Source organism: Kribbella sp. NPDC058693 (genome assembly GCF_042715335.1).
Taxonomy (GTDB): domain Bacteria; phylum Actinomycetota; class Actinomycetes; order Propionibacteriales; family Kribbellaceae; genus Kribbella; species Kribbella jiaozuonensis.
The window spans coordinates 1,081,032-1,196,374 of sequence record NZ_JBHXSQ010000001.1 but is presented as its reverse complement, the minus strand read 5'-3'; the positions used below and the strand labels follow the sequence as shown (position 1 = coordinate 1,196,374).

Sequence of the window (115,343 nt, the reverse complement as noted above, 5' to 3'; positions counted from 1 at the left end):
ACCGGCTGGTGGGGACCGCACGGCGGCCACGAGACCTCGCCGTGGCACTACCTCGGCGGACACCGCGCGGCCGGCCGCTACGAACGGCATCAGGGTCATCCGCCGAAGAACAAGTTCGGTGAATCCCTCTTCCCGATCACGGTCGCGGCGGGGCTGCGCTGGGCACGCAGTTGCCCCGGTGCCGAGCTGGTCGCGGCCTTGCCGAGGTACCACCCGTGGTGGGCGTACGGCGTACTCGCATTGCCTGTTCTGCGTGAGGTCGTGGCCTGGAATCTCGTCCTGGTGTTGCGGCGACGATGAGTGGACCGGGGGGACGTGGTTCGGGGGAAGTGGTCTGGCGGGCGCGGATCATCGTTGCATGCCTGGTGCTGGTCGCGCTCTGTTTCCACCAGGCACCCGGCAAGATCGTCCCGGACACGAAGCTCGACCTGACTGCCGATCCTGGCGCGTTCCTCGGTCGGGCCTTGCACCTGTGGGACCCACAAGGTGCGTTCGGCCAGCTGCAGAATCAGGCGTACGGCTACCTGTTGCCGATGGGACCGTTCCATTGGCTGCTCGACGTGCTGTCGGTGCCGGACTGGATCATCCAGCGACTGTGGTGGTCGCTGGTCCTCTGTGTCGCTCTGGTAGGTGTCTGGAAGCTCTGCAATGCCTTGCAGTACGGCGTTCCGTGGACGCGCTTCGCCGCGGCGTTGTTCTATGCGCTGAGCCCGCGCATGCTCGGCGAGCTGTCGATAACGTCCATCGAGGTCTGGCCGATCGCGATGGCTCCGTGGGTGCTGCTACCGCTCGTCACCCCGCGGCCGCGCTCGTTCTGGTGGCGTGCCGGTTGGTCCGCCGTGGCGTTCGCGCTGGTAGGTGGAGTGAACGCGGTGGCAACCGGTGCGACTCTGGTGCTGCCCGCGTTGTGGCTGCTCACCAGGCGGTTCGATCGCTCGACGGTGAAGCTTGCGGTCAGCTGGTTCGTCGGCGTCGTAGCGGTCTCGTTGTGGTGGCTGGTGCCGCTCCTGCTGCTCGGCCGATACAGCCCGCCGTTCCTGGACTGGATCGAGAACGCAGCGATCACGACCCACATGGCCAGTGTCTTCGAGTCCTTCCGCGGTACGTCGCAGTGGCTGAACTTCCTGGCCGGCAACGGTGGTCCCAGTTGGCCCGCGGGCTGGCTGTATGTCACGCAGCCGATGCTCATCCTCACCACGTCACTGGTGGCGCTGCTCGGGCTCGTAGGCCTGGCGATGGGATCCCTCAAGCATCGAGGCTTCCTGCAGCTATCGCTGGTCGTCGGCCTGCTGCTGGTGACTCTCGGCCATGCTGGTGCGGCAGGTTCGCCGTTGGCGCCGCAACTGCAGGACCTACTCGACGGACCGCTCGCTGCCTTTCGCAACACGCACAAGTTCGAGCTCGTCGTCCGGCTGCCGCTGACGCTCGCCGCAGCGCACGCGCTCGCCCGGCTGGCCAGCTGGTCGGTCTCCCATCGCATCCATCGCCGAGTCGTCCCTGTCTTGGTGTCCTGCCTCGTGGTCTCCGTCGCCACTCCCGCGATCGTCGGTCAGCTGCCCAGACCAGAGGGGTACGACGCCATTCCCGGGTACTGGCGTGAGGCCGCGACTTGGCTCGACGCCCAGCCCGGGGACGGCAGCGTCCTCGTCGTACCTGCTGCGTCGTTCGCGGATTTCACCTGGGGTTCGACCAAGGACGAGCCGTTCCAGGCGCTGCTGAAGCGGCCGATGGCAGTGCGAGACGCGGTGCCGTTGGGGTCAGCGGGCGCGACCAGATGGCTGGATGAGGTCGAACGGCGGCTTGGCTCCGGCGTCGGCGACAGGACCCTGCAGCAGGCACTCCAGCGGGCAGGCGTGAGGTACGTCGTCGTACGCAACGATCTTCGGTACGACGTGCAGCTCGCGTCGACCATCGCCGTACACGAGAGCCTGGGCGAGTCCGGTATCGGGCGGGTCGCGTCCTTCGGCCCGCCCACCGGGAGCCGGATCGAGCAGCCTGATGTCACGCTCGACGGTCACACCCGATTGCCCTACGCGAGTGTGGAAATCTACGACGCCGGCCAGACCGATGCCGGCCGGCTGGTACCGCGGTCGCGGCTTGTCGAGGTCCGTGGAGCGGCCGAGGATGTACCGGCTGCGTTGACCGCGATGGGTGCTGACCAGGAAGCAATCACCAGCTCCGATGCGGCGGGGCGGCTCGACGGTCTGCCGCTGATCGAGACCGACGGCCTGCAACGCCGGGAGGTGTCGTTCGGCCGTCCGGCCGAGAACTATTCGCCGGTGCTGACAGCCTCGGATCCCGGTCGACTGGGTCGACGCGTCCTCGGGTACCAACTCGATGGTGCGTCACCGCTGACGACGCGGACCTGGGCCGGCGGTGTCGTCGACGTACGGGCGTCGTCGTCGGCTGCCGACGCCGATGCGACTTTGCGCACCGGACCAGGCAACGGCCCGTTCGCCGCGGTGGACGGCGACCCGGCGACTCGGTGGGTCTCGGGCCGGTTCGGTCGTGCCAGCGGTGAGTGGCTCGAGGTGACGTTCGCGGAGCCACGGACGGTCGATGGTCTCACCGTGCAGTTCTCGTTGGACCCGCCAACGACCGAGCCGGTGCGGACGCTGCAGGTGGAGACCGACACCGGTTCGCTGACCTCGGTGGTGTCGGGATCGGGGGATCCGCAAAGCATTCCGGTGCCGCCGGGCTCGACGCAGCGGCTGCGATTGAGCATCGGGACGACCGATGGCAGACAGGCCGGGGGAGTATCGATCGCCGAGGTGACACTGCCTGGGATGCTGGCCGTGAACAGGTTGTCGGTACCGGCGTCAACGCGTCAGCCGAGCGCGCTGGTGTTCAGGAACCAGCAGATCGGGCGGTCCTCCTGCCTGCACGTGGACACCCGGCCGCTGTGTCGACCGAGTCAGGCCGAAGACTCGGAGGAGCCGACCGGGCTGCTGCGGAGTATCGAGCTCCCGAAGACCGCGTCGTACCAGGTGCAAGGCACTGCTCTACCGCAGGACGGCGAGGCGCTGGAGCGTTTGCTGGCTGTGCCGGGCGGGATCAGTGCGACGGCTTCATCGCGGGCGGTGGCTGCGCCGGAAGGCCGGCCGGGCGCGGCGGTGGATCGGGACCTCGGCACGGGGTGGGTCGCGGATCCGGACGATCCCGCTCCCAGTCTCACCCTGAGGTTGCCTCGAGACCGCAGCCTGACCGGGCTGCAATTCCTCGGTGATCCGTATCTGACGGCGTCGCGACCGGCTGAGGTGTCACTGCGGTTCGACGGTGGTGCACCGACCCGGAGCGCGGTCGACGCCGAAGGCTATGTCCGCTTCGCCGCACGGAAGGCACGCCTGGTTCAGGTCGACTTCGTCGCGACCAGACCACAACTGGACTTCGACTCCGCGACCGGCTACTCGCAGACTGCGCCGGTCGGTGTGGCAGAGGTGCGCGTGCTGGGCGCAGAGGACCTGCGGAGGGCACTCGATCCGAACCGTCAGATCGGGGTGCCGTGTGGCTTCGGACCAGGAGTCCGAGTTGACGGCGTACCGGCGGGCACGCAGGCCACGGCGACGGTGCGGGACCTGCTGCAGCGGCGACCGGTGACCTTCAGCGGCTGCGGTAAGGACACGAAGATCTCCGTGCTGTCTGGGCGGCACTCCGTGGACGTTCTGGCCGGCGGTGGCTTGGTCCCGATCGAGCTGAGGCTGAGCGCGGACGACGCCTGGTCAGCGACCTCGGCGCAAGGCGTCAAGGTGTCGCGGCAGAGCCCTGCCGAGTTGAAGCTCGACGTGCCGCCGGCGGCGGAGCAGTCGGTGCTCACGGTCGCGCAGAACTACAACGAGGGCTGGCAGGCGTACGACGCAGGCGGCCACCGACTCACACCGATCCGCGTCGGCGGATGGCAGCAGGGCTGGCTCGTGCCGGCTGGGCAGGCACAGGTGGTGACGGCCCGCTTCGGGCCTGACGGCAGCTACCGGACCGGCCTCCTCCTGGGGCTACTCGCTCTGCTGTCGGTGGTCGCGCTGGCCTTGTTCTCCCGGCGCTCGGATCACCTGGTGCAGCAGCTCGTTGGCGGACGGATCCTTCGCCCCTGGGCGGTCCTCGGCTTCGGACTGGTGGCGGGAACATTCATGGCGGGCTGGATCGGCCTCGCTGCAGTCTCAGTGGCCGCGCTGTGCGCGTGGGCCTTGCCTCGACGGGCAGTGCTTGGACTGGTCGCAGCGGTGGTGTCGGTTGGGACGGTGGTCGCAGCAACTCAGCCTTGGCCTGGGGGAGATGCCGGAGTGACCTCGGCTGCGGTCCAGGCGTCGGTGCTGTTCGGCTGTGCGCTCGCGTCGCTGTCAGCCTTTGCGGGTGAGACGTCGTACCGGCTGTCTCGTCTGCCACGGCGCATGATCGGGCGCTCCACCCCGTAGTAGCTCGCCAGGGCGACAACGACGGAGATGACGAGGGTTGACGCGAAGATCGGGACGAACCGGCCACTGAACAGGGTGTAGCCGGTGAGCTGCTCGATCAGGCTCAGCACGATGAGGTGGTACGCGAAGACGCCGTACGAGATGTTGCCGGCGACATGACCGGCGCGGCTGCCGAGCAGCCGGGCCGAGCGAGTCGTCGGCGTCAGCGCCGGGAACAGCGCACACGCTGCGACGGCTGTGTAGAGCAGGCTCTTCATCAGTGCCTGTGCAGGTGTGGGTGCGGACAGATCGTACGGTCCGGCGATCGGAGTCGTGGCTATCAGCAACAATGCTGCGGCAGCCGTCCAGACCGTCCCGGGGATCTGGGCCAGGGTGTCGAGAGTGGGGGTCGTCAGCTGCCCGCGGGACCGGGCGACCTGCCAGAGTGCGAAGCCCATCCCGACCGCGAACCAACCGAGGTACCCGGGCAACCAGAGTCCTGCCTGTGGGTGGCCGGTGGCGTTCACGCCGGCCATCCACAGCGGACCGAGCACGGCCAGTGCGGTGAGTACGGCGATTCGCCCAGCGACACTGCGGCGCGTCGGACGGCCGCTGCCGGTCAGCAGCTTGGCCAGCGCAGGCAGGAGTAGATAGAACGTGACCTCGGTCGCCAGGCTCCACATCTGCGTGAGGCCGTCGGCGGGCGGGCTGTCGAAGTAGATCTGGGTCAGAGTCGCGTGTTGGAGATAGGTGGCCCAGGTGACTCCGTTGTTGTGCGGAACGAGGAGGGCCGACAGCAGTACGGCGATCCACAGCGCCGGGACGATCCGGAGTGCGCGGTTGCGGAGGTATGGCAGGACGCGTGGCGGCTCGGTGCCGTCGTACCAGGCTGCCACGTGCGGGCGGTAGAGCAGGAACCCGGAGATGGCGAAGAAGATGGCGACACCGACGTCCAGCCGAGCGAGGAGTCCGGCGAGCGGGCCGTTCAGCGACGTACCGGTGTGGAACCCGACGTGTGTCGTGAGCACCGCGAGTGCGCCGATGGCGCGCAGGCCGTCCAGGGCGGCGAACCTGGTCTTCATCGCGGGAGTCCGATCTGAAGGTCCGTGACACACAGGTTGCTTGCCGGATCGGCGGACCGGAGTCGCAGTTCGGTGGCGCCGATCCGCTGCGACGGGCCGAGGTACATCGTGGTGGCGCCGGCCGGCCAGTTCTTGGCAGGCAACGCTGTCACCGCTCCATCGGCGTCGAGTAGCTCGACCGAGACCTCGTTCTCCCGGTTCGAGAAATAGGCGGCCTTGACGAACCACTCCGCGACCGCGACCTCGTTCTGGGTCGGACTCAACTGGATCGTCAACGGCTCGGTGCCGCGGAGCAAGAAATTGCAGAAGGCGTTCGGCACGGCTGGTGCTGCGTTGCGGGACCACACCGCGAACGAGGCCGGCCGGATGTGCCCGGTGTCGTCGACGATGAGTGGTTCGCTGCCCGGCTCCTGCACCCGGAACTGCCGACCGGCCATCTGCAGAACGGGGGACAACCGACGGTCCGACATCAAGGCAGTGCCGATGGGCTGCGGCATCGCGGTGTCCCACAGGTTCACGTTGGTGCCGGTGCGGTCGAGCTCCGCGTCGACAGTCGCGAAGTACGCCTTTGCCGGGTTGTTGCCCCACTGCTGGGCGAAGCCGGCGTCCGAGACGATCGCTCCGGCGGCGAAACCCGTCAGGACCAGCACGGGGACGAAAGCTCGCACCTGCCGGGCCGCGAGTACGACGGCCAACGTCAGTGGGATCGAGAGATCGGACCAATAGTGGTAGTGCACTGTGAGTACGGAGCCGAACGTGGAGAAGCGTCCGTACGACACCAGCACGACCGTGGCCGGTACGTAGACGGCTACTGCGATCCAGAAGAGCAGCGCACGGCGGTCGCGTCGCCACGCGACCGCCCACAACAGCGCGGTGAGTAATCCACCGGCCAACAGCGCCGCGAGCGGTGGCGCGGCGAGGCTGAACGCCTCACCCGTCCGCGCCCAGGTCCACGGTCCTCCGACGATGGCCGACAGGGGTACCTCGAACCCGCGCCCGAGCAGCCCGACCAGGTCGGCAGGCGCTGGTACCTGGCCTCGCGACGGGCTCGCCTGGGTGATGTAGAGGAGTCCGAATGCGAGGACCGCCGCGCCGAGCGCCGCTGCGAACGGCCACGTCCGCCGTAGCCATTGACGGAAAGGTTCATCCCGGAGATACAGCGCCAGCGCCGCGACTGTCAGCAGGATCAGGCCTGACTTCTCCCAGCAGGCAAGGGATATCAGCAGCGACAGGGGGCCATAGGCAACGGCGCGGCGGCGATGGCCGTCGTACCAGTCAATCGTTGCGTGCAGCAACAGTAGGCCGAAGACGTGTGCGGACAGGTTGTTGACGCCGCTGGACAGCGACATGAACGACGGCATGCTGACCGGCAGCAGTGCGTAGAGCGCCGTACCGGGAATCACCCACCAGGTCGGACCCAGGACGCGGATCAGGAGCAGGCCCATCAGCGTGATTGCGAGCGCCTGCATCAGGATCCGCCAGATGACGGTGACGTCGTAATTCAGCGGGGCGACAGTCGCGAAGGCCGCGTAGATGAAGCGAAGGCCGGGGGCGATGTGGTCGTTCACCGGCTCGAGCAACTCGTGCGGCGCGAAGCCACGGCCGCCTTGCACGAGGAAGTCGAGATCGTCGGACAGCCATGAACCGCGTCGCGCCAGCAGGCCGAGGACGGTTGCTTGCAGCACGGCCAGCGTCACCACAATGCCGCGGAGAACCGATGTCTCCGGCGAGTTCGGCACGCGTGAGATCCCCCTCATGGGGCGGGACTATATGCCAGTTCGACGTCCCGCGAATCCGTCGTTGTCGGCGTCTTCTCAAAGCCACTTACTCACTGGTAGGGTCCCGCGAACAGACCGGGAGGGGATGCAGTGGGGACTCGTATTCGTGCGGTGCTGATCGGGCTCGGGGTGTTCTGCGTCGGCGTCGCGGCATTGACGAAGTTCTACGCCTATCCGGCATTGGCGGTCGCACCCGCGGATCAGATCGCGCACACGGTGTCGGACGGTCCGAATGCGACGATCTTCAGCGTCGCGGACCTGAAGGTGAAGAGGAACATAGAACTCGAGGCCCGCCGCACGGTGCGCGGTGACGTGGTCGCGGCCGACAAGATCAGCAAGGCGTTGAACCGCAAGGTCGTCGTGTACGACACCGCCGTGGTGACGGACGACTCGAAGAACTACCAGTTCCCCGACGACGCGTCGAAGACCGCGGAGATGCCACTGAGCTTCGTCCAGGAGCGCGTGGTGCTGGATGCGCGCACCGGTGAGTCGGTCCGGTGGAATCCGTCGGGCAACGACGACAGCGGCGAGTACGTGACAACCACGCTGGAGAAGGCGGACCGGCTCAGGCCCGACCCGAAGAGCGCGCTGTTCAAGGGCCACGAGGGCCTGGTGCTCAAGTTCCCGTTCGGCACGGAGAAGAAGACGTACAACTTCTGGGACACGACGCTGCGGAAGGCGTTCCCGATCCAGTTCAAACGCGAGGACGAGCTGTACGGGCTGAAGGTGTACGTCTTCGAGCAGGAGATCCCGAAGCAGGAGGTCCCTCAGGCCAAGCCGCTGGAGGTTCCCGGCAACCTGGTCGGCGAGCCGGGGAAGGACTCGGTCCTGGCGCAGCGTACGTACAAGAACACCCGGACCCTGTGGATCGAACCGGTCACCGGCGCGATCATCAAGGGCAAGGAACAGCAACTCGCCACCATCGCCTACAACGGTGCCGACAAGCTGACCGCCACGCAGGTCTCGATCGAGTACGACGACGCAACGGTGAAGAAGAACGTCAACGGCGCGACCGAGAACGGCGTGGAGGAGGGCGGCTACCAATCAAAGGCCGGCCAGCTCCACGCCATCGGATTCTGGGTACCGCTTGTGTCTTTGATCGTCGGACTACTACTCCTCGGCGTCGTCGGCTTCGGTTACACGAGATTCGGACGCCGCACGTCAAACAGTGTGAGCGAGTAGCGCCGTCAGATGTCGAGTGGGCGGAGGACCAGGGTGATGCCGTGGGCGATCTGCTTGTTGCCCTTGTTGATGTCGAGGGCACATCGGTTGAGCCGCGGGTTGCGGTCGTTGGGGTCGGCGTCGATCAGCCGGACGATCCGGAAGCGCTTGCTGATTACGTCGACCCTGATCGAACCGCCGGGCAGAGCCGTCTTGAGCGTGGCGCCGTCGGACCTCAGCGCCGTACGGCTGTCGATCGTCGCCCCCGGGATGACGTGGTACAGAAGGACCGCCTCGATCGTGTCGACGCCGAGCACTCCGGCCAGACCGCTGAACAGGGCGCTCTCGGACTTGTACCACTTGCCGGTCAGGTCCTTGGCGAGCAGCCGGAACGCGCGATCGCTGGGCAGGAAGGCCGTCAGCGGGACATTGCCGTTGGCCAGAACCTTGACGGGGCTGTTCGGCTTGGCGGCGAGGACGGCACCCACAGCATTCGTGAGTACGTCGTAGTCGTTCCAGTTGTGGTCGAAGGTGTCACCGTCTGCCGCCAGCACGGTGGCGAGGCTGCGACTGCCCAGTTGGTGATGGGCCGACGCCTGGGTCGTGGTCGCGACTGCGCTCGTGACGACAACTCCGGCTGCGACCAGCGCGGTCGCCAGGGAACGAGTCAGGCGTCGTGAGATTTTGCGCATCGGACAACCTTTCGATGAACACGGCCGCGCCGTCGCGACCGCTGTCACCTACCCTTCCGGTCCGGAGCGCGATACGGATGCAGAAGTTGTGCAGTATCGGTGCAGGATGCGGGCTCGGGAGAGGTTTCGTGTCATCGTAGGAAAATGCCAGATCGTCCGACCGTGCGGGACGCCGGCCACCGGGAGATGGTGTGGCCGGTAGGTCGCGTCGCCGAGATGCTCGGCGTTCCGACTGTCACCATCCGCAGCTGGGAGCGGCGGTACGGCATCGGTCCGTCGCAACGCAGCGCAGGGCAGCACCGTCGATACTCCGCCGCGGACGTTGCCCGACTGCGCCGGATGATCGCGCTGATCGCCAAGGGCGCCTCGGCGGTGGATGCAGCTCGGCTCACCGGACGTTCGAGTGCAGCGTCGTCCGCGCCGGACGATCTGCTCGCCGCTGCCGAGTCCTACCAGGTGGCAGCGATGGCGGAGACACTCGACACCCTGCTCGAGCTGCAGGGGGTCGAGCGAGCCTGGAACGAGGTGGTGACACCTGCGTTCCACGAGCTCGAACGACGATTCGCTGACGTCGGTGATTGCATCGATCTCACCTTCCTGCTCGCTGGGACAGTCGAGGATGCGATCGAGCGGTACGTCGTTGATCGGGGACTCCAGCACAGCGGAAGGCCGTGCCTGTTGGTCCCTTGCCCCGACGAGCGCCATACCTTACCGATGACGGTCCTCCGTGGATCATTGCTCGAACGAGGCGTGCCGGTCATCGCCCTCGAGGCGGGTTTCAACGACGCGGCTGTCCTGGCGGCAGCTGAGCGATCTCAGCCGACAGTCGTCGTGCTGTGGACCACGAGGCGGCGCGGCGGTCAGGCCGCCCTGAGGCGTCGGCTGGAGAGACTCGGACACCACGTGCTGAGAGCCGGGTCTGGCTGGCCCCGACTGGATCGTGATCTGAACGACCTCGACGAAGCCGTCCGGCGAATCGTGGCGGCGTCCCGTCGTACTCAGCACTTGTGATCGCAGCAGTGGGATCACGCGGGTTCCGCGGTGACCACGAGGTTGTCGCGGTAGCCGCCGCCGTTGTGATCGTACGGGCCGCCGCAGGTGATGATTCGTAGCAGCGGGGCGCCGTCGCGGTCGAAGACCTTGTCGAGGGCCAGGCTCGACTTTGCGATGTCCTCGACAGTCCGGACGCGGTAGCTGGTGACCGAGTTGTTGCTCAGGCGAATCACCGCCATGTCCCCGGGGTGGAGTCGCCGCAGCCGCGCCAGCGGGCCAACGCCGTACTGCTTGCTGTCTATGTGACCGCCCAGGACGACTGAACCGCGGTCGTCGGTGGTGCTCGGGCCGAAGCGGTACCAGCCGATCGTCGCGGGATTGGGCGGAAGCGCCATCTGCCCGTCCGGAGCAACCCCGACGGCGACGACCGGGATGTCTATCCCGACGGCGGCGAGCTGCAATCTGACCGGTTGTACGACGTTCGTCGGGTCTGGTGGATCCGCTGGTCGAGCGCGGCTCCCCGCAGTAGATAGGGAAGCTGACTCAGCCGGTGACGGGGTGGCAAGCACCGGCGCAGTCTCCACGTTTCGGTCGCGGGGTGAGCAAGCGGTCAGCGAACCGCCGACCGTGACTGCGGCCATCACGAGGATGGCCGCACCGCGAGTCCGGATCACGACCGGGCACGCGCCCGGATTGCCGTCGCGCCGAAGCCGATCACGCCGAGCCCGGCCAGCCCGAGAACGCCTGTCAGCCACGGGGAGCTGGTCGACGTGTCCTGCGCAGCCGCCTGGCCGCCAGTTCCTCCCGGAATGCCGGACGGGTTGCCGTGCAGACCGGAGATCGTTTGCACGGCGAGCTTGAGGTTCTTGCCCGATGCGCTGCCCCAGGCATAGACGATCGTGTTCGTACCCTCCTTGAGGTTCACATCCGCCGGGCCGATCGCGACGGTCGACGTTCCGGCGAGAACTACGTCGGCCTTGACCGTCCCGGCAGGGAGGTCAGCCTTGACCTCCTTCGGGTTGGTCAGGCCCTCGAACACCGGCTTGCCACCGGCACGGACGTCGACGGCCGGCGCCGCCGCATCGTGGCGAACGGTCAGCCGAGCCTTGCCCGCGGCGAGCTTGGAGACATCGTTGACGTACGGCGTCAGCACCGGCTTGCCGGCCGCTGAGAGGTGGGCCACGACGGTGATGTTCGCGCCGCCGGGGACGTTGACGTCGTTCGCCTGGATGAGTGCCGCGCCCTTCGCGCCGGCACCGGCCTTGGTCACCTTCAGGTCGTACGCACCTGCCGGCAGCTGAACCGGGTCGGTGAGGGTACCGGGCTTGAAGTTGGTGAGGAGCGCCTTGCCATTGGCGTAGACATCGACGGTTGCACCGGGAACCGCATGCAGCACCGACACCGTGGCCGTGGCTGTCGGTTGGGCCTGAGCGCTTGCAGCCACAGCCGCTGGGGCGCCGGCAACCACGAGGCCGGCGGCGAGCAGGGCAATGACTCGACGGACGGACATGAGGGGTCCTCCTAGGGATCGGACTACTTGTCCCTTCTTCCGCCGGTGCCGGCCGCTCGGATGCGGCAATCAATGCAAAAGTTGTGCAAGGTCGAGCTTGCACAAGTTCCGCATCGAAATCTGCGTCCGCTGGATTGGGTAGAGTTCGAGGGGTGACCAGTACCGAGGCCGGCTTGCCGTCGCCGGCCGAGATCGCGAAGAGCTTCGCGGAGGGCCGCGAGGAGAGTCTCGCGCACGCCTATCGGCGCTGGTCCGGCCTTGTGTTCACGCTGGCGCTGAGATCGCTGGGGGATCGAGCCGACGCCGAGGATGTGACCCAACAGGTCTTTGTGTCCGCGTGGCGAGGCCGGGCGACGTTCGACCCGGCCAGCGGGCAACTCGGCTCGTGGCTGACCGGGATCACCAGGCACCGGATCGCCGATCGGCTGGCCGCACGCGGCCGCGAGCATCGCAGCGTCGAGGCCGCCGCCGGACTCGCTCAAGCGCCTGCGGCGACGGAGCGGCTGGACGAACACACTGTCGACCGGGTCGTGCTGGCCGACGAACTGGCGAAACTCGAGGATCCCAGACGAACGATCCTGCACCTCGCCTTCTACGAAGATCAGACATATCCGGAGATCGCTGAGCAGCTGGCTCTGCCGTTAGGCACGGTGAAGAGCCACGTACGCCGAGGCCTCCTGCATCTGCGGGACCGACTCAAGGAGGTGAAAGGTGACGACGCATCTCGATGACGAGCTGCTGGCCCAATGGGCCCTGGACGGCGACGAACCCGACCCAGCTGACGCCGATCACCTCCAGCACTGCGCACAATGCCGTGACAGCCTGAACGAACTGCGGGCCGTCGCGGCGGCGAGGGGCCAGCTCCCTCGGCTGGAGCTCCCGCCGGATGATGTATGGCTACGGGTCAGCGCCGAAGTCGATCTTGAGTCCCGTCCGACCGCTACCGCGCCGCAGCCCGCCGTACCCGCAGATCAGGCGAGCTCGAACCACCGCGCCGACGGGCCTGGTGCCATCACCCGACTCAGGCAGAAGCCGGCCAAGAGGCGCTGGCGGGGCTTTGCCGTCGCCGCGAGCGTCGGGGTCGCTGCCGGTGTGATCGGCACGTTGCTGGTCACCTCCGATGACAACACGCCGCCTCCTGCTGAGGCGGTTATCCAGCTCCAACCACTCGCAGGCAAGTCGGGCGACGGGAGTGCCGACCTGATTCGCGACAACGCGGGCAACCAACTGAAGGTCGCCGCATCAGGTCTCGCCAACACTCCAGGCTTCTACGAGGTCTGGCTGATCAACCTCGACGGCAAGCGCATGGTCTCGCTCGGCGTACTCAACCCGCAAACAGGTGGGACGTTCCAGATTCCGCCCGATGTCACCGCGCAGGGATATCGGATCGTCGATGTCTCGCTGGAGCCGGACGACGGCAACCCCGAACACTCGCACAACAGCATCATCCGGGGAACGCTCCCAAGCTGACGCGATCGGTGCCATAGATGTCTTCTGCCGTCGGCCGGTGCGTGGATGCAGTGACATATCGAACAGGTCGCTAGCTTGCCGCCTGCAACGGCGTCGTGCATCACTTGTGCATAAGTCCTCGAAGAGGCGGTTGACGTATGGCACAAGAGAATTTCCCGCCGCCGGTCAAGTGGTTCGACGACCGGCTCGGCATCGGCAAGATCGGTAAGAACAACCTGCGGAAGGTCTTCCCGGACCATTGGTCCTTCATGCTCGGCGAGATCGCGCTCTACAGCTTCATCATCCTGATCCTGACCGGCATCTTCCTGACCTTCTGGTTCAGGCCGTCGATGGCCGAGGTCGAGTACCAAGGCTCGTACAGCCTGCTCAAGGGACTGCACATGTCAGAGGCCTACGAGTCCGCGGTGAACATCTCGTTCGACGTTCGCGGTGGTCTGCTGATGCGGCAGATCCACCATTGGGCCGCGGTCCTCTTCACGGCCGCGATGAGCATCCACCTGCTTCGCATCTTCTTCACCGGCGCGTTCCGCAAGCCGCGCGAGCTGAACTGGTTGATCGGCATCGCCATGCTGTTCCTGGGCATCATCGAGGGCTTCATCGGTTACGGCCTGCCGGACGACCTGCTGTCCGGCACCGGTCTACGGATCACCCAAGGTCTCGTGCTCGCCGCTCCGGTTGTCGGCACGTATCTTGCGTTCTTCATCTTCGGCGGCCAGTTCCCCGGAGACGACTTCGTCTCCAGGTTCTACACGGTGCATGTGTTGCTGATCCCCGGAATACTGCTGGCCTTGATCACGGTCCACCTGTTCCTGGTCGTGTACCACAAGCACACGCAGTACCCGGGTCCGGGCCGGACTGAGAAGAACGTAGTCGGCTACCCGTTGATGCCGGTCTACATGGCCAAGGCCGGCGGCTTCTTCTTCGTGGTGTTCGGCGTCACCGCGCTGATGGGTGCGCTCTTCCAGATCAATCCCGTGTGGTTGTACGGGCCGTACAACCCGGCTGAGGTGACGGCGGGCTCGCAGCCGGACTGGTACATGGGCTGGCTGGACGGCGCCGTACGGCTGATGCCTGGCTTCGAGTCACATTTCTGGGGCATCTCGATCAGCTGGAACATCTTCCTGCCCGCACTCGTGGTCCCACCGCTGTTCATCGGTTTCGTTGCCTTGTACCCGTTTATCGAGGCGTGGATCACCGGGGACAAACGCGAGCATCATCTGCTGGACCGGCCGCGCAACGTCCCGACCCGGACCGGTATCGGCGCCGGCATGATCACCTTCTACGGCGTGCTCTGGCTCAACAGCGGCAACGACTTGATCGCTACTCACTTCCACTCCTCGATCAACACCATCACCTGGGTCTGCCGGGTCTTGATCGTGGTCGGCCCGGTTCTTGCCTTCTGGATCAGTCGGCGGGTCGCGATCGCCCTGCAACGTGCCGACAGGGAGCGCCTCCTGCACGGACGGGAGAGTGGGATCATCGTCCGTTCACCGGAAGGTGCGTACGCCGAGAAACATCTACCGATCTCGGTGTACGAGTCCTACCTGCTGACGGCGAGGGATCGCGACACGGTTCTGGAGGTTCCGCCCACCACGGACGAGAACGGCGTTGCCCGGCCGCATCGCAGGCGGGATCGTCTCCGAGCAGCACTTTCGCGGTTCTACTTCGCCGACGCAGTCCAAAACCCAACCCGCGCCGAACTCACCGCAGCGGACCATGACTCCGGGTCAGCCTCCGCGAGGCGACGGTCGGTGAACGCCAATGACTGAAGGGCCGATGCATCCGCGGCGATGACGGCGTCGGGTGCCGCTCGGCGCGAACCTGCGCCGACGCACGATCCCCGCCAAGTGCCAGATGCGTGACGGCGGCTCTGGACTCGTTCGGGATGCTACGGAACCCCCACGGGCCTACGGTGCGATCTGTATCCGCTAATCGGCTCTCACGCGTCTGGTGTCGTGGGCCCACATCGCGATCTCCACGCGGTTGCGTGCGCCGAGCTTGGTCATCAACGATGCGACGTGGGTCTTGACCGTGCTCAGGCCGACGAAGAGTTCAGTGGCGATCTCGGCGTTGGTGCGGCCGCGTGCCACCAGCACGAGCACCTCCTCCTCGCGTTCGGTGAGCGGGTCGACGGGCTGGACGGGTACCACCGGCGCCTGGTCGGCGAAGGTCGCCAGCAGCCGGCGGGTGACGTTGGGGGCGATCAGCGCGTCCCCGTTGGCCGCCGCGTGGATGGCCTGCACGAGGAGCTCCGGACCGGCGTCTTTGAGCAGGAAGCCGCGGGCGCCGGCGCGGAGGGCGCCGAGGACGTACTCATCGAGGTCGAAGGTTGTGATCACGACGACCGCCATCGGATCCGTCACGTCCGGCCCGGCCAGGCGCCGGGTCACCTCGACGCCGTCGAGCCCGGGCATCCGGATGTCGACGAGGAGGACATCGGGACGCAGCCGGGTCGCCAGGTCGAGCGCTGCGAGCCCGTCTGCTGCCTCCCCGACGACCTCGATGCCGGGTTGCGCGCCGAGGATCATCACCAACCCGGTCCGGACCAGGTCCTGGTCGTCGGCTACGACAACACGGATGCTCATCCCAATGCCTCCACCGGCAGCACGGCCTCGACCACCCAGCCACCTCCGGGCCCCGGGCCCGCGGACAGCGATCCGCCGAGGAGCTGGGCGCGTTCGGCCATGCCCAGCAGGCCGAATCCGGGCCCAGGGGCCGTCCCCGGCTCGGTCCGGCCATCGTCGCTGACACGCAGCCTGACGGCGTCGCCCTCCCGGCGTACGTCGATCCCGACGCGGGTCGCGCTCCGGGCATGCCGTACGGCGTTGGTCAGCGACTCCTGCGCGAGTCGGTAGAGCGCGGCGTCCACGGGTCGTGCCAGCCGGGTCAACGAACCGTCCAACGAGACCTCGACGGTTGGCGTCGCGTCGGCGCGCGCCAGCGCAGGCAGATCCGCGACACCCAGCTGCGGTGAGTAGGCGACGGCTTCTTCCTCACGCAGTACCCGCACCATGGATCTCATCTCGGCCAGGGTTCGCGACGCTTCACGCTCGATCGCGGCCAGGACCTCGGCAGCCTTGTCAGGCTGGAGGCCGGCGACCACCCGACCGGCCTGCGCCTGCACCGCGATGGCCGAGACGTGGTGGGCCACGGTGTCGTGCAGCTCGCGAGCCAGAGCCACCCGCTCCTGATTGCGGATCTCGCGCCGTTGGCGGCGCCAGAGGTCTGCGCGGTAGCGGAACACCACCGCGAGGGCGACGAACAACAGCAACAGGACGCTCCCGCCGAAGACCTCGGACCAGCCCGCCGAGGCGGCGTACATCCCCAGCAGGACGACGACTGTCACGAACGCCGTCCCCAAGACGATCTCCCGGCCCGAGCCCCAGCGCACCAGGGAGTAGAGCAGGAGCACGACGGCTGTCATGGAATCAAGGCCGAGGTCCCCGGTGTGCACGGTCAGCTGGAGGACCGAGAGCAGCCCGGCAACGCCCCACCCGACCAGGACGGCTACCAGGGGCCGGGCCCGCCGCCAGAGCAGAGCAGGCATCACCGCGAGGGCGAGCACCGTCACAAGGGGCCGCCAAGCCAAGCCCGGCCGAACGATGCCCTCGACCAAGGCGGCGGCCGCGAACACGCCCGCCAGCAGCCAGTCGAGCCGACCGATGGGTGGGGCATCAGCGGGCCCCGGCTCGTGCCAGATGGAGCGCCGGACAGTGACCACGGCTCCAGCCTAGGGCTCGGCCACCCTCGGCGTACCAGCCGAAAGCACTAGAGGGAGACCGTGCCATCGGCCAGGTGAACCCCGGCCTCCGGACCGAGGCGCCCGCCGCCAGGCCAGGCGATCGTGGAACTACCGATCCTCACCACACCAACGGAGTCCATGATGAGAACACCTGCCACCCTGGAAGACCAGCCGGTCCCGGTGCGAGCCAAGCTCGCCGCCGCGTGGACAAGCCTCATGTTCCTGTATGCCTACGTGGACATTCTCAACTTCTACAAGCCCGGCATCGTCGAAGACATCCTCGCCGGCAGGGTCTTCAAGTTCGACACCTCCCAGACCTTCACGACCACGTCGCTGGCCCTGATGGCCGTCCCGATCTTCATGGTCGTGGGGTCGATGACGCTGCCAGTCCGGGCGAGCCGCAGCACGAACCTGATCGTGGCTTCGCTCTACATCCCCGTCACGGCATTCAACGTTGCGGGCGGGTCCTGGCTGTTCTTCTACGGCCTCGGCGTCGCACTGGAACTGATCCTTCTCGCCGTCATCCTGCGCTACGCCTGGACCTGGCCCCGCACCGCACCGTCGGTGACCACCGCGACCAGCCCGGACCGTGAAACCGCCCGCGCCCAGCAAGCGTGAACCACGAGCAGACCCGGTCCTGTCCGGAGCCATCTGCCTCGGTGCCGCCGTGTGGGCCTCCTGGCGGTGGGACACCAACTACCACTGGGACGTCGCCTAGGGGCCTTCCAAGGCCCCTACCGGCAGGTCATCGATGCGCAACGGGCCCACCGCGTCGTCGACGCGGCGGGCCCAAGCGCGTCAACGTCGTCCGCGGCTGAGGCGATCATTGAGGGGGTTGAGGCTGCGGAGCCTGATGGGCGTTGGGCGATGACGGCGTTCAGTCGATATCGGTTGTGTGAGTTGCTGGAGATCGTGCCGTACGTCCGGTACGACGGTGATCTTGATGCCGATCTCATGGTGGCACCGGCAGCGAGTGGCTCATGATGTGTAGAACCGCCCCACAATGTGGTGATCGGGCCGTGGAAGGATTTGGTGCGATGGCGGACACAGATTGCACCTCGACGCTGTGCGTCAACTTCAACGTGGCCGCGGTTTCACATGCGCAGGTCATGGGGGTCATGGCGGGGTTCGTCGTTGCCGCCATCGCGGTCGTGCTGGAGCGTCCGCGCGCGCCGACCGGCGACGGCCAGCAGGCAGTTCACGACGGCATCCAGGCGTTGTTCGTTGCCCTCGTCGCTTTTATCGTCGCGGCGTTCCTCTACGGGATCGCGGGCGGGGTGGAGGCAAGCCCGCAGCGAGCCGCTGCGATGATTCTGGCGGCTGCGCTGCCTGCGGCGGCGGGTACGAACCGATCTGGAAGTACAACTACAAGGTCCTGGCCAAGGACCTCACCGCTCACCTCACCTACGGTCTGACCACCGCAGCGGCGTACAAGATCTTCCGCCGGGCGTAAGTGTTCAACGTGGGTTTGCGCTTTCGGTCCATTGCTGGAAGAGGTCGGTCCGGGCTTCGGGCCAGGCGGCGTCGCAGGGCATGGTGCCGGCCCGGAGGCGCGCGAGGATGCGGTCGGAGTGCCGGCTGACGTCGTCGTACGACCACAGATCGAAGTACCGGAGCATTGCCTGGCGGTCCTTCTCGCGGAACAGCGGCTTGATGTCGCTCTCGAAGCCAGGCGGCTCGGTGCGGTTGTCGGCCATGACTGTCACTTGGTCGCGGTCGGCCAGCCGGCCTGGTTGACCGCCCAGGTCAGGGCGTAGTCGGCGACTTCCTCCCAGCCCTCGTGCGCGGGCATGAGGTGCGGCATGCCCGGGTACTCCTTGATCTCGGTGACGGTCTTCGGCGACTTGTAGTGCTTGGCGTTGGATCGCTGGATGCTGGGCGGCATGAGGTGATCGTCGCTGCCAGAGATGAACAGCAGCGGCGGCCGGTTGTCGTTGTGGTAGTCGACATGGACGTCCTGAGGGCCGGGTTCGAAGTTCGCCAGCAGGCTGTTCCAGAAGATCCGGCCGGACGCCGGTACGTGGTACCGGTGGTACAGCTCCAGTGACTCTTCGTCGCTGAAGGTGTTGGCGAACGTGTACTTCCACTGCTCGGGTGTCAGACCGACAGCCTTGTGCCGGTTCGCCGGATTCTTCAGAACCGGGAACGACGCCCTGACCTGGGACAGCGGGGTGACGCGCACGCCCTCGGTCGGTGCCGAGTTCACCGCCACGCCCGCGACGCCGTACCCGTGGTCCAGCAATACCTGGGTGAAAGCGCCGCCCGCGGAGTGTCCGATGATGATCGGCGGCTCATCGAGGCCGCCGACGACCGATTCCAGGTGAGAGATGATCGCCGGCGCCGTCAACTGCTCGATCGGCGCCGGGTCGGCATTGAGCGCCTCGACCTCGACCTCCAGCCCCGGGTAGGCGGGCGCGACGACGTTGTAGCCGGCCTGCTGATAGCGCTCGATCCAGTGCTCCCAACTGCGCGGAGTAACCCAGAACCCGTGGACGAGAACGATGGTCTTCATGGCGCGAGATCCTTTCGGCGACCAGGTGATCTGCCCTACAACAAGAAGACCGAGCCAGCCGGCATTCTGTGACAGAGGTGGTAGGCGCTGTCGCACCGGTTCCCTCCTAGGGCGTGGCCACTGCCGCCAGGCGCGGGGTCTGATGGTCCGGTGGTTTCTACTGGTGCGATGGCTTGGCTGGCGAGCGAGCCTGATGCCATGACCAATATCAGTAGTGGTTCGATTCTGGACGGGGCCGTGCAGGGCGCGGATGCGGTCCGCGCCGTCATCGGCGGGGCTCGCCAGTTGTACGACCGTCAGGACTTCAATTTCGTCGGCCCGTGGGGTGACAACAGCTTCATCGAGGACTACACGGCGGAGGTCCGCGGTACGCCGATCGGGGCTGTTCATCTGATCGAGTTCAACGCGGACGGGGAAGCTCAGCACATCATCGTCAACTACCGGCCGCTCAGCGCGTTGACGTTCTTCTCCCGCCTGCTGCACGAGAAGTTCGCGGGAACGCCGTACGCCGAGCATTATCTTGCCGTTGAGGAAGCCTGATGACTGTCGCAGTGATCGGTGCCACCGGTCACGTCGGCAGCGAGATCGTCCGCGGCCTGCTCAAGCGCGGCGAGGCGGTCGACGCGCTGGTTCGCGACGCCAACGGGGCCCGTCGAATGTTCGGCGAGCCCGACGGTCTAAAGATCCGCTCCACGCAGCTGGACGACCCCAGTGACGTCACCGAGGCGCTGAAGGGGATCCGCACGGTATTCATCGCGATGGGATCAGTTGGGATCCAGGGAGTTCTGCAGCGAATCGCGATCAGCGTCGCCTCCACGATCTCCTCGATCGAGCAGGTCACCCGCCTCTCGGTGCTCAATGCCTCGGCGAACTCGCTGGGCATCAACCAGCGAGCCCACGACAGCATCGACCGCTTCGCTTCCGCGCTCGCAGTGCCGTACTCGACGATCCGTCCCGCGATCTTCCAGCTGTCGCTGCTCGCCGCGGGGCACCAGGTGCGCGCCTCGCGCACCTGGACCGGCCTCGCCGACAGCGGCCGGGTCGCCTTGATCGATCATCGCGACGTGGCCGAGGCCGGACTGCGCGTGCTCACCGAGCCCGCGTTGTGGGGCCAACACCATGACCTGACAGGACCCGTCCCCGTGTCATTGCCGGAGGCGCTCGAACTGCTGTCGGCCGAGCTCGGCGAGACGGTCACCTTCCGAACCGCAGCCGTGCCGGACTTCCTCGAGCGACTCATCAATGGCGGGGTGCCGGCCGGAGAAGCCGAACTGCTCATCGCGCGGGAGTGGGCGATCCTGGCCGGTGAGAACGACTACACGACCGACTCCTTCCAGCAGATCACCGGCCGTTCCCCTCGCCGCCTGGAGGATTTCCTCCACGAGCACCGGGCAGAGTTCGCTTGATGTCTGCTCGGCACGTCCGCGACCTCTCGCCTTCGTCTCCCAGAAGTCGATGATCAGACGGCGCCGGACTTGGCGAGCTGAGCAGTGCGGTCGGACCGCAGCATGGCGATATAGCTGTCGTAGTCACGCGCCTTGACCGCGAACCTCTCCAGCACCCATGGGTGCGTCGAGATCATGAAGTGCTCCTCGTCGAGACCCTTCACGACGATGTCGGCGAGCTGATCCGTGGTGATCGCGCCCTTTCCTTCCGGGGTGTCCTCCTTGCCCGCGAGGATCGGCGTGCGCACGGCCGCCGGACACAGCACGCTGACGCCGATGCCCTGATCGATGTACGTCGCGGCCAGCCACTCGCTGAAGCCGATCGCCGCATGCTTCGTGACCGTGTACGACACGGTGTCGAAGATGACCAGCAGGCCCGCCGCGGATGCAACGTTCAGCAGGTAGCCGCTGCCTTGCGCCAGCATGTGCGGGATCGCGTACTTGGCCGCGAAGATCTCCGACATCAGATTGACGCCGATGATCTTCTGCCACTGTTCGGTGGTCGTCTCGATCCCGCCGTCGATCGCGATGCCGGCGTTCGAGACGAACAGGTCGATCCGCCCGAACCGCTCGACGGTGGCCGCGACCAGTCGCGCGATGTCCTCCTCGCGACCGACATCAGCTGCGACCGGGAGCGCGCCGATCGGCTCGGCATGCTTCTCGCACGAGTCCTGATCGAGATCGGACAGTACGACGTGCGCGCCGTCCTGAGCGAATCGGGTGCACAGGGCCAGGCCGATGCCACCGGCCCCGCCGGTGACGACTACTACCTTGTCCTTGACGTTCATCGTTCGTCCTCCTTGTCCTGCTGGTAGTTGAGTTCGGCGAGAATCGAGCCGAGGGCAAGCTCGCCGTCGGGCGTTTGCAGACCGCGTTCGAAAGCGGTTCGGGTACGGCGTTGTGACTCGGCGCTGCCGACGTGGGATCCGAAGAGGTCCGAGTCGAGTTGGAAGTCCTCGACGGGAGCGAGCGAGATCGCATTCACCCGGTCCTTGATCGCAGTGAGCCCGGCGAGTGGAAATGTCCCGATCCGTCGAGCGAGGGTCTCCACGAAGTCGCCGAGCTCGTTGGCCGGCAGGGCACGGTTGATCCAGCCGTACCGTTCGGCGAGCCCGGCGTCGAAGTCATCCCCGCTCAGCAGTACTTCGAGCGCACGCGCCCGTCCCATGACCCGAACGAGATACTCGACGCCGCCACCGCCGGGGACAAGACCGAATGCCGCCTCGATCTGCGCGAAGATCGCCGTCTCCCGCGCGGCGAACCGCAGATCGCAGGCCAGGACGAACTCGCTGCCGGCGCCGCGGACCCGGCCCTCTATCTGAGCGATGGTGACCAGGCGGCTCGCGCTCAGATACCGGAAGAGCAAGGCGATCGACGGTACGCCGGTCAGCTTGGCCGCCTCGGCTCGGTATTCCGCGACCTTGTGCAGATCGACGTGTGAGATGAAGTACTGCGGATCGGCGCTCCTGAACACGAGCACCTTGACGTCGTGCTCGGCCTCCGCGCGCTGGATCAGCGAAACGAGATCACGAACCAGTTCCGGGCCGAGCAGATTCATGGGCGGAGCCCCGATCTCGACGACCAGCACCGCACCCTCGGCTCGGACATTGAGGGTCTCGAAGGGCCACGCCGGGCTATTCACGCTCGTGCACCCCGGAGTCCAGCGATCCGAGAAGGGACTTCAGCGCCTCGACATAGATCTCCGAGAACGTCGGAAAGGGCTGGATGACATCTCGGAGCACCTCGAGCGGGATCTTGGCGCGGATTGCCAGCGTGGCCTGCTGAAGCCATTCGCCGGCCTCCGGACCGAGGGCGTAGGCACCGGTCAGGCGTCGACCGTCGCTCAGGAGCGTCAGAAAACCGTTCGAGTCCGCGTAAGCCCGGGTGTAGGTCGCCAGCTTGGCGATGTCCGCCAGTCGCGCGGTGCCTCGGTACGGCGCTTCCGTTGCGCCGACGGCGGCGGCCTGCGGGTCCGTGTAGACGACCCGTGGTACGGCGTCGTAATTCGCCTCCCGCGGCTCACCGAGGACGTTCGCCGCAACCACCTCGGCCTGGTACTTGCCCACGTGGGTCAAGGGCCACAGCCCGGTGACGTCGCCGACCGCCCAGAGACGGTCGCCGGCCCGCTGCCGGCTGTCGACCCGGACGCCGCGCCGATCGATGGTCGCCCCAACGGTCTCGAGTCCGATGTCCTCCACCCTTGGGCGTCGGCCGGTGGCTACCAGCAGCTTGTCTCCGGAGAGCTCGCGTCCGTCTGCGAGGACGACCACGTAGTCGCTGTCGGCCCGTCGTACAGCTGTCACCTCGGATCCTGTGAACACCTCGATCCCGTCCCGGCGGAGGGCATCGGCCAGCGCCTCGCCGAGCGGTGCCGGCTCGCGGTCGAGGAGGTGCGGTGCGCGTTCCACCAGCGTCACCTTGCCGCCGAAGCGCCGTACGACCTGACCGAGCTCGACCCCGACGGCGCCGCCGCCCAGGATGATCAGGTGCTGGGGGACAGCCTTCATGGCGGTCGCGTCCCGGCTGGTCCAGACGCCGTCCAGCTCCCGCAGTCCGGGGATCGGCGGGATGATCGGCTCGGAGCCGGTTGCCAGTACGACGTGTTTCGCGGTGTGCCGCTCGCCGTCGACCTCGACGACTCCTGCGCCGGCGAGGCGGCCGGTCCCGCGCAGGAGAGTGATGGCGTTCTTCTCGAGCCACTCCTCCTGACCTGCGTCGGAGTAGTCCGACACCATGAAGTCACGCCAGGCCAGCGCAGCCTCGACATCGACTTCGGCGTCGGCCAGAGCGTCTCTAGCACCCTGTACTGCCTCCCCGGGACGGAGCAGTGTCTTCGACGGGACGCAGGCCCAATAGGAGCACTCGCCACCGACCAGTTCACGCTCCACCACCGCGACGCGCAGACCGCCTGCGGCCAAGGCTCCCGCACAGTGCTCACCCGGCGAGCCACCGCCCAGGACGATCACGTCGTACTCGTCCGTCATCGTGCTCTCCTTCCGACTGCTGGGTCGCATCCCACGCTGCCCCTGCCACGGCGCGTTCGCACCAGTAGTTATCCCTGGTCACGAGGGCTGCCCGGGTTGTCGAAGATGATCGTGATCTTGGTGGTCATGATGGCCAACCTCCAGTCTGTGTGGGTTCTGGCGTAGCGCGACCAGGGGCGAAGAGCTCGATCGCGATGTTGTCCGGATCCTTGAGGTTGAGATGGGAGCCGAACGGGCTGGTCTCGATCGGCGAGCAGGTCACGCCGGCCGCCAGCAGGCTTGTTTCCCAGGCTTCGAGCTCGGCGCGGGACGAGACCTGTAACGCCACGTGGTCCAGGCCGACCCGGGCAGGGTCGAAGGTCGTACCAACGATCTCGGGGTGGTCGCAGAACGCGATCATCACCGGGCCCCGGGCGACGATGACGAGGTGCTCTCCGGCGAACACGGTCTCGGTTCCGAGCACGCTGTTGTAGAACTCCGCGCTGCGCTCCGCATCCGGCACTGTCAACGACACGTGCGAGAACGCGTCCAGGCCCGGCATGTCAGCCCACACCCGCGAGGGCGGTGCGCAGCTGGCGACGAGAGCTGATGCCGAGCTTGGAGAACGTCTTACGCAGGTGCCACTCCACCGTCCGGGGGCTGATGAACAGCTGCGCTCCGATCTCGGAGTTCGTCAGGCCGCTGCGGGCCATCTCGGCGATCTGTGCCTCCTGAGCCGTGAGGTCGTTGTTGGTGTCCGGCCGGCGTTTGCGGACGGTCTCACCGGTCGCGAGCAACTCGTGCCGCGCGCGATCTGCGAACGCCTGGAGTCCCATCTGCATCAGAGCCTCGTGAGCTGTACGCAGGTGGGTACGTGCCTCGCCCCGTCGGCCTTGGCGACGCAGCCACTCGCCGTACAGCAGCTCTGAACGGGCGAGCTCGATCCGCAGCTCGGTACGGCTCAGGTGGTCGATCGACTCCTGGTACGACGCTTCGTCACCGGTGAGCAGCGCGCGAACTCTTGCCTCGAGGCCCCGACCCCAGTCGGTCGGCGTGGCCGCCACCCGCTCGCTCAACCACGTCAGGCTGGTCTCGACGAGCTTCGAGTCGCCGGTTCGGGATGCGGCTTCGGCGAGCTCTCCGACGACGAGTACGCCGTACCCGACGATGTCCTGCTCGAACACTCGCCGGGCAGCGTCACACGCTTTCTCGTAGCGGCCGAGCCCGTTGTGCAGCACAGCGTCGGCGTACGTCGCGAACGCGGCCATCCGGCCCTGGCTGCTGTCGGCGGACTCTCGGATTGTCGTGGTGATCAGCCGGCGAGCTGTCGCTTCCTCGCCCCGGAGTGCATCCAGAAGCATCCGCCCGACGCCGACCTCGCGGTTCCCGGTTGCCGCGGCGAGCTGGTGTTCCTCCTCAACCAGGCGCGCGGCGGCGTCAAGATCGCCGGTCATGCACAGAAGGTTGGACCGGAAGTTGAGCGCGAACTGAAGCTGGACGAGGGCGCCGGTGCTGCGCGCGATCCGTTCCTGGCGCGCCGCGAGCTCCAGCGCGGTGCCGAGATCCCAGACCTCGATGGCGATGGTGCCGCTGACCCGGTTGCCGGCGAGCCAGAGCCAGCTGCCGACATCCTCTGTGGCGATCTCTCTCGTGCGCGCCCTCCCGAGGGCCTCGATCAGACTCGGCGCCGCCGCCGGATAGCCGCGGGTGAAGCGCAGCGCCAGGGCCTGCAGCAGACGGTCCGGCAGGGGGTCGGAGTCAGCGGGTCGTGGTGCCGCCGCGGCCGCGTCGGAGAGGATCCCGGGTGCGTCTGGTCCACTGGCCCAAATTGCGGCCGACATCGCTTCGAGGTAGGCCATCCGGGCACGGGCGGGATCGTGCGGGTCGAGTCGCCGGGCTGCGTCGAGCAGTGTGCTGGCAGCCTCGCGGGCTCGGCCCTGGTCGAACGCGATCTCACCCCGCAGCTGCGCGACCTCAGCGCTGCGCAACGGATCTGTGGGGCCGCGGTCGGCATCGGACAGCAACTTCAGCGCGGCTTCGAGGGCGCCGGCGCTGCGTTTGGCTCGAGCAGCGGACAGGGCGCGTCCGGCGCGTCTGCCCGGGTCGAGGGTCAGCGTCGACGCACGTTCGAGGAAGGCGCTCGCGGCGAAGAATCCGCCTCGCGCCTGCGCTCGCACCGCCGAACGCTCCAGCTCGGCCGCCACGTCTTCGTCGGGCCGGTCCGTGGCCTGGGCTCGGTGCCAGGCGCGACGGTCCGGATCGGCGTCGGGATCGGTGACGGCGGCCAGCGCTGCGTGTACGGCGTACCGGTCGTGAGGCGTTGCGCGCCGGTAGATCGCCGACCGGACCAGGGGATGACGGAAGCGGACGTGCCGGCCGAGCGTGACCAATCCCGACTGCAGGGCTTCTGCGGCCGGATCGGCACCGAGCTGGAGATACTCGGCTGCCCGCCAGAGCAGGGTCGGATCGCCGAGAGGCTCGGCTGCGGCTATCAGCAGCAGCCGTCGCGTGTCCGCCGGCAGCTCATCGATCTGGCGGACGAAGCAGTCCTCGATCCGGCTGATGAGCGGTCCGGAGCTGAGGCCGTCGGCCAGCTCGGCGGCGGTCCAGGCGCGCGGTAGCTCCAGCAGCGCAAGCGGATTGCCGCGGGTCTCAGCCACGATCCGGTCGCGTACCCGGGGGTCGACCGGCGTCGGCAGCACCGACTCCAGCAAGGCGCGCGCCTCGGTGTCCTCGAGGCCGCGTAGTACGAGCTCCGGGAAGCCGGTGAACTCGTGGTCGATCCCGTCGCGGACCGCGAACAGCATCACGATCGACTCCTGCGCGAGCCGGCGGGCGACGAACGCGAGAATGCGGGCCGACATCCGGTCGAGCCACTGCGCGTCGTCGACGATGCACACCAACGGCTGCTTCGACGCCGCGTCGGAGAGCAGGTTGAGTACTGCGAGGCCGACCAGGAACCGGTCCGACACCGGCGCTGTGACGAGGCCGAACGCGCTGCGGAGCGCTTGCTGCTGCGGTGGCGGCAGTTGGTCGACGCGGTCGGCGAACCGCTGGCAGAGCTGGTGAAGCCCGGCGTACGCCAGCTCCATCTCCGATTCGATCCCGGTGGTCCTAGCGACATCGCAGTCCGGTGCGTCGGCAATCAGCGAATCGAGCAGCGCGGTCTTGCCGACGCCGGCCTCACCGCGCAGGACCAGGGAATCGCTCTGCCCTGATCGCGCCGCCTCGAGCATGTCCTCGAGTACGGCTAGTTCTTGTTGCCGGCCCCGCAGTTCGCGATCCTCCATCGGTACCCCGCCGTGGTCCGGGCGTCCGGACCGCCCGGACGCCGCAACCAGCTCAGGCTGGCACCGTCCCGCAGCCCTCCGCAATGGTCCTACGGCGAGACTGTCCACTGGACAGTCCCTGGCTGTTCACTGGTCATATCTGTCGGGCGGACCAGTGACTTTCGCCGGGTCGAACCCGCGCTTGACGGGTCTAAAGTGAGGCTCTTGGGTGGATGTGGGAGCAGCCGATGGAGAGACCCGGACAACGGCGCTCGTTCAGTCGCCCGCATCGCTCGGTGGAGATGCGGGACCGGCAGGCAGAGCGCGAAGTGATAGCGGAGTTTCTGAGGGCGGTCAGGACCGGCGCCGGCCGCGCCTTGGTCGTGCGTGGCGAGCCTGGCGTCGGGAAGAGCGCGTTGCTCGACCATCTCACCGAGAGCGCCTCGGGCTGCCGCGTGGCGCGTGCCGCGGGGGTCGAGTCCGAGATGGAGCTTGCGTACGCCGGACTCCACCAGCTGCTGACCCCGATGCTTCAGCGCGTCGAAGGGCTGCCTGGCCCGCAGCGTGCGGCGCTGCGTACGGCGTTCGGCCTCAGCGACGGAGCGCCACCGGATCGCTTCCTGGTGGGGCTGGCGACGTTGAGCCTGTTGTCGGAGCTGGCCGAGGATCATCCGTTGGTCTGCGTCGTCGACGATGAGCAGTGGCTGGACCGGGCTTCGGCTCAGGTACTCGGCTTCGTGGCGCGGCGCCTCGATGCAGAACCGGTCGGGGTCGCTTTCGCATCGCGTGCGGTCGCCGACGACCTGTCCGGACTGCCTGAGGTGCTGATGCGCGGGCTGGAGGACGCGGACGCCCGTGAGCTGCTCGCCGCCTCGTTGTCCGCGCCACTGGACCAGCAGGTCGCGAACCGCCTCGTCGCCGACTCCGGCGGCAACCCGCTCGCGTTGCTCGAACTGCCGCGCGGTCTGACGCCGGCCGAGCTGGCCGGGGGGTTCGCGCTGCCCAACGCGATGGCATTACCCGGACGTATCGAGGCGAGCTTCCGGCGCCGGCTGGACAGCCTGCCTGAGGAGTGCCGCCGGTTGCTGCTCGTGGCCGCTGCCGAGCCGATCGGCGATCCCGTCCTGGTCTGGCGGGCCGCTGAGCGCCTCGGGCTGCCTTCCGATGCCGCCGTACCGGCGGCCGAAGCCGGGTTACTGGAAGTCGGCGCGCACGTGTGGTTCCGGCATCCACTGGTCAGATCCGCCGCCTACCGCGCGACCTCGGCCTCTGCCCGGCAGGAAGCGCACCGTGCGCTGGCGGATGTGACTGATCCTGTGTCTGATCCGGACCGGCGTGCGTGGCATTTGGCGCACGCTGCGTCCGGCCCGGACGAGAGCGTGGCGGCCGAGCTGGAGCGGTCGGCCGAGCGGGCACAGGCGCGTGGTGGGATGGCAGCGGCCGCAGCCTTCTTGCGCCGTGCCGTCGACCTCACGACAGATCCAGCGCTGCGGGCCGAGCGTGCTTTGGCTGCGGCCCAGGCGAGCTTCCAGGCCGGTGCCTTCGATCCGGCACTGAGTCTGCTGGCGGCTGCTGAGGCGGGCACCCTCGACGACTTCCAGCAGGCTCGCGTCGATCTCCTGCGCGGTCACATCGCGTTCGCGTCGGGACGCTTCCAGGACGCGCCACGACTGCTGCGTCGAGCGGCCAGCCGGCTCGAGCAATTCGATCTGCAGCTGACCCGTGAGACCTACCTCAGTGCGTGGGCGGCCGCCGTCGGCGCGGGGCATCTCGCTGAAGAGGGCATCCTGCTCGACATCTGCCGGGCGGTCGGTCAGCTGCCGAAGTCCGGGAGTGATCCACAGCCACTGGAGCTCTTGCTGGACGGGCTCGCATTGCTCATCACCGATGGCCGAGCGGCGTCGGCTCCTGCCCTCCTGAGGGCAGCACGGATGTTCGCGACAGGCGACCGCACCGTCGAGGACATGGTGCGCTGGGGCTGGTTGGCCGCCGCGGTGAGCATCGCGGTCTGGGATGACGACGGCCGGCTCGCGATCGCGGAGCAGACCGTTCAGCTGGTTCGCGACGCCGGTGCGCTCGCGCAGCTGCCGGTGATCCTGACCGTACTCGGCACTGCGGCCCTGCTGAGCGGAGACTTTCCGCGGGCAGCGTCGGCCATCGCCGAGGGGGACACGATCGCGGCCGCGACCGGGAGCATGGTGGCGCCACACATCTCTCTGCGGCTACTCGCGATGCAGGGCAAGGAAGCCGAGGCCTTGGCGATGATCGAGGCGACCATCAAGCAGGCCGGAGAAGACTCGATCACAGCCACCAACGCGTTCTGGGCGGCGGCGATGCTGCACAACGGCTGCGGACGGTACGCCGAGGCCGCCGCGGCCGCACGGCAGGCGACCTCCAACACGTTCGAGCCCTGGATCTCCATCTGGGCACTGCCCGAGCTCATCGAGGCGGCAGTCCGCGGGGGAGACCTCGCGATTGCACGGGAGGCCTTCGAGCGGCTGACCGAGACCACACAGCCGAGCGGAACCGACTGGGCGCTGGGCATTGAGGCACGGTCGCGCGCCCTGTTGAGCGATGCCGAGGAGCTCTATGAGGAAGCGATCGAGCGGCTCGGCCGGACCCAGCTCCGTCCGGAGCTCGCGCGTTCGCAGCTCGTGTACGGCGAGTGGTTGCGGCGGGCGGGTCGGCGTACGGACGCTCGCAGACAGCTGCGTGCGGCGTACGACCAGTTCGAGGCGATCGGCATGGGGGCATTCGCAGAGCGGACGCGCCGGGAATTGGCGGCGACCGGAGAACGGGTCGGCGAGCGCAACGAACCGGCCGTCGGAGACCTCACGGCACAGGAGGCATTGATCGCTCAGTTGGCCCGGGACGGGCTGTCGAACCCCGAGATCGGTGCGCGACTGTTCCTGAGCGCGCGGACCGTCAAGTACCACCTGGCGAAGGTCTTCACCAAGCTGGACATCACCTCCCGCGCACAGCTCGACCGCGCGCTGCCCGGCCCTGGTCAGTAGCCGGTCCGTGGGGCTGCCCTACCGTCAAGCCTGGCTCGAGAAGTACGGCAGGTACCGCATCGTCAGCTGGGCGAGGGCGGCTACGAGGAATCCGAGTCGGTGCTCCAGCAGCTCCTCGACGAAGCCGGTGCAACCGGTTATGACAAGAAACCGGTCCGAGTCGACGCCATCGGAACGATCACCTACCTCTTGAACACCGAGCCAGTCGCCGTGGGTGCATGAGCTCTGGCACGACGGTTGGCAGGGGTGGGTGGGCGCGGCAGGATGTTGCTGTGGGTGCCGAGGGGCCGGTCGCGGAGGGTCGGGGGAGCGCTGAGGCGTTGCCGGGTCTTGTTGGGCGGGAGCGGGAGTTGGGGTGGCTGCTCGGGCTCGTGAAGGGGGTCCGGGAGCGTGGCGGTGCGTTGGTGGTGCGGGGGGACGCGGGGATCGGCAAGTCTGTTCTGCTGGCCGCGGCATCTGCGGAGGCGGGACGGGACGGGATTCGCGTCTTCAGGACCACGGCGGTGGAGTCTGAGACACGGTTGCCTTTTGCTGGACTGCACCAGTTCTTGCTGCCGTTGCTTGCCAGGCTCGAGCGGCTTCCGGAGGTTCAGCGGCATGCGCTCGAGATGGCGCTCGGGCTGGCTCCGCGGGAGGTGGCACCAGACCTGTTTCTGATCGGGCTTGCCACGCTCGGCCTCGTCGCCGATGTCTCGGCGGAGGGTCCGGTGTTGTTCGTCGTCGACGACGCGCAGTGGATCGACAGCTCGTCGGGGACGGTGCTGAGTTTCGTCGCGCGGCGCCTCGAGATGGATCCGGTGCTGATGTGGCTCGCCGTACGGACGGGTGTGGCGAGCGAGTTCGACGGCGCGGGGCTACAGGAGTACGACGTGGGCGGATTGAGTGACGAGGCGGCCGCCGCGTTGCTGGACTCGCGCGGGCACGGTCTGTCGGCGGGCATCAAGCGGCGGATTCTGGCCGAGGCGCTGGGCAATCCGCTTGCGCTGATCGAGCTCCCGACGGCTGCGCGTGGCGTGACGAGCGATGTGCGCTCGTCCCAGATCGGATCGCTCCCGTTGACAGCACGGCTCGAGCGGACCTTCGCGGCGAAGCTGGACGGGCTCGACGATGACACACAGGCGCTCGTCCTGGCCGCCGCATTGGAGGACTCGGAGCCGGCCGAACTGCTCCGGGCCGCGCGCGCGGTTCGAGGGCCTGGCGTCCGCGGGTGGGATGCAGTCGTAGCCGCCGGCCTCGGCACGCTCACTCCGGATCGCTTCCGGTTCCGCCATCCGCTGGTCCGATCCGCCGTCGAACAAGCGACGCCTCGAGACGACAGACGTGCGATGCACGCCGCTCTCGCCGACGTACTCGCGGACGATCTCGACCGGTCGATCTGGCATCGAGCGGAGGCAACGAGGGGGTACGACGAAGTCGTGGCGGCTGCCCTCGCCGCCGCGGCGGAACGCGCGGAGAACCGCGGTGCCAACGATGCAGCGCTCGCAGCCATCGAGCGGAGTGCTTCTCTCACACACGAAGCCCGCGCCCGAGCGCTACGGCTGTGGCAGGCGGCGATGCTGGCGCTGGAGCTCGGCCGCTGGCAGGAGAGCAGCCGTTTGTTCGCCGAGTCGCAGCACGCGGGACTGCCGCCGTACGAGCATGCCGAGGCCACCCTGTGGATGGAGACGTTCAGCGGGACGCTGTCCACCGGAGCCGCGATTCTGGACGCGGTCACTCGAGTCGTCGAGGGGTTGGTTGCGCAAGGCGACGATCACAAGGCTCTGCAAGCACTCTCACGGGTCGCCGTGCGGACGTATTGGCAGGACCTCGATGACGATACGCGTCGTACGGCGACGGAGGTCGCCCGAAGCATCGACGGACCAGCTGACGACCCGTCGCGGCTCTGTTTCCTTGCCAATGTCGACCCGATCGGGAACGGGCGCTACGTAGCGACCCAGCTGTCGCACATGTCGCCGGCGAGCATCGACAGCGGGATCGAGTTGTTGGCGGTTGGTGTCGCCGCTGCAGCAGTGTGGACGGATGACCTGGGACTCCCGTTTCTTCGAGCAGCGGCCGACCGGCTTCGCGCCGAGGGCAAGCTCCAACCGCTGTGCATCACACTCGGCACCGAGGCGTGGGCGCACGTCCACCGCGGAGCAGTCCTGCCCGCTGTCACCGCTGCCGCCGAGTCCGGGCGGCTGGCGGTGGAGACCAGCTCGACGCTCTATGTGCCGGCGGCGAAGCTGGCCGAAGCGGTTGCCATGGCACATCGCGGCCACGACGAGGCAGCGCGGGTACTGATCGCTGAGACCGAGGAGATCCTGCTGCCGTTGGGGGCAACGTTGCTGCTCCCGATGGTCACGCTGGCGCGCGGTCGGGTCGAGCTTGCGGCCGGCCACTACAAGGACGCCTACGAACGACTGAAGCGACTTTTCGACCCGGACGACGTCGCGTTCCACCGCTATCTGAGGGGTCACGCCCTGGCCGACCTCGTGGACGCTGCCCGGAGCGGGGACGGCGATCTTGAGCTGGTGCGGCATCTCGTGGACGAGTGGCGGCAGATCGCGACGGGTGTCGGGGCGCCGTACCTGCATGTGCAGGTGTCCTACGGGACCGCCGTCCTGAGCCCAGACGATGAGGCTGAGCGGCTCTTCTCCGTGGCGATCGCCTCCACTCCCAAGGGCTGGGAGACCTATGCTGCGCGCACACAGCTGGCGTACGGCGAGTGGTTGCGCCGCCAGCGTCGCGCCGGGGACTCTCGTACTCCGCTCCGCGAGGCCGCCGAGACATTCACCGCCTTGGGGCAGACGGCCTGGGCCGAACGGGCTCTCGGTGAGCTCCGCGCCTCCGGTGAGGCCGCGCGTCGACGTACCCCTGAAGCTTGGGCCGAGCTGACCGCGCAGGAGTTGCAGATCGCACAGTTGGCGGCCCGAGGACTGTCGAACAAGGACATTGGCGAGCGGCTGTACATCTCGCATCGGACAGCGGCCCGCCACCTGTACAACATCTTCCCGAAGCTCGGGATCACGTCGCGCAACCAGTTGCGCGATGCGCTGCGGCCGGTCAGCGACTTCTGAGCCCGCCCAATATGCGTCACGTGACGCATGCGACCGACGTACCGGCGTTCGTAGCCTCGCAAAGTCCGTTCGACAGGCGAAAGCGAGGGAGAACCATGGCAGAGTTCACGACCAGCGACGGAACCCGGATCTTCTACAAGGACTGGGGCTCTGGTCAACCAATCGTCTTCAGTCACGGGTGGCCGTTGTCGGCCGACGACTGGGATGCACAGCTGCTCTTCTTCCTGCATCGCGGCTACCGAGTGATCGCCCACGACCGGCGCGGCCACGGCCGCTCCGCACAGGTCAACGAGGGCAACGACATGAACCACTATGCCGACGATCTCGCGGATCTCACCCAGCATCTGGACCTGCGCGACGCGGTTCACGTCGGGCACTCCGCCGGTGGTGGAGAGGTGGCGCGCTACCTCGGCCGGCACGGCGAGGATCGCGTGGCCAAGGCTGCACTGATCAGCGCGGTGACGCCCAGCGTCCTTCAAACCGACGCCAATCCCGCCGGAACGCCGCTGACAGGCTTTCAGGGATTGCAGGCCGGCATCGCGGCGAACCGATCGGAGTTCTACCGCAATGTCGCGGCCGGGCCGTTCTACAACTTCGATCAGCCGGGTGTGACGCCGTCGGAGGCTGTCATCCAGAACTGGTGGCGGCAGGGAATGATGGGCGGCGCGAACGCGCAGTACGACTGCGTCTCGACCTTCATCAACGACGACTGGACCGAGGATCTGAAGAAGATCACCGTGCCGGTTCTCGTCATGAACGGTGACGCCGACCAGATCGTGCCGTACGCCAGCTCGGGTCCCAGGGCGGTCCAGCTGCTGAAACAGGGCACGCTGAAGACGTACGCCGACTTCCCGCATGGCATGCCGACCACGCATGCCGACACGATCAACAAAGATCTACTGGCCTTCATCGAGTCATGAGGAGGAGACGAACCATGCGCACAACGCGGAAGGCCTGGATCCTTCTCGTCGCGGCTCTATGTCTGGCCGGCGGGCTCGTCGCGCCGATCGCCAGCGCGACGGGATCCGATGCCCGGCCCATCCGGTGTACGGCGTCGGGCCGCGCCCCGATCACGGTCGTCTTCGTCCACGGAGCCTGGGCCGACAACTCAAGCTGGACCGGGGAGGTCAACGAACTGCTGCGCGACGGCTGCAACGTCCGGGCAGCCGACGTACACGTTCAGGATCTGGCAGCAGACGCGGCAGCGGTCGCCAACTTCTTGCGCACGATCCCTGGACCGGTGCTGCTTGTCGGCCATTCGTACGGCGGTGCAGTCATCTCCAATGCGGCTGCCCAGGTGACCAACGTGGTCGGACTCGTGTACGTCGACGCCTACGAGCCGGCGGTCGGAGAGGCGATCAGCGACCTGGGCGGAGCCACCTCGGCCATCGTCACGCACCCGGCCTCGGAACTCTTCGAACCGATCCCAGGAGCGCCGAGCGGCCAGCAGAACCTCATCCTCCAGCAGACCGCCTACTCGAAGTACTTCGCGAACGATCTACCGCGAGCGCAGGCAGTCGAACAGTGGGCGACCCAGACCGTCGCATCAACCGCGGCCCTCACCGCCCCCACGACTCAAGCAGCCTGGAAGACACTGCCGTCCTGGTCCTTCATCTCCACCGGCGACCAGATCATCACGCCGCAATCCTTGCTCGCGATGTCACACCGCGCCCACTCCCACATCACGATCTTCAAGGGCGGATCGCACGTCACCCTCGTGTCACATCCACAGGCGGTAACGGCAGTGGTCGGCACGGCACTCTCGTCCCTACTCCACAACAGCAAATGACCACCTAGCTCCCGCCACTCGCGGCGCAGAGACAACCTAGGTCTGGTCGACCGCGGTCGGGGTGAGCTTGAGACGTACAGCGTGATCGGTCGTCGATCTCCGCGCACGCCGTCACTTCTCACCCCGACCGCTCCATTGCCGGCAAGCAATGTGATGTGACACACAGTCACGATCAGAGTCAGGCTCCGCTCGAGATCTCGGACGGAGGAGATCGCGCCGGTGTCAGTCGCTGTCGAGGCAAAGAGGTGAGTAAAAGGTGACCTAAGGACAGCAAAAGGCCCGGGCCACTCACGTGACCTGGGCTGTTGTGCGCCGCCAGGGACTCGAACCCCGAACCCGCTGAATTCCAGCTGAGACTGACCATCGTTTGCCGATGATGAGCGAAACTTCTTACTGGCCAGGGATGCGAGGTTGCTCTTGTGCGCATCAGTTCTCATCGCTCACCATCCTCTCGCGCTGATTGAGGTGCGTAAAGAGGTGTGTGTGGTGGCCCTGATGGACGACAACTTCGTTGATCTTTACGGTCAGGCTGTGTGAGCTGCAGATCAGCTGATCGCCCGGGCTTCTTGGTTACCCAGACGCATTGTTTGCGGGGCGCCAGGTAAGCCAGCCTCAAATCCGGCAGTTGGCAGTAGCGAACACTTTCCGTCGACGATGATCGATCCAAGCAGGGTTGAGATCTGGCGATCGACTACACAGCGTGCTACTTTCCCGGGCGGGGGACACCGTTGGCGCGGTGTCTGGGGAGGAAGAAGTGCCATGAAGCATGGCGAAGACTCGCACTCGCAGCACACCAACGCAGCACCTATGACGCCGAACTGGTCACCAGGCTGGAGATACAACTCGCCGCCGAACTGGCCGCCACCGCCGAGCGCAGACTGGGTTCCTCCGAACGGGTGGCAATCAGACCCTGCCTGGGGTCCCGCACCGCCGAACTGGGTCTTCTGGGTGCCGCGGCAGCCAGACACTGGGCTGCCGTCCTTTCAGTCGGCGCCGGTAGTCCAAGCGCCACCACAGGCTCCGGTCCAGCAGGAAGCAGTGCCGAAGGAGACTGGCGTGGATCTCACCGTCGGCCTGTTCGGTGCCCGGGGCAAGGCGAAAGAGCTGGCCGCCGAGGTTCAGAAATTGACCTCGGAGAACGCCGCGCTGCGCGCACAACTCGACAAGCTCGGCGTCTTGTCGCTGGTCGAGATCGAGGAACGGAAGTCGGCGCTCACTCGAGAGATCGAGGAAGCGACCGCGGCGCTTGCCCAGGACATCAGGTCCCAGAAGGCCGCTCTGAGCCGCGAAATCGATGAACGCCGAGCAGGTCTGGCCACCGAGATTGCAGCCGAGCAGGGCAGGCACGTGGCAACGCTGGCCGCGATTAAGGCCGAGGAATCGGCAATCGCCGAGCGACTGAACAGCTTGCGCGCACAGACCGTGCTGACTGAAGACGTCCTTATTCTGCAAGAAGCAGGTGTCTACGAGTACACGCATCCACTGGACGACTCTGTGGCATACAAGGCAGAACTCGCCAGATTACAGGACCGGATCAAGGCCATGGTCCGTAAGGATGGCGGGGCGGTGGCAGGTTCGGAATCGATGACGATGAACGGCTCCCATGCGCAAGGAATGAAGATGGTCCGGGAGTTTTCGAAACTGCTTCTCCGGGCCTACAACAACGAGGCAGACAATCTGGTTCGTGGCCTACGGCCCTACAAATTGGCGACCTCGAAGGATCGGTTGGCGAAGGCCAGGGCGACGATTGAGAAGCTCGGGCAGTCGATGGATATCCGCATCGGTGCGGAGTACCACTCGCTGCGAGTCAAAGAACTGGAATTGACGGCAGACTTCCTGGAGAAGCTCGCTGTCGAGAAAGAACGTGAGAAGGAAGAGAAGGCTCGTCTCAGAGAAGAGCGCCAAGCCCAGCTCGAGTTGCAGCGGCAGCGGGAGAAGCTCGAACGGGAGCGCGCCCACTACGTGAACGCCTTGGCGGCGTTAGAGGACAAGGGCGATGTCGACGCCGTGAACCGGATGCGCGCGGAGATGGGAGAGATCGACAAGGCGATCGAGGATGTCGACTATCGGGCCGCCAACATTCGTGCGGGCTATGTCTACGTTATCTCGAATCTGGGTGCCTTCGGCGAGCGGATGGTCAAGGTCGGAATGACCCGGAGGCTGGAGCCGCTGGACCGGATCCGCGAGTTGTCGGATGCATCGGTCCCGTTCAACTTCGACGTGCACGCGATTCACTTCTCGAACGATGCCGTCGGAGTCGAAGCTGAGATGCATCGACGCCTCATGAGTCGCCGGGTCAACCGGGTGAATCTCAGGCGGGAGTTCTTCTATGCGACACCCGCCGAGGTGCGGGATCTGTTGGCGGCGGTCGCCGGCGACCTGCTGGAGTACACAGACGTCGCCGAAGCCTCCGAATACCACCAGTCGATCAATGCGATCACCGAGGATGCTACCGAGGTCGCCGTCGCGGCGGGATAACCGATCAGCAGGGCATGTTTGATCTTCGGCCCCATCATCGCCGACCGGCCTTCTCGCTGTCGAGGAACTTAGCGCCGACCGATGCCGCTGCTTGCCCGGATGTATCGGAAGGATCCGCACTCGCTCGGACGGAGCATCATCAGTCAGCCGGCAAATCTGCTCGTCCTCGACGTCCATCGCCGCTCCTCCAGGAGGCACCGCGTCCTCCGACGTCTGCTGGTCGAAAGTCTCACACGGTTCGTCGGATCCGGGGCGACGACCTTCCCGGAAATGGCGCGAACGGTGAGGCCTCGCCAGAAGCGGCAGACCTGCAGCCAAGCTGTCGGCATTCTTGCAACCGTGGGTCGGCAGATTTGCAGAGTGCTTGGCGGCAGATTTGCAGTCACTGGCATACTCTAGGGGGTGAGCGATGATTTGGAACCCCGGGCCGAGCCTGAGTCACCGTTGGGGCGCGTCCTGCCACGCCATGCGCGTGCGCTGATAGAGGAGGCGATGGCCGATACCCGGGTTGTTCTGGTGAACGGTGCGCGGCAGAGCGGCAAGAGCACGCTCGTGCGGTTGGTCGGGGCGGCGGTGGACGCGGAGTGGTACACCTTCGATGACACCGATATTCGTGAGGCGGCCCGCGAGGATCCGCGGGAGTTCGTGGCGGGTTCGAAGCCGATGATCATTGACGAGATCCAGCGACTCCCGGAGCTGCTTCTTTCGATCAAGGCGCGGGTTGACGAGCGACGGGTGCCTGGTCAGTTTCTGCTGACGGGATCGGCGCGGGTCTTGGGTCTGCGGACATTGCCGGATGCGCTTCCGGGGCGGATGGAAACGATCGAGTTGTGGCCGTTCGCACAGGGAGAGATCGACGGAAGACCGGACTGTTTCATCGACGCGATCTTCACCCATGGCCCGGACTTGCGGCACGCGTCGAGTCTCGAGCGTGCCGACTACGCCGCCCGTGTTGTGCGAGGTGGTTTCCCGGAGGCGGTGGCACGTGATCAGCCGCGCCGACGGCAACGGTTCTTCGACTCCTACGTCAGCAACCTCATCACGCGCGATGTCAGCCAGGTCGGCGAGATCGAGAAGGTCGGCGAGATGGAGAAGCTGGTCCGGTTGATCGCCGCACGTTCCGGCGGACAGTTGGTGATCAATGAGCTGGCCGGAAAGGCAGGGCTGGCGAATCACACGGTCGCGCGCTATGTGAGCCTGCTGCAGGAGATCTTCTTGATCAAGCTGATCCCTGCCTGGTCGCGCAACCTCAGCACCAGAGTCACCGGCACGCCGAAGGTCGCCGTAACCGACTCGGGGATCGCGGCGAACCTGGTGGGAGCCGACACCGCGCAGTTCAAGCGACCCGGGAGCGCGTTCGGGCCGCTGCTCGAAGGCTTTGTGTTGATGGAACTCGCCAGGCAACAGAGCTGGAACAACACGCGTGTCGACCTGTACCACTACCGCACCCGCGATCAAGTCGAGGTCGACGCCGTACTCGAGAACCGGCGCGGCCAGGTGGTGGGCATCGAAGTCAAAGCATCATCCACCCCACGCTCTGACGACTTCCGCGGCCTACGGCATCTCCAAGACCGACTCGGCGACGACTTCATCGCCGGCATCGTTCTGCACACAGGCCAGCGCACCCTCCCATTTGGCCCCAAGCTACGCGCCATGCCGACCAGCGCTCTTTGGGAACTGGAGCCCTAAGTCCGGCTCACGGGCTGACGGCGGTCGTTTGCTCGCCCGACGGTCCGTCCGGCTGCAGGTGATCGCGCGGCGCCTACCTCCGGCAACGCGTCCAGCAGCTGAGCTGAGGCGTGTGGCGGCTTCCGCGACTCGCGGCCGGCGCAAATTGTCGGCGATGTCGCTTACGGTGATCGCATGGGGGTAGAAAATGAAGGGCTGGATCGAGACAACTCAGCGAGCGTGGCTTTCGCGCAGCGGGTAAAGGCGCTGGCAACGACTGCGCCGCTGCATGACCTGGATGCGCGCAAGACGCAGGTGCAGACGGCGGATTACACCGTCTACCAGATGGCGGAGCTTGCGTTGCAGACCATCGACCTGGTGACGGTGGCGATGGATTTCGATACGGGAGCCCGGCCGGACGCCGTCCTGCGTGAGCTGTCCGAACATGTTGCGGCGCAGGCGCCGGAGCGGCCTCCTGCGGAGCATCAGAAAGTGGGTCGGTGGGTCCTAGAAAATCTCCTGAACGTCGGTTCGGCGGACCGGGGCTTCCGCACCGTGTACGGCGTGCCCGGACCGAACGGCTACGACCGTTTCGTGTTCGACTTCAAGTTGCTGGAGGAGACGCTCGGCGCCGATGGGGAGCCTTATCTACGTGCCTCGAACGAGGCAGTCAACGTTCTTGTCGGCGCTTTGGAGGTTGACCTCGAGGCCGCGCACATCGCCGCCGACGTCCGGCTGGAGATCCTGATCAAACGCGGCCGCCTCGACGAGGCCCAGGCCGCTGCGCAGAACGCCCGTTACCGTACGATCCAGTACGGCGAGATGCTCCGCCAGCGCCTGGAGGCGACAAGCCGCGACGTGCGGAACGTCGACTGGGCGGTGACGATGCCCGCGTTTCTGGACGAGGCCCTGACCCACATCGAAGAGCGCTACCACGCAGAGAACGCGATCCTCGTCAACCTCACCGACGTTCGGGACACGGCCGACACGACCGGTCGTAAGGCACAGGCCGCGCGGCTGGTGGACGTCGTACGCGACTGTCTGCGCAGGCATGACCAGTTGCAGGCTGCTTTACAGAGCGCAGGTCACCGGTTCCGCGCGGAGCAGGACAGGCAGACGTTCACTGCTGTGCCGGCGATCGCGGCGCTGGACCTGCACACTCAGCTGTTGATGCCTGCCCTGGCCTGCCCGATCGAAATGGCCGATCCAGTGCTGCTGAGCTTCTTCGGATCGGCTGTCGGCCTCACCATCCCGTCGGCACTGCGGCTGGCGGACCTGTTCGACGGTCTGATCACGCCGGTGTCCGAGCGCGACTCGCTAGGAGGACGGATCGAGGACCCGGATCTGTCGGACGACGAGGAGCCGCCGCGGTTTCCCGATGCGAGCTACGACCAGCTCGATGCGTTGCTGGATCTCGATCCGGAGGCGCCACAGCGGCTTTCGGGCATCCTTGCCGACGCTCGCCGTCGCCAAGCTGCTGATCCGGACGCCGAGGGGCTCCCGCTACTCGTGGTCGTCAGGGTGCTAGCGCTGGCAGCGCAGGAGATCGCAACGGCGCGACGTCATCACGACAACTCCGTCCTGATGGCTGTTGACGACGGCACACCGCTGGACGATGTGGAGTTCGGCGGGTCGGACCTTCTGGTGGCACGGGCGATGCTGCGTTCGGCCGATCATGCGCGCTCGGTCGCGGCCCCGCCGAGTGACCAAAGTGGCCAAGAGGGTGCGGCATGAACCGGCCGGGGCATGCCGTCGCCAGTTCGATGACCACGGTCGCCGATGCCGCGCGACTCATCGCCTATTCCTTTCGACCCAAGGTCCTCCCAGCACGCGACGACACCTACCGGGTGCTGGTGCGCCGTTTCCAGGACGACGACACGTTCGCCGAGACCGTCCGCGCGGTCGCGGTGGGCCTGGACCTGGTGATCCTGGACGCTGACATCCGCCATGGACTGGTTGTCGCGAGCACGGAGGAGAGTGTCTTCGCGATCAAGATGACCGACTACGCCAAGCGCACGGGTGGTGAGGGCAAGGCCGCCGAGCGGGTCATCCACGCGCTCGCTCAGCTGGGGGCAGCTGCGCTGGCCTACCCGCGGCCGGCCGATCTGTCCAATGCGGCCTACGTCGGTCGCATCACGGTCCATGGCGTGGATGCCTTCGTCCGGGAGGCCGCGCGCAGGCTCGCCGAGTCGGCAGCCCGGGAGAGGGAGCTGCAAGACCCGGATCCCGGGGCTCCGGACCTCGAAGCCGCGTGGCGCGTATATTCGCGTCGTGCCGCGACGCCAGGCTCCGGTGACGGTCGGCGCGTCGCGTCGTCCACCGTGGGGATCGTCGGCAAGGCGCTGACGTTCCTCGCCGATCAGGGCCTGCTGACGCGTCGTAGCGGCGACGACGGGGGTACTTACGTCACCACCAGCCGCTACCGCGTACAGGTACGCGAAGCAGGGCAACGCATGTTCTCGGAGTTACTTGCCCTCGGCATCACCTCGGTGACCGACGGGACGGGCACCCTAACCCGGATCGAGTGGTCGACAGAGGACCTGGACCTGCGATGAAGCCACCCGCCTGGAGGTCCACACGATGTATGAGCTGAATCGAGCCCGGCTGATCGGCATCGGTCCGCGAGGTGCCCGGTACGGCGATGTCGTGCTGGACCTGTCCGACCTGGGCGAGCCTGTCCCGGCGCGTAACCTGTTGGACCGTCCGGAGCGCCGGCCATCACCGTACACACTGCTGTTGCTCGAGAACGGTGGCGGAAAGTCGGTGTTGCTGAAGCTGATCTTCAGCGTCGTCCTGCCGGGCCGCCGAAGCACAGTGGGCGGCGCTGCGCTCGAGAAGTTCGTTCTCGACACAGACACGGGGCACGTGGTTCTCGAGTGGATGCACGTCGATACCGGCGAATTGCTGGTTACGGGCAAGGTCTTCCAACGGCGGAGCAAGACGGCTGGGAACGGGAGCGCCTTGAGCGAGGCGTGGTACTCGTTCCGCCCCGGCGAGCTGCTCGATCTCGGTACGCTGCCCGTGAGCGTGGACGGCCGCAGACGTCGTCTCGAAGGTTTTCGCGAGACAGTTGAGGAGATCAACAGGCGAGCTCCCGAAACGCAGCTGGCCTGGGCGGGTGACGAACAGGGGCGTTGGAGGAAACACCTCCGGGAGCGTGGTATCGAGCCTGACCTGTTCGACATCCAGCGCCGCATGAACGTCGACGAGGGCGAGGCTGCCAAGGCGTTCAAATACGCGTCGTCCAAGGAGTTCGTGAATTGGCTGCTGACGACGATCACCGATCCCGAGGACGCCAGCTCGGTCGCCGAGACGTTCCGGCAGTGGGCGACGAACTTGGCCGAACGGCAGGACATGTTGCTGGAGCGGGATTTCCTCGAAGGCGCAATCGTCGGGCTCGATCTGGTCGCCGAGGCACACAGGAGCGACGTGGAGGCTGTTCGGGACAGTGAACTGGCGATCGCTGCCGCGCAGCGTCTGGCAGCTGCTCTTGAGGCGCGCAGGCAGCTCGAGGAAACGTCGGCCGCAGGAATTCGATCCGAGCAGTCGACCGTGCGTATTTTGGCGACGACCCGTGAAGGCGAACGAGACAGCGCGCGGGCGATGCTCAACGAAGTGAAGCGCCAGACGCTGCTGCTCGAGCTGGCTGACGAGGAACATCAGAAGGCCTCGATCGAAGAGCAGCAGCAGAGCGCCGTACTCGAGTTGGCAGGGTGGGAGATCCTGCCGCTCGTTGCCGAACGGGAGCTGGCGATCTCGACAGCCAGGCAGCTCGCCGAACAGGTCGCAGCAGCCGACGAAGACGCGGCGCCGGCTCTGCGCCGTCGTGACCTGACCGCGGGCCGGTTGCTGGCCAAGTACGACCAAGAGGCGGAGGCCGCTGACGGCGCCGTGCTGACCCACCTTGACGAAGCAGCTAGGGCACGAGATCTGGCCGAGGCAGCCGATGGGGACAGAAGCGTCGCGCTCGGCCTGGCTGCAGAAGCTCGCGAACGGCATCGGGCACAACAGGCGTTGATCACGGATGCTGTGGGGCGGATTGAGAAGGCTGCCCGCGCGGATCTGGTTCCACAGCACACGAAGATCGCCGAGGTCGCGGGGATCGTCTTGACGGCAGGCGAGCTGCATCGCGAGTCCGAGCGGAGGATGGCCGCAGGCAAACAAGCCGTCGAGGACCTCGCCGCCACGGTCAAGAGCTTCGAGCCACGCGTGGCAGAGGCCGAGAAACGCGCCGGGCACGCGGCCTCCGCCACAGACGCGAAGGTCCGTGACCTCGAGGCGACACAGAGGGCGGCTGGTCGAGCGTTTGCGCTGCCGGCGCTCGCCGCCGCCGTTGGCGATGACCTCGAGCCTGCCACCGATGAGGCTGTTGCCGAACGGCTCGAGCTTGCTGCCGAGCATCTGCTCGAGGTGCTGGACAGTGACATCGATGCTCATACCGACGCTCTGGACGGCCTGCGGGCCGAGCAGCGGGAGGACGCTCGCATCGTCGAAGCACTCGGGGACGGTGGCCTACTGCCTGCGAGACCGGAGGTTCAGCAAGCACTCGCAGTTCTAGACGCACATGGCGTGGTGGCCCACGACGGCTGGCGCTATCTGCGTGAAGCTGCCTCCGCAGCCGAACGGGCGGAGCTCATAGTTGCGCACCCGTCGCTCGCAGACGGTGTAGTGGTGACCGATCAGATGCAGCTGAAGGCCGCTCACGATGCTCTCGGCGCTGCGAATTTGATGCCTGCGGCAGCGATCGAGGTCGGAGCGGGCTCGACCCTGCTCACCTTGCCAGGTGAGGATGCCGGAGATGAGAACCGGCCGTCCGGCTTCGTCATTGAGCCGAATCCGGCGATGTACGACGAGGACGCCGCGACCCTGAGGCGGGACGAGTTGCACGATGCGATGGCGCGCAGGGCAGGCGTCATGACCGAACTCAACGACCAGCTCCAAGCGGTCGCGGCTGCTCGCTCTGCCCTTGCTCAGTGGAGGCGGGACAACCCGCCCGGCCGGCTCGGGGAGCTCCAGCAGGATGTGGAGACATTGGAGGAATCAGCTGCCCGGGAACGGGGAGTAGCCGATGAGCTGATCGAGGAACTGATCGGGGTCCGGGAGCAGTACGAGAAAGGCGTCGAGGCCCTGGAGCAGTCGACGACACTCGAACGGGATCGCTCGGATAAGCTACGCGCGCTCGAGGCGTTGGCTGAGTACACGACCGCAGCAGTGGGGGCACAGGCGGGGCTGGTCACGCTCGAGGACGAGGCTGCACGCCAATTGAAGGAAGCTGAACGTGCGGGCGGACGCGCGAGCCGTGCCCGCACTTCGGCCGCCGAACTTTCAAGGCTTGCCGAGCAGGAGCGGGCTCGTGCCGCTCGACATCGATTCGCAGCCGAGGATGTCGTCTCGACCAGCGGTGAGCGATCCACAGACGTACCGGTCGCCGCGCTCTCCACGCTTAAGGACGAAGCGATCGCGGCACAACAGACATATCTGGCCGTCGCAGCCGATCCTGATCTGCGCAGGAAGGCTGACGACGCGGCATCAAAGGTGCGGGAACTGCAGTCGGAGCTGTCGTTGCGGGACCAACGGCACGTCGCGAAGGCAATGGAGTTGCGTACGATCGCAGTCGGCGCAGATCGAGCATCATGGTCGGTTTCCGCTCACAACGCTCGTGGTCGGAGAGATCGGCTGCAGAACGAGTTCAACGAGGTCACCCGCCGTACCGGGGTGCTCGAGGAGTCCATCCGAAGCGCGTCACCCACCGAACCAGGCCGGCGGTCCTGGACGACCTTGGCGCCCAAATGGTTCCCATCCAGTGTCATCGAAGGCGAGGCACTTCAGCTGCGGGCTCAGGAGGAACTTCGCACGGCCCAGTCGCGAGTGGATGAGCTCAACGGCAGACTGACCAAGCTCAACGAGCAACTGCAGGACGCAGACCGGTCGACCCGTGCGATCAACGAGGCGGTACTGCCGCTGGCAGCCCTCCTCGGTGAGCTCGCCGACGCCAGTCTGGCGCCCGACCCGTTCGCGGAACCTCCCGAGAAAGCGGCATCCGTCGCTAGCGAGGCGGTCAACCTGCTGCGATCGACGAAGCAGCAAGCAGATGCTCGTCGCCGGGACCTGAGCGAGGCAATCCAGGAGCTGGCCGCGTTCGCCAATCAGAAACGGTACGAGAACCTGGCGAACCAGGCACGAAGAAGCATCCTCGACTCGCCGCACACCCGATTGGCCGCGCAGGCCGAGGACTGGTCCGCCTCGCTCACCGCGCGCCTGGCTACCTTGACGAGCGACCTGGAGAATGTGAACCGGCACCGTAAGGCAATCGTGGAGCGCCTCGCTGCATTGGTCGACCATGCTCTGCGCGGGCTGCGTCAAGCAGGCCGGCTGTCGAGACTCCCCGCAGATCTCGCCGAATGGAGCGGACGGCCGTTCCTGCGGATTGCCTTTTCGGAACCAGATCCTGCAGCAGTCAACGTTCACGTCGGCGAGGTCGTCGACCGGATAGCGGCAGAGCTGGCGGCGCGGAGCGCCGGCGGATCGCGAGCTGCCTCGTCGAAACGGGACGGCATGAGTCTTCTACTCGAAGCAGTGCATGCTTCGGTGCCGAAGGGATTCACGGTCGACGTACTCAAGCCGGATTCTGTACTGCGCGACGAACGGGTCAGCATCGAGGAGATGAACGAGGTCTTCTCCGGCGGCCAGGAACTGACCGCCGCCATCGTGCTGTACTGCACTCTGGCTGCGTTGCGCGCCAACGAGCGCGGGCAGCTGCGGTCGCGGCATTCCGGCGTGCTGTTCCTGGACAACCCGATCGGCCGCGCGAACGCGTCGTACCTGCTCGACCTGCAGCAGTCCGTCGCGAGGGCACTCGGCGTCCAGCTCATCTACACCACGGGCATCACCGACGACCGGGTCCTGGCCGCGTTTCCGCTCTGGGTCCGGCTCCGCAACGACGCTGATCTGCGAGCCGGACTGAAGTATATCCAGGTCGCGGAGGTCGTTCGACGGGTCTTGCCACTACCGTACGACGACACCGAACTCGCGTCGGACGAGGGCGCCGCGCCGGGTACGGTGACCGCCGGCCGGGTCTATCGGCGGCCGTCCGCCGCGGACACTCCCGTGGATCGACGATGACCGGCGCTGATCGCGTTGCGGCATTGAGTCCAAGGGCTGCGCGGCTGGCCATCGCGCTCGATGACGCCAACCGTACAGCCATCCCGCTGAGCGATTTGTGGGGGCTCTGGGACGTTGCCGATCCCGGTTCAGCCGGTCGGCCCGAACGTCGTGAAGCCTTGGCTGATGTCCTTGACGAACTTGCTGCGACAGAGCTCATCAGGCTGTCTCGGACACTCGACCGCACGGCCCGTCCGTTCCTGCCCACCCGAGTGACCGTTCCACGTGCCGCGTCGCCCGCGACGGCTGCCGCTGTTGCACGAACTGTCGTCTGGCGGCCGGAGCTGTCGTGGGTCCTCGACACACGCTTGACACTGGGACAGGTTGTCCGGCTCAAGGCTGTGAACACATGGTTGCGGGATCACTGCAAGGAACAGGACGTCCTTCCGCTACGCGAGCGATCGCTGCAGATCTTCAAACACGAGAAGGAGCTCGACCGGCTGCTGTCGACCGGAGTGTTCGGCCCGGGTCGGCTGACGCTCGAACTGTTGCGGACGTTCCGCACTCATCCACCGCTGCCGTCAGTACGGATCGGCAACGGTCCCGTGCTGCTCGTCGTCGAGAACGACAACACCTTCAACAGCATCCGCTCCACCCTCGCGACCAATCCAGGTCCGGTCGGCCACCTCGCCTGGGGCGCGGGCGGGGCGTTCGAGGCATCCGTACGATCCTGCGGTGAGCTCGCCGGGATAACCCGCATTCGCTACTTCGGCGACCTCGACGTCGACGGCCTGCGCATCCCGCGGAACGCTGCCACGACAGCCGCCGAGGGGGCCCTGCCATCGCTCCTCCCCGCGAACGGCCTCTACCGACGCCTCCTCAGGACGGAATCCGAGCAACCCGGCCAGAGACCTGCCCTCAGCGACGAGGCATCGTCACTGACGAGCTGGATCCCCGACTCCTCCCTTCGCGCGGACATCGTCGATCTCCTAGGTCGTGGCGTGCGGATTCCCCAGGAGGCACTCAATGCCTCACTGCTCCAGGCGGACCGCAGTTGGATCCACGATCTCTGAAAGCCTTCAATCGTTTGGCGCAGCTACACCGGCGAGTGGTATTCCACGGACCTCGATGTCGATCGGGACTCGGGCGGACTGCAGCATGCGCGCAGCCTGTATCAAGGCGACCTGTGCGAACGGAAAGAGCGTGCTGGGCGTGACGGCTTCGCCCTTCTTGAGCAGGATGCCGAACACGACCTTCGTCGGCACGAAGTCGTGTGGGAGCTCGCGTCCTCGTCCTTGCTGCCGTACGAGCTCTCTGAAGCGGGTCCGCGCCTGGGATGATCCTTCGAGGCCTTGTACAGCGACACAGGCCTGACTGAACAAATGGCTCAGCGGTGAAGAACTCGTGGCTTGCTTGACGTGGATCAGCTCGTTGTTCGGCCCGAGCAGATCGCAGGCCTCGAAGCCCCACTTGTTGTGGAACTCGTCCTTGACCCCTCGGCGGTCGAGGCAGACGAAGTCGAAGTCGGGGTCGAGCGCCGAGTTCTCGTTGTAGTCTCGCTCGGTCTCACCAGGTCGCCACGCCCGGAGCTCGAGGTCCGACCTGGTCTCGAGCAGTTGGTGTACCCGTTGCCGCAGGCGGTTGCGGTACTCGGCGTCGATCTCGTACCACCTGCCGTCGACCATGGCGAAATGGCGGTCCCTGGGCAGGACTGCCGTGGCCTCCAGCCACTGGATCGCCTTGCTGCTGCCGACCGGGTGGGTGCAGGCGTCGTCCTTGAAGGCGTACACGCGGCCGTTGCGGAACGCCTCCAGCTTGGGGCGTTCCCGGACGATCTTCGCCTGGTTCAGTAGTCCGTCCAGGGTGATCTCCGGGGAGGTGCGGTTGCTCTTGCCGAGCCGCACCTTGAAGGCGCGGACGTCCTCGATCCCTTCTGCCAGGTCCATTGGTACGACGGCACTGAGACGATGGCTGATGTTCTCTGGCGTATCGGTCAGGAGGTTCTCGACGTCGTCGTCCAGTTGATCGACGAGGTCGGTATCTCGGACCGGGGTGATGCGGTCGATGAACTCGAGTTCGGGACGCCGTTCCCGGTTGAGAACGCCGGCGATGGTGCGAATGTCGAAGACGAGCTCGACCGGATCGGTTGCCAGCCGGATCTGTAGCCCGACGCCGCCGTCGACCGAGGTCGCCTGTGTCGGACGTGAGCGACTCAGCTGGATTGTCTGCGACTTGCCGCTGGCGCGTCCGACCAGGTCCGCGTAGGCGTCGGCGACGTCGAACGCCCAGATCGCGGATCCGTTGGGCATCAGCGTGACCTCGGTTCGACCTCTGGCGCCGGGTCGGCGTCGCATCAGCTTGTGCACGTGCGTCGGGTCGAGGGCGCGGATCGCGAACTCCAGCCCGAACCGATGGTCCTTCGCCTCACCGGGAAGCAGACGGTATCCCTGTCCGTAGGCGATCGCGTATGCCGCGTCGTCCACGATCAGCTCGAGCAGGCCGGCGGAGTGCGTGTCGGCGAAATGCACGGTGTGGCCGAGCGTGCGGGAGGCCGCCGCGCACCACTCGGCGGACTCGCTTGTTTTGGTACGAAACGAACCCTGGACCCACAAGCCGGAGCAGTCCGCCACCGTGACTGGTCCGAAGTCGAGGTCTTCGAGCTCGTCGAGCTGTTCGTGGTCGAGTACATCGAACAACTCGTCGGCGCTCGTCGGCCTGCGCCACAGCCGGTGAAGTGTGACCTGCCTGGTGCGCACCACCTTCTCCGCCACTGCCACCCCCGGTGTCACTCTCCGTGCTGTTCCAGGACAGCACAGTGATCCCGGCATCGCACGTCATCCCGGCGAGCCGACAACCGGGACGACATGCGCTCGGCTTCGTTGCACCAGCAACCGACTGCGCGATTCGGGGCCGGCTCGCTGACAGCGTCTGAGACGCTGTAACTGTTATCCAAGCCGGGACGCCATCCGTCCAAGTGGTTGAACGATCTCAATGGCAGTCCTGGCGGGCGGCTGCAGTGATGGTGCGGCGACTCGAGTGCTGCGCGGCGAGCGTGTTCCGGGAGGTTGTCGCGGGCCCGTTCGGAGGCGTCAAGGCCGACCAGGTCTTGGAAGTCGTACCGGCCGGGTCCAGCGGAGTCGATGAGGCAGGCGTCCAGGAGTTCCAGGGCGGCCTCCGTGCGGTGCTCCAGCCAGTCGGCAACTGCCGCGGTCGTGGCCGTGCTGAAGGTCGGCAGCCGGATTACTCCGAGCAGCGTGAATAAGGCGTCGGCGTCCTGCCCGCTCGGCTACTCGCCCAGGTGCAGGTGGCAGGCGGCGATGCTAGCTCATACGCGAGATCGCCGTACGTCAGGATGTCTAGACGCCACGTAGTGTCGGTCAGCTCGTCGCGAGCTCTCGGAAGGGGCCAGTCGAGCCGAGCGGACAGCCGGGCTCCCGCGATCCGCAGTGCCAGTGGGAAGCCATCGCAGAGCCGGATGATCTCGTCGAGAGCGCTCGCCTCGTCATGGGTTCGCTCGATGCCGGCGAGCCCGAGGGAGCAACGCCCTCGCCTCCTCGGTGCTCAAAGCTCCGAGTTGGAGTTGCGTCGCGCGTTGTCGAGTGTGATCAGTGCGGCCAGGCTGGTGAGGTCCAGGCGACCTGCCGTATTTCGTCAGTCACTCGAGTGTTGTCGCTGAAGATCGCTGACACCCTCCTCGAGTTGGCTCCTGGCCAACCGCTGACTGCTTGTCCGACTGTGTTGCGTCGGAGGCAGACAAGACAAACATCGATCCGTGCCAGATGCAGGCCAGGTGGAAGATGCTGACAACGGTGGCCACCTGCAAGATTTCATGGTTCGGAGCAGCGTCGAGAGCGTCGCTCATGCGAGATCGGGGTCGTCGAAGGCGTGTTCGAGGGCTTGGGCGGCGCTGGGGTTGGCGGGTTGGCGGTGCAGGTAGGTGTCTTGGGTGATGGAGACTTTGGCTTGGCCGAGTTGGTCGGCGATTTGGCGGGCGGTTTGGCCCGCTTGGTCGAGGGCGGTGGCGGTGGTTTTGCGGAGGGCGTGGCAGCGGATCCAGGCGACCTTGTCCGAGTCGGTTTGTTGGATGGCTTCCTTGAGTTGGGCGAACAGGTCAGACGTGCTATCGAGACCGATGCCGTAGGTCTTGGCGAGGATTGAGACCAGCTGGTGGTTGGGTTTGAGGCGGCCGGTTTCGATGAGTTCGAGTCTGGTTTGTGGCCAGCCCAGGGTCTGGGCGGCTTGCTTGCGGCTGAGGCGTTTCTGGCGGCGGAAGGCGTGGAGCATTTGGCCGAGTTCGTGTCGGGCGGTGCTGCCGACGGTGGATAGGGCGGTGCGGAGGGAGCGGCGGGTGTTGGACGGGTCGCGGAAGCCGCCGATCGTGTCAGGGAAGACTGGGGTAGCGGGGCGGATATCGACGGCATGGCGGGCCCGGAGGCTGGTGGCGGCCCAGGTCGGGAGGCTGAGGACGCGTTCGCCGGTTCTCGATTTGGTGGTCTTGCGGATCAGTCCTTCGCCGGGGAGCCGCGCGATGGTGTGGGTGATTTCGACGGTGCCGTTGTCGAGGTCGATTTGGTTCCAGAGGACGGCGAGGGCTTCGCCGATGCGGACGCCGGTGGCGAGCATGAACGTGACCAGGTCGGGGAGATCTGCTTCGACGGCGTGTTCGTCGGCGGTCAGGCACGTCTGCAGGAGGACGACTTCTTCGGTCGTGAGTGCTCGGGGTGGGTGCTTGGGATTGGCTTCGATGGCGTCGACTTCGCGGGCGGGGTTGACGGTGAGGGCGCCGTAGCGGACGGCGAGTTTCATGGCGCTGGAGATGATGGCCCGGCAGGTTCTGGCGGTGGGGGCGCCGGCGTGCTCTTTGATGCCGGTGAGGGCGGCGTCAAGGCGCTGGGTGGTGGCTTCACCGATGTGGAGTTCGCCGATGGCGGGACGGACATGGTTCCTGAGGGCACGCCGGTAGGTGGCGAGCGAGGTGGGTGAGCGTGTCCCGTCGGCGACCAGTCCTTCGAACCTCTTCTCCCACAGATCGAGCAGATGGTTGACCTTGTGAGCTGCGGTGAGCTCGGCGGAGTGGTTGGTCTTGGCGCGGTTCTGGAGCTTCAGGAGCAGGGCGGCTCGGGCGGCGGTCTTGGTTGTGCCGGTGGCGGTGACGGCTCGGACCTTGCCGTCGTGGTCGCGGAACTTGGCGTGGGCCTGGTGCTTGGTGGGTTTGCTGTTTTTGGTGGTCTTCAGGGGCCTGGTGGAGATCTCTCCCCAGGTTCCGATGGGCAGTGGTGGCCTCGGCATGTGTTGTCTCCAACCGGTGTGAGGGTCGGAGGTTCAACGTTTGGCCGGTGCGGAAGATCTGCGAGGTCGCTGAAGGTCGTGAGGCGATGTGATGTGACGCATAGTCACGTCACCTGGAAGCCGCAGGGCTCAGCCGGTTGGAGAGATGTGTGGCTGAAAAGGTCGAGTAAAAGGTGACCTGTGGACATGAAGAAACCCAGGACACCGTGGTGACCTGGGCTTTTGTGCGCCGCCAGGGACTCGAACCCCGAACCCGCTGAATTCCACCTGAGGATGATTACCGTTTGCCGACGATGCGCGAAAGCTCCTACTGGCAAGGGATTCGCGGGTGGTCTCGTACGCATCAGTTGTCATCGCTCACCATTCTGTCGCGCTGATTGAGGTGCGTAAAGAGGTGCGTTGACACCGGCCGTTCGTCGACGTCGTCCGGGCGGTCAATGCGCCAATGACTACTCCCGGAGGGCTCGCGCTGCGCCGTCGGGCGTTCGTGACCTATCGAGACGGTCACTGCTGCCCGGGACCGGGCGGAGAAAGAGTCCCCGACCGACGGTTGTAGTGACGAGTACTGGTGTCCGTGCCGTCGAGGACGACGTCAATGGATCGCGATAGCCTGCAGCGATGGGGGATGGCGCAGGAATCAGCGAATCGGAATGGGTCGCTCAGGTCCGCGGTCTCGATGTGAACAAGGCATGGCATGTTCTCGAGTCCGACGGTAGGCGGCTGGTCCGAATCGACGCCCGTTCGGCCGAGGAGATTCTCGTCCGGTTCTGGGGAACTTGGCACGCCATGGTCCGGAACCCTGAACCGCACTTCCTATCGGCTCTGCGAAACGCTGTCGCCCGGCGCAGCACGTCGGGGCTCCCCGATCTCCCGCGTGCGGTGGCGTCGGCGGCAGGCTGGATCTCATCGAGGGAGTTGCTTGCCGCGAGCCGCGTCGGGACCCGAACAGGGTCCACCTCCGATCGGAGCGAGTATGAGGTGCGCGCGGATCAGATCATCCGAGCCCAGGCGGATCCCTGGCTCGTGGAAGTGTGGCAGCAGCTGTATCTCCTCATGCAATTGGAATTCACCGACAGGATCGAGTTGGACGGGGTTCGTGGCCGTCTGACCGAGCTCGCCTCCTCGCAAGCGGCAGCTTGGATGGAGCTTCTGCCCTGGATTCTCTCTCTGGATGGTTCAGCCCAGGGTTTTGTTGGCGACCTGACGCAGGAGCTTCTGTTCACGCATCCTGACCTGATCGACCGGGTACGCCGGTATGAGACTCACCTGTATGCGAAGGTCGCTCTACGGGCGACCGGGTTGGTCCAGCGGAGCAAAGGCGTCGGCGCTGGGGACTGGGCCGTCGAGGTAGCTGCTGCGCGCCTGGACGGTCGAAGGGACGTTTATCCGCGGCCTCTCGCCGCTCCTGCAGCGACGTGGCTCGCCGATCCCGACCTGGAGGAAATCATCCGGGGTGCTGCCGGGGTAGCGATTAGTGAGTTCCGGCCGATTGCTGAATCGCAGGGGGGAGCTGAGGAAGAAGGCCTGACCTCCGCCCTGCTGGCGTCTCTCCGCACGGCCTTCAAAGAGGTTGCGCGCACGCTCCAGGTGACTACCAATCGGCGTACCACGGCGCCTGGGGTGCGGCTGTCGCAGCGAGTGGTTTCGAAGAAGGAAGAGAGCCGGCTTCGGGCAGATGTCTGCGTCCTTGTCAGCGTGGAGCTAGCGGGTGACCTGAAGATCCGTTTTGGCGACCTCGTGCAGGTCAAGAAATCCGGGCTGTTCGCCAATCGAGGAGCGCACCACGAGACCTGGCGGATCGATGTTCAGCAGTTGCGAGAGTTGCTGAAGCTCAGCGGAACAGCGGTCTATTGGTTGATTCGCTCTGATGGCGACGTTCTGGTGGTTCCAGGCAAGGTGCTGTTGGGGATCGTCGCAGAAACCGCCCAGCCAGAGGCCACATCGCGAACGATTCGTTACAGCGAGATTCGGCATGCCGCGGTCGGTCTGGGGAGCTACCTTTGCGATCTACTGATGGGAATGTGGCTTGGAACCGCGGACTCCGCCATGATCTGCACGTTGGACGGTACGGACGCGCTGACATCACCACTCGCGATCCTCGAGGTGGCTGTGGTCAGCCAGCTTGGATAGCTGCCAGCGTGACTGCCCATCTTGAGGATCCGTGGCTCCGTGCCTGCGATGAGTCCGCGCCTGTCTCGCGCCGGGGCGCGCGCGGCCAGGGCTGGTTCCGAAATCACTTCTGGTCTCGATGTGAGAGCAAGACTGGCGACCCACCACGCTGTCGTGAGCTACCCAGGAGTCCCAATGCAATCGACCATCGAACAGCAAGCTCACAGCCATGGTCAGGCAGTTCTCGGCCGACCAGGCTTCACGCCACCGATACACGCGCTGCTCGCACTCGCAGGGTGACGCGCTGATCGCCGACCCTGTCGCGTCCACCACGCAGTCGACCACAGTTTCACCACCCAGAGCAGACGGTGGAGACCCGCCCCGCGTCATCCGCTCGGCCGCGGTTGGCCGGTGCTGATGCGGCTGATCCGGTCGGCTACCGGCGCATCGATCGGTCGTCCAGTCGTTCCTCGATGCCGACCAGACGCCGACGGAGCGTCTGAAATCCGCCGAGCGAGGTGTTGCCACAGGTGACGATCTCCGTGCCTCGACAGCGCAGAATCTTGCCTGCAGGGGAACCAGTCCTGACTCGGGTTCAGCAATGTCGTACCTGGGGTTTGACCGCTCCTACAGTTGTTGCGAGGTTGACGAGATCAGGCGTCACTACGTCCAGCTCTCGGCACAGTTCGTCACGCGCGGTGTCGGACATAGCCCAACCCAAGGGAGCCTGCACACCTGGGTGTGGTGCGTTTGCTATTCGGAAGAACGACCGGCTGCCGAAGGCTTCGTACGAGCGCTGGCGTGCCGCCTGTTCAACTGTTTGTGCAACCGCGAGCCTGGTCACTGGTGGGACAATCAGCTCGTGCGCGCGCCCTGAGCCTGTGCTTCTCGCGACTGTGCCGTACCCGTTGTCGATCTGGACGAAAACCGGCCGGATCTTTCTGGCTGGCCTGCGGGTCTGCGCGATGGTCGAGCATCCGATCTTGCAGATCTCGTACAACTCATTGTGGCTCCTGATTCTCGGCAGCAGCCTCTCGTAGATGTCCGTCGCAGTCATGGCGCCGCTGTTGTCGAGGTACCCGCCGTCGACTACGAAGGTTCGCACTTGGTTGTTGTCGCAGTTCGAGAGGCGTCCGGACGGGGTCACATAAGGGAATCGTGCGGACAGCGTTGCGGCAGTGGACATAGCCAGGTCCCGGCTTGGGCAGAGGTAGAGGTCGGTCAAGTCGTAAAGACCGGTCGAAGCAGTTCGGCCGGCGTCGCTTCCGCTGCTGGGCACGCTGCGGCAGCCGAATGTGCTCGGGGTGTTACCGGTGTCCAGGTCGGTCAACTGGACTGGTGCTGTCAGTGCGCGGCATCCGCTCTCGACCGCGGTTCCGTTGAGTAGGGCGAGGGGGCGCCACGCATTCGTGGTTGCTGTGGTCATCGGGCGGTAGCCCTCGAGGAACGGATCGGCGAGGGCAGGTTGGCTGTGTTCGAGAGACTCCTCGAGCAGCGCGGCCCGGTCGGGGCCTCCGTACCCGAGCATTGATCTGGGGACGTCGGCATAGAGCATCCACGAGGTCAGGCTGCTGAGATGGTCGACAGCGAGCGACTTGTCGTACCACTTGATCTGGTCGCCGGTGGGCGCGTGCTGGTACCAGGGGCGATGGGCGCTTGGGGCGTTGAGCCAGGACATGATGCCCACGCTCCCGCCGGATGCGCCGCTGAGGGCGAAGACCTGGCTGGCTCGCGAAGTGCACTTGGTGGTGGCGGTTGTGGTCGGGAAGAGCTGATCGAGAACGCCCGCGGTCCAGTACGCCGCTCTGATGCCGCCACCCTGGGCGGCGATGAAGACCATCGGGAGTTCGGCCGGCTCGTGGTTGGGAGCACCCACTGCGCAGTTCGCCGCACGCCAGATGTCAAAGGCGCGCTCCACAGTCAAGACCGGGGCGGTCGTCGACTCCTCAGTCCGGACTGGGTGGTGGCCAGTCGTGTCGAGAAGCGAACCGATAATGAACCACGCGATCAGGATTCGCAACACCGGAGTGCGAGTCACGGCTAGGGCGCGGAGACCCGCGACCGGTACGACGCGATCGCTGATTCGCTGTAGCTCGGTGCCGACGAGGAGAACCGCGGACAGGAAGAGGGCGATCAGGCCGACGGGTCCGACGAGAATCGGGAAGGCTTGTCTGGTGGCGGGGACGAGCGCCATCAGATACGCGACCGCGGCCGCTCCCGTGACAATCAGGTAGGTCCTGGGACGTCGGGACATCACCTTGGCGGTGACGTGGCTCCTGTCACGTGACTCGAGCACAAACGGCAACGCAACTGCTGCGGCGAGGAGGCCCAGCCCTAGAATCACGAGCATCAGCAGTCGCCCGCCGCCGGCTGCGGTGGGCGAGCCGAGGACCACGAGGGGCGGGAATGCTGCTCCCGTCGCGGAGACACCGATGGCGGCCAGCGGCAGAGCCGCGATCCATCGAGCAACCCGACTTACGCGCAGTTGCGAGTCCTCGTCGGGCATCCGGGCTCGATCCGCTACCTTCGCCTTCGTCGTCGTGTACCCCTCCTGAGTTGCTGGGAGATCGTGCATCATGGGTTCCTCATTGCCCCAGCGCCAAGGTGGTGCTCCAGCAAACGCTGACAGCAAGGCGATACCTGCGAGGCAGATACCGAGTCCTCCCAGGTTGCGCCAGCCGAAGGCGGCAGCGATGAGACAGATGAGGGCGGCTCCCGCGACGGCGAGCGGCGGGGGGCAATCGATGGTCTCCTCTGGGGAGAGCGCGACCACTTGTGCACTTCGCCATAGCAGCAACGAGAATCCGAGAGCGGCGGCGAGGCTGATCAGCAGCGTCGAGACGCTGAGTAGATTCGCACGGGTGTCGGAGTGGGTGTCGGCCCAGTCACCCCATCGCAACAGGGCATCGACGATCTGGTTCTGTCCGAGCCCGGTGAACAGAACTACGAACAGTCCGCTTGCTACGACCTGGAGCCGCAAGAGCGACCAGATCTGCCGAGTCCCCAGGTGTTGTCGAGCCGCGTGAGCGTCGTCCGGAGTTTCACCACGAGGACCTTGGTCGGTGGTCACGGTCCTGCCGTCGGCTTCACCCGGGTCTTTGATGTGCGGCCAAGCGCAGAGCAGGACGAGTAGTAGTCCCAGGGTGGCGAGCGAGATCAGCTTCGCCGGCGGCGCAATGGCAAGGACAATCCCCGCGGCGTTTACCAGGCTCCTGGAGGCACCGGGTGAGCCGACGATCCACCGTGCCACGGCTTCGGCCAGTTCGGCGATCAACAATCCGCCGAACAGAACGGCCAGTGCCCCGGGCTTAGTTGCTTCGCACAGTCCATGTCCCAGTGCCTGATGCGCACGATGCCGTCCGGGATCCGGTGCTCCTTTGCTGCTCTCGAGGCCTTCCCTTGTTCTCCTGCGAAGGAGTCTGATGAGGTGAAAAGCAAGTGTCACGTAGATGATCAGGAGGAGAAGGTGCAGGCCGACGTACCAGCGAACGAGGCGAGCGCCTGTGCCGTCACCGGGATCAGGCACCCGGGAGCTGCGGTTGCTGAACGCATCCATACAGGTGGCGGCATTATTCCCCAGGGCGGTCTCGCTGTCGGTGCCGCTTGGCCCTGTTGTCGGTGCTTCGGCGTTCTGCGGTTGTGAGTAGCTGCGCCACAGGCACCACGCCTGCTGCGATCGGCTCTTGGCCTCGCCGAGGTCGAAGGTACTCCGGACCGAGCTAATCGATCGTGCAGGCAACTCCGGGACCTCGATCCTGCCCAAGCTCGAGCTGAGCTCGTGTAGCAGGACAAACAAGACGACGATCAGCGCGGCGGCGGCCGCTGCTACCCACACGCTCCGACGCGAGGCGAGGACCAGACCGTCAAGCCCTCCGTCCGGAACTGCTGGGGTATCTTTGCCACTCCCTGACATTCTTCCCCCACCCCCCAAGAATTCAGAGTGCGTCTTCGAGCAAAGATGGGTCAAGATCAGGGGATGCACTTTGCCGACAATCTATGGATCGGCAAAGTGCGTGCCGCGTCATTCACTTGTTCGAATGACGGCCACTCAATTGCCCGCCGTGATGCGATGCCCCCACATCGCGATATTTGCGCCAGGATTGTCTGCGTGCTGATCCACTTAATGACCTCAGTTGTCATCAACCTGGTGGTGGCGGCTTCGCCCGCCGCCGTTGCATTGCTTGTTGGACTGGCTGCCGCGGCCATGAGCTATAAGACTGCGGGCCGGACTGCGCGCGACAGCTTTGTCCATCAGCGTCGGTTGGCAACGGACGATCGCTTCTGGCACAAGCGAGCATCCACTCACGTTGAGGTCCTCGAATGGGCGACCCCGAGCCAGACGGAACTGTCAGCCGATGGTGCGATCGCGGAGTTCGAGGCGTTCGCAGGAGGTCTGGAACTGCCACCGAATCTCCGGGCCGAGCTGCGTGCCTTCGCCTCGGAGGCAGTCGTAGAGGTCGCTGAAACGTTCGAGTAGCCGTGTAGTCCTGTGCGCGACTTGCCGCTGAGTTGCAGCGACAGCTAGCAGTTGGCAAGACCGTCGTCTCGCGAATCACGGCTCAGATCGGGCGGTGCAGGAATCGGTGACTCGTTTAGCCGGCTGATGAGCGACGATCTCACGCCCGGCCGAGGGGCCGTCGGTGCCGGAATGTTCGCATGAGGAACGAGCCGTTGACGTTGGCGTCGAACAGATCCGGCCGGTCGCGGTGGATCCGCTTGAGATACCCGACCGGTCCGTCGAGCTTGTCGGGCCAGGCCGTTGAGGAACGTCGACGTCAGGCGGTAGGTTCCATCAACTGGGGTCACGCCGTATTCGTCGATCGCGGCCTCCGCGCTGGAAACGACGACCATGCCGTCCCGGTGCGGACCTTGCTGGCGAGCGCTACGAAGTCGAGCTTCTGAGTGTGCTGAGTCTGCAGCATGCCCAACAGCGTCTGCAGGTCGCTGTTGCGTAGGTGGTCTCGTCGGGCATGGCGAAGGTCTGCTCAACGGTCATCGGAAGACTCCGGTTCTGCCAGGCGACGGGTGGACGGTCCTTGGGTTGGCCGACTGTTTCCTCCCCTCTGGCGAGCGGAATCCGGACCGCAAGCGGCTGGAAGGCAACTGCCGGCCGCCGCCGCAGGCGAGGCAGTTGACCTCCAGACATATCGGGTCATGATGACGTGGCCAGGGAGGTGGCGAAAGAACGGTCTTTACAGCGCCTACGACGTCGGCTCGATCGTACGGCCACGGGCCGGTCGGATCATGTCCGGGAACCTCAGTTCGGTCGCTCTGAACGGCGACCCCAGCCGACGCCTCTCGTCAAGCGTTGCTCTCTTCTGCCGCTCGTGCGACGCTCGGAATCGGAGGGGAGCCGTGGCTCGCAACGGTTTGTGGGGATATCCAGGGATGGCAGCGCTGTACGCCGTCGCGCTCGCCGGTGCCGCGATCCTGGTTGTCATCGCTCTCGGCCGCGCGGACGACGACACCAGCCTGCCGACCGGGTCTCCCAACTGTCGTGGTTGCGTCGGCGAAGACGCTGACGATCATCCCGACTGCGGTCAAGGTCGGCTCACCGGTGGAGATCACGGTCACTCCAACGAACCAGGTGGTGTCTGTCGCAGCAACCACAGTCGTGACCCGGACCGTCACGCCGACAGAAGTACGGATCGGAACGCCGCCTGTCGTCAGCACCTTGACTCCAAGGGTGACGGTTACCGCACCGACGCGGACTTTGCTCGACGCGGCGACCGACGACACGAACTGACCGAGATTCAGGCGATTCACCCGAGAATCCGTTTCGTGGAGGCGTCGCCCACGACGTGCCGGAAACCGAGGATTAACCCGCGACATTTGCGCACACCCCGGTTCTGAGCCTCCGCAGTTCGCCAGCGGCGTCTGCGCTGGCGTCGGCCGGCTGGAGACGATCGCGGTTCGCCTCGAGAGGCCGTCGCCCAGACGGCGCACGAACCGCAGCCGGATTAGCGGCGTCAACTCGCGGGTGACCAAGTATCTCGGAGAGATCCAGGGCCGGTGAGGCGACTACGTTGAACGACCTCGGTTCCATGGACGACGGGTCGAGGCTACTAGGCCGATACGTCGGCGTCCTGAACGTCGTAGCGGATACAGGTGAGCGCACGGCCCGCGTTGAGCACCTGTCCTGGCTGCTCGACCTCACGGCTTGCGTCGGCGCGAGCGCACTGGTGCTGGCGTGGCGACTCGCTGAGTCACCCTCGTCGGCAGCTCGTAGCGCGAAGGTGGCCATACTAGGTGGGAGATCAGTAGATGGCGATGGCGTCGACGACGATCGCGGGACCGGAGATGTATGCGCGGACGTCGTCTGCGGGCAGGTTTAGGTCCAGATTGTCTGCGAGCTTCTTGACGACTTCCTCGACCTGGGGCATCAACAGTCGTCGGACGAGGTGCTCGTAGCCGTAGAGCAGCCACTCCTCGGCGCTGAGAATCCCTCCTCCGGATCGCCGTCGACTAGGTGGGTGACTGATCCGAGAACTCGTAGCTCACGTTCGATACGGTCTGCCGACGCCAGGTCCACGAAGTGGCTCGGTCGTAGGCTGACATAGACCTTCTGTGGCAGGGCCGTGCTGGTCATCTCGAGGAGGATCGGAATCGGGAGCAACTCGTTCTGAAGATAGACCCGCTTCAACTGCTCCGCGGCCTCAGGAGCCTCGGCATCGATGGTGTCCAGTTCGTCGATGCTGGTGATCGCACCCATGAGACGGTGGAAGATGTGGAGCATCTTTCCGGCGAGACTGGCCGCGGTGATCCTTGTGCGGCCGTCGAGTTCGACCAGGTCGTCCTTCCCGATCGGCGTCTCCTCGTTCGGGTCCACCTTGACGGCTTCAGCCGCGATCAGGGCATCGATCAGCTTGCTGACAGTGGCTTTGTGGCTGGGGGTCAGGGTGTAGGTCGACTGAACCTCGACGTCTTTGCCCAGGCCGGCGCTGGCGCCGGCGACCCCAGGAAGGTTCGCAGAACCGGACGCCGAGCGCTTGCTGGTCCGGCGCTCGATGATTTCCGCCTGCTGCGGCACGTTGAGATCGTGGTACTCGGCTTGGCCGATGAGTGTCTCAGCGTCCAGATAGATCGGTGTGCGTAGGGCCATGCCTTCCAGTCTCACCGACCCCACCGACAAGTTTCAGCTCGCCCGGTTGGAGCGCTAGGAACGAGCGACAGCTGTCGGACGACCGGAAGCCGTGCCGCCACCCCGTTTCCCTTCCCCATGAAGGAAACTCAGATCGCAGATCGATACGAGGAGCCCGGCTCCTCCACCGCTTCCTCCTTGGCTGCGCCAGAAGGCTCGGGATCGCGCTTCCACAGCAGACCGCCAGGGAGAGCACCATCCGCGGCTAGCGCGGTCGACTGCCTTCGCCCTCTTTCATTGCCTTGCCGAGTTGGTCGGCCGTCGTGTTCAGCTGTCGTAGTCCCCGTGCCGGCGGCAACGACTTCGTCTCGGCCGTTATTCCGATGATGTGGGTCGCAGACGGTCCTGGTACGACGGTGGCGGCGCACCACCAGCCGAGACGCGACTCCTCGTACTCGGTGGCCAGACCGGAGTCCGTCGCGTGCCGCAGTCGTTCGAGGACGAGCTGCGGACTCGTGACGGTGTACGGCGTGGCCCTCGGAATGCCCGCGCGGAGGACGTCTTCGATTCTGTCAGGTTCCAACGCGATCAGCAGTTGGCCGACGGCAGTGCGCGGGCACTCGCCTCTGCGGACCCGCGGCATCCAGTCGCGAGTCGTCGCCGAGGCCATCAGCGTCCGGTGCCGTGGTGTGAAGGCTGTGTCGGCGATCAAGAAGGAGTCGTCGGCAACGACCCCGGCCCAGGTGATCTGTCCGGTGGACTGGCTGAGTTCCTGCAGGAACGGCCCGGCCGTTTCAGCAACGGCGATGTGTCGTTCGGCCGACTTTCCAAGCTCGAGGACCCGGAGGCCGAGACGGTAGCCGTCCGGGCCGAGTTGCAGCATCCGATGCCCGACAAGGTTGTTGGCGATGCGCCGGACCGTGGCTTTGGGCAGGCCCGTCTCGGCGGTCAGTCGTGCGAGCGACATCGCTCCGACGCTCGTGGCGACTGCTTCGATGATGTCCAGCATGCGCCCCGCGACAGTGTGGTCGTCCACGTCGGTCCCCCAGAAACTGATCGTTGCCCCCGACCATCATGCCCCCGCTGTGGTCAGCGTGTCACTCAGTGGTACGAGTCGCTGGTCAGCGCTGGGTGACGATGCCAGGCTGGCCGGCAGGTGGGTGCCTGACGAAGGCTCCTTGGAGGGGGACGGCATGGACGACGTTCAGGCGTCGGTGGGAATCAAGGACGGGGCCCAGTGCTACAACCTCGTCTCCGATCAGAATCTCGTGATGCGACTCCTTGATCGCATTCCGACGGATCAAGGCGGAACCTTCACGCCTGGCGGGGTGAATGTCTGGCTGGAGCCGATTCAGGGCATCTGTGCGCCGGCGTTGCACGAGGCGATCCTCGAGTTCCAGCTTGCCAACCAGGGCGCTGGCCTGTTCCATGACGGCCACGTCGACCCGGGCGAGCGCACGATCACCTTGATGAATGAACTGGCGACCGAGCCGGTCGATCTCGGGGAGCTCGACGAGGTGCTGCCGACCGATGGAGAGCATCGGTTCGAAGTCGCGCCGGACGGGGTCCTGATCCCGATCCCTTCGGAGGCGCCGGCTGGCAACCCCATTCGCGACGACGCGAGAATCACTGTCAGCCCTCGCGCCAACGAGCAGTACTACGTCTCCATCCTGAACGTCCCGGCCGATCAAGGGCACGGGCTCGAATTGATCATCGACGGCCTGATGAGCCTGAGCATCGCCCAGCTCGAGCATCTCGCTCTGGAGGCTGCTGAGGGAGCTGCTCGTGGGCTGATCAAGTTCGGCGGGATCGCGATTCATGTGTTGGTGTCGCTCTTCACGCCGACACCGACTTTCAAGCAGACCTTCGTCGAGGGCGCTCATCTGCCCGACGGTACGAGGGTCAGATACATCGTCATCGAACTCGGTGAATGAGGGACCGAACAATGAACTCAGGTAATGGCAGACAGGGCTGGTATCCGGCTTCTCACGGCCAGTCCTCAAGGGGTGGGGGTGTGTCTTGGGGTTCGCAGAGGAGTTTGCGTCGAGGCTAGGCGTCGCCGGGATCGAGATCGATCCTGGGGCTGTGCCGTCGGCCGACGCGCTCGAGTCGGGGCTGAGTGCCGTATCTGACTGGTTCTGGGCCGACGATCTGGATCCGCTGATTCGGGAGGGTTTCGACGAGGGGTCGGCGGAGTACGCGATCTGCTATCACCTCGCGGACGAGGAGATAGGCGTCGGAATCGGTATCGAGCCGTTGCTCGAGGCATTCGATCAGACCAGCGGGCAGATGTTCTCGGCGATGCTGGCTGCCTCGCAGACGGCGTACGCCGAGGCGCTGTCCGTCAGTCAAGGGGAGGTGTAGGTCCATGTCCGTAGATGCGTTCGCGGAGTGTTACGCCGGTTATGTCGAGGTGACCGTAGACAGCGTGATCAATGACCTTCGGACCGCTGGTGCCGAGAACATCCAGCGCTTCATCGACTGGTGGGAATCGCTCAGCCCGAAAAGCATCACGCTGATGCAGACGCTTGCGGCCAGTGCGACGGCAGTCCTCGCGGTCATTTTGACGAAGCTGGGAGCGTATATCTCGGTGTTCATTCTGGCGCTCCTGGCAGGTGCGTCGTGGGCACTCCTGGTTAGGGCGCTGGTGCATTGCCAACCTGTGCTCTGGACCTGACCGGCGGGGCCGATGTTCCTGCTGCTACGGGCGTCTGATCATCTCATCGCCGGTGTGACCTGGGTCGGCGTAGATCCCGGCAACCTCGTTGCTGTTGGCAACTCGGCCTGGATGCTGCTCACGCTTCCTCCACAACACGTCGCGGAGCAGACGTTCCAGGAGGAGGACAGGCTGCCGGGAAGCGGTGACTTGCCGCGGGCACGGTCGATGCTGTCCGGGATGAGTCAGGTCGGAGTCAGGCTCGAACACGGCTCGGACTTCGAACCGACCGCTGCCTCCATTCTCGATATGTTCGGCTCCGCCATCCCCTTGGGACCTGCGGACGAACCGACGACGATGGTCGAGCTGCCATGGCATCTGAAGGTGGCACCACGGACCCGTCTAGGGAGCTCGAGCGCATTCCGTCCTGCCTCCGCCACTGCACCCGTGGCGGCCGCGGCGGCCGGGTTGTGGCGCCTGCGTGTCGAATCCGGCTCGGAGACTGCGCTTGTTGCGGTCGCCGAGGTCGGTCCTGAGACTCCTGATCCGTTTCCGATGGCGCTCGAGAGGACGTGGCGGGCCCGACTGGTTGCCGAGACCGCCGGTCGGCCCGCGGGCTTGGACCGGATGGAGCTGAGCGCCCTCGGCGGGTCGCTCGCGGCCGGTGGGGTGTGGGATGCCTTTGCCTGGCAGCATCGCGCGGTCCTCGGTCGCGATATGGAGGTCCAGGTCGTTGCCAATGGCACGCTGTACCCGTTCGGCCATCGCGCTATCTACCAGCGCAGCGTCGAGCGCGTCTTCGACCCGTCCTCAGGTGGTGCCGCTGTACTGCGGCAGGTGGATCTGATCACAGTCATCGACGCGGTCGCCACCGTGCCTGCCGATCCCTCGGTACGTCGGGGGTTTCCTTTCGACGCGGTCGAGCTGACCGAGCTGGTATTTCCGATCCGGCCGCCGGAATGGAAGCCGGCGCCCGGTTCCGGCGATCTGGATGTGTTCTTCCGGCCGATGGTCCCCAGCGGCGATGTCCAGTTTCCCGTCCGATGCCACACCGGGGAGAGCCCTGTCGAGTTCAGGTTGCCGCTGCTGTTCGTGGCAGATCCGCCGCCCGCCGTGGAGTTCATGGTGGACCTTGATGTTGCTACGACGCTGAAGGATGCGTTCGGGAGCGTTCGCGTCCCGGTTATACCGTCGCCCGTCGACCTGGTTCGGGCGGCGGTTCGCGAGCCGGAGGACGTCCAGGAGGTGCACGCGTTGACTATCGCCGGGGTGGCCAGTGCTGGTCAGTTCGCGCCGGGGCTGAGCTCGCTGGAGATCGCCTTGCCCGCGGTGCGATCGATGGTTGGCGCGGCGGAGAGCTACGCGGTGACGTTCTCCGAGGACTATCTGCGCGCGGGCACCGACGCGCGAACGGTTCTGCAACTGGTCGCGGACCGAGTCGGACTGGACTTTGCGGGCAGGGCCGACAAGTCGGGTGCCCTCGTCGCGCCGGCGTACGTCGCGGACGCGATCTCGCGCACCCTGGGACCGGTCGTGGGCGGTGCGCTACCCGACCCGTTGACTGGGTTGGTCGACGTACGTGCGTTCTTCGCCCCCGATGCGACGATTCTGGGGTTTCCGCTGCACAACCTTCTAGGCGCTGTGGCGAAGCCTCCTGCCTTGACCTCGCTCCTCGACGCGGGATCGGTGCCGGTCGTGTCGATGGAGTGGAAGCAGGTCAAGCTGCACTCCTTCGCAGCCTTCGTCGCGACCGCGACGACGACGCTCGACCTGACGGTCACCGTCGCACCTCCGACCGGCGCCGAGCCGGTCGACCTGCTGGGGAACGACACGAAGTGCACGATCACGAACTTCACGCTTTTGCTGCCGCCAGGGAAGCCGCTGCTGGGCCTTCACATCGACAAGCTAACCTTCCATCAGCGTGGTGGAGCGCCTCCCACAGTTGACATCGACGGCCTGCGTGTCGCCTTCCTCGGCGAACTTCGGCTCGTCGAGGCGTTGGGATCCGCAGTTGACCTGGCCGGGCACGGTCCGCGGATCGATGTAACCCCCGCGGGCATCACGGCCGACTACACGCTGGAACTGCCCGAGGTCGCCGCTGCAGCTTTCGTCCTGACCAACGTCGCTGTCCGCGCCGGCGCTTCGATCCCGTTCGACCGCCGGCCGATCTCTGTGAGCCTGGGATTCGCCAGCCCGGCGAACCGGTTCGCGCTGACCGTGCTGATGTTCGGAGGCGGCGGCTACCTGGAGATCGAGCTGACTCAGGACGGGTTGCGACGAATCGACCTCGCGCTCGAGTTCGGGGCAATGGTGGCGCTCGACTTCGTCGTCGCCCACGCCGAGGTGCATGCGCTCGGCGGCGTCAAGTTCCAGCTGGCCGGCGACAAGGTCGAGGTTTCCGGATACCTCCGGATCGGCGGTTGTGTCGACATCCTCGGCCTCGTCTCGGTGGCCATCGAGCTGTGCGTGACGCTCACCTATCGGTCCGAGACGAACGCCTTGGTCGGACGGGCAACGCTCGTTATCGAGATCGACCTGTTCCTGTGGTCGGACAGCATCGAGCTCGATAGCGGCGACTGGGTCCTGGCAGGTGGATCCGGAAGGCGCGAACGGGTTGCACGTCCTGTCCTGGCCACGGCGTTCGCGGACGTGCAGCCAGATCGCGACGCCTTCGGCGACTACTGGTCCTGCTTCGCGGACGAGGGAGGTACCGATGCCTGACGTACGTCCATTCACTGGCTTTCCGGCCGAAGGAGCCGTACGAGTTGCGTGGAGCCCGGACGGTCGCCGGATCGTCCTGAGCGGGTCAGGGCAGCTGCGCCTTATCGACCCCGACGACGGGACCTCATCATGGCAGGTCGCGGCCGGCGGAAGCGGCTCGGTCATCTTCAGCCCGGACGGTCAACGACTAGTCACCTGCGACGCCGGAGTCGAATCGGTGAGCATCGCGGCGTACGAGGTGGCCGGCGGCCGGCAGGTCTGGAGCCGGAGCCAGGACGTCATCGACCTTGGTCCCGACGCACCCATCGACCCGAAGAATCCTGTCGGCAGCATGCTTGGCGCTTTGCTCGCTCAGGGGCTGGCGGCTGCTTTCGCTGCGCCTTTCCTTAGCCGCCAGGCGCAGGCGCAGTTCAGCGGAGACAGCCGGTTGATCGCGCACGCCGGCCTCGTGCTAGACGCGGCCACTGGTGGGGACGCACTCTCGTTGCCGGTGGAGCCACCTGCGGAGTCGCTCACCGTTCCGATGCCTCCGGCCTTCAGCCACGACTCTCTCGCACTGGCGGCGCGGACGCCCGAGGGGATGACGCTCCTGGACACGCGGACCGGCAACGCAATCTGGTCGGCCGTGTGTCCCGAGAAGCCCGTCTGGGCCTGCTTCGTCGACGATCAGCTCGTGGTTGTGTGCGAACCTGCACATCAAGTCCTTCACTTCGCCGCGGCGACGGGTCTGGCACTCGGTACGCACCCTCTCGACCCGCCGTCCGGTGTCTCGGTGCCGTTCCTTGCCCGCCTGCCCGCGCTGTTCAGTACGACGCCGGACGGCCGCTCGACGCTCGCCATCGGCGGACCTGTGTTCAGCGCGAGTACCGCTACCGTCTACGAAACCAGTCGCGGCACCGCGCGTTTCCCCCAGATGAGGATCGCTCGCAACGAAGCGGCTCCAATCGAAGAGGGCCGCGGGATGCTCAGCCCCGACGGTGGGCGGATCGCGATCAACCGCCCGGGGCTGACCGTACTCCGAACCCGCTCCGGTGCCATCGAGTGGCAGGAGACAGACGGTGTGGTCGCCGATGTCGCGTTTCACCCGCGCGGCCCACGGCTCGCCGCCCTGGTCGACCAGGAACTGCGGTTGTACGACACCGGCCTGATGGCTCCGCCTGCCAGTGCCGGAGGGCCCGTTGAGGCGGTGTCGTTGACAGGCGGCGCTATTCCCTTGTTGGCAGTCGCCAGCCAAAGTGACGCGGGGCATGGCCTTGCCTCGCTGTTCCTGGCGACCCAGGGCCGGATCGTGGTCGAGAAGCGAGACCAGGGCCTCGTCGTCGCCGCGGTCCTGTCACCCGACGGTCAGCGTCTGGCGACCGGCCGAACAACCGGTGTGGTCGCGGTGTACGACACCGTGTCGGGAGCTCGCCGCTTCGAGATCTCCCACGGCGACGCCATCAACGGCCTCGGCTTCGACGCCACCGGTTCGTTGCTCGCGACCGCCGCCAATGACAAGACGGCCCGGCTTATCGAGACCACGACGAACGCCGAACGCTGGCGCACCACACACCCACGGTCGGTACGCCGCGTCGCGATCGACCCGCTCGGCCGGTGGGTCGTGACGGCCTGTGCTGATCAGACAACCAACATCCTCGAGCCTGTGCACGGCGCCATTACCGCGACCTTCCCCCATGAGGGGCAGGTCGAAGCGCTCTCGGTCGCCGGGACCCGGCAGTTGGTAGCCGCGGCCTTCGAGGGCGGTGCCGTGCTGGTGATCGATCCGACGACCGGCACTCTCTTCGGTCAGGTCGATCATCCACGGCCAGTTGGCGCCGCGGCCCTGAACGTCGCCGGTGACCTGCTGGCCAGCGGTGGCCTCGACGACGCGGTACGGATCAGCGCAGTCTCCGACACAAGCGTGACGACGAACCTGAGCGTCCCGGTCGGCAGCGAGGTGGTCGACCTCTTGTTCAGCACGAGCGGAGCTCTGGCGGCAACTACCCGCGATGGGGTCGTGCGCGTGCTGGACGCGAATTCGGGCGACACGCTCGCCTCGCTCAAGCACCCGGACGCGGTGACCGGAATCGCGTTCAGCAGTGACGGCTCGTTGCTGGCCGTCGGTTGCGAGGACGGCTTCGCCTACGTCTACCCCGCGACCTGGTCATGAGCACACTGACCTGGCTGACAGTCCCGCAGTGCATCAGCGGGACTGACGCGTTGCTGTCCGTCCTCGTGGTGCCACGGCTCGGTGCGGGGCGGCTGGGCAACTTCGGGCTACGAGACTGGCCCGCCCGGCTCACCGAGATGTCGTTTGAGGTGCGCATCCGATCGGCGGGAGCGCAATCGATCGCGGACGGTCGGCCGACCCTGGTCTCGGTGCCGGACAGCGAGGTCTGGCATGCCTTCTTCGACGGTGACGCCGGCACGATCGCAGACGGCAGTGTCCGGGCCGCGCCTCAGACACCGACTGTTCGAGACAGCTACACCGAGGCGGTCCGGACTCACGACACGCACCGGACACTCGCTCAGAGCATCGCGGGCGACGGCGTTAACCCCCAGGTGCTGGAGGACCAGTTGGCGCCGTGGTCGCAGCGACGTCCTGAAGTCGAACCGGACACCCTGCGAACGGCCATCGCGCCGAACGTCGATTTCCATCGGGCGACCGCACTGCTGCGGGAACATCCACGTGTGATGCGGGCGCTGGGGCTCGTCTTCGATCTCGTCATCGACGCCGATCTGCTCGACGTCGGTGACCCAGCCGATCGCGCGATCGCGATCGTCTCAGAGGATTCGCCCGTTCCGGTGAGATCCAGTTGGACCCGCTACACGTTGCGTCGTCAGGCCGAAGGCGGCCACCCCGCTCATTTCCGGGCCGCCGACCATCCTTCCGGACTGCACCGCGCCGGCATGCTCGACATCCACACCGCCCGTTCGATCGCCGATCCGTCCCGCCCGCCGGATCCGGGCTGGTTGATCTCGACCATGGACGTCGAGGGCGCGGCCGCCAACCTCGGCGAGGTGGCCCAGACGATCAGCACCGGCGAATCGGTGCTGTTGCCACGCGCCCGCTCGGCGGGCATCGCCTTGGTCCGACGGGGCCGGAAGGCGGATTACGACGCGCTGGTGCAGCGAGCCCGGACAATTCCTGATGACCCGGTGGAGGCCGAACTCACTGCCGAGGATCTCGTCCTGGGGTACCGGGTCGACATCCGGCGCGGTGGAGGTGCCTGGCGTTCCCTGTGCGAGCGTGACGCCGGCTACACCGTGCGTACGGCGGACGGCAGGGTGCTTGCCATCGGCAACCGAGGCAACGAGGAAGGCCACGTCAAGCCGCACAGCATGCTCAAACGCGACGACGGAACCCTCGAGACCGACGAGGTGATGCTGCGCTGGGACGGGTGGAGCCTGGCCACGCCGGCACCCGCGACCGAGCCGGCGAGGCGTACGTCGACGACGATGCCCTACGACTTCGAATGGAAGTTCGACGTACCGCGCGACCCGGCCGGGACGCCCTTGCCCACTCTGCCCGCGTTGCGGTTCGCGGAGCGGTACCGGATGAGGGTCCGAGTCGCTGACGTGACTGGAGGCGGCCCGCTGCTTGACGAACCCGATCTCGAGGACGCCGCTGGACCGTCGATCGTCTACACCCGCCATGAGGCGGTCGAACCACCGATCCTGGACAGCTCCGATCGGCTCCAACTCGGCGCGGGTGTCGACGTACTCGTTGTTTCGACCGACGTCGATGACGACCATGCATCGACGACTCGCCGAACCCTCGTTCCGCCGACTGGAAGTTTCCAGCTCGCCGAGCAACACCGGATGTTCGACCACTCAGCCGGGCGGGTCTTGGCCCGCGGGGCCTTCGACCGCTCGCTTCGCAACGCACCCCTCGAACTGCCTGACCCGGCCGCCGAGGGTGTTTTCGCGTTCGCCCCTGCGACGCCCGGAGGGCTCGACGAGGCCTGGGAAGGCGAGGCGGAGTGGCCGATGTGGCCGGCGCCGGGAGCGAAGAAGGTCGAACTGATCGGGCTCGCCGGCCCGGACGCCGCGATCACCCTCGACTTCGACGACGACGGCCTGACCGTCCGGCTCCCAAGGGGTGAGCAGATCACCGTCGAGTTGTCCTCGACGATCCGGGATAACTTCCTCGACCACTTCGCTGTGGGCGACTGGGTCACTGGTGAGGGCACGCCCCCGTCCTGGGGCGAGGCTGCCTCCCGCGGCAGGCATCCGATGCTGTCGCCGGTGCGCCGACTCACCTTCGTTCATGTGGTGAAGCGGCCACTGGCCGCGCCGGTCTGGGAGCTCCCAGAGTCTAGGGTTGCGCGCAGTGCGGGCACGTCCTTCGTCGACCTCGCCCCCACATTCCAGCCGGCGGGGCTCGACACTGACAGCACCGCGCGGCTCGAGGTCGGTGCGCGATGGACCGAGTACGCCGATGCGGGGCAGGTAGAGCAAGCTGTCGAGCAACTGCACGGGGTGACGATTGCGCGGGGCCTTCCCGCGATCCCGGCCTTCCGGCACGAGTTCGGCGATTCGAAACATCGGACGGTCACCTACCGTCTGACCGCGATCAGCAGGTTCCGGCATTTCTTCCCCGACAGTGATCTCGACGAGGCTTTCCAGCAGAGTGTCGTACAGCCGCACACCGTGAACGTGCTGTCCTCGGCACGGCCGCCACTACCTCGCGTCGTCGGGACCGTACCTGCCTTCGCGTTCGAGACTGCAGCCACTCAGGACCGCATCACGCGACGCCGACGGGTCGCTCTGAGGGTCGAGCTCGCCAGACCGTGGTTCCTGACCGGGGAGGGTGAACGGCTTGCTGTCGTCGTCGCACCTGCTGGTGCGGAAGGTGGGACCGCCACTCGGATGGGCCGTGATCCCATCATGTCCTCGTCGAGGGTGCCGTCCTTTGCACCCGAGTCCTGGTTCACCGGTGGTCTGCCATCGAGATCCGTGGAGCTGCCCGAGTTCGAAACTCCGTTGTCCGTAATTCCGTACGACGCCCAGGACGCCGGCGACCATTGGTACGCCGACATCTGGCTCGACGTCCGCGACGCCTACGCACCGTTCGTACAGCTCGTGGTGGCTCGCTATCAACACGACAGCATCGACGGCCTCAGGGCCTCTGGGCTGGTCACCTGCGAGACCATCCGCGCGCTGCCGGACCGTCTGCTGGTTGCCGAACGCACCGGTCAAGGCCTGCGCGTAACGGTTACTGGTCAAAGCTCGCAACCTGCGAACCGGGTCGAAGCCGTCATCGATGAACTCCCGGCCCAATTCGACCCGGCCAGCGTCGAACTCCTGGCCCTGCCGGGCACCGAGCCATCTCCGATGCCAGCCTGGCGACCACGACCAGAGACTTCCGTTACCGGCATCATCGGACAGCCCCTGCCACCGATCAGCCTCCCCCCGTCCACCGTCCACCTCCGGCTGCGCGTCCGCGAGGTCGAGAACATTCCACCGGACGGATCCGCTGTCGGCCCACCAGAACTCATCGAACAGACGCCATACTTCGATATCGTCGTCCTACCGCCGTCTTGGCGCACCTCGTGACGTCGGGATCAAGTCAACTGCTCGTTGAATCATTTGCTTAATTGCAGACCCACCGCTCCGCATCCTTACACGTTGACACGACGACACCATGGAGGTTCACTCTGATTGGGGGGAGATTCGCGCTTACATACGGTGCTTAGGCGTCGCCCTGGAATCTTCCCGCCAGGCGCCTAAGGGGGCGAGCATCTATGGTGCCGGTGCTCAGGGTTGTCGGTGGGGTTGTGGCTGCAATTGGTGGCTTGGCAATTGTCTTGTTGGGGATTCTTACGGGCATGCGCGGCTGGGCGAACGCGCAGATCGAAGGAATGTGGGCCACGGTTCTCGTTGGATCCATTGTCGTTTCTGGAGCATCCTTGGCGCTTCTCGTGTCGGGGCTTGTACTGCTGCAGATCTTTCGACAAGCTGTTCGCGCCCTTGGGGTTCCATCACCGACGGGATACGAGTCATTTCTCGCTGCAGTGAGCTCGATCTTCAGCGGCCTTGTCGCACAAGTGCTGGAGAAGTCGCCCATCGTGGCAATTGCTGTCGGGCTTGGGAGCGGGTTCGTGATTCTGGTCATCGCGCAAATGGTCTCAAGGTACCGTGTCTTGCGCGGGATTTCTTTGACGATACTTCCGGTGGTTGTCCTCATTGTTGTTCTTGCTTGGACAACCGACGCCGCTGCGAAGATCAAATGGGTGAAAGGCCTGGCTACCCGGGATTGGCTGCTGATCCTCTTTGTTGTCGCCCTCCTCGGCGGCGTCATCGTGGCGGTCGCGTGGTCGGAACGCCGGCAGCGTTCGGCTCGCGGGACCGAGTCCAATCTCAGTTCCAAGATTCGTGGAGGAAAAATGTCCGTGACAGAGACAGTTCGGAATGCGATTGAGGGGGCCGCCGGGGAGTCGACCGAGGTGAAGGCCGCTGTCGGAGCCGCAGCTGCGAAGGCGGCGATTCCACCCCCGGAGGGGGCTGGGGTCGGCACTCTTTGGACGATCCTCGTCGCCGGATTGGTATTCGGCCTGGTGATCGCACTAGGTGGATTGATCTACACGATCGCGGATGGCAATCCCGACACCAGTCCTGATCTGCTTGTCACCGCCTTCACGGCGATCCTGACCGGCCTCATCGGCCTCTTCGTCAAGTCACCGACGTAATGGCTTGGAGAGAGCGCACAGGCACTCGTCTCCGGGCTCATCCGCGTTGCTGCAAAGGGTGACGTCGCCACCTGGCCCCATCGACATGATGCTTCGACCGGATCATCATCGGATCAAGAATGGTCGTGGTGCTGATTCGGAATGGGGCGGGAGTCCGATATCGCGTAGCGCCCATGGATTGGGGGAGAAATGGCTGAGGGTAGGGCCGAGGGCAAGGCCGAGAAGGTTGCTGGGCAAGGCGGCCTCCTCGAGGCTGACATGAAGAGCGAGCTCGCTGCGTGGGAGCGCGCGACGAAAGTCTTGGGGCTGACGTACCGCGGGCTCAGGGTGTTCCTCATCATTGCGAGCGCGATCGTGGCAGCTGAAGCGAGCCTACGTGGGAGCGAGTTCGCGTGGTTGGCGGGCTGGACGCCGATATTGGCGCTGCTGGTGGCGATACTTACCGCTATCGACACCTGGCTCAAACCGCAGCAGAAGTGGCGTGGGGTCATGGAGTCGCGTGACGACCTGAAGGATCTTCTGGCTTCCGCCGAAGGGGAAACGGACCGACGGGACATTCAGATCCGCTTCGCCGCGTTGAGGAAGAGGCATCGAGAGGCGAACGTCGACTGACCAACGGTTTGCGCCGCAGTCCCGAGGCGTTTGGATGGATCGGCTCGGTGGCGCCGGCTGGCAAATGTCAGTCTTAGTCGACTCAGGGCTCAATTTGCCGCCTGTGGGTCGGCTGGCGGCGCTTCGAGACGCGGCTGCGGTGCCTAGCACCAAGTGGGTCTATCGGGTGAGGTCAAGGTCTGCGTCAGCAGGACTGTCTCTGGGAGAAGGACTGAGAAGCCGAGCCAGGTGGCGAGAAACAGCCACATGCCTTCGTGCGCTTGGACGATTGGGAGGTCGCGGACGATCTGAGCCCAGAGCCAGCACGCTGTGCCAGCCATCAAGAGGAGGATGGCTCGGAGCCTTGTGCCCGAGTGATGGTCTCGCCATGTCATGCCTCCGACCGGGGTGGTGGTTGGCGGCTTGTCACAGACCGGTCGGGTGCAGCAGAGGCTTCGGCGACGATCCGAAGTGATGTGATGCACAGTCACGACCGGGTGAAGATCCTCGAACCGCTCAATCAACACAAGAAGCCCAGGGCACCGTGGTGGCCTGGGCTGTTGTGCGCCGCCCGGGACTCGAACCCGACCTCCGCTGATCTCCAGCCGAAATGCTCAGCGATTGTCGCTGTTACGCAGAATCGCCTGCTGGCAAGGGATCCGGTGGAGATCGTCTGCTCGTAGGTTCTCATCGCTACCCATGCTCTCGCCCTGATTGAGGTGCGTAAAGAGGTGCGCACCTGAGAGCTGTCGCCGAGTCACCCATGTACGATCGGGTGCTGATGCTGCTCGCGATCGCGCTGATGGAGGCATTCGGGATCACGGTCGAGCTGAGCACTGAGCCGGAGCATGGCGCTGTCGAGGGCTTCGTCCTCAGCGAAGAGGCGATCGTCGCCAACTGGTTGGGTAGGGCTGGCCTCTGGTACGTCGATGCGAGCGCGCCGCCGTCGCGCCGGTCGGTCTTCCGGGATGTTGCACGCCAGGTCTCCGCGGAGTCGCTGGTCGCAGAGCCGACTCCCGAGCGGCGGCTCCGGGCGATCGCCAACTACCTGATCGTGCCGTGGCCGTGGTTCCAGCGGCGATGCGAAGAGCTCGCTGTCGCTGGCGTCGAGGACATTGCCCAACCGCGGAGCCGCCGGCTGTCGATGCAGGGGCTCAACACCGCGATTCGGTACGTTGCCTACATCGACACTCTCCAAGGAGCTGAGCTTGCGCGCCGCTGAACTGACGATGGGCCGGACCTTCGCTGTGCACTTCGACCACGGTGACGATTTCTATCCGGCGCTGGCAGAGTTTTGCGCGGAGTACGGCGTGCGGCAGGGGTTCATCCCGATGTTCATCGCCGGCATGCGCGACGTACAACTCGTCGGCACCTGCGAGAAGCTGGAAGATCCGGACGCGCCGGTATGGAGCGCCGTGCACCTCGAGTATGTCGAGGCGATCGGCGGTGGCTCGCTCGCGTACGACGAGGAATCGGGAACTGTGTTGCCGCACATCCATGTGTCCGTGGGTCTGAAGGCACACTCGGCGACCGCTCACACCAGCCATCTGCTCGGCGGGAAGATCCAGTTCCTGACGGAGATGTATCTCGTCGAGGTCACTGCACCCACGTTCTCGCGGCCACGACAACCCGATCTGTATAACGTTCCATTGCTTGGCTTCGACTAGTCCTGGATCCACGAAGCCGGGTTCCACGGTGGTGATGCCGAGGCGAGTGTCGGAGCGTGAAGAAGACGACCCGACGCCGCTGGAAGCATCGTGAACCGGCGACCTGACCCGAACGCCGTACCGTCGATTGCAGAACGCCAGCGACTGCTCGCGGTCAATCGCGCCGCCGCGATGTTCTACCGTCGACAGTTGCTCCAGGCAAAGACCGGATGGGTACGGAAGTACCTCACTCGTGGTGGAGCGCCCGAGGTCCTGCATCCGGGCTCGAGCTGGTCGATCGGCTACGCACCTGACGCACGATCACGTCTAGTTGAAAGAACTCCTGCGGCAGCGAGCGTCTCGAACGCCGATTGTGCTAAGCCGGCGGTGGGTTCTCGTGTGGATGACAGCTATCGTGACGGGACGCCTGTCCGTGATGTGTGCGGTCCGCGGAGCTGCATGCTCGGTGGTGCGGCCCTAGATCCCCGGCCAACCCTCGCGCGCTCCTGATGGCTACATCAACACTCGTCGGGCAGCACTGGGACGCGGATGCAGCTGGTCTTCTGCCCAGGCCACCGCCTCAGGGTCTTGTCTGAACAGACAGCGCCGCAGTGACCACCGACCGGATCTTGCCAATAAAGAGGAATACCGCAAGGTAGGCCACGATCAAGGGAATTGCCCAATACAACCAACCGGAGTCGTAAGTTCCAGTAATGGTGGCCAAGCTGGCGAAGAGCGGCAGTGAGCCAGCCGTTGTAGCAAAGAGCAGAACCATGATCATCGGAAGACTCAGCTCAGCACCCGCATCTGAGGTCACGGCCCCTAGCGTTGCCACCAAGGCCGAGAGTAATCCGGCAATGACGCTGATCGACACGACGGCGGATCGGCCTCCGTCAGTGGAGATCCAGCTGGCTGTCAGCGCGAAGAACACCGAGGTCAAAGCTGATGAAGGTGCAACGGCACTCAGCAGGTCCCGCACCTGTTCAGCTGCAGTGAGGCCCCGCCGAGCACGGATTATCAGCAGAACAACTGCTCCACTGAGGACAGCGACCAGTGCGGCGCAGGCGGCCGTGACAGCTACAGCGAATCCACTGGCTCGATACCCTGCCGAGCCCACAGCGGACAACCCGATGAAGGCCGCGCAGGCGGCCAGCTCGGTGAAAACGCTCCACGCCACCATCAGCGGCAGCAGCGGGCCGCCTGAGTTGTTCGCGACGCGCACTGCAGCGAGACGACCGGCTGTAATCGAGGCTGCCGGAGCACTTATGAAGAACGCGACGACGGTGACAACAGTCGGGATATCAGCAGCCCGGGTATTCGCCAAGCCAATCAACATCGATATGAGGAAGAACGTCATCAGGCCGGTGTTGGTCTGATATATCACGTACACGCCTCGGCCGAGCAGACCCTTCGCAGGCGCTGTTGCAATCCTTGGGGCGGCTCGAACGACACCAAGCGCAAACCGGATGCCACGGGCAAGGCGGGTGATTGGCAGTCCGTCTAGCCCGACGGTTACGTGATGTAACTCCGCGGTCCACACTTGCACATGCTTATGTCGCTGCGCCCGCGGCAGAAGCCAACCTGCGACGCGGACGAGGAGCTGCGGTATCACGAGAATTCGGGCCTCTGCCTCTTTAGCCAAGAGGCTGATAGCAACCTTGGCTGCGACAGCAAGAATGAATACGACAACGGCGATCAGAGCGGTCGACATGCCGAGCTTCACCTAACTGCCCTCCACCGGCTTCACGGATCCCAACGGCCGCCGACTCGGGGCGATCTGTTCGTAGAGTTCGGCCAGAGCCTGCCGCGCAGCCGGAAGTCCTCTCGTTGTCAGCTTGTAGTACCGGCGCGCTGGTCGGCCCTCGGTAACTGGATCGATGGACTCCCACCCGGACTCTAACCAGCCAGAGCGTTCGAGCCGCTCGAAGATGGGGTAGATGGTGCCACTCGGCAGTCCGGTTGCTTGCATCGTTGTGTACCCGTAGTGCTCCTCGGCTGGCGCGTCAAGGAACGCGCGCAGCACCCGCGCGACATTGGACGTGATCCTCACATCGCTCATCGGTTCGCCTCCTATCGTCGATTCCTACAGAGGGTATCTCGGAATCGTACATAGGGGTAGCGTCTACGCCACCCAAGACGTCCCGGAGGTGGTCGGTCACCGAGCGATCGCACCGTCGTGAGAACCAGTTGACGTGTTCAGTGAATGTACCGTCCTATCTCGGCTCGTACTCGCAACCGCCCGGCTGAGCCGACTCCGGCTGAATCGCCTCGACCGCACGCGCCAGCTCGAGCTCAACCGGGGCGACCAGGTCGGCAGGGAGGCGTACCGCGTCGCCGTTTGTTAGTGGGGCGGTCGCCTATCCTGTGGCCTCGGGCATGCTCCCAGCATGCGCTATCAGGCAGATAGTTGCCTACAGCACCTGATGTCGCAGTGAGGATTCCTGGCCACGAGCGTCAGAGTCCGATCACCCAGTGGATGTTGTGCCTGCGGGCCCAGTCGATGAACGGGCCGGAGTCCGAGACGGTCTTGGTGATGGTTTCGATCAGCCCGCGGTCCCGTAAGTGCGGCAGGCCTTCAGTCCTGGTCGAGGCCGAGAATCCGAAACGCTCGGCTGCCCGCGCTAGGAGAGAACCAGCCGACCTCCGGCGTACTGCGCTGCTCGGACAGGATCGCGAGCAACATCGCCAGCGAGGAGCCTCTGAGTCGGGCGACGTGTCCCTCGGTCGAGAGCGCCGACGGCACCCGGAGGTAGCGGTGGAAACATCAGCTGACCCGCATCGCCGTTGCGCTGAACGTAGGTGTGCTGCCCCGCCGAGTCCGCCGCGCGCCGCCTTCCGGTACGACGTCCTCGCCGAGCGGCGAGCCTAGTCCCGCTCTGCCCGGGCATAACCATGCCCGTCTACCTCACGGCTGCGCTGGCACCGCTGTTGTGGCGGCTGCTCGGTGTTGTCGGCGCAGTCGTCCACGGGCGCCGACCCACGGCACTGGGGCCCATCGATTGATGGGCCCCAGCTTGCCCGGTGATAACCCGCCGGTGTGGCCGGTTTCCTTTGCGAAACGACCTTCGGCGCGAGGCCGTCGACGCGGAGGCCGTTGACTCACTACGGTTGGCCGCCATGGGATTCATCGGCGATCGGGGTTGTTGTGCTGGCTTATAGCGTCGAGGTCTGGGCCGCAGTCGGCGAGTGGGTCGGCGCGGTGGGCACGATCGGCGCGGTAGCGGTTGCGCTGTGGCTTGCCCGGTGGGATGCCCTGCGAGATAAGCGCCGTCAGAAGGAGGGTGCCGAGCAGGCAGCCTTCGACGTCGCGAGCGTGGTCGTTGTGCAGGCTCGGTACGAGGACCCGGAGGACTGGCATCCCAACGTGGACAACATGCCCGATGCTCGCGTCACGATCCACAACCTGAGCGGCGAGCCTATCTCGTTCCCGCGCCTCGAGCTGTTCGCCGCTGAGGGCGGCACAGTGGACTGGGGGATGTGGGTTCCCCCGGGCCAAGAGGACGCGGCCCCGTCGACTGTGGATGTGCTTCCGGCTGGCGACACGCTCGGCCTGCATGTGACCCTCAAGGTGAAGACCTACCCGGAGGCTTTGCACCCGATCATCGGCTTCACCGATCGGCACAACCAACGGTGGCGCCGCCGGCACAGCGAATCGCCGCAACGCGTACTGGCCGGTGATACGACGCCGATCGGCGGGCCGGGCTGGTACCGCAAGGCGGTCAACCAAGCCCCCGGTGTGCCGCCTGCTCTTCCACCGCTCCCGGCCGAACAGTGATCACGCATTGAGTCATCGCGGCATCCGACAGGCTGAGCCCTATTAGGCCGGTTCGATGTGCTTGAGGCACCCCGGCGGGGACTCGCTCTTGAAGTAATTGGTAACTAGGTCGCTGACACGTTACATAGGCTCGGTTATCGGCACCTTGGGCTGGTCGGAATGCTTGGAGCGACAACAACCGCGCGGGGCCATCGGCCCCGCGCCTTCCTGGTCGGGCTCGCTTAGGCCCGATCAGATTTGCGTCAGGAGCGGCGACGCTCGGCACCGATCACGATCAGGGCCAAGAGAAGCAGCCCGACCAAAGCGAAGGCCAGGTCTTCCACGCATTTCCACCTCCGATCCAGCGGCCGCAGTCTTACGCTCCCGGTTGCGAGGGCGTAGGGGGGCAGACAGCACATCGCTGACTCATTCGGACTGAACTTTGCTGGGCGGGTAGTTGAGTATGACTCATTGGTGCGCGCTTCGAACAGCCACGATGTTGGCGGCTGGCACGGCGCAGAGTCTTCTACTTGGTCGTCAGGAGCCGTAGCAGTCGGAACGCACGTCTGCTCACGGTCTTTCCTCCGAACAGGGCGGCGGCGACAAGTAGTGCCAGTAGAGCCATTCCGGCCCCGAGTACGGCGCCACCCAGCACGGGATGGAAGTAGGTGAGTGAGCCCGCGCCGCCCAGGCTGGTGAGGCCGGCGATCGGGATCAGGCGCCGTGTCCGTTCGGACTGGCTAGCGTTGCTCACGATCGGAGCCCTCTCCTGGCGACGCGCCTGCTGCCGGCCGGCGGACCGAGAGAAGCCATCCCGACGCTATGGCCGCGGGAACCTTGGCCAGATAGCTAAGGAGGATCCGATCGTGCTGCTTAACCGGGAAGTCTTGCATTGCCTCGTGGATATCCTCGTGCCACCGGGTGCGGATCCGGCGGGGCATGAGGTGGCCGAGGAGCAACAGCAAGAACGACGACAGCGAGGCCCTCCGGGCACTGCGGATCGCATTCAGCTCTCGCCAGTATCCCCCGTCGTGAACGAAGTGGTCCCCGCCCCGGAGGCGCGCCATGGCTCGTCTTGAATCGAACCACTGAAGACCACCCCAGGCCACCAGGGTGCTCACGACAGTGACCCCCACGAGCATCGCGACCTGGATCATGAGAGGCCTTCCTCGGGGGTGAGACCGCGTAGCACGCTGCCCTTCCGTCGGCGGGCATTGGCCAGCTCCTCGCTGGCGTGCTGTGCCCCGAGCCCAGTCAGCGCGAAATAGCGTCGGGCTGGCCTCCCCTCCTTGTGGGCGAACTTCTCGTCCTCTCGGCGGGATATCAACCAGCCCTCAGCCTCGAGACGCATGAGGATGGGCTGGATCGTTCCGGGCATCAGCCCGGTGTCCTCGGAGACCTTGCGGCCGTAGGACTCGTTTGCAGGCTCCCGCAGCAGCGCCTGCAGCACGAGCTGAGTCTGAAGCGTCATCCTCATGTCTATAGTCTTACTAGCCAACGACTCAGACGCAAGTATGAACTCTAATTAGCTGTCCGCGTAGTGCGCCTGGGGAGCACCGCGACCCGAACCCGGCCACCGGGATGAGCGCGCGGTGGCGTGACCATTGCTCCCGGAAGGCCAAGAGGCTCGAAGGTTCGGGCAGCCGAGCTTCCGGAGGACATGGCAGGTCGGCCTCGGAATTGTTGCGTCGCCGGCCGCGGCGCCCTCGGCCTCGTGCAATGCGACGAATAGTCCGGACTGTCGGCGGTTCGACCAGGCTGCTCGCCGTGGTCGGTGCTCTAGAGGTGGCTCGATGCCTCCGTCGCGGCAGGAGTTCCGCGTATCCGATTTCAGAGGGGTCGGAGGTCGGCGCCTGGAACCCAGATGACGTGGCCGTTCTTGTCGCGGACACGGCCTAGCCATTCGCCGTTGTCGCGGATCCAGACGTCGAGCTCGCCGGTGGACCAGGCGGCGCGCTGGACCTCTTGAGACGGATGGACGTGACGGATCGCGTCGGGAGGGCGCGGGCCGTGGGCGTCGTACTGGATGTCGAGGTCGGACGCCAGTTCGCGGGCCTTCGGCTCGTCTGCGATGCCTGTTGCGCGCCACCCGTTGACCGCGCTGTCCCAGACGCCGAACGTCTTGGATCCGTCGTCGGACGGGCGCACTGTAAACCGACCGAGCATGGCATCAGAGGACATGTTCTTCGAACGTATGTTCTAGTCGGCTAGGCGTGCCCTGCTCCGTCACTGCTCCGTGAGGTGCTGCGAAATGGCGGTCAACGACGCGAGTTGATGAGTGTGGATCGGTCGGATGTGCGGCGGCCTGGAGCACTCCGCAGGCCGCCGCGGTGGAGCGCGGATTCGTCAGCTTTGCGAGGCTTTGAGCTCGTCCTTGTGCTTGTCGAGCCAGTCGGCGAAGGACTCGAGGTCGGGGTTGAGTTCGCGGGTCTTGGTGAGGTCGCGGTCGCCGGTGAAGCGGGTGTGGTCTTCGGCGTAGAACTGGAGCTTCTTGGCCGGTCACAGTAGATCGGGGTCGTCGAAGGCGTGTTCTAGGGCTTGGGCGGCGGCTGGGTTGGCGGCTTGGCGGCCAAGGTAGATGTCTTGGGTGATGGAGACTTTGGCTTGGCCTAGTTGGTCGGCTATTTGGCGGGCGGTGTGGCCGGCTTGGTCGAGGGCGGTGGCGGTGGTTTTGCGGAGGGCGTGGGAGCGGATCCAGGCGAGTTTGTCGGATTCGGCGGGTTGGGTGGCGGCGTGGACTTGGGCGAGCAGGCCGTGGAGTTGGTCGAGTTTGATGCCGTAGGTCGCTACGAGTGTGGCGACGAGTTCGTGGTCGACCTTGATGCGGCCGGTTTCGATGAGTTCGATCGTGGTTTGTGGCCACCTGAGGGTGTCGGCGACCTGTTTGCGGTTCAGGCCGCTTTGGCGGCGGAGAGTTCGTAGGCTGAGGCCTAGGTCGCGGCGGGCGGTGCTGCCGACGGGGGAGAGGGCGGTGCGGAGGGCTCGGCGGGTGTTGGAGGGGTCGCGGTAGCCGCCGATAGTGTCGGCGAAGACGGGGTCATCGAGGCGGATGCCGGCGGCCTGGCGGCGGCGGAGCATGGCGATGGCCCAGTTGGGAAGGTGGAGGACGCGTACGCCGGCCTTCGACTTCGTGCGTTTGCGGATGAGGCCCTCGCCTGCGAGGCGGGCGATGGTGTGGGTGATGTTGACCGTGCCGGCTTCGAGGTCGATTTGGTTCCAGAGGACGGCGAGTGATTCGCCGATGCGGACGCCGGTGCCGAGCATGAAGCTCGCGAGGTCGGGTAGGTCGGCCTCGACGGCCCGTTCGTCGGCGGCCAGGCTCTTGCGCAGGAGGGCGACCTCTTCGCCGGTCAGAGCGCGGGGCGGGTCCTTGGGTGGGGCTTCGATGGTGTCGACTTCGCGGACGGGGTTGACGGAGAGGGCACCGTAGCGGACGGCGAGTTTCATGGCGCCGGAGATGATCGCCCGGCAGGTCTTGGCTGTGGAGGCGCCTGAGCTGGTCTTGATCTTGGTCAGGACGGTGTCGATGCGTGGGGTGGTGGCTTCGCCGATGCGGAGCTCTCCGATGGCGGGACGGACGTGGTTCTTGAGGGACCGGCGGTAGGTGTCCAGCGATGTGGGGGACCGTTTGCCGTCGGCGATCAGACTCTCGAATCTCTTCTCCCAGAGGTCGAGGAGGTGGTTGATCTTGTGCATCGCGGTGAGCTCGCCGGACTGGCTGGTCCTGGCCCGATCCTGAAGCTTCTTGAGGACGGCGTGCTCGGCGGCGGTCTTGGTCTTGCCGACGGCGGTCACCGGTCGAACGCAACCGTCATGGTCGCGGATCCTGGCCTTCGACAGGTAGGTGACCGGCTTGCCTTTGCCGTCGGTCTTCTCGACGCGGGTCGAGATCTTCCCCCACGATCCGATGGGCAGCGGTGGCCTAGACATGCGGAGCCTCCAACCGGTCAGATGGTTGGCTGCTCAACGCCGCTCCGGGCCGAAGGTCCGGGAATCCGGGAACGATGCGAATCGATGTGATGTGACGCACAGTCACGATCAGATGAAGACTGGCTGCCCGCCCAGGATTCGGCGACGGTCGGCCACCGCGATGGGCCGAAGCGGCAAAGTGGTCAGTTTGTGGTTCGCTGCAGGAACGACAAAGCCCAGGACACTCGCGTGACCTGGGCTGTTGTGCGCCGCCAGGGACTCGAACCCCGAACCCGCTGATTAAGAGTCAGCTGCTCTGCCAATTGAGCTAGCGGCGCATTTCTTGCTTTCGAACGAAGAGGATCGTAGCAGGGCTGTGGGGGAGAAGCGAAATCGGTTAGCGGGTGAGGATGGTCATGGCGGCGTTGTGGCCGCCGAGGCCGGAGACGGCGCCGCCGCGGCGGGCGCCGGAGCCGCAGATCAGGAGGTTGGCGACGTCGGTTTCGGTGCCCCAGCGGCCGGCTTCGGCGGGGTCGGTGACCCAGGGCCATTGCAGGTCGCCGTGGAAGATGTGGCCGCCGGGCATGCCGACGGATGCCTCGATGTCGTACGGCGTCTTGGCCTCGATGCAGAGGTTGCCGTCGGCGTCGCGGGCGATGCAGTCCTCGAGCGGTTCGGCGAGGTACGACTCGAGGCCGGCCAGCACCCGCCTGGTGGCTTCGGTGCGGGCAGCATCGTTGTCGGAGGCAAACAATCGGGCGGGGAAGTGGACGCCGAAGACGGTCAGCGTCTGGTGGCCGGAGGCAACCAGTTCGGGGGACAGGATGGTCGGATCGGTGAGTGAGTGGCAGTACACCTCGGACGGCGGCACAGCCGGCAGCTCACCACCCAGAGCGGACTGGTACGCCGACTCGAGCTGGCTGTAGTCCTCGTCGATGTGGAACGTACCGGCGAACGCCCGCGCCGGGTCGTCACCGGACTTCAGTGCCGGCAGACGACGCAGCAGGAGGTTGATCTTCAGCTGCGACCCCTCTGGCTTTTCAACGCCGCTGTGGCCACGCAGTGCAGCCAGCGTCGACGGTGCGACGTTCGACAGCACCCAGGAACAGTCCACTGACCGCTCACCGTCGCCGCCGAGCCAGGTGACCGAGCCGCGTACGCCATCCACCTCGACATCGGTCACTGACGAGTTGGTGACGAGTACGGCGCCCGCACGCCGAGCCGCAGCTGCCAGCGCGTCGGTGACTGCGCCCATGCCGCCGACCGGTACCCGCCACTCACCGGTGCCGTTGCCGATGAGGTGGTAGAGGAAGCACCGGTTCTGGATCAGCGACTTGTCGTGCAGTCCGGCGAACGTACCGATAACGGCGTCCGTCGCGACCACTCCGCGGACTGTGTCGTCGGTGAAGCGCCGTTCGATGGTCTCGCCGAGCGGGCGCTCCACCAGTTCGTGCCAGAGCGCACCGTCGACACGAGCGCGCACCTCGGCGGCGGTCTGGAGCGGCTCGAGCAGAGTGGGTGCGACAGCCTCGGCCAGCGAGCTGACCGATCCGTAGAAGTCGGTCCAGGCCTCGTACTCCGCGTCGCCGCCCGTCAGCGCCCGGAACGACTCGCGCGTGACAGCGCCTTCGGGCCGCTCCACCATTAGGCCGACGTCGCGGCCGGAACGGCGGACTGGCGTGTACGACGCGACCGCGCGCGAACGGAGGTCGAGAGCCAGGCCCAGGTCGGCGACGACCTTGTCGGGCAGCAGGCTGACCAGGTACGAGTACCGGGAGAGGCGGGCGTCCACTCCAGGGAAGACGCGCTCGCTGACTGCTGCGCCGCCGGTGTGCGCCTGCTGCTCCAGGATCAGCGTGGACAGCCCGGACTGGGCCAGGTACGTGGCGGCGACGAGGCCGTTGTGCCCACCGCCGACTATGACGACGTCGTAGAAGTCCTTCATCCCACCGGCCAATCGAGCTCGTGATAAGCGGCGTCCCAGAACATCCATTCGTAGCGGCACGTCATCGCGAAGTGCTGGTGACAACGTTCCCGCTCCGCGGCTCCCACGTCCAGTCCGTCCGTCACCGCGAGCACCTGCTCGACGACCGCGTCGAACTCCTCCGAGCCGTACGTCTCGATCCATTTCCGGTACAGCGGGTCCGGTGACGACCGCTTGAGCAGCTCCCGCCCTACGTCGCGGTAGATCCAGTAGCAGGGCAGTACGGCGGCCACGGCCTCGGCGTACGTGCCTGTGGCACACACAGCCGTCAGATAGGACATGTACGCCGTTGTGGTCGGACCCGACCCGGCTGCGTCGACATCCGCGGCGGTGATCCCCAGTGACTCCAGCAGGGACGTGTGCAGCTCCCGCTCGACCGCGAGGGCGTTGGCTGCGTGCAGCGCGAACATGATGACAGCGTCGTCGTCCGGAGCGCGTGCCGCGACCAGGCTGAGCGCCCGCGAATACGCGCGGAGGTAGTGGCTGTCCTGGATGATGAAGTACCGGAACGCGTCGTGGTCGAGGGTCCCGTCGGTCAGGCCCGTGATGAACGGGTGCCGGACTATCTCGTCGTACACGGAGGCGGCACCGCGGTCCCACAGCTCGCCGGAAAACGTCATCCCAACTCCTCGCCGTCGACTGCGACCGACCTTATCCACAGACGCGACGACGGTACGCGACGAACATCACTCCAGCGCCTTACTCTGAGGCATGAGTAGCCAGGGGGAGATGCCACCGGACACGCCGCTGCTGCGGCGGATCCGGGCGTCGGTGATCGGTGACGACCAGGTGATGCCGGGGCCGTACGGTCCACGGCGGGTGACGTACGCCGATTACACCGCGTCCGGGCGCGCGCTGACCTTCCTCGAGGACTTCATCCGCGACGAGGTGCTGCCGCGGTACGCGAACACGCACACCGAGTCGAGCGGCACCGGCCTGCAGACCACCCGCCTGCGCGAGGACGCCCGCCGGATCATCCACAACAGCGTCGGCGGCGACGACGAGACCGCGCTGATCTTCTGCGGATCCGGTGCGACCGGGGCGATCGACAAGCTGATCGGGATCATGGGCCTGCGGATCCCGGCCGAGCTCGACGACACGTACCACCTGACCGATCAGATCCCGCCGGACCAGCGGCCGGTCGTCTTCATCGGGCCGTACGAGCACCATTCGAACGAGCTGCCCTGGCGCGAGTCGATCGCCGACGTGGTCGTGATCAACCAGGACACGGACGGTCACATCGACATCGACCAGCTGGAGTCGAGGCTGCAGGAGTACGTCGATCGGCCGGTGAAGATCGGATCATTCTCCGCGGCCAGCAACGTCACCGGCATCGTCAGCAACACGCAGCGGGTCTCCGCGCTCCTCCACCGGTACGGCGCTTTGTCGTTCTGGGACTGCGCCGCCGCCGCGCCGTACGTCGAGATCGACATGTACGGCGGACGCGATCAGGATCCGTTGTCGTACAAGGACGCGATCTTCCTCAGCCCGCACAAGCTGATCGGCGGCCCGGGCACCCCTGGCGTGCTGGTCGCTCGACGGGAGCTGCTCCGCAACCGGGTGCCCGATGTCCCGGGCGGTGGGACCGTGGCGTACGTGAACCCGCTCGAGCATCGGTATCTCGACGACCCGGTACATCGTGAGGAGGGCGGGACGCCGGCGATCATCGGGTCGATCCGGGCCGGGCTGGCGTTCCAGCTGAAGCAGGCCGTTGGGATCGAGGTGATCCGCGCGCACGAGGACGCGTACCTGCGGCGCGCGGTCGAGGCGTGGAAGGCGGAGCCGGATCTGCAGATCCTCGGCAACCTGGACTCCGAGCGGCTGTCGATCGTCTCGTTCGTGGTCAAGGCACCGTCGGGGCGGTACCTGCACCACAACTTCGTGGTCGCGCTGCTGAACGACCTGTTCGGCATCCAGTCCCGCGGCGGGTGTTCGTGCGCCGGACCGTACGGTCACACGCTGCTCGGGATCGATATCGATCGCTCGCACTTGTTCGAGGAGGAGATCCTGCACGGTTGTGAGGGGATCAAGCCCGGTTGGGTCCGGGTCAACTTCAACTACTTCATCTCCGAGGCCGTGTTCGCGTACGTCGTCGAGGCGGTCAAGCTCGTCGCGCGCGACGGCTGGCGACTGCTCGGCGACTATCGCTTCGACCCGTCCAACGGTCTCTGGCGGCATCATCGCGGTCCGGTGGAGCCGCCGATGCGGCTGTCGCAGGTCGGGTACGACGCCGACGGCAAGCTCAGGTATCCGCGCCACGACCACACCGCGCCCGAGTCTGCCCTAGACGACTATCTCGGCGAGGCTCGGGAGCTGCTGTCCACGTGTCAGCAGGTCAGCGACCCGGATGGCCAGGTGAATACCGACTTCGATCACCTCCGCTGGTTCGACCTCCCGTCGCGCTGCCTGATCCGTGACTAGCCGGGTGCTGGGGGTCGACGCCTGCAAGAAGGGCTGGATCGGCATCGCCGGGGATCTACGGGCGTACTTCGCGGTGACGATCGGCGAACTGGTTGAGCGGGCTGAGGTCGACGGGTCGCTGGCGGTGGTGGGGATCGACATTCCGATCGGGCTGCCGGTGAGCGCGGCGCGCGAAGCGGACGTGCTCGCGCGGCGGGTGGTGGGGAGGCGGGCGTCGTCGGTGTTCGCGACGCCGGTGCGGGCCTCGTTGGAGGCGGCTACGCACGCGGAAGCGTCGGCGTTGAACGTTGCGGCGACGGGGAAGGGCGTGAGTCAGCAGGCGTTCGCCTTGGCCAAGCGGATCCTTGAGGTCGATGCGTGGGCGCCGGATGCGCAGTGTGCGGTGATCGAGGTGCATCCGGAGGTGTGCTTCGCGACGATGGCGGGTCGGCCGTTGTCGCATGCGAAGTCCACCTGGGCGGGTGGGGAGGAGCGGCGGCAGTTGCTCGCAGGTGTCGGGATGGGTGTGGTCGGGGATATCGGGTTGGCTGGTGAAGTGGCGGGAGTTGACGACGTACTCGATGCGGCCGCGGCTGCCTGGTCGGCTGGGCGGTACGCGGAGGGGCGAGCTCGCGCGTACCCGAATCCGCCGGAGACCTTCGCCGACGGTTCGTCAGCTGCGATCTGGGCCTAGTCGGTCAGAGGCGTGTCGCGGTGTGGACGAGGTCGGCGACCGCTTTGGATCTGCTGTGTGGTGGCCAGGCGATGACGGTCGTGACGGCCGGCGCGTCCGGCACCGGCACGACGGCGTGGTCGTCGCCTAGCTGGTCTCGGAGCGACTCGGGCATGACGACGCAGGCCAGTCCGAGGGCGATCAGTTGGAACAGTTGGGTTTGGTCGCGGACCTGCGGACCGGGGCCGTCCGGGTAGGTGCCATCCCATCCAGGCCAGCGCGGCAGGGGCAGATCTGTCTGGGCGTTGATCTCGTCCAACGACAGCTGCGCCCGGTTGGCGAGGGGATGACCCGCGGGCAGGACAGCCACCTGCTGTTCGGTGTGCAGCTCCTCGGTGTCGAATCCGGCTGTCGTGTCGTAGGGCCGGTGGAGCAGAGCAACGTCGGCACGTCCGGTGCGCAGCAGACCTTCCGGCTCGCCTGGACCGCACAGCATCATCTCGACGGCCACGGCGCCTGGTTCAGCGGCGTAGGCGTCCAGAAGCTTCGACAACAGTTCCGTGGACGCTCCGGCCTTGGCGGCCAGCACCACCCGCGGCTGGTCGGCCGCGGCGCGGCGGGTGCGCCGCTCGGCGGCTTCGACCGCGTCGAGAGCGGTCCGGGCCTCCCGCAGCAGCACCGACCCGGCCTCGGTCAAGGTGATTGCGCGCGTAGTGCGGTGCAGCAGGACAACTCCGAGTCGCCGTTCCAGTTGCTGGATCGCCCGGGACAGCGGCGGTTGTGCCATCGCGAGCCGTTCCGCCGCGCGCCCGAAGTGCAGCTCCTCGGCGACGGCGACGAAGTACCGCAACTCCCGAGTCTCCACCGGCTCAGCGTATCCGGCGCTGACCACGACCAATACCCGTGCGGTATCGCCGCGCACCCGACCGGTCTTGGACGCCCCGACCGCCTCCGCAACATGATCGGCGGCATGAGCGAACCAACTATCGCGCTGGTGACCGGCGCGAACAAAGGAATCGGATATGAGGTCGCTGCAGGCCTCGGCGCCCTTGGCTGGCGGGTCGGTGTGGGCGCGAGGGATCACCAACGCCGCGAGACTGCGGTGGAGAAGCTGCGCGCGGACGGGATCGATGCATTCGGCGTGCCGCTCGACGTAGCCGACGACGCAAGTGTGGCCGCTGCGGCCGAGTTGATCGCAGGCCATGCCGGCGGGCTCGACGTCCTGGTCAACAATGCCGCGATCACCGGCTGCGTGCCACAGACGCCCACCACGGTCGAGCCCGCGACCGTGCGCGGTGTCGTGGAAACCAACGTGATCGGCGTCATCCGCGTCACCAACGCCATGCTGCCGATGCTGCGCGGCTCGGCAGCACCGCGCATTGTGAACATGTCCAGCAGCGTCGGCTCGCTCGCCCTGCAAACCACACCCGACGTCGATATGGGTCCGGTCCCCGCCGCCTACTTGGCCTCGAAGACCTTCCTCAACGCCCTCACTATTCAATATGCCAAGGAACTGGGAGACACCAACATCCTGATCAACTCCGGCTGCCCCGGCTTCACCGCCACCGACCTCAACGGCTTCCGCGGCGTCCGCACACCACAACAGGGCGCGGCCATCGCGATTCACCTCGCGACCCTGCCCGACGACGGACCGACCGGCGGATTCTTCGACGACGCCGGAACCGTCCCCTGGTAACCCACACCGACCTAGTGGGCTCCTGATCTTCGGAGCGTGTTGGCGATCTCGTCGTAGCCGCGGGACTTGGCGTGCTGGAGTGGGGTGACGCCGTCCGCGTCTGCGAGGTTGGGGTCGGCACCGGCGTCGACGAGGATCTGGACGATCTGCTGCCAGGGCTCGGTGCCTTTGCCGAGGATGACTGCCTCCAGGAGGGCGGTCCAGCCGAGGTTGTTGACGTGGTTGAGGTTGATCTTGGTTTTGACGACGCGGCGGACGTAGTCGACGTGGCCGCGCTCGCTGGCGGGGATGACAGAGATGCCGCCGAATCGGTTCCGGAGGGTCAGGTCCGGGTTGGCCGGCAGGAGGGTCTCCAGCATCGCGACGCTTCCGGTGACGCCGGTGACGAGCCAGGCGGAGTCGTGCTGATCGTCCTGCGCGTCGGGGTCGGCGCCGAGCTCGACGAGCAGCCGGGCGACGTCGACGCGGTCGTTGAGTGAGGCGAGTAGGAGTGCGGTACGGCGATGGCTGTCGCGCGACTCGATCGGCGCGCCCGCGGCCAACGTGGCCGCGACCTTGTTGGCGTCGCCTGCGGTCGCAGCGCTGAGGAGCGCTTCACCAGCTGCGGCAGCACTGGAAGTCGCGTCGGAGGGTGGTTTTGTGTTGAGGGCGGCGCTTACTGCGGTCTGGCCGCGGTCCTTCGCGGCCTGCAGCGGTGTCGCGCCGTCGTTGACAGCCGGTTTGGCGGGGTCGGCGCCGGCGGCGATCAAGAGGCGGACGGTGTCGACGTACTCCGGGGTGCCTTTGCCGAGGATGACTGCCTCGTGCAAGGCAGTCCAGCCGAGGTTGTTGACGTGGCCTACCGCTACGCCGGCCTGGATGAGCCGGCCGACGACGGCGGCGTGACCGCGTTCGGCGGCGCGGATCAGGGCGGTGCCGTGATAGCTGTCGAGGCTGCGGACGTCGGCGCCGTTGGCGAGGGTGAGGTTGAGGAGCTCCAGGTAGCCCTCGCTGGCGGCGATCAGGAACGCGCTCTGGACGGTGTCGTCGAGCGCGTTGACGTTCGCGCCGGCCTTGATCAGGCGGCGGGCCTCGGCGACGTCGTTCTTCCACGCGGCGGCGATCAGTTGGCTGTCAAGCGTTGATGGCACGGAGGCGCTCCTCGGGGGCGAAGGCGTGGATGACGCAGATGAAGAAGGTGTCGGGTTGCTGGTCTCAGTGGAACACGCGGTGGTCACCGCCATCAGCAGGACGGCGACCACGGCGATCGGGCGGCGGTTCATCGGCGCGGCGGGGTCAGCGTGATGACCTGGTACGGCGGCACCGCGGTCGTCTCGTCGAACTTGCTGTCGACCACCAACAGCCGTCCCTGAGCGAGTTTCGCGGTCGTCAGCACACGGTCCGCGTCGGTCGGGGTCGCGGAAACCAGCCGCGCGACCTTGCCCTCAGCCGAGAGCCGCAGCGTGCTCAGGACGCGTGAGAAGTTGCGCACCACCCAGAGGCTGTTGCCCTGCTGCACAAGCCCGTCCGCGTTGACCAGGTCCGCGCCGGCCGTGTCGACAGCGGTCGCCTGGCCGGTCCGGAGGTCGAAGCGCCACAGCTTGCCAACGTTGCCCTGGGCCACAACCAGCGCCCCGCGGTCGGGTGACAGCACGATCCCGCCCAGGTTGAAGCCCGTCGCCACCGGGATCGCCGCCGAAGCGTCCGCCCAGGTCTGGATGGTCCACCGGCCGTGCCGTTCGGCGACGCGGAAGACCTGCGGGGCGTTCGAGTTCGTCACGTACGCCGCGCCGTCCGGCCCGATCACGAGATCGTTCACGAACGCGTTCGATACGCCGGTCCGCAGCGCGGCGAGCAGCCTCCCGTCGCGGTCGTACACCCACAAGTCCGGCGCGCCTGGGTGGTCGATCCCGTTCGGACCGCCGGCGACGTACACCCGGCCGTGGGCGTCGACGGTCACGCCGCGCGCGGTCCAGCGACCGTCGGTGCCGTCGCCCTTCAGCCACTCGGTCGCTGTCGTGGACCGCAGCTGACCACGGTGGATCTCGCCGCCGGTCGTCTCGGACACGTAGTACCTCTGCGTGCGGGCGTCGTACCCGATCCCCTCGAACTTCGACCCGCCGGCGTCGCCGGGCAGCTCGTACGTGAGCGGTCGGGCGGCGGAGGCGGTGGACGCGCCGAGGCCGAGCAGCGTGGCGGAGAGGGCGAGGGTGGCGGACAGCGTGCGGACGGACATGCGGACCTCTCAAACGGTCGTGGATTTCGGTCTGTCCCCAGCCTCCGTCGGCGGGGAAGGTCGGTACGACGGGTGTTCGGCCATCATCAGATAGCCGAACGGATGATTCGGATCGCGGTCTGCCGGGCCTAACATCAGCTGAACCATGACCAGTACTAAGGCGCTCCTCAGCCAGACGAACCGACTGGCGACCGCACTGCACGCGGCGCTGGTCGTCCTGGTGCTGGCGTCCGCGATCCGGTACCTGACCGGTCACGGCTTCGGCGACCGGGCGCCGTGGGTCCTCGTGGGCGCCGCGCTGCTGCTGGCGACGTACGCGGCGTACCGGGTGCTGCCCGACAAGCTGTGGCTCGCATTGCTGGTTCTGGAGTGGTGCGCGCTGGTCCTGCTGGCGCCGTCGTTCGCGTGGTGCGCTGTGCCGCTGTCGTTCGTTGCGCTGCGCGTTCTCCCGTTCCGGCCGGCCTGTGTGGTCGTTGCGGGCATGGTGGTCGTCACCGTGGTGCAGTGGAGCCGGATGGCCGATCGGCTCGACCCGACAATCGTGCTGGGACCGGTCTGCATCGCCGTACTTGCCGTAGGCGCCTATCGGGCGCTGGAGCGAGACGCGCTGGCCAGACAGGCGCTGCTGGACGAGCTGCACGCGGCAGAGGGTGATCTGGCCGATGCGCAGCACCAGGCCGGTGCTCTGGCCGAGCGGGCACGGCTGTCGCGCGAGATCCACGACAGCGTCGCGCAGGGTCTCTCGAGCATCAATCTGCTGCTGCAGGCCGCCGAGCGCGAATGGGACGACCGCCCGGAGTCAGCACGCGGCCATGCGGCCCAGGCTGCAGCCACCGCGCGAGATGGCCTGGACGAGGTACGCCGGGTCGTCCGCGACCTCGCCCCGGCCGAACTGGCTGCCGGGCTGCCGAACGCACTGCGGAAGAGCTGCGAGCGCCTGTCCGCCCACAGCGAGACCACGGTCCGGGTGGTGGTGCACGGTGAGCCGGTCGCTCTGGGCTCGGAGGTGGAGACCGCGTTCTTGCGCACGGCCCGCGGCGCGGTGGCCAATGTGCTCGAGCACTCGGCCGCGACGGAAGCCGTTGTGACGTTGACGTATCAGCCAGATGCCGTCGTTCTCGACGTTGTGGATAACGGAAGAGGCCTTCCGCGAATTTCAGCCAAGATGGACTCCGATCGCGGCCACGGACTGGCCGGGATCCGAGAACGGCTGAAACAACTGGGAGGAACGCTCGTGCTGGAAAGCGAACCGGGTGAAGGCACGGCTCTGGCCGCATCCATACCCCTGAAATCCCCACCGCCGGAGCGCCCGTGATCCGGGTTGCCCTGGTCGACGATCATCCCGTCGTGCGCGCCGGGGTGCGAGCGATCCTTGAGGGGCAGGAGGACCTGACGGTGGTCGGCGAGGCATCGGACGCGCGCAGTGCCGAGCAACTCGTCGCCGCGCTCCACCCGGACGTCGTGTTGATGGATCTCAACCTCGGCGCCGGGCCGGGCGGTGCCGAGACGACAGCGCGCCTGCGGGCTCTGCCGGAGCCGCCGTACGTGCTGGTGCTGACGACGTACGACACCGAGGCCGACATCCTGAGTGCGATCGACGCAGGTGCCTCCGGGTATCTGCTGAAGGATGCGCCGCCGGATGATCTGTTCCGGGCGATCCGTGGCACAGCTCGTGGTGAGACTGTGCTCGCGCCCACGGTCGCGGCTCGGCTGGTGCGGCGCTCCGGGCCGACGCTGACGGATCGCGAAGTGGAGATCCTTGGGTTGCTCGCGACGGGTATGACCAACCGGACGCTGGCTCGCAAGCTGTATGTGAGCGAGGCGACGATCAAGTCTCACCTCGCGCACATCTACACCAAGCTGGAGGTTGATACCCGAGCCGCCGCAGTCTCTCGTGCGATCGAGCAGCGGATCATCCGGCCGGCCAAGTCCTAGGTTCTGCGGTGTTGTTCTTCCAGGGTCGACTGGATGAGGGATCGCGCGGCCCAGGCTGAGGCCTCGGTCCGGTCGTCAGGGTCGAGGCCGCGGAGGTCCTGCAGGACGATCAGGGCTTCCCAGCCGACGACCATCGCGATGCCGGACACGAGTCGCTCGAACAGGTCGTCGTCTAGTTCGGTGCGGAGTGGGTCGAGGGCGCGCTCGATCCAGGCGACGCGGCGATAGCCGCGCCGAGGGTGCGGTGCGTCGTCCGGGGGTGTGTCGACGGTCAGCCGGATCAGCGAGCGTCCGAGCGGTAGAGAGGAGGCGGCCGCCTCGCCCAGCGCCCGGACCATCGCGTCGACCCGCGCGGAAGCATCGCCGGAAGCAGCCCGAGACGGGGCGCCGGATGCGGCTGCGGAAGCGGCTGCCGAGGCGGTCTTGGATGCAGTCCGCGACGCGGCCTCTATCGCCGCGTCCACGTCGGTCTGTGTGAGCAGGCCGAGGGTTGCGTCTAGCAACAATTGGTCCAGGGTCGGGAAGTACTGGTAGATCGTGCGGCGCGACACGTCGGCGGCTTCGGCGATCTCGTTGACGCCTGGAGTCTGCCCCTCGGCGAGCAGTTCCGCGGTGGCGTTCACGATCGCGGCCCGGGTGCGCCGCCGTTGTCGGGCCCGGCCTGCCTCCGGTGCGGTGTCAGTCACCAGTTCCTCGATTCCCCTTGACGTCGCGCTTCCAGCGTGAGTATACCTGAGTGCAGTCATTGCACACTAGTGCAATTAACGGGAGGAACGGACATGACTCAGATTTCGGCGGAGCAGCGGATCGCGCCCACGGGCGACCACCTGGTCGACGGGCCGGTCACGTTGATGAATCGGTTCTCGGTGCGTCCAGAGCGGGACGAGGCGTTCCAGGCGCTGTGGACCGAGACCAGCAAGTACTTCATGGCGCAGCCCGGCTTCGTCTCGCTGCGTCTGCACCGGGCGATCTCGTCCGACGCCGAGTACCGGTGGGTCAATGTCGCCAACTGGCAGTCGGAGGCGGACTTCCGGGCAGCCCACGGTACCGACGAGTTCCGCCGCGTGGTGACCAGGCCGGAGTGGGCCGAGTTTCCGAGCGCGCCACTCCTGTTCGAGGTCGTCACAGCAGCCGGTTAGACCGATTAGTGTCGGGGTGTGAGTAGCTCGGACGATGATGCGGGCGGCGGCGAGAGCCTCCTGACAGTGCTGGTCGCGCTGTGTGCGAACCTGCTGATCGCGGTCGCGAAGACGGTGGTCGCCGTGATCACCGGGTCCGCGTCGATGGCGGCCGAGTCGGCGCACTCCTGGGCCGACACCGGCAACGAGATCTTCCTGCTGGTCGGCGAACGGCGGGCGCAGAAGCCGGCCGATCGGACGCATCCGCTCGGGTACGGACGGGTCGGCTACATCTGGTCGATGTTCGCGGCGTTCGGCCTGTTCACGGTCGGCGCCGCGGTCTCGGTCTGGCACGGCGTCCAGTCGTTGCAGCACGGCGAAGCGGACGGTACGTCGTACGGCTGGGCGTACGCCGTACTCGGGGTCTCGTTCGTGCTCGAGGGGATCTCGTTCACGCAAGCGATGCGGCAGACGAAGGCCGGTGCGATCGAGCGGATGCTGCGCCCATGGCGGTACGTGCAGCTCACGTCGAACCCGGTACTGCGGGCCGTGTTCGTCGAGGATCTGTCCGCGCTGATCGGCATCCTGATCGCCGCGGCCGCGATCCTGATGCACCAACTCACCGGCAACGTGGCGTGGGACGCGGTCGGGTCGATCGTGGTCGGCATCCTGCTCGGCGTGGTGGCGCTGTTCCTGATCAGCCGGAACATGGACTTCCTGACCGGCGAAGCGGTGACCCCGCTGGCGCGGAACCGCGTGCTCCGCGCGCTGCTCGAGCACAAGGACATCGAGCGGATCACGTTCCTGCACATGGAGTGGGTCGGTGCCGACCGGATCTTCCTGGTCGCCGCGGTCGACGTCACCGGCAACGAGTCCGAGTCCGAGGTCGCGACCCGGCTGTACGCGATCGAGGACGCGCTCAACGCCCGCAAGGAGATCCAGCAGGCGATCCTCACGCTCTCGCGCCCCGGCGACGCCACCAGTCTCCAGCCGAGCGAGCTGCCCGACTGGTACGTCGACCCCGCCTAGGGCACGCTGGCGAGGAAGCGCGAGCGGTCCACCATGACGCGCTCCAGCTCACCGTCCGCGATCACCTGGCCGGCGGAGTTGGTCGCGCGGACTCGGAAGAGCAGTTGGCGACCGTCCACAGCAGGGTCGTCCGCGACGATGTCGACGGTGTCGCCGACGCGGGTCGGCAGTCGGTGGCGGATGCGGACCGCCGTACCGACCGAGGTCTGACCGGGGCCGAGTACGCGCAGGGCGAGCTGGGCGGTCGCGTACTCGAGCCAGGTGAGCAGGCGCGGCGTCGCGAGGACCTCGACGTCCCCGCTGCCGACCGCGAGTGCGGTGTCGGCGGGTGTCACTTCATGGCGCACGGCAAGCTGCCCTTTCCTGGCCGATCGGGAGGTGTACGCTCCCGCCCGTGGAGCCCGTACACGTTGCAGTTTCTGCGTTGGCTGCATTGTTACCGATCACGAATCCGATCGGCGCGCTGGCCACCTTCGCGGGGATGACAGATGGCGTGGAACGCGCCGCGATGAGGCGTCAAGCGGTCATGACCGGGGTCTATGTGCTCGGGATCCTGGCCGTGTTCGCGCTGCTCGGCACCCTCGTACTGGAAGGGCTCGGCATCGGTCTGCCCGCACTCCAGATCGCCGGCGGCCTGGTGGTCGCGCACTCCGGCTTCGGGATGATCGTGTCCCGCCAGACGCTGACCGACGACGAGAAGACGCACGGAGTGGCCAAGCCGGACGTGTCGTTCTCGCCGATGGCTCTGCCCTTGATCGCCGGTCCGGGCGCGATCGGCGTCGTGATCGCGCTGACCGCGCGACACCCCGGGATCGTCAACCGGGTGAGTGTGATCATCGCAGCGGCTGTTCTGGCCGGTCTCGTGGCGGTCCTGCTGCGATTCGGTACGCCGTTGGTCGACAAGCTCGGCCCGACGGGACTGGGCGCGCTCAGCCGGATCATCGGCTTCCTGACCCTGGCGATCGGCGTCGAGCTCGTGACACACGGCGTACTCGCCGTGAAGTAATTCGCATTAGCATCGATTTCGATGCGAGGCTGGTGTCATGACGATCGAGTACGACCGGCTTCAGGACGATGTGGCGCGTGGCTGGAACACCTGGGACACCCGCAGTGTGCTCACCCAGGTCCTGCTCCCGGACGCGCTCGGCCTCTCCTTCGGACTGAAGGAGTACTACCGCGGCACCTCGTTGCGTACGGCGCAGATCGGCCGCCGGACCGAGGGCGCCGAGAGCGTGACGCTCGGCCCGCACGCGTACGGCGGGAGCTATACCGAGACCACGCTGACCTGGGCCGGCATCACGATCCGTGTCCAGACCGCGCACGCCGGCGACGACCTGGTGGCGCTGGTGACGCCAACGGCCAACCAGCCCAAGAGCGCGTTGCTGACGGTTGGCGTCAGCTACCTGTGGAACCGCCCCGGCACTGTCGTCCGAGAGGCGGACCGCATCTGTGCAACAGCAGAGCGCACGGTCGAGGTCTACGCGACCACGCCGCACGTCGACGATCCGTACTGCGACATCGACGGCCCATACCTGGCCCTCGACCTCGCACAGGCGGTCGGCATCAGCACAGGTCGCCCTCGAACCCTGGCCGAGGTCGCCGAGCTGATCGCAACCAAGGCCACCCCAGCCACGGAACACCAGGAGATCGTCCGCGACTCGATCTCCTGGAACACCATCTACGAGCCGTCGAAATCGCGCGTGATTACCGGCGTCAGCCGGCTGTGGAACGTCGGCAAGCGCGGCGGCTACGCACTGTTCTGCTGGGACGCGTTCTTCAACGCCCTGCTCGCAGCGCCGAACAGCAAGGCCGTTGCCTACCTCAACGTCGTCGAGATGCTCCGCGCCGTCACTCCGGAAGGCTTCGTCCCGAACGTCGAACAGGGCACCGGCCGGAAGACGTACGACGGCTCGCAGCCGCCGGTCGGGTCGATGACGGTTCTCGAGCTGTACCGCCGCTTCGGCGACCGCTGGTTCCTGGAGGAATGCTTCGAGACGCTGCTGTCCTGGAACCGCTGGTGGTGGCGCGTCCGCCGCGACGGCGACCTGCTGTGCGCGGGCTCGACGTACTTCGACCCGGAGTACCCGTCGCCGCAGGACATCCCGCGGATCCACCAGCACTTCGGCGCGACCTGCGAGAGCGGCTGGGACGGGCATCCGGTCTTCGACGACGTACCGTTCGACCAGAACAAGAGCCTGCTGGCTGCGCACGACGTCGGCCTCAACAGCCTGTACGCCGTCGACTGCGAGTCGCTCGCCGAGATCGCGGACATCCTCGGCGAACCGGATGCCGCGTCGGAACTGCGCACGCGCCACGACACCGTGGTCGCAGCCATGGAGACGTTCTGGGACGAGACCGCCGGTATCTACCGCAGCCGGCGAACCGATACCGGTCAGCTCACGGAGCGGTTGTCGACGATGAGCTTCTACCCGCTGCTGGTCGGCGTCGGAGCCGAGCGACAAGGCCGGATGCTGGCGGAACACCTGCTGGCCGACGACGGCTTCGGCGGCGAGTGGATCCTGCCTACCTCGCCGCGGAACGAGAAGATCGAGCTCAAGGACACGTCGTACTGGGAGCTGCGCGCCTGGCCGCCGGTGAACTTCCTCGTCTACCTGGGCTTGCGGCGGGCGGGGGAGAAGGACGCGGCGGCCTGGCTCGCCGAGGGCAGCGAGCGGCTCGTGCTGAAGGAGTGGCGGGAGCACCGGCACATCCACGAGAACTACTCGAGCGTGCACGGCGCCGCCTGCGACAAGCCGAACAGTGAACCGTTCCAGACCTGGGGCGCGCTGCTCAGCCTGATCGTGCTGATGGAGCGAGGCGAGGTCACGCTGTTCGACGACGAGAGGTGGCAGGAATGAGCCTGCTGAGTGGCGTGGTCGTGCCGCTGGTGACGCCGATGTCCGCGCCAGGCGTGCCGTCGGCCGAGGCAGCGGAGAAGTTGCTCACGGCAATGGCTTCGGTCGGCGTACGCCGGTTGATGCTGCTCGGGAGCAACGGGGAAGGGCCGCTGATCCCGGCCGAGGTATGCGGGGACTTCACCGCCGGCGTGGTGAAGCGCTGGCGGGACCTGGTTCCCGACGGGACCATCCTGGTCAACGTCACAGCACCCGGTACGGCGGAAGCGGAGCGGCGTACCGATGATGCTGCCGCAGCGGGCGCGGACGCGATCGTCTCGAGCCCGCCGACGTTCTTCAAGCACCGAGCCGATGAGGTGGTCGCCCATTTCGAGGCGCTGAGCCGGCACGGTCTGCCAGTGATCGCGTACAACACACCGCGTTCGACGCTGCTCACCCAGGAGACCGCAAGCGCGGCGCAGCCCTACCTGGCCGGCGTCAAGGACTCGTCAGGCGACCCGGAGATGCTGCGGTACCTGCTGTCGCTCGGGATCGAGATCAGTCAGGGCGACGAGCAGAGCCTGGCTGACGCCGTACGGGCTGGTGCGCACGGCATCACGCCAGGAATCGCCAACCTGGCGCCGGGGCTGGCGTTGCAGATGGTTGCCCCCGGCGCCGATCTCGATCACCTGCAGGAGCTGTCCACCGCGCTGACCAAGATCCACACGGTGCGCCCCGGCGTACCGACGGTGAAGGCGCTGCTGAACACGCGCGGTCTGTGCCCACCGCATTGTGCGCCGCCGCTCGCCCCCTGCACAGCCGATGAGGTCCGCCACCTGACGGACCTCATCGCCCCACTGGAAGAGCACCTGATCCCGCGGGCTACTTCGTCTTGAGCGACGGCTTGCCCGACGGCTTGATCGTGTGGACCGCGGGGAGCTTCCACGACTTGCTCTTGGCCAGGTCGGAGAGCTCGGCCGCCGACAGAATCGGGTGCGACCTGGTGTGGGGCTGCCCCTTCTCGGCCGGGCCGTTGTAGCTGGTCAGGTTGATATTGCGGCCGTCAGCGCGGTACAGCGTCACGTAGCGGCTCACAACGCCGTACTGCTTCTGGCGGCCGTCGGAGTACTCCGGCGACACCGGCGACGCGTAGAGCACCGACCCATCGGCCAGCGTGGTGCAACCGGAACGGACGGGCACGCACGGGTTCCCCTCCCCGCCCCCGGACACCATGACGTCGACGCGCGCAGCCCCCTTGCCGTCGTCGACGACGTACGCCGCACCAGCGAAGTCCCCGCCGCCCCACGTCTCCGGCTTGCTGAGCGTGAGCCCACGGGCCGCGAGCAGCGACCGCAGCGTGGCCAGCGTCTCCTTCGGCGTCACCGTCGCCGGCGGAGTCTTGGCAGACGCCTTCATAGACGGCTTGGTCAGCGGAGCGGCCACTCCAGCATCAGCGGGGGAGCTCAACAGTTGGATCCCGCCACCAATCAGCGCAGCAGTGGCCAGCACGGCACCAGCACCACTCGCAGTGAGCAACGCCGTACGCCGCCTCCGCTGCCGCAGCCCTTGCGCGACGGACCGCTCCAGCAGGTCAGCAGTAACCGGCTCGATGTTCTCGGTGGCGCGGTTCATCAGGTCAGTGAGTTGGGTGTTCATGTGTTCTCCTCGGTTCAGAGCGCGATCAGTTGGGCTGCACCATCACCAAGAACCGCCCGCAGACGGTCCAGGGCGCGGGCGGTGCGAGTACTGATCGCACTGGCGTTCTTGCCAAGATCAAGCGCCACCTGCTCGACGCTGCGATCTTCGAAGAACCGCAGCACCAACACAGCCCGATCCAACGGCGCCAACTGCCCCAAGGCGCTCTGCAACGCCACCCGCAACTCCACATCCCCCACCCGCTCAGCCACCTCAGGCACATCCGAAGTAGGCCGCTCAGACCAACTCTTACGCCGCCGCTGAGAGATGAAAGTCCGCACGAGCGTGGTCCGCGCATAGGCACCGGGACTGTCGATCCGATGCCAGGTCTTCAGCAAACTGGCGAGCGTGTCCTGCACCAGATCCTCGGCATGATGCCGATCCCCGGTCAGCAGCCAGGCGGTCCGATACAACTGCGGTATCCGAGCCCGCGCGAACTCCTCAAACTCCTCGGTCGATCTCATCCACACCCTCTCGTCGATGCCCTACCCCAAGAGACGCACCGACCAGCAGCAGAGATCACACCCCAACTCAGAAGACTTTGGACAACACCCACACGGCAAACGCCAGGAACCCCACCCCGAACGTCACGACAACCACCACGCCGTATCCGAACCACGTACTTCCCGAAACCTTCACCCCGGCATCCTCCCAGACCCCAACAGCAAGCGACGGCAAACCCAACCCAAGCAGGTGAGCTAAAGGCAAACCCAGCCACGGAGCCGAGCGAAGCGAAGGCGCAAGGGGGTGCGGGTGGCGGAGCCCCCGCTCGCGGCAAGCGAAGCGCAGCCGCACAAAATGACGAAGCCGACCCCGGCCTGCCGCAACAGCGACAGGCAAGGGCCGGCCATCGGGTGAGTGACGGGACTCGAACCCGCGACCACCTGGACCACAACCAGGTGCTCTACCAGCTGAGCTACACCCACCATTGCCGTCCGAACCGCGACGGCTGAGCAATCATAGCGACGAACTGTCCGGACCAGAAATCGAGGTGTCAGGACCCGGTTTGGCTGTCCTGGACGGGTGCCGCGATGAGGTTGGCGGCGGCCCGGGCGGTGCTGGAGTCGGGCCCGGGCTGCGGCACGAACACCGTTTCCCGGTAGTACCGGAGCTCGTCGATGCTCTCGGTGATGTCGGCCAGCGCCCGGTGGTTGCCGGTCTTCGCCGGGGTCGCGTAGTAGACGCGCGGGTACCACCGGCGTACCAGCTCTTTGATCGAGCTGACGTCGACGTTGCGGTAGTGCAGGTGCGACTCGACCCGCGGCATGTCGCGGACGAGGAAGGTCCGGTCGGTGCCGACCGAGTTGCCGGCCAGGGCGGCCTTGCGCGGCTCCTTCACGTACGCCGTGATGAAGTCGAGCACCTGCTGCTCGGCGTCGGCGAGCGGGATGCCGTTGGCGAGCTCCTCGAGCAGCCCGGATGCGGTGTGCATGTCGCGGACGAAGTCGCCCATCTGCTCGAGCGCGGCCGGTGGTGGGGCGATCACCAGGTCGATCCCGTCACCGAGCACGTTCAGTTCATAATCGGTGACGAGCACGGCGACCTCGATCAGGGCGTCTTCCGCCAGGTCGAGGCCGGTCATCTCGCAGTCGATCCACACCAGCCGGTCGTTCATGGGAGCCCACCTTACGGCGAGCCGCCGACACTGCTGCGACGGCGTGCCCTGTCAGTGCGGCGCGTGTCCCAGGTGGATGCTGCGGACGGACAGTACGGCGAGATCGCGGCGGCGTCCGAGGTAATACGGACCGTCAGGGTCCAGTAACTGCTTCCAGACCGCCAGATCCTCCGCTTCGAGCCACTCCTGGTCGGGGACAACATGCCCATGCCCGTGGCCGTGTCCCTCACCAGTCATCCGTGCGATCCGGTTCCGGAACTGCTGGACGAGCTTCTCGGTCCCCTCCGGCGACAGCGGCGCCGGCGTCTCGGTCAGCACGCTCCGCGTGGTCGCGTCGGTCAGCCCGGCCCGGGTCAGCGCCTCGGTCCACCCGTACGGCATCGGCACCGACCCCGGCAGTGAGTCGCGCATCACCTTGAACCACCGGTCCTGCGCCAGGTCCAGCCGCAGCTCCAGCCCGGGCTCGCCGACGCCGAGATCCCACGGCAGGTGCCGCGCCGGCAGTCCGCCCTCAGCCAGCGCCAACCGCCCGCCCGGTGCCAGCAGCGAAGCCAGTGCGTCCACAGCGGCCTGCTGGTCGGCGGCGTGGTGCACCGACGCCGATGCCCAGATCAGGTCGGCCGGCGCGTCGATTGCCCGGCGCAACGGCTCCGCTCCGTCGTCCATGGACGCCAGCTCGCAGCGAACCAGCCCGGCGGTGTGCTCCCGCGCCTGCTCCAGTACGTCGGGATCCGCGTCGACCGCCACCACCGTCGCACTGGGCAGAGCCTCCGCCAGCGCCTTGGCCATCCCGCCGCCACCGCAGCCGATGTCGGCGACGACCTTGTCCCCGTCCCGAACCAGACTGCGCGCTACCGCCGCGTTCCAGTCGCCTTCGCCCTCGGCCGAAGCACGGAGCCGCCCGGCTTCTTCAGCCCAATCGATCTCGATCATGCCGACAGTCTGGTCCCCGCAACGGGCTCGGTCCGCCTCATGTTGCCGGACCGGCAAATGGCGCTACGGTGTCGCGATGATCACGACCGACCGCCTGACGATGCTCCCGCTGCAGGTCGAGTACGCCCGGGCGATGGCGAAGGTCCTGGCCGACCCCAACCTCTACACGTTCACCGGCGGCGAGCCGCCGACCGTCGGGGGACTGGAGGCGCGCTACGCCCGGCAGATCGAAGGTCCAGGGCGTGAGGACGAGCAATGGCTCAATTGGGTGATCCAGCACGACGACGACCTGATCGGCTACGTGCAAGCGACGATCACGAGCCGTACGGCGGAGATCGCGTGGGTCATCGGCACCGCGTGGCAGGGCCGGGGTTACGCGAAGGAGGCAGCGCAGGGACTTGTCACCTGGCTGCGGACGCAGGATGTTGACCGGATCATCGCGCACGTGCATCCGGAGCACACTGCATCGGCCGCTGTAGCAGCGGCAGTAGGTCTCAGCCGCACCGAAGTACTGGAGGACGGCGAGTACCTGTGGAGTACTGAACGGCAGGCCCGGTGACCCGGGCCTGCCGTCAAGTAGTTCAGATCGGGCGAACGTTCTCCGCCTGCAGGCCCTTCGGGCCCTGGGCGATCTCGAACTCGACCTTCTGGTTCTCGTCCAGCGAGCGGAAGCCCTGCGTCTGGATCGCCGAGTAGTGGACGAACACGTCAGCGCCGCCGTCCTCCTGGGAGATGAAGCCGAAGCCCTTCTCGCCGTTGAACCACTTCACTGTTCCCAAAGCCATGATTTTCTCCTGATACGACAAAACGCCCGGCGGATCACAAATCCGCGGGCGCTTCGAAACGAACGTGGAACTGCAAAACATCAACCGGATAGACCCTAGCACGCTGAGTGAGTCCTCAGCCATCCCTGATCTCGGCGCGCGTCGTACGCGTCCGGCGTACCGGACCAGACCTCGGCACAACCGGACGTCCCGCACTCGCAGGCGAACGGGTACGGCGGGAGCTCGGCCAGCCCGATGTCCGCCTGCCACAACCGCCCCTGCCGGCACGCCGCCAGGTTCTCGTACCGCCGCTGCCGTGACAGCTCCTCACCAGCCGGAAGCCGTGGCTGCGGGCCTAGCGCCGCCTCGACTGCAGCCGAGATAGCCGGCCAGTCCGGCGTGGCCGGCACCTCGATGACGGCGCGTCGGTGCTCGGCGGCCTCCCGGCGTACCCGATCTGCTAGTACGGCGTCCCGCGCCAGCAGACTCTCCAACCGCGCTCGACCAGCCGGATCGTCCACCCGGGCCAGCCGCTCCTCCCGCGCTCGCCGGGTCTGCTCGGCGTCGGGCACCAACCAGACCGCTCGCGGGACGTCGTCAGCCATCGACGGGAAGAGCTGCGGACCCTCCACCAGTGCAGGTACGTCGCCCAGCGCGCGTTCGCGCACATCCTCGACGACCAGTTCCAGCCGCAACCGCGCGATCCGTACGAAGGCGTCAGCGGCGTACTCCGGGCCCTCGGCCAGGTCCTCCGCGAGCGGACGGGTCGGCGGCATCCGGTCGAGATGCGCGTAGGTCCACAGATCGATCGGGTGCAGCGGCAGGTCACTCCGCCGCGCAAGCGCCCGAGCAATCGTCGACTTACCTGCACCCGGGGCGCCACCGATCCAGACCATCATCCGGCCATCCTGCCAAGCGCAGGGTCAACGCACGTACGTCGCCAGCGATGCGGCCCCGGCCGGCTGGATCGAATCGAGCCGCAGGTGGACGGGCTTGTCGGACGGGCCGAACATCTTCTCGCCGGAGCCGACGATCGACGGCAGGGTCATCAGCCGGTACTCGTCGACCAGGTCGTCCGCCTGCAGCGCGCGGATCACACTCAGACTGCCGGTGACCGCGATGGTCCGCGGTTCGGACCGCAGGTACTCGCTCAGCGAGCCGTTCATCAGCGTGGAGTTGGGGAAGGCCGACAGGTCGGTGAGCGTGTGGGACGCGACCACCTTGGCCATCTTGTTCATCTTGGTGGAGAAGTCGTCGGTGCGGTTCGGCCAGAGCTTGCTGAACAGCTGCCAGGTGTCTTTGCCGAGCAGCAGCACCCCGGTGTCCATCAGCTCGCCGAGCCGGAACTTGTCCCCGCCGTGCGTCTCCGGGCCGTGCCGGAACGCCCAGCCGCCGGCCGGCGTGCCGCCCGAGCCGTCGGGGTCGGTGACGATGCCGTCGAGGCTGACGAATCCGGTGACGATGACGTGGCCCATGGTCCCTGCTCCTTCTGTCGAGTGATTCACACCCGTACCTACTGCCGGGCAGCCGCCGATTCATCGCTGCCTACCGAACTTTTTGCCGGGGAGTGTGATCTTGACCGCATTCCAGGCCCGGCCTACTGTATGCCGTATACAAACCCGGAAGGCAGGGACCCTTATGAGAGTTGCGGTTCTCGGCGCCGGCGCGATCGGTGCGTACGTCGGCGCGGCGCTGCACCGTGGCGGGACTGAGGTCCACCTGGTGGCCCGCGGCGCGCATCTGGAGGCGATCCGCTCGAACGGCGTACAGGTGCTCAGTCCACGCGGTGACTTCGAGGCGAGGACGCCGGCCACCGACGATCCGGCCGAGATCGGTCCGGTCGACTATGTCTTTCTCGGGCTCAAGGCGAACTCGTACGCGAGCGCCGGCCCGCTGCTCCAGCCGCTGCTGCACGACCGCACGGTCGTCGTGGCCGCGCAGAACGGCATCCCCTGGTGGTACTTCCACGGCTTGAAAGGCCCGTACGAAGGTCGCCGGATCGAATCGGTCGACCCGGACGGTTCTGTCACCCGGGTCCTCGACCTCGACCGTGCGGTCGGCTGCGTCGTCTACTGCTCCACCGAGCTGGCCGGGCCGGGCGTCGTACAGCATCTGGAAGGCACGCGGTTCTCTATCGGTGAACCTGCCGGGGGGCCGTCGCAGCGGTGTGAGGAGTTCAGTACGGCGATGGTCGCGGGCGGGCTGAAGTGTCCGGTCGAGGCCGACATCCGCAACGACATCTGGATCAAGCTGCTCGGCAACGCGGCGTTCAACCCGATCAGTGCGCTGGCGCGGGCGACGATGGTGGAGATCGCCACGCATCAGGGGACGCGGCAGATGGTGCGGATGATGATGGAGGAGTCACTCGAGATCGCCGGCGCGCTCGGGTGTCATCCGGAGATCTCGGTCGACAAGCGGTTGGACGGCGCTGAGCGGGTGGGCGAGCACAAGACGTCGATGCTCCAGGACCTCGAGAAGGACAAGCCGCTCGAGCTGGATGTCATCCTCGCGGCGGTGGTCGAGCTCGCCGACCTCACCGGCATCAAGGCGCCCACGCTGCGCGCCGTACACGCTGTCGCCGACCTACTCGCCAGCAAGGTCGGCGTTTGATCCAGGTGGGTCCGGCCTACAGCGACGCCGGACCCACCTGTTCCAGCTAGAGCTCGAGCGGGCCGAGGGCCGGTCCGGCGACGAAGTGGGCGACGGGATCGAGCATCACGTCGAGCTCGAGTACGACGAGTTCGTTGGTGCCGGGTCGGAGGAGAGGACCCGGCACGTACAACGTCTGCTGCGGCCCGCGGTGCCAGTATCTGCCGAGGTTGAACCCGTTCACCCAGACAAACCCCTTGCCCCAAGCAACCGTCGAGAGGAAATGGTCGACCGGCTCGGCCACCTCGAACAGCGCCCGCCACGCAGTAGGCCCAACGCCCGGCACGGGCGCAGCTGATGTCGCGGCGGCTGATGTGGGTGCGGCTGGCGTGGGTGCGGCTGGCGTGGGAACGTCGGCGTCGCCGCCCGTGGTCCGGCTTCCACGGATCGGGGCTCCCGGCGGCCGCATCGCAGCCGGGTTGTCGTTCCACAGGTGGGGCACGTGATCCAGGTCGATCGGGCAGGTGGACCAGTCGGTCAGGTCTGTGCCGTTGAGTTGGACCCCGCCGATCAAGCCTTTGGGCTCGCCGATTCGTTGGCCGTAGTTCACTCGGCCCTGGTCCTCGACCAGGATCTGCAGGTGGCCGCCGTGCGGCAGCATCAGCGCGCGGTCGTGCCGCTCCCGGTCGAGCACCCCGACCGGTGCGCCGTCCAAGAACACATATCCGCGATCCCGCACCTCACCAACGCTCAGCAACACCGGACCCTCAGCCGCCACCTCAGTCCGGAACAACGCCAGCCGCGCATCCAGCTCATCCAGCGTCGGCATCCCGACATGCTCACTCCACACACCCCACGGATCAGCCAGCAACTGCACCGGTGACCCTAGCGCCGCAGACGTTTCCGGCGCAGGCGCTCCGGACGCGGGGACCTCGTCAGGAACAGTCGCATACCGGGAGATCACCTCCCGAAACGCGTGGTACTTCAACGTCGGATGCCCAGCCTCGTCCAGCGGCGCGTCATAGTCGTACGACGTCACGGTCGGACGGTAGACGCCCTTGTCGTTCGCCCCGCTGGTCAGTCCGAAGTTCGTACCGCCGTGCAGCATGTAGATGTTCACCGAAGCGCCGGCCGCGAGCAGTGCGTCCAGTTCGGCCGCCGCCTCCGCCACGCTGGTGGTGTGGTGCGGTCCGCCCCAATGATCGAACCACCCGTCCCAGAACTCCATGCACATCAACGGTCCGGTCGGCTGGTGCCTCCGCAACGTCTCCAGCCGTTCGGCAACCCGCGACCCGAACGACCCAGTCCGCAGTACGCCGTCTAACCCACCGGCCGCGAGCATCGTGTCGACAGGCTGGTCCACCGTCACCAACGGCACCGTGATCCCAGCGCCCCGGATGAGCTCGGCCACAGCCTTCAAGTACGTCTGGTCGTCGCCGAACGCGCCGTACTCGTTCTCGACCTGCACCAGCAGCACCGGCCCGCCGCTGGAGACCTGCAGCGGCGCAACAATCCGCAGTACCTCAGACAAGTACTCCGAAACCGCAGCCATGAACCGCGGTTCGTACCGGCGGACCCCCAGGCCCGGCTCCCGGAAGAGCCAGGCCGGGAGCCCGCCGTTGTCCCACTCCGCACAGATGTACGGTCCGGGGCGGACGATCGCGTACAGACCGGCGGCGGCCACCTCCTGCAGGAAGCGCTCGAGGTCGAGCATCCCGGATGTGTCGAAGGTGCCCGGCCGCGGGCTGTGCGCGTTCCACGGTACGTATGTCTCGATGGTGTTGAGCCCCATCAGGCGGGCCTTCTCGATCCGGTCGGCCCAGCTGTCCGGGTGCACCCGGAAGTAGTGCAGTGCCCCGGACAGGATCCTGAAGGGCTGGCCATCGAGAAGGAAATCGGACTCACCGACCGAGAACTGGGTCATCCGTTGACCTGGAACCCCTGCTGGTTGCCATAGGTGACCAGGGCGTCCTGCCAGGACTTCAGTCCGGCGTTCAGGTCGGACTTCGACTGGTACGCCTTGCCGACGGTGTCGCCGTAGATGCTGTTCGCGTACAGCTCGTACGGCAGGTAGCTCCAGCCCTTCTCCACGTTGCCGGCCGCAGCGGTCAGCACCTGGTTGATCTTCTGGCCACCGAAGTACGCGCTTGTCTTGTCCACGAACGCAGTGTCCTTGAGATCGGCCGTGGTCGCCGGGAAGCCACCGCTGGCCAGGAACGGCTTCACGCCCTCGTCGTGGTTCAGCCACCGCACGAACGCCGCCGCGAGCGCCGGGTTCTTGCTCTGCTTCAGCACGGACTCGGTACTGCCGCCGTTCTCCGCAGTGGCCGGCTGGCCGTCGTACGTCGGCATCGGCGCGACCCGCCACTTGCCGGCGCCGGCCTTGACCGAGGACTCCATCACGCCGGGCATCCACGCCCCGGTCGGCAGCGTCGCGATCGTGCCGTCGCCGAGCGCCTTGAACCACTCGTCGGTCCAGCCAGGGATCTGCGACACCAGTCCGCCCTCGACGAGGTTGTTCCAGGTGCCGGTCCACTTCTTCGAGCCGTCGTCGGCCAGGTTGATGCTGATGTTCTTGCCGTCGGTCTTGAACGGCTGACCGCCCGCCTGCCAGATCATGCTGGTGGTGAAGCCGGCGTCACCGGAGTCGTTGGTGATGTAGGCCTTCGGGTTCGCGGCGTGCAGCTTCTTCGCGGCGGCGACGTACTCGTCCCAGGTCTTCGGTACGGCGATGCCGTACTTGTCGAAGACCTCCTTGTTGTAGAAGAGCGCCATCGGCCCGGAGTCCTGCGGCAGTCCGTACAGACCGCTACCCGCGTGGACCGCCGACCAGGTGGACGCGGTGTACGCCGACTCGTACTGCGTGAAGCCGTACTGGTTCAGGTCGACCAGCGAACCGGGCAGCGCGAACTGGGGGAGCGCCTGGTACTCGATCTGGGCCACGTCCGGTGCGCCGGAGCCGGCCTTGATCGCGTTCTGCAGCTTGGTGTAGTGGTCGTTGCCGGTCCCGGCGTTGACGTAGTTCACCTTGACGTTCGGGTACTGCGCCATGAACGCCTTGACCTGGGCCTCCGCCGACGGCGTCCAGCTCCAGTACGTGATCTCGCCGCCCGCCTTCAGCGCCGCGTCGACCGCATCTGCAGAGCCTGTGGTCGCACTGCCGCTGCTGTCGGTCTTGGATCCGCCGCCGCACGCGGCCACCACGGCCAGCGCCGTCAGAGCGGCTCCGACGACCACCAGCCGCCGGATGCCTCGCCGATGTACCTTCATCTTGTTGCCTTTCACTTGACCGAGCCCGCAGACAGGCCGGACTGCCAGAACCGCTGGAGTAGAAGGAAGGCGATCACCAGAGGCACGATGGTCAGCAACGACCCCGTGATCACCAGGTTGTAGATGGGGCGGGCACCCACGCCGGTCGCCTGGTTGCTCCACTGGGTGAGGCCGACGGTGAGCGGGTACAGGTTGGGTTTGCTGAGCATGATCAGCGGCAGGAAGTAGTTGTTCCACGTCGACACCACCGCGAAAAGCAGCGTCGTAACGATGCCCGGGGCAAGCAATCGCAGCGCCACGGTGAAGAACGTCCGCACCTCGCCGGCACCGTCGATCCGGGCCGCCTCGAGCAGCTCATGAGGTACGGCGTCGGTCGCGTACACCCACATCAGGTACAGCCCGAACGGGCTCACCAGCGACGGGATGATGATCGCCCACACGGTGTTGGTCAGTCCCAGGTTCGAGAACATCAGGAACGTCGGTACGGCGAGCGCAGTACCGGGGACCGCGACCGCCCCGAGCAGTACGGCGAAGACCGCGCGCCGGCCAGCGAACTTGTACTTCGCGAGTCCGTAGCCGGCCGCTGTAGCAAGCAGCGTCGCACCGCCCGCGCCGACGACGACATACAGCACGGTGTTGCCGAGCCAGCGCAGGAAGATGCCGTCGTTGTAGGTCAGCGTGTCCTTGATGTTGCTGAAGAACGCGAAGCTCTTGCCGAACCACAGACCCGGTGTGGACAGCAGGTCGTCCTGAGTTTTGGTTGCGCTCAGCAACAACCAGAGCAGCGGGACGAGCGTGTAGATCAGGTACAGCACCATCGCGCCGGTCAGCAGCTTGGACCGCTTGGGACGCAGGGGAGAAGACAGGACGCTCACAGGGACTCCCGGGATCCGCGCAGCTGGACGACGTACGCGATGACCGCGGTGATGACGCCCATCACGATCGCGATCGTGGCCGAGTAGTTGAACTGCTGGCCGGCGAAGGACAGGTTGTAGGCGTACATGTTGGGCGTGTAGTACGTCGTGATCACGTTCGGCGCGAGTGTGCGCAGGATGTTCGGCTCGTTGAACAGCTGGAAGCTGCCGATGATCGAGAAGATCGTCGCGATCACGATCGCCCCGCGCAGCGCCGGCAGCTTGACCGCCCGGATCGTCCGGAACGTACCAGCCCCGTCGATCGCCGCTGCCTCGTAGAGCTCGCCCGGCACTGTGCGCAACGCCGAGTAGAAGATCAGCATGTTGTAGCCGACGAACTCCCAGGTGACGATGTTGGCGATCGACGGCAGCATCCAGCTCGCGCTCAACGGCTGGATCGCCGTCGTACCGAACAGGTCGTTGAGGTTCGCGGCCAGCCCGAAGTTGTCGCCGTAGATATAGCCCCACATCAGCACGGCGACCACGCCCGGGACGGCGTACGGCAGGAAGATCACGATCCGGAAGAAGCCGGACGCGTGCAGCCGGGCGCTGTCGATCGCGAGCGCGGCGAGCAGGGCCAGGATCAGCATGATCGGCACCTGGACGACCAGGAACACCGCGACCCGGCCGAACGCCTCCCAGAACTTCGGGTCCTGCAGCGCCTCGGTGTAGTTGTCCAGCCCGACGAAGACCCGGCCGCCGAAGAAGGCCTGGTTGCGGTACAGGCTCAGATAGATCGCGTACCCGATCGGCGCCAGGAACGTCAGCGCGAACACCGCCAGGAACGGACCGACGAAGATCCATCCTTTGCCGTCCTGCGACCCTCGCCGCCGGTTCCGGCCCGCCACGGCCGCCGGCCGCACTCGCTCGGCCACGGATTCTGCCATCTCCGTCGGCCTCCTCTCGCCCTCACGACGCCACCGATCGCGCTGCGACGCGCAAATGTTGACGTCAACATCGACGCGGCGACGGTAACGTGTTTACGTCAACATGTCTACACTGCGGACACGACCGAGGAGGCGGGGATGTCAGCGGAGGTATCACCGGGGAAACGACGGCGAGGTCCGTCGATGGCTGACGTCGCCCGGCTGGCAGGCGTCTCCGGGCAGACCGTTTCGCGCGTCGCGAACGATCGGCACAACGTCGACGCGGAGACCCGCGACCGGGTCCGGGCTGCGATGAACCAGCTCGGCTACCGGCCGAACAGTGCCGCCCGCGCGCTGCGGAACGGCGAGTACCGCAGCATCGGCGTGATCGTCTTCGAGCTCCACAGCTTCGGTACGACGCGCACGCTCGACGCGATCGCCACCGCGGCCACGATCCGCGGGTACTCGATCAACCTCGTCCCGGTGCTGGACGTCACCCAGAGCGCCGTGACGAATGCCTTCGGGCGGCTGGGGGAGCAGGCGGTCGACGGCGTGATCATCCTGATCGAGGCCCACACGCTCGACGCCGCCGGCGTACGGCTGCCGGAGGGGTTGTCGGTCGTGGTGGTCGACTCGAGCGCGCACTACGACTACCCGATCGTCGACACCGACCAGCGACAGGGCGCGCGGCTCGCGACCGAGCATCTGCTCGACCTGGGACACAAGACGGTGTGGCATCTCGGTGGGCCGCCGACGTCGTTCGCGGCGGACCGGCGCCGGCGCTCGTGGGAGCAGACGCTGATCGATCACGGCCGCGAGGTGCCGCCGGTTTTCGACGGCGATTGGTCGGCGACGTCGGGGTACGAGGCCGGTCGTCGGCTCGCTGAGGACGATCAGGTCACGGCTGTCTTCGTCGCGAACGACCAGATGGCGCTCGGTCTGCTGCGTGCGCTGTACGAGCGGGGGCGCGCGGTGCCTGACGACGTCAGTGTGGTCGGCTTCGACGACATGGAAGAGGCGGCCCATTTCTGGCCGCCTCTCACCACCGTCCGCCAGACCTTCACCGAGGTCGGCCGTCAGAGCGTCGACGCGCTGATCGCCGAGATCCACTCCGGCGAACATCACAACGCGCCGGTCGCCGTCCCGACCGAACTCATCATCCGCAAAAGCACCGCGGCGCCGTCACACCGCGACTAGCACCGACCGCATCAGGTCCGCGGTTTCGGTTGGAGTCTTGCCGACGCGTACTCCGGCGGCCTCGAGGGCCTCCTTCTTCGCGGCCGCCGTACCCGACGAGCCGGACACGATCGCGCCCGCGTGGCCCATCGTCTTACCCTCCGGCGCAGTGAAGCCCGCCACGTAACCGACGACCGGCTTGGTCACGTTCTCCTTGATGAACGCGGCCGCCCGCTCCTCGGCGTCACCACCGATCTCACCGATCATCACGATCGCGTCGGTGTCCGGGTCGTCCTGGAACGCCCTCAGCGCATCGATGTGCGTGGTCCCGATGATCGGGTCACCACCGATACCGATCGCCGACGAGAACCCGAAGTCCCGCAGCTCGTACATCATCTGGTACGTCAGCGTGCCCGACTTCGACACCAGACCGATCCGGCCCTGGCCGGCGATATCGGCGGGAATGATGCCGGCGTTCGCGCGGCCGGGGCTGATGATCCCCGGGCAGTTCGGACCGATCACCCGTGTCCCGTTGGCTTGCGCGTGCGCGAAGAACGCCGCGGTGTCCTGCACCGGGACGCCTTCCGTGATCACGACGACCAGCGGTACGCCGGCATCGACCGCCTCGATCACGGCGCCCTTCGTGAAACGCGGCGGCACGAACACCACCGACACATCCGCATCGGTCGCCTTCACCGCGTCGTAGCACGATCCGTACACCGGGATCGATCGCTTCGCGAAGTCGACCGACAGGCCGCCTTTGCCAGGTGTGACGCCGCCGACGATGTTGGTACCGGCGGCAAGCATCCGGCTGGTGTGCTTCTGTCCCTCGGAACCGGTCATTCCTTGCACGACGACCCGGCTCTTCTCGGTCAGGAAGATCGCCATCTCTACAGTCCTTTCTCCGCGGCGAGTTGGGCAGCTCGCGCCGCCGCACCGTCCATCGTGTCGACCACGGTCACCAGCGGATGGTTGGCCTTGGCAAGGATCTTGCGGCCCTCGTCGACGTTGTTGCCGTCCAGTCGCACGACCAACGGCTTGTCGGCCTGGTCGCCGAGCAGTTCGAGCGCCTGCACGATCCCGTTCGAGACCGCGTCGCAGGCAGTGATCCCGCCGAACACGTTCACGAACACGCTGCGGACCTGCTGGTCGGACAGGATGATCCCCAACCCGTTGGCCATCACCTCGGCCGAGGCGCCGCCGCCGATATCGAGGAAGTTCGCCGGCTTCACGCCGTACTGCTCACCGGCATAAGCGACGACGTCGAGCGTGGACATGACCAGGCCGGCGCCGTTGCCGATGATGCCGACCGAGCCGTCGAGCTTGACGTAGTTCAAGCCCTTCTCGAGCGCCGCTGCCTCCAGGGGATCGGCCGAGGCATGATCCTCGAACCTGGCGTGATCTGCGTGCCGGTACGCCGCGTTGTCGTCGAGCGTCACCTTGCCGTCGAGCGCCTCGAGCGAACCGTCGCCCAACCTCACCAGCGGGTTCACCTCAACCAGTGACGCGTCCTCGGCGACGAACACGTCCCACAACTTCCGTACGACGTCCTGTGCGCCGACCGGGAACCCTGCGGCCGCGACGATCTCCGCCGCCTTCGCGTCGTCGACACCGATCGCCGGGTCGATCGATACCTTCGCGATCGCGTCGGGGTTGGTGTGCGCGACCTCCTCGATCTCGACGCCGCCCTCGGTGCTCGCGATGCACAGGTACTCGCGGTTGGCGCGGTCGACCAGGAAAGAGAAGTAGTACTCGTCGGCGATGTCCGCGGCCGGGGCGAGCAGTACGCGGTGCACGGTGTGGCCCTTGATGTCCATCCCGAGGATCTCGCCCGCCTTCGCCACCGCCTCTTCGGGTGTCGCGGCAAGCTTCACGCCGCCGGCCTTACCGCGGCCGCCGGTCTTCACCTGGGCCTTCACCACCACCCGGCCGCCGAGCTCCGCGGCCGCCTCCGCCGCGTCGGCCGGATCCTCGATCACCCGGCCGAGCGTCACCGGGACGCCGTGCCGGGCGAAGAGTTCCTTGGCTTGGTACTCCATCAGGTCCACGTCCGCCTCCTTCGAGTGTGCAGACGACTGTATGCGGTATGCAATCTGGTCACAAGAGCCGGTCGCAACAGTTCAGGTCTGGACAGCCCGGGCGTGGAGGAGTACCACAGACTTCATACGGTATGCAGTAGTCAGGAGGCGATATGAATCACGTGATACCCACGCCCCGGGATGTGCGTGACGTCTACGGCCGGCGGTACCGGATCGGCGAGGATGCCCGGGAGCTGACCGGGCACTCGCGGCGCTGGCAACTCTGGGCGGCCTGGGCCTGCATGGTCGCGATCAGTCCGCTGCAGTACTCGTTCGGCACCGCCGCCCTGGGTTTCGACCGAGGCTGGGGTACGACGCAAACCCTGTGGCTGCTGGCGATCTTCGTCGCCTGCCAGGCGCTGGTCGCGATCCCGGCCGCGTGGATCCAGCGAGTACGCCGTGCCACGCCGACGCAGCTCGTTGTACTCGGCGGTGTGCTGGCCGCCATCGGTCTCGCAACACTCGCCCACGCGCACAGTTACGTCGCGGCGGTCTTCGGCTACGCACTCCTCGGCGGCATCGGCGCAGGTCTCGTGTACTCCGCTTGCATCACCACATCAGCACGCTGGTTCCCGGACCGGCGTACCGCGACGATCGGCTTCGTGACCGGTGGCTTCGCCGTCGGCGCCGTACCGAGTATCGCCCTGCTGACCGTCTGGGACGAGCGGATCGTCTTCGACCTGATCGCCGCGGTTGCCGTGCTGATCGTGCTCGTCGCCGGCGGACTGCTGAAGGATCCGCCGCGGTACTGGTGGCCCGCGGACCTCGACGCGCAGGCATGGGCTGTCGACCGGAAGCTGAACCGCAGCATCCCGAACAACGCGCCCGCGGCCCGGCACTACCGTCCCGCGGAGGCGATGAAGACCGGCGCGCTACCGCTGATGTGGTTGCTGCTAGCAATCAGTACGGCGCTGTCGCTGCTCGGCATCGGCTTCGTCGCGAGCTACGGAGCCGGCTTCAGCCTGAGCGTCGCGGCCACCGCTGCCGGGATGCTTGCTGCCGTCAACGGCCTCGGGCGGTC

95 protein-coding genes, 2 tRNA genes and 1 pseudogene (2 of these 98 cut by a window edge) are annotated in these 115,343 nt (G+C 66.4%); 48 read left to right on the top strand and 50 right to left on the bottom strand.

All coding sequences use genetic code 11. From position 1 onward, the window contains the following. Together ACFWUU_RS05615 and ACFWUU_RS05610 are read left to right on the top strand one after the other, a co-directional pair. Positions 1-300: the 3' portion of a class I SAM-dependent methyltransferase gene (locus tag ACFWUU_RS05615; RefSeq protein WP_380173004.1), read on the top strand. Its footprint begins 447 nt before the window's first position; the window shows 300 of its 747 coding nt (coding positions 448-747); its start codon lies off the left edge, out of view; its stop codon occupies positions 298-300. Continuing rightward, on the top strand, positions 297-4,409 hold the full coding sequence (locus ACFWUU_RS05610; RefSeq protein WP_380173002.1) for an alpha-(1->3)-arabinofuranosyltransferase family protein: 4,113 nt from the start codon (positions 297-299) through the stop codon (positions 4,407-4,409). Before ACFWUU_RS05615 ends, ACFWUU_RS05610 begins: the two co-directional genes overlap by 4 nt. Before the next feature lie 23 nt (positions 4,410-4,432). On the opposite strand, the pseudogene ACFWUU_RS05605 reads toward ACFWUU_RS05610, so the two are convergent. Further along, positions 4,433-5,470 (bottom strand): annotated as a pseudogene (locus ACFWUU_RS05605) (acyltransferase family protein); the annotation flags it as partial. Further along, a complete protein-coding gene (locus tag ACFWUU_RS05600) occupies positions 5,467-7,227 on the bottom strand; it encodes a hypothetical protein (RefSeq protein WP_380173000.1) in 1,761 nt (586 codons plus the stop codon). The pseudogene ACFWUU_RS05605 and the gene ACFWUU_RS05600, both read right to left, overlap by 4 nt. Before the next feature lie 111 nt (positions 7,228-7,338). Here ACFWUU_RS05600 and ACFWUU_RS05595 point away from each other — a divergent pair, with 111 nt between their 5' ends. After that, entirely contained in the window at positions 7,339-8,430 is a 1,092-nt protein-coding gene (locus ACFWUU_RS05595; RefSeq protein ID WP_380172998.1) for a DUF3068 domain-containing protein, read from the top strand. Positions 8,431-8,435: 5 nt separating this feature from the next. Here ACFWUU_RS05595 and ACFWUU_RS05590 read toward each other — a convergent pair whose 3' ends face one another. Continuing rightward, positions 8,436-9,101, bottom strand: coding sequence for a fasciclin domain-containing protein (locus ACFWUU_RS05590; protein ID WP_380172996.1), 666 nt, complete (start codon positions 9,099-9,101; stop codon positions 8,436-8,438). A gap of 144 nt (positions 9,102-9,245) precedes the next feature. On the opposite strand from ACFWUU_RS05590, the gene ACFWUU_RS05585 reads away from it, so the two are divergent. Further along, entirely contained in the window at positions 9,246-10,112 is an 867-nt protein-coding gene (locus tag ACFWUU_RS05585) for a MerR family transcriptional regulator (RefSeq protein ID WP_380172994.1), read from the top strand. A 14-nt stretch (positions 10,113-10,126) separates the two neighbouring features. Here ACFWUU_RS05585 and ACFWUU_RS05580 read toward each other — a convergent pair whose 3' ends face one another. After that, positions 10,127-10,555 carry a class F sortase gene (locus tag ACFWUU_RS05580; RefSeq protein ID WP_380172992.1) on the bottom strand — a complete coding sequence of 143 codons (429 nt, stop codon included), beginning with the start codon at positions 10,553-10,555 and terminating at the stop codon, positions 10,127-10,129. A 209-nt stretch (positions 10,556-10,764) separates the two neighbouring features. Beyond that, complete coding sequence (locus ACFWUU_RS05575) at positions 10,765-11,604, bottom strand: DUF4397 domain-containing protein (RefSeq protein ID WP_380172990.1); 840 nt, start codon at positions 11,602-11,604, stop codon at positions 10,765-10,767. 152 nt (positions 11,605-11,756) lie between these two features. On the opposite strand from ACFWUU_RS05575, the gene ACFWUU_RS05570 reads away from it, so the two are divergent. From ACFWUU_RS05570 to ACFWUU_RS05560, 3 genes are all read left to right on the top strand, one after another. Beyond that, on the top strand, positions 11,757-12,335 hold the full coding sequence (locus ACFWUU_RS05570) for a sigma-70 family RNA polymerase sigma factor (RefSeq protein ID WP_233714596.1): 579 nt from the start codon (positions 11,757-11,759) through the stop codon (positions 12,333-12,335). Next, positions 12,316-13,074, top strand: a complete 759-nt coding sequence (locus tag ACFWUU_RS05565; RefSeq protein ID WP_380172989.1) for an anti-sigma factor domain-containing protein — start codon at positions 12,316-12,318, stop codon at positions 13,072-13,074. The genes ACFWUU_RS05570 and ACFWUU_RS05565 overlap by 20 nt, the downstream gene beginning before the upstream one ends. 137 nt (positions 13,075-13,211) lie before the next feature. Further along, positions 13,212-14,843: a cytochrome bc complex cytochrome b subunit gene (locus ACFWUU_RS05560; RefSeq protein WP_380172987.1), complete on the top strand. Its 1,632-nt coding sequence runs from the start codon at positions 13,212-13,214 to the stop codon at positions 14,841-14,843. A gap of 159 nt (positions 14,844-15,002) precedes the next feature. On the opposite strand, the gene ACFWUU_RS05555 is transcribed toward ACFWUU_RS05560, so the two are convergent. Together ACFWUU_RS05555 and ACFWUU_RS05550 are read right to left on the bottom strand one after the other, a co-directional pair. Further along, the gene (locus ACFWUU_RS05555) at positions 15,003-15,659 is read right to left on the bottom strand and encodes a response regulator (protein ID WP_380172985.1); all 657 of its coding nucleotides are present in this window, start codon (positions 15,657-15,659) and stop codon (positions 15,003-15,005) included. Beyond that, complete coding sequence (locus ACFWUU_RS05550) at positions 15,656-16,795, bottom strand: sensor histidine kinase (RefSeq protein WP_380172983.1); 1,140 nt, start codon at positions 16,793-16,795, stop codon at positions 15,656-15,658. The genes ACFWUU_RS05555 and ACFWUU_RS05550 overlap by 4 nt, the downstream gene beginning before the upstream one ends. Positions 16,796-16,918: 123 nt before the next feature. Between ACFWUU_RS05550 and ACFWUU_RS05545 the strand changes: the two genes are divergently transcribed. Together ACFWUU_RS05545 and ACFWUU_RS05540 are read left to right on the top strand one after the other, a co-directional pair. Continuing rightward, complete coding sequence (locus ACFWUU_RS05545) at positions 16,919-17,434, top strand: DUF6326 family protein (protein WP_380172981.1); 516 nt, start codon at positions 16,919-16,921, stop codon at positions 17,432-17,434. A gap of 419 nt (positions 17,435-17,853) precedes the next feature. Continuing rightward, the gene (locus ACFWUU_RS05540; RefSeq protein ID WP_380172979.1) at positions 17,854-18,231 is read left to right on the top strand and encodes a hypothetical protein; all 378 of its coding nucleotides are present in this window, start codon (positions 17,854-17,856) and stop codon (positions 18,229-18,231) included. A 42-nt stretch (positions 18,232-18,273) separates the two neighbouring features. Here the strand turns inward: ACFWUU_RS05540 and ACFWUU_RS05535 are convergent, their stop codons facing one another. Both ACFWUU_RS05535 and ACFWUU_RS05530 read right to left on the bottom strand, forming a co-directional pair. Further along, complete coding sequence (locus ACFWUU_RS05535) at positions 18,274-18,513, bottom strand: hypothetical protein (protein ID WP_137253485.1); 240 nt, start codon at positions 18,511-18,513, stop codon at positions 18,274-18,276. A 5-nt stretch (positions 18,514-18,518) separates the two neighbouring features. Continuing rightward, positions 18,519-19,328 carry an alpha/beta hydrolase gene (locus ACFWUU_RS05530; protein WP_137253486.1) on the bottom strand — a complete coding sequence of 270 codons (810 nt, stop codon included), beginning with the start codon at positions 19,326-19,328 and terminating at the stop codon, positions 18,519-18,521. 198 nt (positions 19,329-19,526) lie between these two features. Between ACFWUU_RS05530 and ACFWUU_RS05525 the strand changes: the two genes are divergently transcribed. Then, positions 19,527-19,868: a hypothetical protein gene (locus ACFWUU_RS05525; RefSeq protein ID WP_380172977.1), complete on the top strand. Its 342-nt coding sequence runs from the start codon at positions 19,527-19,529 to the stop codon at positions 19,866-19,868. After that, a complete protein-coding gene (locus tag ACFWUU_RS05520) occupies positions 19,868-20,734 on the top strand; it encodes an NmrA family NAD(P)-binding protein (RefSeq protein ID WP_380172975.1) in 867 nt (288 codons plus the stop codon). The genes ACFWUU_RS05525 and ACFWUU_RS05520 overlap by 1 nt, the downstream gene beginning before the upstream one ends. A gap of 53 nt (positions 20,735-20,787) precedes the next feature. Here the strand turns inward: ACFWUU_RS05520 and ACFWUU_RS05515 are convergent, their stop codons facing one another. From ACFWUU_RS05515 to ACFWUU_RS05495, 5 genes are all read right to left on the bottom strand, one after another. Next, positions 20,788-21,561, bottom strand: coding sequence for an SDR family oxidoreductase (locus ACFWUU_RS05515; protein WP_380172973.1), 774 nt, complete (start codon positions 21,559-21,561; stop codon positions 20,788-20,790). After that, on the bottom strand, positions 21,558-22,415 hold the full coding sequence (locus tag ACFWUU_RS05510; RefSeq protein WP_380172971.1) for an enoyl-CoA hydratase/isomerase family protein: 858 nt from the start codon (positions 22,413-22,415) through the stop codon (positions 21,558-21,560). The genes ACFWUU_RS05515 and ACFWUU_RS05510 overlap by 4 nt, the downstream gene beginning before the upstream one ends. Then, entirely contained in the window at positions 22,408-23,757 is a 1,350-nt protein-coding gene (locus ACFWUU_RS05505) for a dihydrolipoyl dehydrogenase family protein (protein WP_380172970.1), read from the bottom strand. The genes ACFWUU_RS05510 and ACFWUU_RS05505 overlap by 8 nt, the downstream gene beginning before the upstream one ends. 124 nt (positions 23,758-23,881) lie before the next feature. Beyond that, complete coding sequence (locus tag ACFWUU_RS05500; protein ID WP_380172969.1) at positions 23,882-24,298, bottom strand: VOC family protein; 417 nt, start codon at positions 24,296-24,298, stop codon at positions 23,882-23,884. A gap of 1 nt (position 24,299) precedes the next feature. Next, on the bottom strand, positions 24,300-27,026 hold the full coding sequence (locus ACFWUU_RS05495) for an AAA family ATPase (protein WP_380172968.1): 2,727 nt from the start codon (positions 27,024-27,026) through the stop codon (positions 24,300-24,302). Positions 27,027-27,253: 227 nt separating this feature from the next. Here ACFWUU_RS05495 and ACFWUU_RS05490 point away from each other — a divergent pair, with 227 nt between their 5' ends. The 10 genes from ACFWUU_RS05490 to ACFWUU_RS05445 all read left to right on the top strand — a co-directional run bounded on the left by ACFWUU_RS05490 (position 27,254) and on the right by ACFWUU_RS05445 (position 47,184). Beyond that, complete coding sequence (locus ACFWUU_RS05490) at positions 27,254-30,019, top strand: ATP-binding protein (RefSeq protein WP_380172966.1); 2,766 nt, start codon at positions 27,254-27,256, stop codon at positions 30,017-30,019. A 272-nt stretch (positions 30,020-30,291) separates the two neighbouring features. Beyond that, entirely contained in the window at positions 30,292-33,075 is a 2,784-nt protein-coding gene (locus ACFWUU_RS05485; protein WP_380172964.1) for an AAA family ATPase, read from the top strand. 95 nt (positions 33,076-33,170) lie between these two features. Then, the gene (locus tag ACFWUU_RS05480; RefSeq protein ID WP_380172962.1) at positions 33,171-33,995 is read left to right on the top strand and encodes an alpha/beta fold hydrolase; all 825 of its coding nucleotides are present in this window, start codon (positions 33,171-33,173) and stop codon (positions 33,993-33,995) included. Between the two features lie 14 nt (positions 33,996-34,009). After that, positions 34,010-34,864: an alpha/beta hydrolase gene (locus tag ACFWUU_RS05475; protein ID WP_380172960.1), complete on the top strand. Its 855-nt coding sequence runs from the start codon at positions 34,010-34,012 to the stop codon at positions 34,862-34,864. Between the two features lie 1,056 nt (positions 34,865-35,920). Next, complete coding sequence (locus ACFWUU_RS05470; protein ID WP_380172958.1) at positions 35,921-37,342, top strand: DUF4041 domain-containing protein; 1,422 nt, start codon at positions 35,921-35,923, stop codon at positions 37,340-37,342. A 402-nt stretch (positions 37,343-37,744) separates the two neighbouring features. After that, a complete protein-coding gene (locus ACFWUU_RS05465) occupies positions 37,745-39,031 on the top strand; it encodes an ATP-binding protein (RefSeq protein WP_380172956.1) in 1,287 nt (428 codons plus the stop codon). Positions 39,032-39,250: 219 nt separating this feature from the next. Further along, a complete protein-coding gene (locus ACFWUU_RS05460; protein WP_380172954.1) occupies positions 39,251-40,744 on the top strand; it encodes a hypothetical protein in 1,494 nt (497 codons plus the stop codon). Beyond that, on the top strand, positions 40,741-41,565 hold the full coding sequence (locus ACFWUU_RS05455) for a hypothetical protein (RefSeq protein WP_380172953.1): 825 nt from the start codon (positions 40,741-40,743) through the stop codon (positions 41,563-41,565). Before ACFWUU_RS05460 ends, ACFWUU_RS05455 begins: the two co-directional genes overlap by 4 nt. A gap of 25 nt (positions 41,566-41,590) precedes the next feature. After that, a complete protein-coding gene (locus ACFWUU_RS05450) occupies positions 41,591-46,132 on the top strand; it encodes a hypothetical protein (RefSeq protein ID WP_380172951.1) in 4,542 nt (1,513 codons plus the stop codon). Positions 46,133-46,512: 380 nt separating this feature from the next. Beyond that, positions 46,513-47,184, top strand: coding sequence for a Wadjet anti-phage system protein JetD domain-containing protein (locus ACFWUU_RS05445; protein WP_380172949.1), 672 nt, complete (start codon positions 46,513-46,515; stop codon positions 47,182-47,184). Positions 47,185-47,190: 6 nt separating this feature from the next. Here the strand turns inward: ACFWUU_RS05445 and ACFWUU_RS05440 are convergent, their stop codons facing one another. Beyond that, positions 47,191-48,867 carry a TIGR04141 family sporadically distributed protein gene (locus ACFWUU_RS05440; protein ID WP_380172947.1) on the bottom strand — a complete coding sequence of 559 codons (1,677 nt, stop codon included), beginning with the start codon at positions 48,865-48,867 and terminating at the stop codon, positions 47,191-47,193. Positions 48,868-49,969: 1,102 nt separating this feature from the next. Further along, positions 49,970-51,400, bottom strand: a complete 1,431-nt coding sequence (locus ACFWUU_RS05435; protein WP_380172945.1) for a tyrosine-type recombinase/integrase — start codon at positions 51,398-51,400, stop codon at positions 49,970-49,972. A gap of 618 nt (positions 51,401-52,018) precedes the next feature. Between ACFWUU_RS05435 and ACFWUU_RS05430 the strand changes: the two genes are divergently transcribed. Further along, entirely contained in the window at positions 52,019-53,530 is a 1,512-nt protein-coding gene (locus ACFWUU_RS05430; RefSeq protein WP_380172943.1) for a hypothetical protein, read from the top strand. Positions 53,531-54,104: 574 nt separating this feature from the next. Here ACFWUU_RS05430 and ACFWUU_RS05425 read toward each other — a convergent pair. Then, the gene (locus ACFWUU_RS05425; RefSeq protein ID WP_380172941.1) at positions 54,105-57,344 is read right to left on the bottom strand and encodes a hypothetical protein; all 3,240 of its coding nucleotides are present in this window, start codon (positions 57,342-57,344) and stop codon (positions 54,105-54,107) included. Between the two features lie 141 nt (positions 57,345-57,485). Here ACFWUU_RS05425 and ACFWUU_RS05420 point away from each other — a divergent pair, with 141 nt between their 5' ends. Beyond that, positions 57,486-57,986, top strand: coding sequence for a hypothetical protein (locus ACFWUU_RS05420; protein WP_380172939.1), 501 nt, complete (start codon positions 57,486-57,488; stop codon positions 57,984-57,986). An 824-nt stretch (positions 57,987-58,810) separates the two neighbouring features. On the opposite strand, the gene ACFWUU_RS05415 is transcribed toward ACFWUU_RS05420, so the two are convergent. From ACFWUU_RS05415 to ACFWUU_RS05400, 4 genes are all read right to left on the bottom strand, one after another. Then, positions 58,811-59,275 (bottom strand): hypothetical protein, encoded by a 465-nt coding sequence (locus tag ACFWUU_RS05415; protein ID WP_380172936.1) that lies wholly within the window; start codon positions 59,273-59,275, stop codon positions 58,811-58,813. 491 nt (positions 59,276-59,766) lie between these two features. Beyond that, entirely contained in the window at positions 59,767-59,892 is a 126-nt protein-coding gene (locus tag ACFWUU_RS05410) for a hypothetical protein (protein ID WP_380172934.1), read from the bottom strand. Then, a complete protein-coding gene (locus ACFWUU_RS05405) occupies positions 59,892-60,626 on the bottom strand; it encodes a hypothetical protein (RefSeq protein WP_380172932.1) in 735 nt (244 codons plus the stop codon). The genes ACFWUU_RS05410 and ACFWUU_RS05405 overlap by 1 nt, the downstream gene beginning before the upstream one ends. Before the next feature lie 229 nt (positions 60,627-60,855). Continuing rightward, entirely contained in the window at positions 60,856-61,626 is a 771-nt protein-coding gene (locus ACFWUU_RS05400) for an IclR family transcriptional regulator (protein WP_380172930.1), read from the bottom strand. Positions 61,627-61,783: 157 nt separating this feature from the next. On the opposite strand from ACFWUU_RS05400, the gene ACFWUU_RS05395 reads away from it, so the two are divergent. The 10 genes from ACFWUU_RS05395 to ACFWUU_RS05350 all read left to right on the top strand — a co-directional run bounded on the left by ACFWUU_RS05395 (position 61,784) and on the right by ACFWUU_RS05350 (position 74,896). Further along, positions 61,784-62,524, top strand: a complete 741-nt coding sequence (locus tag ACFWUU_RS05395; RefSeq protein WP_380172928.1) for a hypothetical protein — start codon at positions 61,784-61,786, stop codon at positions 62,522-62,524. An 85-nt stretch (positions 62,525-62,609) separates the two neighbouring features. Further along, positions 62,610-62,954, top strand: a complete 345-nt coding sequence (locus tag ACFWUU_RS05390) for a hypothetical protein (protein ID WP_380172927.1) — start codon at positions 62,610-62,612, stop codon at positions 62,952-62,954. A gap of 4 nt (positions 62,955-62,958) precedes the next feature. Next, positions 62,959-63,267, top strand: coding sequence for a hypothetical protein (locus ACFWUU_RS05385; RefSeq protein WP_380172925.1), 309 nt, complete (start codon positions 62,959-62,961; stop codon positions 63,265-63,267). 12 nt (positions 63,268-63,279) lie between these two features. Beyond that, a complete protein-coding gene (locus ACFWUU_RS05380) occupies positions 63,280-65,967 on the top strand; it encodes a hypothetical protein (RefSeq protein WP_380172923.1) in 2,688 nt (895 codons plus the stop codon). Further along, a complete protein-coding gene (locus ACFWUU_RS05375; RefSeq protein ID WP_380172921.1) occupies positions 65,960-68,116 on the top strand; it encodes a PQQ-binding-like beta-propeller repeat protein in 2,157 nt (718 codons plus the stop codon). The genes ACFWUU_RS05380 and ACFWUU_RS05375 overlap by 8 nt, the downstream gene beginning before the upstream one ends. Further along, positions 68,113-71,505, top strand: a complete 3,393-nt coding sequence (locus ACFWUU_RS05370; protein WP_380172919.1) for a hypothetical protein — start codon at positions 68,113-68,115, stop codon at positions 71,503-71,505. Before ACFWUU_RS05375 ends, ACFWUU_RS05370 begins: the two co-directional genes overlap by 4 nt. A gap of 188 nt (positions 71,506-71,693) precedes the next feature. Then, positions 71,694-72,638: a hypothetical protein gene (locus ACFWUU_RS05365; protein ID WP_380172917.1), complete on the top strand. Its 945-nt coding sequence runs from the start codon at positions 71,694-71,696 to the stop codon at positions 72,636-72,638. Between the two features lie 189 nt (positions 72,639-72,827). Continuing rightward, a complete protein-coding gene (locus tag ACFWUU_RS05360; RefSeq protein WP_380172915.1) occupies positions 72,828-73,250 on the top strand; it encodes a DUF4231 domain-containing protein in 423 nt (140 codons plus the stop codon). Positions 73,251-73,992: 742 nt separating this feature from the next. Continuing rightward, positions 73,993-74,451 (top strand): hypothetical protein, encoded by a 459-nt coding sequence (locus ACFWUU_RS05355; RefSeq protein ID WP_380172913.1) that lies wholly within the window; start codon positions 73,993-73,995, stop codon positions 74,449-74,451. Next, positions 74,438-74,896, top strand: coding sequence for a PPC domain-containing DNA-binding protein (locus ACFWUU_RS05350; RefSeq protein ID WP_380172911.1), 459 nt, complete (start codon positions 74,438-74,440; stop codon positions 74,894-74,896). Before ACFWUU_RS05355 ends, ACFWUU_RS05350 begins: the two co-directional genes overlap by 14 nt. A gap of 559 nt (positions 74,897-75,455) precedes the next feature. Here the strand turns inward: ACFWUU_RS05350 and ACFWUU_RS05345 are convergent. Then, positions 75,456-76,598 (bottom strand): hypothetical protein, encoded by a 1,143-nt coding sequence (locus ACFWUU_RS05345; RefSeq protein ID WP_380172909.1) that lies wholly within the window; start codon positions 76,596-76,598, stop codon positions 75,456-75,458. Next, a complete protein-coding gene (locus ACFWUU_RS05340) occupies positions 76,599-76,844 on the bottom strand; it encodes a PadR family transcriptional regulator (RefSeq protein WP_380174273.1) in 246 nt (81 codons plus the stop codon). A gap of 1,176 nt (positions 76,845-78,020) precedes the next feature. Between ACFWUU_RS05340 and ACFWUU_RS05335 the strand changes: the two genes are divergently transcribed. Beyond that, positions 78,021-78,650 carry a hypothetical protein gene (locus tag ACFWUU_RS05335; protein ID WP_380172907.1) on the top strand — a complete coding sequence of 210 codons (630 nt, stop codon included), beginning with the start codon at positions 78,021-78,023 and terminating at the stop codon, positions 78,648-78,650. Between the two features lie 505 nt (positions 78,651-79,155). On the opposite strand, the gene ACFWUU_RS05330 is transcribed toward ACFWUU_RS05335, so the two are convergent. The 8 genes from ACFWUU_RS05330 to tenA form a co-directional block, all read right to left on the bottom strand. Further along, positions 79,156-79,383, bottom strand: a complete 228-nt coding sequence (locus ACFWUU_RS05330; RefSeq protein WP_380172905.1) for a hypothetical protein — start codon at positions 79,381-79,383, stop codon at positions 79,156-79,158. After that, positions 79,370-79,786, bottom strand: coding sequence for a hypothetical protein (locus ACFWUU_RS05325; RefSeq protein ID WP_380172903.1), 417 nt, complete (start codon positions 79,784-79,786; stop codon positions 79,370-79,372). The genes ACFWUU_RS05330 and ACFWUU_RS05325 overlap by 14 nt, the downstream gene beginning before the upstream one ends. Next, on the bottom strand, positions 79,783-80,106 hold the full coding sequence (locus tag ACFWUU_RS05320) for a PadR family transcriptional regulator (RefSeq protein ID WP_380172901.1): 324 nt from the start codon (positions 80,104-80,106) through the stop codon (positions 79,783-79,785). Before ACFWUU_RS05320 ends, ACFWUU_RS05325 begins: the two co-directional genes overlap by 4 nt. 353 nt (positions 80,107-80,459) lie before the next feature. Beyond that, complete coding sequence (locus tag ACFWUU_RS05315) at positions 80,460-80,810, bottom strand: hypothetical protein (RefSeq protein WP_380172899.1); 351 nt, start codon at positions 80,808-80,810, stop codon at positions 80,460-80,462. Between the two features lie 318 nt (positions 80,811-81,128). Then, positions 81,129-82,559: a helix-turn-helix domain-containing protein gene (locus ACFWUU_RS05310; protein ID WP_380172897.1), complete on the bottom strand. Its 1,431-nt coding sequence runs from the start codon at positions 82,557-82,559 to the stop codon at positions 81,129-81,131. A 244-nt stretch (positions 82,560-82,803) separates the two neighbouring features. Further along, positions 82,804-82,876, bottom strand: a tRNA-Lys gene (locus ACFWUU_RS05305). 59 nt (positions 82,877-82,935) lie between these two features. Next, positions 82,936-84,483, bottom strand: coding sequence for a phytoene desaturase family protein (locus ACFWUU_RS05300; RefSeq protein ID WP_380172895.1), 1,548 nt, complete (start codon positions 84,481-84,483; stop codon positions 82,936-82,938). Then, positions 84,480-85,142 carry a thiaminase II gene (gene tenA, locus ACFWUU_RS05295; RefSeq protein WP_380172893.1) on the bottom strand — a complete coding sequence of 221 codons (663 nt, stop codon included), beginning with the start codon at positions 85,140-85,142 and terminating at the stop codon, positions 84,480-84,482. The genes ACFWUU_RS05300 and tenA overlap by 4 nt, the downstream gene beginning before the upstream one ends. Positions 85,143-85,233: 91 nt before the next feature. Here tenA and ACFWUU_RS05290 point away from each other — a divergent pair, with 91 nt between their 5' ends. Together ACFWUU_RS05290 and ACFWUU_RS05285 are read left to right on the top strand one after the other, a co-directional pair. Then, positions 85,234-86,943, top strand: coding sequence for an aminotransferase class V-fold PLP-dependent enzyme (locus ACFWUU_RS05290; RefSeq protein WP_380172891.1), 1,710 nt, complete (start codon positions 85,234-85,236; stop codon positions 86,941-86,943). Next, positions 86,936-87,616, top strand: coding sequence for a DUF429 domain-containing protein (locus ACFWUU_RS05285; RefSeq protein WP_380172889.1), 681 nt, complete (start codon positions 86,936-86,938; stop codon positions 87,614-87,616). Before ACFWUU_RS05290 ends, ACFWUU_RS05285 begins: the two co-directional genes overlap by 8 nt. Before the next feature lie 4 nt (positions 87,617-87,620). Here ACFWUU_RS05285 and ACFWUU_RS05280 read toward each other — a convergent pair whose 3' ends face one another. Next, positions 87,621-88,460 (bottom strand): LysR family transcriptional regulator, encoded by an 840-nt coding sequence (locus ACFWUU_RS05280; RefSeq protein ID WP_380172887.1) that lies wholly within the window; start codon positions 88,458-88,460, stop codon positions 87,621-87,623. A 105-nt stretch (positions 88,461-88,565) separates the two neighbouring features. On the opposite strand from ACFWUU_RS05280, the gene ACFWUU_RS05275 reads away from it, so the two are divergent. Further along, on the top strand, positions 88,566-89,291 hold the full coding sequence (locus tag ACFWUU_RS05275) for an SDR family NAD(P)-dependent oxidoreductase (protein WP_380172884.1): 726 nt from the start codon (positions 88,566-88,568) through the stop codon (positions 89,289-89,291). A gap of 11 nt (positions 89,292-89,302) precedes the next feature. On the opposite strand, the gene ACFWUU_RS05270 is transcribed toward ACFWUU_RS05275, so the two are convergent. After that, entirely contained in the window at positions 89,303-90,421 is a 1,119-nt protein-coding gene (locus tag ACFWUU_RS05270) for an ankyrin repeat domain-containing protein (RefSeq protein WP_380172882.1), read from the bottom strand. A gap of 128 nt (positions 90,422-90,549) precedes the next feature. Further along, entirely contained in the window at positions 90,550-91,506 is a 957-nt protein-coding gene (locus ACFWUU_RS05265) for an SMP-30/gluconolactonase/LRE family protein (protein ID WP_380172880.1), read from the bottom strand. A gap of 145 nt (positions 91,507-91,651) precedes the next feature. Here ACFWUU_RS05265 and ACFWUU_RS05260 point away from each other — a divergent pair, with 145 nt between their 5' ends. Then, positions 91,652-92,821 carry a sensor histidine kinase gene (locus tag ACFWUU_RS05260; RefSeq protein ID WP_380172878.1) on the top strand — a complete coding sequence of 390 codons (1,170 nt, stop codon included), beginning with the start codon at positions 91,652-91,654 and terminating at the stop codon, positions 92,819-92,821. Further along, positions 92,818-93,441 carry a response regulator gene (locus ACFWUU_RS05255; protein WP_380172876.1) on the top strand — a complete coding sequence of 208 codons (624 nt, stop codon included), beginning with the start codon at positions 92,818-92,820 and terminating at the stop codon, positions 93,439-93,441. The genes ACFWUU_RS05260 and ACFWUU_RS05255 overlap by 4 nt, the downstream gene beginning before the upstream one ends. Here ACFWUU_RS05255 and ACFWUU_RS05250 read toward each other — a convergent pair. After that, a complete protein-coding gene (locus ACFWUU_RS05250; RefSeq protein ID WP_380172874.1) occupies positions 93,438-94,127 on the bottom strand; it encodes a helix-turn-helix domain-containing protein in 690 nt (229 codons plus the stop codon). The genes ACFWUU_RS05255 and ACFWUU_RS05250 overlap by 4 nt on opposite strands. A 93-nt stretch (positions 94,128-94,220) precedes the next feature. Here ACFWUU_RS05250 and ACFWUU_RS05245 point away from each other — a divergent pair, with 93 nt between their 5' ends. Together ACFWUU_RS05245 and ACFWUU_RS05240 are read left to right on the top strand one after the other, a co-directional pair. Beyond that, complete coding sequence (locus tag ACFWUU_RS05245; RefSeq protein WP_380172872.1) at positions 94,221-94,580, top strand: antibiotic biosynthesis monooxygenase family protein; 360 nt, start codon at positions 94,221-94,223, stop codon at positions 94,578-94,580. Between the two features lie 18 nt (positions 94,581-94,598). Further along, positions 94,599-95,588, top strand: coding sequence for a cation diffusion facilitator family transporter (locus tag ACFWUU_RS05240; protein ID WP_380172870.1), 990 nt, complete (start codon positions 94,599-94,601; stop codon positions 95,586-95,588). On the opposite strand, the gene ACFWUU_RS05235 is transcribed toward ACFWUU_RS05240, so the two are convergent. Further along, positions 95,585-95,935 carry a thioesterase family protein gene (locus tag ACFWUU_RS05235; protein ID WP_380172868.1) on the bottom strand — a complete coding sequence of 117 codons (351 nt, stop codon included), beginning with the start codon at positions 95,933-95,935 and terminating at the stop codon, positions 95,585-95,587. The genes ACFWUU_RS05240 and ACFWUU_RS05235 overlap by 4 nt on opposite strands. 47 nt (positions 95,936-95,982) lie before the next feature. On the opposite strand from ACFWUU_RS05235, the gene ACFWUU_RS05230 reads away from it, so the two are divergent. From ACFWUU_RS05230 to ACFWUU_RS05220, 3 genes are read left to right on the top strand one after another with little or no spacing between them, the layout of a single operon-like run. Beyond that, the gene (locus ACFWUU_RS05230) at positions 95,983-96,594 is read left to right on the top strand and encodes a MarC family protein (protein ID WP_380172866.1); all 612 of its coding nucleotides are present in this window, start codon (positions 95,983-95,985) and stop codon (positions 96,592-96,594) included. Positions 96,595-96,631: 37 nt separating this feature from the next. Beyond that, positions 96,632-98,446, top strand: coding sequence for a trehalase family glycosidase (locus tag ACFWUU_RS05225; RefSeq protein WP_380172864.1), 1,815 nt, complete (start codon positions 96,632-96,634; stop codon positions 98,444-98,446). After that, a complete protein-coding gene (locus ACFWUU_RS05220; RefSeq protein WP_380172862.1) occupies positions 98,443-99,318 on the top strand; it encodes a dihydrodipicolinate synthase family protein in 876 nt (291 codons plus the stop codon). The genes ACFWUU_RS05225 and ACFWUU_RS05220 overlap by 4 nt, the downstream gene beginning before the upstream one ends. Here the strand turns inward: ACFWUU_RS05220 and ACFWUU_RS05215 are convergent. The 5 genes from ACFWUU_RS05215 to ACFWUU_RS05195 all read right to left on the bottom strand — a co-directional run bounded on the left by ACFWUU_RS05215 (position 99,305) and on the right by ACFWUU_RS05195 (position 102,665). Then, the gene (locus tag ACFWUU_RS05215; protein ID WP_380172860.1) at positions 99,305-100,078 is read right to left on the bottom strand and encodes a hypothetical protein; all 774 of its coding nucleotides are present in this window, start codon (positions 100,076-100,078) and stop codon (positions 99,305-99,307) included. The genes ACFWUU_RS05220 and ACFWUU_RS05215 overlap by 14 nt on opposite strands. A 14-nt stretch (positions 100,079-100,092) precedes the next feature. Next, entirely contained in the window at positions 100,093-100,581 is a 489-nt protein-coding gene (locus tag ACFWUU_RS05210) for a SigE family RNA polymerase sigma factor (RefSeq protein ID WP_137253540.1), read from the bottom strand. A gap of 389 nt (positions 100,582-100,970) precedes the next feature. Then, positions 100,971-101,043: transfer RNA gene (locus ACFWUU_RS05205), tRNA-His, on the bottom strand. Positions 101,044-101,111: 68 nt separating this feature from the next. Further along, complete coding sequence (gene orn / locus ACFWUU_RS05200) at positions 101,112-101,732, bottom strand: oligoribonuclease (protein WP_137253541.1); 621 nt, start codon at positions 101,730-101,732, stop codon at positions 101,112-101,114. Positions 101,733-101,783: 51 nt separating this feature from the next. After that, positions 101,784-102,665: a class I SAM-dependent methyltransferase gene (locus ACFWUU_RS05195; protein ID WP_380172858.1), complete on the bottom strand. Its 882-nt coding sequence runs from the start codon at positions 102,663-102,665 to the stop codon at positions 101,784-101,786. A gap of 76 nt (positions 102,666-102,741) precedes the next feature. Between ACFWUU_RS05195 and ACFWUU_RS05190 the strand changes: the two genes are divergently transcribed. Then, a complete protein-coding gene (locus tag ACFWUU_RS05190) occupies positions 102,742-103,224 on the top strand; it encodes a GNAT family N-acetyltransferase (RefSeq protein ID WP_380172856.1) in 483 nt (160 codons plus the stop codon). A gap of 22 nt (positions 103,225-103,246) precedes the next feature. Here ACFWUU_RS05190 and ACFWUU_RS05185 read toward each other — a convergent pair whose 3' ends face one another. The 3 genes from ACFWUU_RS05185 to ACFWUU_RS05175 form a co-directional block, all read right to left on the bottom strand. Beyond that, positions 103,247-103,450 carry a cold-shock protein gene (locus tag ACFWUU_RS05185; RefSeq protein WP_134096839.1) on the bottom strand — a complete coding sequence of 68 codons (204 nt, stop codon included), beginning with the start codon at positions 103,448-103,450 and terminating at the stop codon, positions 103,247-103,249. A gap of 95 nt (positions 103,451-103,545) precedes the next feature. Next, positions 103,546-104,328 carry a hypothetical protein gene (locus ACFWUU_RS05180; protein ID WP_380172854.1) on the bottom strand — a complete coding sequence of 261 codons (783 nt, stop codon included), beginning with the start codon at positions 104,326-104,328 and terminating at the stop codon, positions 103,546-103,548. Positions 104,329-104,352: 24 nt separating this feature from the next. Beyond that, positions 104,353-104,904, bottom strand: coding sequence for a dihydrofolate reductase family protein (locus ACFWUU_RS05175; RefSeq protein WP_380172852.1), 552 nt, complete (start codon positions 104,902-104,904; stop codon positions 104,353-104,355). 163 nt (positions 104,905-105,067) lie between these two features. On the opposite strand from ACFWUU_RS05175, the gene ACFWUU_RS05170 reads away from it, so the two are divergent. Beyond that, positions 105,068-106,039 (top strand): 2-dehydropantoate 2-reductase, encoded by a 972-nt coding sequence (locus ACFWUU_RS05170; RefSeq protein ID WP_380172850.1) that lies wholly within the window; start codon positions 105,068-105,070, stop codon positions 106,037-106,039. 46 nt (positions 106,040-106,085) lie between these two features. Here ACFWUU_RS05170 and ACFWUU_RS05165 read toward each other — a convergent pair whose 3' ends face one another. The 4 genes from ACFWUU_RS05165 to ACFWUU_RS05150 are packed head-to-tail and all read right to left on the bottom strand — an operon-like array spanning position 106,086 to position 111,089. Further along, complete coding sequence (locus ACFWUU_RS05165) at positions 106,086-107,942, bottom strand: beta-galactosidase family protein (RefSeq protein WP_380172848.1); 1,857 nt, start codon at positions 107,940-107,942, stop codon at positions 106,086-106,088. Then, positions 107,939-109,288, bottom strand: a complete 1,350-nt coding sequence (locus ACFWUU_RS05160; RefSeq protein WP_380172846.1) for an ABC transporter substrate-binding protein — start codon at positions 109,286-109,288, stop codon at positions 107,939-107,941. The genes ACFWUU_RS05165 and ACFWUU_RS05160 overlap by 4 nt, the downstream gene beginning before the upstream one ends. A gap of 11 nt (positions 109,289-109,299) precedes the next feature. Further along, on the bottom strand, positions 109,300-110,163 hold the full coding sequence (locus ACFWUU_RS05155; protein ID WP_202877597.1) for a carbohydrate ABC transporter permease: 864 nt from the start codon (positions 110,161-110,163) through the stop codon (positions 109,300-109,302). Next, positions 110,160-111,089: a carbohydrate ABC transporter permease gene (locus ACFWUU_RS05150; RefSeq protein ID WP_380172844.1), complete on the bottom strand. Its 930-nt coding sequence runs from the start codon at positions 111,087-111,089 to the stop codon at positions 110,160-110,162. The genes ACFWUU_RS05155 and ACFWUU_RS05150 overlap by 4 nt, the downstream gene beginning before the upstream one ends. Before the next feature lie 183 nt (positions 111,090-111,272). Between ACFWUU_RS05150 and ACFWUU_RS05145 the strand changes: the two genes are divergently transcribed. Continuing rightward, entirely contained in the window at positions 111,273-112,265 is a 993-nt protein-coding gene (locus tag ACFWUU_RS05145; RefSeq protein ID WP_380172842.1) for a LacI family DNA-binding transcriptional regulator, read from the top strand. Here the strand turns inward: ACFWUU_RS05145 and sucD are convergent. Together sucD and sucC are read right to left on the bottom strand one after the other, a co-directional pair. Continuing rightward, positions 112,251-113,132, bottom strand: a complete 882-nt coding sequence (gene sucD, locus ACFWUU_RS05140) for a succinate--CoA ligase subunit alpha (protein WP_380172840.1) — start codon at positions 113,130-113,132, stop codon at positions 112,251-112,253. The genes ACFWUU_RS05145 and sucD overlap by 15 nt on opposite strands. Before the next feature lie 2 nt (positions 113,133-113,134). Further along, positions 113,135-114,292, bottom strand: a complete 1,158-nt coding sequence (gene sucC / locus ACFWUU_RS05135; RefSeq protein WP_380172839.1) for an ADP-forming succinate--CoA ligase subunit beta — start codon at positions 114,290-114,292, stop codon at positions 113,135-113,137. 143 nt (positions 114,293-114,435) lie between these two features. Between sucC and ACFWUU_RS05130 the strand changes: the two genes are divergently transcribed. Further along, positions 114,436-115,343: the 5' portion of an OFA family MFS transporter gene (locus ACFWUU_RS05130; protein WP_380172837.1), read on the top strand. The gene runs 430 nt beyond the window's last position; 908 of the gene's 1,338 nt are visible here — the first part of the coding sequence; it begins with the start codon at positions 114,436-114,438; its stop codon lies beyond the right edge, outside the window.

Coding starts and splice junctions, on each gene's coding strand:
- ACFWUU_RS05210 (WP_137253540.1), bottom strand. CDS start 100,581: ATGAGATCGACCGAGGAGTTTGAGGAGTTCGCGCGGGCTCGGATACCG.
- ACFWUU_RS05360 (WP_380172915.1), top strand. CDS start 72,828: ATGGCTGAGGGTAGGGCCGAGGGCAAGGCCGAGAAGGTTGCTGGGCAA.
- ACFWUU_RS05500 (WP_380172969.1), bottom strand. CDS start 24,298: ATGCCGGGCCTGGACGCGTTCTCGCACGTGTCGTTGACAGTGCCGGAT.
- ACFWUU_RS05475 (WP_380172960.1), top strand. CDS start 34,010: ATGCGCACAACGCGGAAGGCCTGGATCCTTCTCGTCGCGGCTCTATGT.
- ACFWUU_RS05215 (WP_380172860.1), bottom strand. CDS start 100,078: ATGAACACCCAACTCACTGACCTGATGAACCGCGCCACCGAGAACATC.
- ACFWUU_RS05385 (WP_380172925.1), top strand. CDS start 62,959: ATGTCCGTAGATGCGTTCGCGGAGTGTTACGCCGGTTATGTCGAGGTG.
- sucD (WP_380172840.1), bottom strand. CDS start 113,132: ATGGCGATCTTCCTGACCGAGAAGAGCCGGGTCGTCGTGCAAGGAATG.
- ACFWUU_RS05525 (WP_380172977.1), top strand. CDS start 19,527: ATGACCAATATCAGTAGTGGTTCGATTCTGGACGGGGCCGTGCAGGGC.
- ACFWUU_RS05370 (WP_380172919.1), top strand. CDS start 68,113: ATGAGCACACTGACCTGGCTGACAGTCCCGCAGTGCATCAGCGGGACT.
- ACFWUU_RS05520 (WP_380172975.1), top strand. CDS start 19,868: ATGACTGTCGCAGTGATCGGTGCCACCGGTCACGTCGGCAGCGAGATC.
- ACFWUU_RS05505 (WP_380172970.1), bottom strand. CDS start 23,757: ATGACGGACGAGTACGACGTGATCGTCCTGGGCGGTGGCTCGCCGGGT.
- ACFWUU_RS05180 (WP_380172854.1), bottom strand. CDS start 104,328: ATGATGGTCTGGATCGGTGGCGCCCCGGGTGCAGGTAAGTCGACGATT.
- ACFWUU_RS05365 (WP_380172917.1), top strand. CDS start 71,694: ATGGTGCCGGTGCTCAGGGTTGTCGGTGGGGTTGTGGCTGCAATTGGT.
- ACFWUU_RS05300 (WP_380172895.1), bottom strand. CDS start 84,483: ATGAAGGACTTCTACGACGTCGTCATAGTCGGCGGTGGGCACAACGGC.
- ACFWUU_RS05495 (WP_380172968.1), bottom strand. CDS start 27,026: ATGGAGGATCGCGAACTGCGGGGCCGGCAACAAGAACTAGCCGTACTC.
- ACFWUU_RS05310 (WP_380172897.1), bottom strand. CDS start 82,559: ATGTCTAGGCCACCGCTGCCCATCGGATCGTGGGGGAAGATCTCGACC.
- ACFWUU_RS05145 (WP_380172842.1), top strand. CDS start 111,273: ATGGCTGACGTCGCCCGGCTGGCAGGCGTCTCCGGGCAGACCGTTTCG.
- ACFWUU_RS05610 (WP_380173002.1), top strand. CDS start 297: ATGAGTGGACCGGGGGGACGTGGTTCGGGGGAAGTGGTCTGGCGGGCG.
- ACFWUU_RS05590 (WP_380172996.1), bottom strand. CDS start 9,101: ATGCGCAAAATCTCACGACGCCTGACTCGTTCCCTGGCGACCGCGCTG.
- orn (WP_137253541.1), bottom strand. CDS start 101,732: ATGAACGACCGGCTGGTGTGGATCGACTGCGAGATGACCGGCCTCGAC.
- ACFWUU_RS05265 (WP_380172880.1), bottom strand. CDS start 91,506: ATGTCCGTCCGCACGCTGTCCGCCACCCTCGCCCTCTCCGCCACGCTG.
- ACFWUU_RS05175 (WP_380172852.1), bottom strand. CDS start 104,904: ATGGGCCACGTCATCGTCACCGGATTCGTCAGCCTCGACGGCATCGTC.
- ACFWUU_RS05430 (WP_380172943.1), top strand. CDS start 52,019: ATGGGGGATGGCGCAGGAATCAGCGAATCGGAATGGGTCGCTCAGGTC.
- ACFWUU_RS05225 (WP_380172864.1), top strand. CDS start 96,632: ATGACGATCGAGTACGACCGGCTTCAGGACGATGTGGCGCGTGGCTGG.
- ACFWUU_RS05290 (WP_380172891.1), top strand. CDS start 85,234: ATGAGTAGCCAGGGGGAGATGCCACCGGACACGCCGCTGCTGCGGCGG.
- ACFWUU_RS05395 (WP_380172928.1), top strand. CDS start 61,784: ATGGACGACGTTCAGGCGTCGGTGGGAATCAAGGACGGGGCCCAGTGC.
- ACFWUU_RS05535 (WP_137253485.1), bottom strand. CDS start 18,513: ATGGCCGACAACCGCACCGAGCCGCCTGGCTTCGAGAGCGACATCAAG.
- ACFWUU_RS05530 (WP_137253486.1), bottom strand. CDS start 19,328: ATGAAGACCATCGTTCTCGTCCACGGGTTCTGGGTTACTCCGCGCAGT.
- ACFWUU_RS05540 (WP_380172979.1), top strand. CDS start 17,854: ATGGCGGACACAGATTGCACCTCGACGCTGTGCGTCAACTTCAACGTG.
- ACFWUU_RS05435 (WP_380172945.1), bottom strand. CDS start 51,400: ATGCCGAGGCCACCACTGCCCATCGGAACCTGGGGAGAGATCTCCACC.
- ACFWUU_RS05185 (WP_134096839.1), bottom strand. CDS start 103,450: ATGGCTTTGGGAACAGTGAAGTGGTTCAACGGCGAGAAGGGCTTCGGC.
- ACFWUU_RS05490 (WP_380172966.1), top strand. CDS start 27,254: ATGGAGAGACCCGGACAACGGCGCTCGTTCAGTCGCCCGCATCGCTCG.
- ACFWUU_RS05410 (WP_380172934.1), bottom strand. CDS start 59,892: ATGCCCCAGGTCGAGGAAGTCGTCAAGAAGCTCGCAGACAATCTGGAC.
- ACFWUU_RS05420 (WP_380172939.1), top strand. CDS start 57,486: ATGCACTTTGCCGACAATCTATGGATCGGCAAAGTGCGTGCCGCGTCA.
- ACFWUU_RS05455 (WP_380172953.1), top strand. CDS start 40,741: ATGAACCGGCCGGGGCATGCCGTCGCCAGTTCGATGACCACGGTCGCC.
- tenA (WP_380172893.1), bottom strand. CDS start 85,142: ATGACGTTTTCCGGCGAGCTGTGGGACCGCGGTGCCGCCTCCGTGTAC.
- ACFWUU_RS05170 (WP_380172850.1), top strand. CDS start 105,068: ATGAGAGTTGCGGTTCTCGGCGCCGGCGCGATCGGTGCGTACGTCGGC.
- ACFWUU_RS05575 (WP_380172990.1), bottom strand. CDS start 11,604: ATGTCCGTCCGTCGAGTCATTGCCCTGCTCGCCGCCGGCCTCGTGGTT.
- ACFWUU_RS05560 (WP_380172987.1), top strand. CDS start 13,212: ATGGCACAAGAGAATTTCCCGCCGCCGGTCAAGTGGTTCGACGACCGG.
- ACFWUU_RS05375 (WP_380172921.1), top strand. CDS start 65,960: ATGCCTGACGTACGTCCATTCACTGGCTTTCCGGCCGAAGGAGCCGTA.
- ACFWUU_RS05320 (WP_380172901.1), bottom strand. CDS start 80,106: ATGAGGATGACGCTTCAGACTCAGCTCGTGCTGCAGGCGCTGCTGCGG.
- ACFWUU_RS05275 (WP_380172884.1), top strand. CDS start 88,566: ATGAGCGAACCAACTATCGCGCTGGTGACCGGCGCGAACAAAGGAATC.
- ACFWUU_RS05515 (WP_380172973.1), bottom strand. CDS start 21,561: ATGAACGTCAAGGACAAGGTAGTAGTCGTCACCGGCGGGGCCGGTGGC.
- ACFWUU_RS05480 (WP_380172962.1), top strand. CDS start 33,171: ATGGCAGAGTTCACGACCAGCGACGGAACCCGGATCTTCTACAAGGAC.
- ACFWUU_RS05220 (WP_380172862.1), top strand. CDS start 98,443: ATGAGCCTGCTGAGTGGCGTGGTCGTGCCGCTGGTGACGCCGATGTCC.
- ACFWUU_RS05315 (WP_380172899.1), bottom strand. CDS start 80,810: ATGTCCTCTGATGCCATGCTCGGTCGGTTTACAGTGCGCCCGTCCGAC.
- ACFWUU_RS05195 (WP_380172858.1), bottom strand. CDS start 102,665: ATGATCGAGATCGATTGGGCTGAAGAAGCCGGGCGGCTCCGTGCTTCG.
- ACFWUU_RS05355 (WP_380172913.1), top strand. CDS start 73,993: ATGTACGATCGGGTGCTGATGCTGCTCGCGATCGCGCTGATGGAGGCA.
- ACFWUU_RS05555 (WP_380172985.1), bottom strand. CDS start 15,659: ATGAGCATCCGTGTTGTCGTAGCCGACGACCAGGACCTGGTCCGGACC.
- ACFWUU_RS05340 (WP_380174273.1), bottom strand. CDS start 76,844: ATGCAAGCAACCGGACTGCCGAGTGGCACCATCTACCCCATCTTCGAG.
- ACFWUU_RS05450 (WP_380172951.1), top strand. CDS start 41,591: ATGTATGAGCTGAATCGAGCCCGGCTGATCGGCATCGGTCCGCGAGGT.
- ACFWUU_RS05160 (WP_380172846.1), bottom strand. CDS start 109,288: ATGAAGGTACATCGGCGAGGCATCCGGCGGCTGGTGGTCGTCGGAGCC.
- ACFWUU_RS05325 (WP_380172903.1), bottom strand. CDS start 79,786: ATGATCCAGGTCGCGATGCTCGTGGGGGTCACTGTCGTGAGCACCCTG.
- ACFWUU_RS05260 (WP_380172878.1), top strand. CDS start 91,652: ATGACCAGTACTAAGGCGCTCCTCAGCCAGACGAACCGACTGGCGACC.
- ACFWUU_RS05600 (WP_380173000.1), bottom strand. CDS start 7,227: ATGAGGGGGATCTCACGCGTGCCGAACTCGCCGGAGACATCGGTTCTC.
- ACFWUU_RS05380 (WP_380172923.1), top strand. CDS start 63,280: ATGTTCCTGCTGCTACGGGCGTCTGATCATCTCATCGCCGGTGTGACC.
- ACFWUU_RS05190 (WP_380172856.1), top strand. CDS start 102,742: ATGATCACGACCGACCGCCTGACGATGCTCCCGCTGCAGGTCGAGTAC.
- ACFWUU_RS05585 (WP_380172994.1), top strand. CDS start 9,246: ATGCCAGATCGTCCGACCGTGCGGGACGCCGGCCACCGGGAGATGGTG.
- ACFWUU_RS05165 (WP_380172848.1), bottom strand. CDS start 107,942: ATGACCCAGTTCTCGGTCGGTGAGTCCGATTTCCTTCTCGATGGCCAG.
- ACFWUU_RS05150 (WP_380172844.1), bottom strand. CDS start 111,089: ATGGCAGAATCCGTGGCCGAGCGAGTGCGGCCGGCGGCCGTGGCGGGC.
- ACFWUU_RS05245 (WP_380172872.1), top strand. CDS start 94,221: ATGACTCAGATTTCGGCGGAGCAGCGGATCGCGCCCACGGGCGACCAC.